Genomic DNA, 111,138 nt, shown 5'->3' with positions numbered 1-111,138 from the left:
CCGGACGCGACGACCTGGTGCCGCCCGCGGAGATCGGTGGCGGCAACGTCGCGAAGGAGATCGACACGCTGCTGGTCAACCCGCTCACCGCACTGCCGGCGGGCACGTTCGGCGGCCGCGGCACGCAGTTCCGGGACGTCGAGCGCAACCTCGCGTTCCGGAACCTGACCCGCGCCGGCATGATGGACCTCGCGAGCGGCCAGCAGATGGCCGGGCTCATGGGCGTCGAACCGCTCACCGCCGAGCAGCTCCTGACCGGCGGACCGGGAGGCGTGTCGCTCGACGCGCTGACCGACGAGCAGAAGGCGGAGCTCGTCGAGGCGACGCCGCTGTGGTTCTACGTGCTGCGCGAGGCGGAGCTGAACAGCGGGCGGCTGGGACCCGTCGGAGGCCGCATCACCGCCGAGGTGTTCCACCGGGCCATCGAGGGCAGCCGGATCTCGATCGTGCGCTCGCCGTACTGGCGGCCCACGCTCGGACCGGACAGCTCGACGTTCCGGATGGTCGACCTGCTGCTGTTCGCGTTCGAGGGCAAGGTGGACCTGCTGAACCCGCTGGGCGACCCGGTCGCCGGGCCGTCCGGCGCCTGATCCCCCTCGTTCCTCCTGTCTGGCCGGGTGGTGGCAGCCAGACAGGAGAGGGAGATCGATGTTGCGTCCAGGAATGACCCGCCGGCACAGCGCGGAGGAAAGGCTCACCCGGTTCGCGGGTGAGGCCGGCACACCGCTGCTGCGCATCGGACTGGGGATCGTGTACCTCTGGTTCGGCGTGCTGAAGCTCTTCCCCGGTGGCAGTCCCGCACAGGACCTCGTTGAACGCACGGTGTCCGCACTGACGTTCGGGATCGTCCACGGGGACCTCGCGAGGGTGACGGCCGCCCTCACGGAGATCGCGATCGCGCTGGTGCTGCTGAGCTTCCGCGTTCCCCTCGTGAGCGCGGCACTGCTCGTCGGTCACGTCGTCGTGGTGTCGACACCGCTGGTGCTCTTCCCCGCGGAGATGTGGGCGGGACCGGTGCAGCCGACGTTCGAGGCCCAGTACGTCCTCAAGAACCTGGTGACCGTCGCCGCCGCGGTGGTCATCGCCTCATCGCACTCGCGGGTGCGGTGACGCGGAGCCGCTCGGCCGCAGGGGCCGGGCGGCTCCTCGCGTTGCGGGCCGGGGGACTGCTTTGCGGCGATCGGACGCGCGCGCCGGCGTTTTGTGCAAGAGTCTGCGGTCATGGGCAAAGTGCTGGGGGCACTGGTCGGACTGCTGTGCTGCGCCGCGTGCGCGCCGACGGTGGAGGTCGTGCCGACACCACCGCCGGACCCGCCCGGCCTGACCGTGGCGGTGACCGGGCCGTGCAAGGTCGAGGAGCAGATCCCGGAACCGGTCGTCGAGCAGCCGCCCGCCGCGCCCCTCGACGGGCCGACCGCGGGTGTCGGCCCCGACGTCGCACCGCACAACGCGGAGAACAACAGGTGGAAGCAGCGCAAGTCGCTGCCCGCCGACGGGGTGCAGGCCGGCCGCGACCTGATCAAACGGGTCCTCCCGGTACTCGAACCGATCTGCGCAGCCGGAGACCTGTCCGCCGCCCCCGTCCGCAAGGCGCTCGCCGAGCACCGGCCCCACGTCGAACAGCGGCCGACGCTGGTGTTCTTCTCGATGGAGACCAGGGCGGGACAACGGGTTACGTGCCTGAACGGCGACCTGTCGGCGGGCGTGATCCGGTTGTTCGTGCAGGGCACCACCGGTGAGGGCAGCTGCGTCGAGCCCGTGTCGCACTAGTCCCTGACTGCTTCAGACGGCTGCGGTGCCGATCAGGCCGTTGCGCGTGACCAGCGCCCGCAGTTCGTCCTCGCCGAGGTGCTCGGTGTCCGCAGGGCGCCGAGGCAGCACGAGGTACCGCGTCTCGGCGGTCGCGTCCCACACCCGGATCTCGACGTCGTCGGGCGGGACGAACCCGAACTGCGCGAGCACCTCACGCGGGTGCGTGACGACTCGCGAGCGGTAGGCCGGGCTCTTGTACCAGGTGGGCGACGGCCCGAGCAGCGCGATCGGGTAGCACGAGCACAGCGTGCAGACGACCACGTTGTGCACGTCCGGCGTGTTCTCGACGACCTTGAGCGCCTGCACCTGAAGACCACTGCTCATGGACAGGCCGATCGCCGGCAGGGCGGCGTTGGCGTCGTCGAGCAGCCTCGCCTTGAAGTCCTCGTCGACCCACGCCCTGGCGACCACCCGGAACCCGTTGGCCGGCGAGGCGTTCGCCGTGAACGCCTCCAACGCGCGGTCGAGCTCCCGCGCGTCCAGCAACCCCTTCTCCTCCAGCAGCGCTTCGAGCTCGCGCACCTGCGCCGCGATCGGGGCGTCGTCGTGATGGTCAGTCATCGCTGAGGTAGTCCTCCCACAAGGACAGCGTCACCGTGTGATCGCCGTGCCCGAACAACTCCCGCGCCGTGAACCGCACCGCGTACACCGGCTGCGGCGGCACGTCCAACCCCCGCGCCCGGTCATCGGCCAACGGGTGCGCACCTTCACTGCCGACCACCGTCCCCCGCTTGCCGCGCGCGTAGTGCGGCAGCCGCGTGTGGTGGTCCGGGTCCACTGTGGACGTGCGGACGCGCGCGCCCATCCCGTACCGCTCAGACATGGCCCTTCTCCCGCAGCAACGTCCCGATCGCCCGGAACCAGTTCTCGTAGTAGGACGACTCGTGCGACATCGTCCGCTCGACCGCGTCCCGGAACTCGTCGAGGTTGTAGATGCCGCGCCCGATCAGCGACCGGTTCATGGCGAGCACGTGGGCCTCCCAGTCGTGGTGGAACGGCGGTTCGTCCAGTTCCTCCTCGACGGGGCCGAACGTGGTCTGGCCGCCGACGTCGTTGAGCCTCGGCATCTGTGCTCCCTCCTGGGCTTGGGGGCGATTCTGCGCTGTTGGGGCTGTGTTGGGGAAGTGGGAGCTGTGTCGAGCGAGGTGACACCCGCTCACGCCGGATGCCGCGCAATCAGCACCAGCGCATCCAGCACCCGCCACCAGTCCTGCTCACCGCCGTCCACCACCCGCGCAAGCCCCGCCAGCGCCGTGATCACGTCGCCCGGATCGGCGTCGAGCTCGGCCACCGCCCGCCGGAACCGTTCGGTGCGCCGCAGCCGGACCAGTGACGGCGGCAGCGCGGCCGGCCCCGGAGCTGCCGGGGCCGGGGCGCCGAACTCGATTCGCAGCGTGGTGCCCAGCGCCGTGGCCAGCCGGGTCAGCGCGCCGGCTGTGGGGTTGCCGCGGTCGTTCTCCAGGTTCGCGATGTAGGGCACCGAGAGGCCGGCGTCGGCGGCCACCGACGCGACCGTGCGGCCGGTGGCCTGGCGAAGGGCGCGCAGGGTCGAGCCCAGAGAGCCCGGAGAGTCCGACGAGTCCGCGGAAGAAGCGTTCACACTGCCTATCTTGACAGAACACTCCAGGGCTGTCTCTATCTTGTGAGTATGAGCGCCTGGGGGCTTCGGGATTTCCGGCTGTTGTGGGGCGGGCGTGCGGTGAGCCTGCTCGGGTCGTGGCTGTTGGTGGTGGCGGTGCCGGCGCACGTGTACGCGGTGACCGGGTCGGTGGTCGCGACCGGGCTGGCGTTGGCGGCGGAGCACCTGCCGGCGTTGCTGCTCGGCGTGTGGGCCGGAGTGGTGGTCGACCGGTGGGATCGGCGGCGGGTCATGGTCGTGGCCGATCTTGTGCGGGCCGGTGCGGTTGCGGGGATGGTGGTGGGCACGCCGGCCGCGATCTACGTGGCGGTGGTCGTGGAAAGTGCCGGGGCGGTGGCCTTTCGGCCTGCGGCGCAGGCCTTCGTGCCGGCGGTGGTCGGGGTGGGGGAGCGGCTGACGAGTGCCAACTCGTGGAACGCCGCCACCGACGGCGTCGTGCGGTTGGTGGGGCCGCCGTTGGGTGGGGTGTTGCTGGTGTGGGCCGGGTTCGAGGCGTTGGTGGTCGTCGACGTCGCCAGTTACCTGGTGTCGGCGGGTGCGATCGCGTTGACGAGGGCGCGGTCGGTGGCAGGGGTGGCGAAGCCTGGGCTGCGGGAGGGGATCAGGGTGCTCGCCGGGGTGCCGGTGGCGCGGGTGCTGTTGCCGTTGAGCGGGGTGTTCCTCGCGGCGAACGCGTCGTTGTCGGCGGTGCTGGTGCCGTTCGGGGTGCGGGAGCTGGGAGGTGCGGCGCAGGTCGGGGTGGTGTTGTCGGCGCTGGGGATCGGGTTCCTCGCCGGAGCGGTGGTCAACCGGTGGGTGGGCCGGGTGCAGCCGCGGACGGTGCTGGCGGTGGCGCAGCTCGGGGTTGCGGCGGGGTTCGTCGGGTTGTTCACGGCGGGCGGGACGGTGGGCGCGGCCGGGGCGGCGGTGGTGGTCGGGGTGTGCGGGTCGGTGGCGCTGGTCGTGCCGCAGACGGTGCTGCAACGGGTCGTGCCCAACGGGTTCCTCGGGCGGATCAGCGCCGTTTTCCTGGTGGTGGAAGCGTTTGCGACGGTCGTGGGTGCGGTCGCGGGGCCGCTGATCGCCGAGGGCACGTCCGTGCGGACGGCGGCGTTCGTGGCGGCCGGGGTCACGGCGGCCGGCGCGGTTGCCGGTGCGGTCGCGACACCGCGGGTTATGCTCCCGGCAAACGGTCAAACGATCAGGGAAGTGGCGCGGTAGGAGGCCCATGCGCGAGGTCGGCGAAGTGCGCAGGCAGCGAATCCTGGCCGTGGTCGCCTCACGCGGTGCGGTGCGGGTGAGCGACCTCGCGACCGAGCTGGACGTCTCGGTCGTCACCGTGCGGCGCGACGTCGAGGAGCTGGCGCAGAGCGGGCGGCTGCGGCGCGGGCACGGCGTGGTGCGGTCACTGGTGCCGGTCGCGCAACCGGTGGTGCACCAGCAGGTCAACGGCGCGGTCGCGCTGGTCGTCCCGGAACGGCACACCTACCTGTACGAGACGATGAACGGTGCCCGCAAAGCCCTCGAAGAGGCCGGCCTGCGGGTGGTGCTGCACATCGCGCCGCAGGTCAGGGGCGCGGAGCGGCCGATCGTCGAACGGGCGCTGCAGGAACCCGTGCAGGGCCTGCTGATCGCGCCGCGGTGGCGGACGCACGAGGAGGAGCTCGCTGACTCGTGGCTGGCCGGGACCGGCGTGCCGACCGTCCTCATGGAACGGCGGCCGGGCGGGGCGCTGCGGGCCATGAGCTCGGTGTGCTCGGACCACTGGTACGGCATGCAGCTCGCCGTCGAGCACCTCAGGGCGCTCGGGCACCGGCGGGTCGTCTTGGCCGCGCGGGACGACAGCCCGACGGCGCGGGCGTTGCGGAAAGCGTTTGCCAAGATCACCCGCGAGGGGCTCGACCTGGCGGTCGCGATGGGCAGCGACCCCGGGCTCGGCCTGGTGGAGGTCGTGAAGGCCCGCAAGGCGACCGCGATGGTCCTGCACGGTGACGTGGACGCGCTGATCCTGGTCCAGCAGCTCGTCGACGCCGGGGTGAGCGTGCCGGGCGGGGTCTCCGTCGTCGCCTACGACGACGTGGTCGCGGCGCTCGGCAGCATCCCGCTCACCGCCGTCGCGCCACCGAAGACCGAGGTCGGGCGGGTGGCCGCCGAGCTGCTGCTGAGGAAGCTGCGCGGGGAGAGCACGACCGGCGAACGGATCGAGCTGCTGCCCGAGTTGAAGGTCCGGTCATCGACTGAGCGTTTGACCGTTTCTTGACGCAAAAGCGATCAGGCGATCAGGATGCGTCGTATGCGCCTGAGTCGTCGCACGCTCCTCGCGGCGGGTCTCGCGGCACCACTGGCGGCCTGCTCCACTCCGCAACGCCGCGGTGCCGGAGGTCCGGTAGAGATCACTTTCTGGTCGGCACTGCGCGGTAGTCAGCAGGTCGTCGACGCGTTCAACTCCTCGCAGAACCGCATCAGGGTGGTCTTCCAGCAGATCCCCTCCGGCGGTCAGGGCGGCTACGCGAAGCTCAGCAACGCCGCCCGCGCGGGCAACGCACCGGACGTCGCGACCATCGAGTACCCGCAGGTCCCCGGCTACGCCATCGACGGCGTGGCCCGCGACATCACCGACCTCGTCACCGACCGCGTCAAGCGGAAGCTGCTGCCCCAGGCCCTCAAGCTCACCACGTTCGACGACCGCGTGTTCAGCGTTCCCCTCGACGTCGAGCCGATGGTCCTGCACTACCGCGCCGACCTGTTCGCGGAAAGCGGTTACCAGCCGCCGCGGGACTGGGACGAGTTCACCGCACTGGCGCGGAAGGTCAGGGCCGGCCACCCGCACCGCCGGCTCGCGCTCTTCCCCACCGACGGCGCGACGCAGTTCGCCTGCTTCGCCTGGCAGGCCGGTGCGAAGTGGTTCGACACCAGCGCGGGCAGGTGGCAGGTCAGCCTCGCCGACGGCCCCACCCGCAAGGTCGCCGGCTACTGGCAGGGCCTCATCGACGAGGACCTCGTCTTCCGCAACGCCGCCGACAGCAAGCAGCACGACGCCCAGCTCGGCCAGGACCTCGTGCTGACGCGGCTCAGCGGCGCCTGGGACGCCGGCGCCCAGATGCGCGCCCGCCCCGGGCAGAAGGGCAAGTGGCGCATCGCCCCCATGCCGATCTGGGACCGGCCGCACGTCGGCACCCACGGCGGCTCCACGTTCGCGGTCACCAGGGACTGCCGGGAACCCGAGGCCGCCATGGAGTTCATCGAGTGGCAGACCACCCACCCCGACGCGCTCACCGCCCGCCTCAAGAGCGGCACCAGCAGCCAGTACCCGGTGGCACCCGGCCTGGTCGAGGCGGGCGCCAAGGCGTTCCCGAGCGACTACTACGGCGGCCAGGACGTCTACCGGCTCTTCAAGCAGGAAGCCGACAAGATCCTCGACGGCTGGGTGTGGGGCCCGCGGATGACCGCCACCCAGAAGGTCATGCAGGACGGCTTCGCCAGGGCCGGCGCCGGCGAGGGCACCCTGCTCGACGCCGTCAGGGAAGCGCAGAGCGGCACCATGCCCGACCTCAAGGCGCTCGGACTGTCCACAGAGGAGGTCGACCGGTGAGGAGCAAGCTCGCCTGCGCCGTCCTGATGGCGCCGTTCTTCCTGCTGCTGACCACCGTCTTCCTCATCCCCACCGGCACCGCGGTCTGGCTGAGCTTCTTCGCCCAGGACCAGCCCGGCCTCGGCTTCGGCCCCGAGAGCACCGTGTTCGTCGGCCTGCGCAGCTACGCCGCCGTGCTCAGCGACCCCACCTTCCGCTCCGGTCTGCTCACCGTCGTCCTCTACTGCCTGATCTACCTCCCGGTCATGGTCGTCGGCGCGCTCACCCTCGCGCTCCTGCTCGACTCCGGCGTCGCGAAGCTGCGCGACTGGGCGCAGATGGGCCTCTACCTGCCGCACGCGGTGCCCGGCATCATCGCCGCGCTGATCTGGCTCTACCTCTACACCCCCGGCCTCAGCCCGATCATCGACCTGTTCGCCCACGCCGACGTCCGGATCAACTTCCTCGGCATCCACACCGTCCTGCCGTCCATCGTGAACATCGCCCTGTGGTCGAACCTCGGCTACAACATGGTGATCTTCTACGCCGCGCTCCAGGCCGTGCCGCGCGAGGTGCTCGAAGCCTCCGTCGTGGACGGCGCCGGACCGGTCAAGCAGGCCATCCGGATCAAGACACCGCTGGTCAAGGCCGCGATCGTGACCGTCTCGATGTTCACGCTCATCTGGGCGTTGCAGCTGTTCACCGAACCGGTGCTGCTCAGCCAGTCCACCCCGGTGATCAGCGCCCGCTTCTCGCCCAGCATGTACATCTACGACGCCGCCTTCACCCGCAACAACTACGGCCTCGCCGCCGCCGCGTCCGTGGTGCTGCTGGCGTTCACGGTCGCGCTGTCCTATGCCATCACCCGCTGGACCAACAGGAAGGCGGCCCGATGACCCTCCTCGGCCGCACCGCGGTCAACGCCGTCGTCGGCATCTCGGTCCTCTACACCCTGCTGCCGGTGCTGTGGCTCGTCCTCGCCGCCACGAAGAACGTCGACGCGCTGTTCCAGAGCGACCTGCTCTCGCTCAGCGACTTCTCCTTCGCCGACAACGTGAAGGAGCTCTTCGCGATGGACAGGGGCCTCTACAGCCGCTGGTACCTGAACAGCGTCCTGTACGCGGTCGTCGGTGCCGCCGTCAGCGCGTTCGTCTCCATCGCCGCCGGCTACGCGTTCGACAAGTACGCGTTCCGGCACAAGGAGAAGCTGTTCGCCCTCGTCCTCGCCGCCGTCATGGTGCCGCAGACCGTGCTCGCGCTGCCGCTCTACCTGATGGCGTCCGAGGCCGGGCTGGTCAACACGTTCTGGGCGGTGTTCATCCCGGTGCTGTTCAACCCCTTCGGCGTCTACCTCGGCCGCATCTTCAGCCAGGGCTACGTTCCCGACGAGGTCTTGGAGGCCGCCCGCATCGACGGCGCCGGCGACCTCGGCACCTACTTCAAGGTCGCGCTGCGCATGCTCGGCCCCGGCGCGGTCACGATCTTCCTGTTCCAGCTCACCGCGATCTGGAACAACTTCTTCCTCCCCATGGTCATGCTGTCCGACCAGAAGCTCTACCCGGTCAGCCTCGGCCTCTACCAGTGGAACAGCTCCGCCACCGTCAGCCCCGAGTACTTCCCGGTGGTGATCATGGGATCGCTGCTCGCCGTCCTGCCGCTGATCGTCGCCTTCCTGCTGCTGCAACGGTTCTGGCGGGCCGGCCTGACCGCGGGAGCCGTCAAGTGAGGGCCGCGGCCGCGATGTCGGCGCAGGCGCAGGCCGCAGTCCTCGCGCCCGTGCTCGACCGGCTCCGGCAGCTCTGCGACTTCGGGCCGGTCACCGGGGACCTCGACGAGCTGCCCGACGTCGACCTGCTCGTCACCGGCTGGGGCTGCCCGCCGATCACCGAACAGGTGCTGCGCCGGTTGCCGAGCCTGAAGGCGATCGTGCACACCGCCGGGTCCGTCAAGGGCTTCGTCACCGACGCCTGCTGGGACCGCGGCATCGCCGTGTCCAGCGCCGCGCCCGCCAACGCCGTGCCGGTCGCCGAGTACGCGCTCGCCATGATCCTGCTGAGCGGCAAACGCGTGCTCGAACGCGCCCGCGACTACCGCGAGACCGGGCAGATGGGGCTCTACGACGTCCCGGGCACCGTCGGCAACTTCCGCACCACCGTCGGCGTCCTGTCCGCCTCGCTGGTCGGCAGGCGGGTGGTCGAACTGCTGCGCCCGCACGACTTCCACGTCCTGGTGCACGACCCGTTCGTGTCCTGCGTGGACGGTGCCGAGTCCGTGTCGCTCAAGGACCTGTTCCGCCGCAGCGACGTCGTCACCGTGCACACCCCGCTGCTGCCCGAGACCAGGGGACTGGTGAGCCGCGAGCTGCTCGGCCTCCTGCGCGACGACGCCGTGCTCATCAACACCGCCCGCGGCGCCGTGGTCGACCAGGACGCGCTCGCCGACGAGGCCGGCCGCATCCGGGCCGTGCTCGACGTGACCGACCCCGAGGTCCTGCCGCCGGAGCACCCGCTGTGGCGCAACGAGAACGTGTTGATCACCCCGCACCTCGCCGGGTCGCAGGGCAACGAGTGGGGCCGCCTCGCCGAGCACGCCGTCGCCGAGGTCCGCAGGTGGGCGGGCGGCGAACCCTTCGCCACACCGGTACCGGCCGAACGACGGGAGCACATCGCGTGAGCCTCAGCCGCGAGCACTGGGTCCGCACCGCCGACGACCTGCTGGCCGCCGCCTGGCGGCACGCCTCACCCGACAACGCCTTCCTCGACCTGCCCGGACGGCCCTCGCGCAGCGGTGTCCGCTCCGACGGCCTGGAGGGCTACGCGCGGACGTTCCTCGCCGCCGCCTTCCGCACCGCCCACGGCGAGGACCCGGACAACCTGCTGGAGCGCTACGCGGCCGGCCTCACCGCGGGAACGGCGGGGGAGTGGCCCGCGATCACCGACGTCGGTCAGCCGATGGTCGAGTCGGCGTCGGTCGCACTCGGCCTGCGCCTCACCAAGCCGTGGCTGTGGGACGGGCTGAGCGAAGCCCAGCAGGACCGCGCCGAGGCGTGGCTGCGGGAAGCGCTCCGGCACGTGCCCGCCGCCAACAACTGGTACTTCTTCCCGTACACCGTCGCGTCGTTCCTCGACGCCGTGGGCAGGGGAGACGCCGAGACCCGCCAGGCGCGGCACCGCGCGATGGAGCTGCTCGAAGGCTGGTACGTCGGCGACGGCTGGTACTCCGACGGCGACGGCCGCGCGTTCGACCACTACAACGGCTGGGCGCTGCACCTCTACCCGGCGCTGGACGCGCACCTCGGCGGCACACCGGTCACCACCCACCTCGGGGAGCACCTGGAGAGCTTCGCCCTGCTGTTCGGCGCGGACGGCGCCCCTGTCTACTTCGGACGGTCGCTCACCTACCGCTTCGCCGCCTCGGCCGCGATCGCCCTCGGCGCGGTCACCGGCGAGACGCCGCTGAGCCCAGGCCGGTCCCGCGACCTGATCGGCCGGAACCTCCGCTACTTCCTCGACCGCGGCGCCCTCACCGACGGCCTGCTCAGCCTCGGCTGGCACGGCCCGCACGAGGCGTCGCTGCAGCCCTACTCCGGTCCCGCCTCCCCGTACTGGGCCAGCAAGGCGTTCGTCTGCCTGCTCGCCGGACCGGACCACCCGCTGTGGACCGCACCGGAGGAGCAGGCCGACGAGGAGGACCGCGTGCTCGCACTCCCGGGACCGGGGCTGCTCGTCCAGCGGCACAACGGCATCACCCGGCTGCACAACCACGGCAGCGACCACGTCCGCCCGTTCGAGGGCGAGCACGCGACCGACGACGACCCGCTCTACGGCCGCTTCGCCTACTCGACCGCCACGGGCCCGACAGCGCGGCACAACACCGCCGACAACCACCTCTGCCTCACGGTCAACGGCGACCGCAGCGTCCGCCGCCGCATCCAGCCGCTCGGCGCGCGGGACAACTGGGCCGCCTCCGCGCACCGCCCGGTGTTCGACGCGCACCAGCCGATGGTGCCCGGCCTGCGGGTCGAGAGCGTCACTGCCGTGTGGGACGACCAGGAGCTGCGCATCCACCGGGTGGTCGGCGCCCCGCCCGGCACCCGCGCCGAGCTCACCGGCTGGGCCACCGACCTGCCGTCCGCGCTCGTCCCGGTCGCCGGCTGGACCGGCACCGCACGGCACAAAGCACCGCAGGGCACCGCGTTCACCGCCGCCCCGGTGGTCCCGGCGCTGACCGCGGACGTCCAGGGCACCGTCACGCTGGTGGCCGTCGCCGTGCTCAACGGCGTGGTCGACGAGACCGCGGACTGGCGGGCCAGGGCCGAGGAGGTCCTGCGGCAGAGCCTCGACGCGCCGCGCGGCCCGTCAGGGGAGCCGCGCTGAGGCGACACCGGGCTCGTCGAAGAAAGACAGCACGCGCGCGTCCGGTGCCAGCCAGGGCCGCACCAGCTCGTGCGCACGGCCGGGGTCGCGGTGGAACAACCCGACCCTGACCGCGAAGACCAGGTCGAACCGGCGGTCGCCGAGGTCCGCGTCCTCCAGCGAGGCGATCAGGAACTCGGCCCTGCCGGACGCGACGTGCGCCGCGTTGCGCCGGGTCGCGGCCTCCACCATCTTCACCGACCGGTCGATCGCCGTGAGCGTCCCGGTGGACAGCAGCTCGCACACCAGCCCGGCGGCCACGCCCTGGCCGCAGCCGATCTCCAGCACCCGGTCGCGGGGCCGGACGCCGAGCCGGCCGACCACCCGGCGCAGACGCTCGCTCATGGTCCACATGATGCGGCAGTGCGGCGGGCGGGGCCACCGCCGCGACCCGGCGGGAGGACCTCGCCGGACCGGTCAGCCGAGGTTGACCATCCACCGCACGCCGAAGCGGTCGGTGAGGTCGCCGTACTCGTCACCCCACATCTGCTTCTCCAGCGGCGTCCCGACCTCGCCGCCCTCGGACAGCCTCTCGAAGTAGGTGCGCAGCACCTCGTCGTCGCCCGACAGGGACACGGTGATGGTGTCGCCGGGCCGGTGGTCCATTCCGGGCGGCGTGTCCGAGGCCATGATCGTGTAACCGGCCTCGGTCTCCAGCTGGGCGTGCATGACCTGATCGGCCTGCGGCGTGTCCCGCATGCCGAACTCGCCGAAGGTGCTCACCTTCAGCTCGCCGCCGAAGACCGAGTGGTAGAACTCCATGGCCTCGCGGGCCGAGCCGTCGAAGCGCAGGTACGGGTTGAGGCGAGTGGCCACCGGAATCGCTCCTCACGAAGAGACGGACCCGCATACTCGCAAAGCCCTACCAGGCCGACAACCTGACGCACGCCGCACCGGGCCAAGCCGTGCGAACGTGGCCACGAGGTGCCGCGCCCGAGGTGACAACGTTGGCAGGACCGTGGAGACGACGTGGTCCTCGTGCTCGGGCCGGCGGCAGAACTCTTTCAAGGTTTTTCGCGGCGCGTGTCGATCCGGTGCCGGTGCCGTTCGACGCATCAGTGGAAGGACACGACATCCTGGAGGGAATCACCATGAGCGCCACGACCGCCACCGCCGCCCGCAAGTTCGCCGTCGGCCGCTACGCCACCGCCGTGACGCGGGTGCTGACCGGGTTGCTGTTCGCGACGACCGGCCTGAACGGCTTCCTGATGTTCCTGCCCGCACCGGACCCGAGCACCATGGCGCCGGGTGGTGTCGCGTTCACCGGGGCGTTGTACGCCACCGGGTACATGCTGCAGCTGACCGCCGGTGTCGAGCTCGTCGCCGGCGTGCTGCTGATGGTCGGCCGGTTCGTGCCGCTGGCCCTCGCACTGCTGGCGCCGGTGGTGGTGAACATCTTCCTGTTCCACGTCTTCCTGGAGACCGGCGGCCTGGTGACGGCACTGCTCGTCGTGGCCGCCGAGATCGGTCTGGCATGGGCGTACCGCGACCGGTTCCGCCCGATGCTGCAGGCCCGCTAGGGCTCACCGCAGAACGGGTTCCCGCGCCGCCGGTGTCCACACAGGACACCGGCTACCGTGCGACGAAAGCGGCCAGCAGGGCCTGCACCTCGTACACGTCCACGCCCTTGCCGAACTGCTTGGCGATCGGCGCGTCCGCGCCGGAGACCCAGATCTTCAGCTCCGCGTCGAGGTCGAAGTGGCCCGCGGTCTCCACGCTGAACTGCGTGACCGCCCGGTAGGGGATCGAGTGGTACTCGACCTTCTTGCCGGTCATGCCCTGCTTGTCGACCAGGATCAGGCGCCGGTCGGTGAACACGAACGCGTCGCGCAGCAGCTGGTACGCCGCGTGCACCTGCTCGCCCTGGGCCAGCAGCCGGCCGAACTCCTGCGCGGCCGCCCTGGGGTCGAGCTTGGAAGCGTTGCCCATCATCCCGCTGAGAAGTCCCATGCGTCCACGTTTACCAGGCTTCCCGGGAACTCGTCCGCACGCCGGTCACCCCACCGGCCGGGCGTTGCGCAACCGGATGCCGCTCCACCCGAGGGTGCTCCCGCGCACCGCGGCCCAGAACGGCTGCAGCGCCGGCAGCACCCGCAACGAGATCTCCGCTTCCTCGTGCAGCTCGAACAGGTCGCCCACGCGTTCGGGCGGCTCGAGCGGCTCGACCGGGACCGTCGCCACCACCGCGTGCCCCGGCCCCTCGCCCTGCTCGCCGAACGGGTGGAACGGCCCGGCGTCGAACCGGTAGGCGTAGAGCACCACCGTCCGCATCCGCTCCAGCCAGCCGTACTCGACGGCGTGCACCCGGTCGCCGCAGCCGGGCCCGATGACCCGGTCGCGGTCCCCGGCGGTCGTCCCGTCCACCACCCAGGCCAGCACCCGCGGGCACTGGCGCGGGAACCAGTGGTCCGGCGACCGCTCCGCGTCCACCGCCCACACGTACTCGCCGGACTGCCGCGCGGTCGCCGCCAGGTGCGGCACGAACCGCGTGATCGCCGGGTCCTCGGAGAAGTGCAGAACCTGTCCGCGTTCAGGGCGCATGTGGTCATACTGACGCCCATGCGCAGGTTGGTGCTCGTGGTTCTGCTGGTGCTCACCGGGTGCTCCGGCACCGCGGCGAACGGGGTCGAGCTGGTCCGCGTGGACCTGACCGCGACCCCGGAAGCCTTGGCGCCGCACGGGGACGCGCTGCTCGTCGGCACGCGGCCCAGCGACCACCCCGAGCTGGTGCTGCGCGCGAAGGACGGCACCCAGAGCGCCGTCCGCCTCACGCCGGCCACCCCGTACGGCAAGGAGGCCCACTGGTACGGGCTCACGTCCGACGGCCGGGACGTCTTCGGCGTCGGCGGTGAACGCGGCGGCGCGCACGGCAACGTCCGGTGGAGCGCGTGGACCGGTGACGGCCGCCAGATCGCCGAGCAGCCGCAGGGCTTCAGCACGTTCGGCGGGTACGGCGCGGGGGAGCTGCTCACCGTCGTCGGCACCGCGACCGGCCCGCGGATCATCGGCAGCTGGCAGAGCGCGAAGGCCGGTCTCGACATCGCCACCTGGACCTACGGCGCCGGCACGTGGACCCGCGAACCCAGCGCGGGCACGGTCCTGGAGAGCTCGCAGGAGCTGCTGAAGTTCCCGATGGCGGCCACCTCGACGGGCGACGGCGGCGCGCTCGTCGTCGGCTGGCAGACCGGCGGCGGCAGCACCGGTGCCGCGGTCTGGCGGTTCGACGGCGGCACCTGGACCACCGCGACCCTCCCCGACGGTGACGCCGCGCTCGCCGCGCGCTGCTGGGACGGCACCTGCCACGTCGTCGGCCGCAGCGGCGGGAAGCTCGCGTGGTGGCAGGGGTCGCAGGCCGAGCCCGCCCGGTGGCGGAAGGTCTCGATGCCCGACGTCCCGGTGGGCGACCGCGACGACCTCGCGCCACCGGTGCCGGTCAACGGCGTCCCGACGCTGTTCGTCGACCACGGCGGCGTCAAGCTCGTGTCCGAACGGGACGAGCGGCCCGCCGACGGGCCCACCGGGAAGGTCAGCGCCGCCGCGGTGGCGGGCGGGCAGGTGTTCGTGATCGCGGGCGACCGCCTGTGGCGGCTGGCTTGACCCGCGCACCACACCGCGCGTCACGCCTCACCGCTGGCCCACCTGGAGGCGGGGCGGTTGCGGCCACGGGACGACCGGCTCGCGGGCGGAGTGGCGGAGCCACCGGTGGGCCGCCCGGCGGCACCCGCTGGGCCTGATCGATCCAGTCACTCCGGACACCCGAATAGCTCCGCTGTGTGATGCCGGGTTTGCGATGACATTGCGCTGCTTGTCCCACGTCTTCCGGTCAATGCATTCACCCGGATGCGGCATGTCGATCCGTGCCGAGACAGAACAAGCCCGGGAATACAGCGATCTGGACGCACAATGGTCACGCTTGGACACACAATCGCCGAGAGTCAACTGTTGATGTGGCTGATCGGCCGTCCTTTGCCGCTGACGTGGGCGACTATGGCCCGGTCAGTGGGCCCCCGCGAATGGTGGGGGTGGGCGGCGGTCCGCCAGAACGGCGGTTAATCTCGTGCAACTCGTCCACTGCAATCCAGTGCGCCGACGTCGCAACCACCGGGGAGAGGACTGAACACGGGTGGCCGGATTTCTGTTGCGGCGGTTGGTCAACTACGTGGTGCTCGCCCTCGTGGCGACGTTCCTCGCGTTCACGTTGGCCTCCGTCACGTTCGACCCGATCGGGGTGCTGCAGCAGCGCAACCCCCCGCCGCCGGCAGCCACGATCGAGGCGAAGAAGAGAGACCTCCACCTGGACCAGCCGATCCCGCAGCGGTTCGTGACGTGGATGAGCGGGGTCGTGCAGGGTGACTTCGGCAAGACGGTCACCGACCGGCCGATCACGGAGGAGCTGGGCCGGCGCGTCGGCGTGAGCCTGCGGCTGTTCCTGCTGGGCATCACGATCGGCATCCTGTTCGGCGTGCTGCTGGGCGTCGTGAGCGCCATCCGGCAGTACAAGTTCAGCGACTACTTCGCGACCCTCTTCAGCTTCATACTGCTGTCCACGCCGGTGTTCGTGCTGGGCAACCTGCTCAAGATCGGCGCACAGGACCTCAACGAGGCGGTCGGCAGCAACGTGCTGCTGTTCGTCGGCGAGACGACGCCGAACTTCGAGGGCAGCTGGTTCGAGCACTTCTGGGACCGGATGCAGCACCTGATCCTGCCGACGCTGACGATCGCGCTCGGCCAGATCGCCTACTACAGCCGCTACCAGCGCTCGTCGATGCTCGACGTGCTGGGCAGCGACTTCCTGCGCACCGCGCAGGCCAAGGGGCTCACCCGCAGGCGGGCGCTGTTCAAGCACGGCCTGCGCACGGCGCTCATCCCGATGGCGACGCTGTTCGCGTTCGGGTTCGGCCTGCTCGTCGTCGGCGGCACGTTCACGGAGACGATCTTCAACTGGTTCGGCATGGGCCACTGGCTGGTCGAGGGGATCTCGAAGCAGGACACGAACGTCACCGCGACGGTCACCCTGTTCGTGGCGGTCTGCGTGCTGTTCTCCGGCTGGCTGGCCGACGTCCTGTACGCCGCACTCGACCCCCGCATCCGGGTCAACTAGAAGAGGACGACGACGTGACCGTGATCCTCAACGAGGGCGACTCCGCGGGAACCTCCGGCGCCGCCTCCGGCAGCCCGGTGGACGCCGCTCCGGACCCCGGCAAGGCGATGACCCGCGGCAAGCTGGTGTTCATCCGCTTCAAGCGCAACAAGCTGGCGCTGGTCGGGCTCGGCATCATCGTGGTGCTGTACCTGATGGCGTTCGTCAGCCCGTTCTTCTCGCAGTGGAGCTACACCGACCGCGACTACACCGCGTTCCTGCAGCCGCCCTACAACGAGCACATCTTCGGCACCGACAACATCGGCACCGACATGTTCGCGCAGGTGATGCGCGGGCTGCAGAAGTCGTTGATCATCGGCATGCTGGTGGCGCTCATCTCCACCACCGTCGCCGCGATCATCGGCGCGACCGCCGGGTACTTCCTCGGCGTCGCCGACCGCGCGCTCATGTGGGTCGTCGACCTGCTGCTGGTGCTGCCGTCGTTCCTGATCATCGCGATCCTCAGCCCGCTGTTCCGCGGCGAGTCGTGGTGGCTGCTGGTGTTCATGCTGGCGGCGTTCCAGTGGATGATCACCGCGCGCATCGTGCGCGGCATGACGCTGACGCTCAAGGAACGCGAGTTCGTCAAGGCGGCCAAGTTCATGGGCCAGCCGGCGCGCACGATCATCGCCAAGCACATCGTGCCGAACATGGCGTCGCTGCTGATCATCGACGCGACCATCAACGTCGGGTCGGCCGTGCTCGCCGAGACGGGCCTGAGCTACTTCGGGTTCGGCGTCCAGTCGCCCGACGTCTCGCTCGGCACCCTGATCGGTTCCGCGTCGCAGTCCGCGACCACCTTCCCGTGGCTGTTCCTGTTCCCGGCGGGCTTCCTCGTCGTGTTCGTGCTGGCGGTCAACTGGGTCGGCGACGGTCTGCGCGACGCGCTCGACCCGACCTCCACGCGCGTGCGCAAGCGCGAGAAGAAGGACAGCAAGGAGAAGGCGTCCCGATGACCACCTCGGAGATCCAGTTCGACTCGCCGGCCGGCCCGGCGGCCGTCGGGCCGGTGCTGCAGGTCGAGGACCTGCACGTGTCCTTCCCCAGCGAGGCCGGTCGCGTGCAGGCCGTGCGCGGCCTGAGCTACCAGGTCTCGCCCGGTGAGGTGCTCGGCATCGTCGGCGAGTCCGGCTCCGGCAAGTCCGTGTCGTCGCTCGCCGTGATGGGCCTGCTGCCGTCCTCGGCGCGCATCACCGGTTCCATCAGGTTCCAGGGCCGCGAGCTCATCGGCCGCACCGACACCGAGCTGTCGAAGATCCGCGGCCGGCGCGTCTCGATGGTGTTCCAGGACCCGCTGTCGGCGCTGACGCCCGTCTACACCGTCGGCGACCAGATCGCCGAGGCGATCCTGGTGCACCGCAGGGGCGCCGTGTCGAAGCAGGCCGCGGCCAAGCGCGCGGTCGAGCTGCTCGACCTGGTCGGCATCCCGAACGCCGCGGAGCGCGCCAAGGCGTTCCCGCACGAGTTCTCCGGCGGCATGCGGCAGCGCGCGGTGATCGCCATGGCGATCGCCAACGACCCCGACCTGATCATCGCCGACGAGCCGACCACCGCGCTCGACGTGACGGTGCAGGCGCAGGTGCTGCAACTGCTCAAGACCGCGCAGGAGGTCACCGGCGCTGGCATCGTGCTCATCACCCACGACCTCGGCGTGGTCGCCGGGTTCGCGGACCGGCTGATGGTCATGTACGCGGGCCGCGCCGTCGAGACCGGCCTGGTCGACGAGATCTACCAGCGGCCGCGCATGCCGTACACGCTCGGCCTGCTCGGCTCGATCCCGCGCCTGGACGTCGGCGAGAAGCAGGCGCTGGTGCCGATCGTGGGCCAGCCGCCCGCGCTCACGGACCTCCCCCCGGGGTGCCCGTTCGCGCCGCGCTGCCCGATGGTGGTCGACGCCTGCCACACCGCCGAGCCGCCGCTGATCGACGTGGACGGCTCGCCAGAGCACCAGGCCGCGTGCATCCGCACCGGCGAGATCGCGGCGACCGACGCCGAGGGCGCGGAGGCCGCGGCGGAGATCTACGGCGCCGAGGTCGTCGAAGAGGCCGAGATCGCCAAGGTGCCGCGCGAGCAGCGCGACGTCGTGCTGGGCCTCGACGAGCTGGTCAAGGAGTACGCGGTCACCAAGGGCGTGGTGTTCAAGCGCCGCGTCGGCACCGTGCACGCCGTCGACGGCATCACGTTCGACATCCGCGAGGGCGAGACCCTGGGCCTCGTCGGCGAGTCGGGCTGCGGCAAGACCACGACGCTGATGGAGATCCTCGGCCTCGAGAAGCCCATGAGCGGCGGCATCTCCGTGCTCGGGCGGGACGTGGCGTCCCTGGACGCCAAGCGTCGCTTCGAGATCCGCAGGGACATGTCCGTCGTGTTCCAGGACCCGATGGCCTCGCTCGACCCGCGCTTGCCGATCTACGACATCATCGCCGAGCCGATGCAGGTGCACGGCTACGGCAAGTCCGACATCGCCCGCCGGGTGCCGGAGCTGATGTCGCTCGTCGGGCTGCGGCCCGAGGTGGTGTCGCGCTACCCCGGCGAGTTCTCCGGCGGCCAGCGCCAGCGCATCGGCATCGCGCGCGCCCTCGCTCTGGAGCCCAAGCTCGTCGTGCTCGACGAGCCGGTCTCCGCGCTCGACGTCTCCATCCAGGCCGGTGTCATCAACCTGCTGGAGGAGCTGAAGTCCAAGCTCGGACTGGCCTACCTGTTCGTGGCGCACGACCTGTCGGTGGTGCGCCACATCGCGGACCGGGTGGCCGTGATGTACCTGGGGAAGATCGTCGAGATCGGCGAGGTGGACTCGGTGTTCGACGCACCGCGCCACCCGTACACGCAGGCGCTGCTGTCGGCGATCCCGATCCCGGACCCCGTCAAGGAACGCCAGCGCGAGCGCATCATCCTCACCGGCGACCTGCCGAGCCCGGCGAACCCGCCGTCCGGCTGCCGGTTCCGCACCCGGTGCTTCCTGCACGCCTCGCTGCCTCCCGAGAAGCAGCGCACGTGCATCGAGCTGGAACCGCCGCGCGAGGTCCAGGCAGCCGACCACGAGGCCGCCTGCCACTTCGCCCAGATTCGACAGGTCCTCTGATGGCTCAGGTGACCTGCGTGCACGAAGGAACAGTGTCCCCGGCAACTGGTGTCCGGGCACGAGGGAGGTTCACGACAGTGAGTCGACGTACCAAGGTGGGAGCGGCCGCACTGGTCGCGGTCGCCCTCACGCTTACGGCGTGTGGGGGGCCCGCTAAGAACGACACCGGGCTCAAGGGAACGGACCAGGCCGTCGGTCAGGCGGACATCAACCCGCAGGACGCGTCCAAGGTGAAGGACGGCGGCAACTTCAACTGGCCGATCACCTCGCTGGCGGACAACTGGAACAACTGGCAGCTCGACGGCACGAACGCCGACACGGACGTCATGCTCCGCACGTTCATGCCGAGCCTGTTCACGCAGAAGGCCGACTCGACCATCGAGGTCAACAAGGACTACCTGGAGGACGCGAAGCTCGCGTCGTCCGACCCGCAGGTCCTCGAGTTCAAGATCAACCCGAAGGCCAAGTGGTCGGACGGCACCGCGATCTCGTGGCAGGACTTCGAGTCCATGTGGAAGGCCCTCAACGGCACCAACAAGGCCTACGAGGTGTCGACCACCACGGGCTACGAGGACATCGAGAAGGTCGAGAAGGGCGCGACCGACCAGGACGTCAAGGTGACGTTCAAGAAGAAGTTCGCCGAGTGGAAGGGCATCTTCTCGCCCCTCTACCCGAAGGCGATGTTCGACTCGCCCGAGGTCTTCAACAAGGGCTGGGCCGACCAGCCGCAGACGACCGCCGGCCCGTTCAAGCTGGGCTCGATCGACCGCACCGCGAAGATCGTGACCGTCGTCCGCGACGCCAACTGGTGGGGCGAGAAGCCGAAGCTCGACTCGATCACGTTCCGCCAGGTCGACCGCACCGCCGGCCCTGACGCGTTCGCGAACGGCCAGATCGACTTCTACGACATCGGCTCGAACATCGACTACTTCCAGCGTGCCAAGACCACGCCGGGCGCCGTCATCCGCCAGGCCGTGTCGCCGGACTACTCGCACATCACGTTCAACGGTGCGGACACCTCGATCCTCAAGGACGCCAAGCTCCGCGTCGCGCTGATGAAGGCCATCGACACCAAGACGATCGCCAAGGCGCTGCTCGGCCAGATGCTCAAGGGCGAGCCGCAGGTCGTCGGCAACCACTTCTTCCTGATCGGCTCGAAGGAGTACAAGGACAACTCGGCCGTCGCCGCGTTCGACAAGGAAGCCGCGAAGAAGCAGCTCGACGAGCTGGGCTGGAAGCTCGAGGGTGAGACCCGGAAGAAGGACGGCAAGGAGCTCGTCATCCGGTACATCATCCCGACCCCGAACCCGGTGTCGGACAACATCTCGAAGCTGGTCCAGACGCAGCTGAAGGACGTCGGCGCCAAGGTCGACATCCAGGCCGTGCCGAGCGCCGACTACTTCAAGCAGTACGTGAACGTCGGCAACTTCGACATGACCGGCTTCCGCTGGCTGTCCTCGGCCTCGCCGATCTCGGACAGCAAGGGCATCTACTTCCTCGACCAGGCCAGCACCAACCAGAACTACGGCCGCATCGGTTCCGAGGAGATCAACAAGCTGCTCGAGCAGGCCAACGGTGAGCTCGACGACGCCAAGCGCTTCGAGATCGCCAACGAGGCGGACAAGAAGATCTGGGAGGCGGGCCACCAGCTGCCCCTCTACCAGTCGCCCGGCGCCGTCGCGGTCCGCGACACCGTGGCGAACTTCGGTGCCGTCGCGTACGCGAACCGCCCGTACGACTACATCCACATGGGCTTCATCCAGAAGTGACCCGGCTGTAGGTGCTCGGTTGTAGTAAGACCCGAACGGCCCGGTGGGTCTCCCCGCCGGGCCGTTCGCTTTGCCCGTAGGAGTTTCCTGTGCGCGTCCGCGCTTTGCGTCATGGTCTCGTCGCCACCGGTGTGGTGCTGCTCGTGTGCGGCGTGGTCGCCCTGTTCTCGTGGCTGTCCTACACGGACAAACGCGCGGAGCTGGCGTCGCTGACCTCCCGTGCCATCGCCGACGTCGTGTCCTATTCGGACGGTTACGTGGACGTCCGCTGGCCGTCCGGTTCGGCGCGGGTGGCTTACTCCTCGGGGGACAAGCTGGTCGGCCGGCAGGCGCAGGTCGCCTACGACCCGGTCGACCCGTCGCGGGCGGTGCTGCCGGGGTCGGACCTGCTGGTGGACACGGACCGCGCGCTGGGCGGCGTGACGTTCCCCGCCGCGGTGGCGGTGCTGGTCGTGCTGGCCGGTGCGGTGCGGGTGCTGCTCGCCTCCCGCCGCGGTGCGCCGGAGGCGGCGACCGTGCGGCGGATCCGGGTGCAGTCAGGGCTGATGGTGCGGTCGTGGCTGGAGCTCGACGGGCCTGCCGAGCGGTGGGTGCCCGTGTACTACGACCCGGTGCTCGTGACGCTGCCGTCGCCGTCGGCCGGGGAGCGGCGCGGGCGGGTGTTCCTCCTGGACGGGGTGGCGGTGTACCCGTCGGGGCGGGTGGTGACGCGGCACCCGCGGGGACGGCGCGTGGACAACCCGGTGCGGCCGGACGCCGAGACCGTCGGGGTGCGCGGGGTGTGGGCGCAGCTGCGGGTCGACTCGGTGTTCTTCGCCCCGGCACCGTTCGTCGGGCTGTTCTGGGCCTACCTGGACGACAGCGGGTTCTTCGGGTGGGTCACGGCCACGGTGGTCGCCGGGGCCCTCGGGCTGTGGTGGGGCGCCTTCCGCGGGTCCGACCCGTCGTAGCGCGGCTACTCGCCCGCCTGCTCCGCCGCCCGCTTCCGCCGCTTCCCCTCGTGCATCGCCACGACCCTGGCCACCGGGATCTCGTGCCCCTCGGCCACGAGGTCCGCGGGCAGCTGCTGCGGTGCGGGCATGAGCGACGTCCACGGATCGCCCTCGAACCGGCTGCGGACGGTGAAGTCGGCCGGGGTCACGTCGGCCAGCGACTCCCAGGGCACCGGGAACGAGATCGGCAGGCCCTCGCGCAACCGCGGGCTGTAGGCGGCGACCACCGTGGCGCCCCACGCGCGGGTCGAGTCGAGGAAGACCTTGCCGCCGCGTTCCGCGCGGATGTACGCCGTGGTCGCGAGAGCGGGGTCGAGCTTCTCGGCGCGGGCGGCGAGGGCGCGGGTGGCGGCGGCGACGTCGTCGGGGTCGTGGGGGAGCAGGGGGACGAAGACGTGGACGCCCTTGGCACCGCTCGTCTTCACCAGGCCGGAGAGACCGGCCGCCGCCAGTGCCTCGCGGATCAGGAACGCCGACCGCACGACCACGTCGAAGCCCGCGTCCTCCGGCGGGTCGACGTCGAGGACCAGGTGCGTCTGGTGCTCACCGGCGGACAGCGGGACGTGGTACTCGACGGCCCGCTGGTTGGCGAACCACATCAGCGTCCGCTCGTCGTCGCACAGCGCGTACCGGATCGAGCGGTGGGAGGCCTCCGCCCAGACCGAGGTGGTCTTGACGAACGACGGCGTGTACTTCGGGACGTTCTTCTGCATGAAGGGGTCCTGGCCGCGCAGGACCCGCCACACCGACAGCGGGCGGCCGGCGAGGACCGGGACGAAGCGGTCGGCGACGAAGCCCAGGTAGTCGACGAGGTCGGCCTTGACGGTGCCGCCGAAGAGCGGTTGGTCGAGGCTCGTGAACTTCACGGCGTCACTGCTCATCGGGGACCTCGAGCTCGTCACGGGCTGCCCACTCCAGCAGGGGTTCGATGGACCACACCGCGTCGTCGATGCCGGCGTGCAGGTCACCCAGCTCCGCGAACCGGGCGGGGACGGTGGCGATGGTGAACTCGCGCGGGTCCACGTCGGGGATCTCGTCCCAGCGGACCGGGGTCGAGACCGTGGCCTCCGGGTGGCCGCGGACCGAGTAGGCGCTGGCGATCGTGCGGTCGCGGGTGTTCTGGTTGTAGTCGACGAACACCAGGGACGGGTCGCGGTCCTTGCGCCACCAGGTGGTCTCGACGTCGTCGGGCGCGCGGCGCTCCACCTCGTGCGCGAACGCCAGCGCGGCCTTGCGGACGTCCTGGAAGCCGAAGGACGGCTTGATGCGCACGTAGACGTGCAAGCCCTTCGAACCCGACGTCTTCGGGAAGCCCACCGCGCCCAGCTCGGCGAGCACCTCCTGCACCACCAGGGCGACGCGGCGCACGCGGTCGAACGGGCACGTTGGCCCCGGGTCGAGGTCGATGCGCCACTCGTCGGGCTTCTCCGTGTCGGCCGCGCGGGAGTTCCACGGGTGGAACTCCACTGTGGACATCTGCACGGCCCAGATGACGTCGGCGAGGTGGGAGACGCACAGCTCGTCCGCGTGCCGGTTGTAGCGCGGGAAGTGCACCCGCACCGTGCGGACCCACGGCGGCGCACCGTGCGGAAGGCGCTTCTGGTGCACCTTCTCGCCGGTGACGCCCTCGGGGAAGCGGTGCAGCATGCACGGGCGTTCCCGCAGGGCGCGGACGATGCCGTCGCTGACGGACAGGTAGTACCGCGCGAGGTCCAGCTTCGTCTCCCCGCGTGCGGGGAAGTAGACGCGGTCGGGGTTGGAGATCCGCACGACGCGGTCCTCCACCTCGAGCTCCACAGCCGGGGACTTGCCCATGCCGTTCAACCTAACCGCTCGGAGCGGTTTCTTCAGCGGAACGGCGGGGCGGCTCCTAGGCCTCGGCGTCCGCCTCCAGACGGGCCTTCTCCGCCAGCCGCGCCTCCTCGGCCTTGAACTCGGCGTAGGTGGCGCGCTCGCGCACCAGCCAGTCCGGGTTCTCCTCCTTGATCGCGGTGATCTGCTCGGTGGTCAGCGCCTCGGTGATGCCCGCGCGCACGAGGCCCGACGTCGAGATGCCGAGCTTCTGCGCGATCAGCTGCTTGGGGTGCGGGCCGTTGCGGCGCAGGTCTCGCAGCCACTCCGGCGGGTTCGCCTGCATCTCGTCCAGCTGGTCGCGCGAGACGACGCCAGCCCGGAACTCCTCGGGCGTCGCCTCCAGGTACACGCCGAGCTTCTTGGCGGCGGTGGCGGGCTTCATCGTCTGCTGCGACTTCATGCGCAAAGGGTAACCGGGTCGTTCGGCCACCCGGCGGACCAGGCTACTCTCGGGAGGTGACCGGCTCTTTCACGCTCGCGTACGTCCCAGGTGTGACGCCGGGCAAGTGGGCGCGGGTCTGGCAGGAACGCCTGCCGGAGACCCCGCTGCACCTCGTCCAGGTCCCCGTCGCCGAGGCCGCGGCCAAGGCGCGCGCGAAGGAGGCCGACGCCGTGCTGCTGCGGCTGCCCGGCGACCGCGAGGACCTGCACGCGATCCCGCTCTACACCGAGACCACGGTCGTCGTCGTCCCGAAGGACCACGAGCTCGCGGCCGCCGAGGAGCTGTCCCTGGCCGACCTGCGCGAGCACGTGCTGTGGCAGCCCGCCGACGACACCCTCCGCTGGGACGAGCAGCCGGGACAGGCGCCCGTCGAACGGCCGGAGACCACCGCGGCCGCCGTCGAGCTCGTGGCCGCGGGGGTGGGTCTGCTGGTCGTGCCGCAGTCGCTGGCCCGCCTGCACCACCGCAAGGACCTCAAGCACGTGCCTGTGCACGACGCACCGCAGTCGCGGGTCGCGCTGGCGTGGTTGATCGAGGACGAGAACCCCGAGCTGGTCGAGCACCTGATCGGCATCGTGCGCGGCCGCACGGTCAACAGCACCCGCGGTCCCGCCGCGGAACCGGCCGAGAAGCCGCGCAAGGCGGCGGCCCAGTCGAAGTCGCAGTCCCAGGCGCGGCAGTCCTCCGGGCAGCGCCAGTCCTCCGGGCAGCGGCAGCCGAAGAAGCCGGCCAAGAAGGGCGCGAAGACCCGGCGCCGCTAGGCCCGCGGCGTCCACACCGGACGGTGCGGCGGGCCGGGTGGGCCCGCCACGCGCCGCCGCTACTGGTTCTGCGCCGTGATCTGCTCGCGCAGCCGGTCCTCCTGCTCCCTGAGCTCCTGCGTCATGACCTCCTCGAACGCCTCCGCGCCGTGGATCTGCCGGATCTCGACCGAACCGCCGCGGAACGGCGCCTTCTTCAGCCACTCGACGGCGTCGGTGAGCGTGGGCAGCTCCCAGATCCAGAAGCCGGCGATCAGCTCCTTGGTCTCGGCGAAGGGGCCGTCGACCACGGTCGTCGCGCCCTTCTCGTCGAAGTGGACGCGGACGCCCTTCGCGCTGTCGTAGAGCCCCTCGCCCGCGAGCATCACGCCTGCCTTCACCAGCTCCTCGTTGAAGGCCCCCATCTCGGCGAGCTCGCCGGCGGTGGGCAGGACGCCGCTCTCGGACTCCTCGGACGCCTTGACGATGACCATGAAGCGCATGTCGGTCTCCTCGTGAACTCGGGTGTGCGTGCGTTTCTACCCACGCGTCGATCGGGCGGCGGTGGCTTTCGACAGCACGGACTCCATTGTGACCGGCGTCACAAATTGCGATGCGGGGCTAGGCTGGGCGCATGCGTGACGACGTCGAGTGGATTCTCGAGAACTGCCAGGTCTGGGCGATCGTCGGCCTGTCCGACAACCCGTCCCGCGCCGCCCACGGCGTTGCCCGCTTCCTGCAGCAGCGCGGCAAGAAGATCGTGCCCGTGCACCCGTCGGCCGAGACCGTCCACGGCGAACAGGGCTACGCCTCGCTGAAGGACGTCCCGTTCGAGGTGGACGTCGTAGACGTGTTCCGGCGCTCCGAGGACGCGGGGCAGTTCGCCGACGAAGCCGTCGAGATCGGTGCCAAAGCCGTGTGGTTCCAGCTCGGCGTGGTCGACGACCAGGCGTTCCGGCGCACCAAGGACGCGGGGCTGCGGATGGTCATGGACGTCTGCCCGGCGATCGAGTGGCGCTCGCGCTGACGCCTTGGCTACCCTGCGTTGTAGTCGTCTCCGGCACCTGGGGGTTCGGGGACACTGAGCCTGGGGGGCTTGTTCTGCCATGCGCGTTGACATCGACGTGCTGCAGCCCGCGGATTCTCCGCGCGTTGGCGGCTGCAGTGACGAGTTCGTCCGCCACCTGGCGTCCTCGGACGCCTCGATCCCACCGGTCGTCGTGCACCGGCCCTCGATGAGGGTCGTCGACGGCGTGCACCGGGTCAGGGCGGCGGCACTGCGCGGCTGGAGTTCGGTCGACGTCGAGTACGTCGACGGGACGGTCGAGGACGCGTTCGTCCTGTCCGTCGAGCTGAACCAGGCCACGCTGTCCACCGCCGACCGCGAGGCGGCGGCCCGGCGGGTGCTGCGGTCGCACCCGCAGTGGTCCGACCGCTCGATCGCCGCCGTCACCGGTCTCGCGGCCAAGTCCGTCGGCGTCCTGCGCAGGGCCGTGGGCGGCCAGTCACCGAGCAGGGTCGGTCGCGACGGCAAGGTCCGCCCGGTCAACAGCGCCGCCGGCCGCCGGCTCGCGGGCCAGCTGATCCAGGACCGGCCGGGGGCGTCGTTGCGCGACGTCGCCCGCGCCGCCGGGGTGTCACCGGGGACGGTGCGGGACGTGCGGCGGCGGCTGAGCCAGGGCCTGGACCCGGTGCCCGAACGCATGCGCGCCGCCGAACGGGCCGACGCCGTGGTGCCGCAGGTGCGCACCGAGGTGCGGGCACCGGGCGTGACGCTGCCGATCCTGCGCCGTGACCCGTCGCTGCGGTTCACCGAGCACGGCCGGCTGGTGCTGCGCTGGCTGGAGGCGCACGCCGTGTCGTCGGGGGAGTGGGCCGTGGTGGTGAACGGGGTGCCGTCGCACTGCCGTGAGCTGGTCGCGGACATGGCGCGCAGCTGCGCCGAGGCGTGGACCGAGATGGCCGACGCCCTGGAACGCGAAAACCGCGCCGCTGTGTGACCCCGCGCCGGACGGCTAGCCGGCGAAGAGGAGCTCCGCGATCTCCGCCGCCAGCTCCCGGCCCACCGCGGGACAGGAGCGGGTGAGCAGGTTGCTGAACGCCGTCAGGTCGATGTGCACGGTCGCCGACTGCACCTGCCGCACGTCGTCCAGCAACGCGGTCACGAGCTCGCACGCGTGCTCCAGGTCGCCCGCCGCCGCGTGGGCCAGCGCCCGTCGCAGCCCGAACCGGGTGCGGGCGCGCAACGCCGCCGGGGCGATCAGCGGCAGCTGCAGGTCGAGGATCGCGGCGGCCTCCGCGTGGCGGCCCAGGTCGTGGAACGCCCACGCCGTCGTGATCGCCACCTGGTCGACCAGGCTCGTCGAGCCGTACCGGATCTCGCCGCCCTGCTGCTGCAGCAGCAGGGCGCGTTCCAGCGTCTCCTCACACCGCCGGGCGGCCCCGGCCAGCGCGTAGCCCTGCGCCTCCCGCAGCGCCGCCGCCCGCTGCACCGCCGGTGACCGCGACCGCCCGGCCCGGCGCGCGCGTTCGACCGTGGCGCGCGCGTCACCGCGGTACAGGGCGAACTCGGCGGACCGGACCAGCGCGAAGGCCTCCAGCTCACGGTCACCGCCCTTGATCGCGTACTGCACCGCCTGGCGGGTCAGCTCCGCGGCCGCCGCCTCGTCGCCGTTCTCCTGCTCCATCCACCCCGCGTACTCGGCGTACCGCGCGGCCAGCAGCCACAGGCCCTGGCCCAGACCGGGGTCGCCGGCGGAACGCGCCATCGTGCCCAGCGTGTCGACCTGCGGCCGCAGCCACTGCAGCACCGCCTCGGGGCTGGAGCGGTGACCGAGCATGCGGATGTTGCCGAACATCGCGTCGAACGTCAGCAGCACCGTGTCGTCAGCCGGGATCGGGCGGGCCGGCGCGTCGGCGAGCGCCGTCAACCGGCCGCCGGCGTGCAGGGCGTCCTCGAACACCCGCGCCATCTCCGGCGTCGGGCGGACCTGGCCGTTCTCTATCTTGCTCAGGTAGCTCTTGCTGTAGCGGACCTGTTCGGCGAGTCTGGTCAGCGACAGCCCGCGCTCGGTGCGCAGGCGCCGCACCTCCTGGGCGAACGTGGGCGACACCGGGCTCACCCCCTCCCCGCGCCAGTGTGTCGCGCCGCGCGCCCCACCGAGCCGAATGTCCACGATTTGGCCATTCATTGACGATCAACTGGGCGTATCTGGGACGGTTGGCGATGGTTCCATGTGAGGCATGGCTACGACGTGTCCCGACTCCTCCTCGGCTGGTGTGGTGATGGTCTGGCAGCGCTTGGCGACCAACGTGGTTCACCGTTCGCCGTGGTTCGAAGTCCGCAGCGACGACGTCGTCAGACCTGACGGCGGCCACGGCGTGTACACGCACGTGGTGGCGCCCGCGTCGGTGACGGTGCTGGCGATCCGCGACGACGACCAGGTCGTGCTGACCAGGCAGTGGATCTACACGCACAACGGCACGCAGTGGCGACTACCCGGCGGTGCCGTGGACGAGACCGACGCGGGTCCCGCCGAGGCGGCCGCGCGCGAGCTCGCCGAGGAGACCGGGCTGCACGCCGAGCGGTGGGAACGGCTCGGCCAGATCCACGGCGCGGACAGCCTGAGCAACCACGTCGACCACATCTTCCTGGCCACCGGCCTCACCCAGGGCCAGGCGTCCCTCGAACCCGGCGAGTCCGACCTACGGGTGCGCACGATCCCGTTCCGGCACGCGCTCGAACTGGTCCAGCAGGGCATGCTCCCGCACGCCGGCAGCTCCCACGCGGTGCTCGTGATGGCACTGCGCCGCGCCACCGCGCACTAGGTGTTTCCTGATCCACCAGGAAACAGGAAACCCGTTCTCATCCGATCGGCCCGGTCGCATTCTTGTGGCACGCGAGAACAACAGACCGAAGTCAGTCGAAATGAGAAGGTGAATTAGCGATGAGAGTTCTGTGCTCACTCGCCACCGTGGTGAAGGTGGCCGCGATCTGCCTGCTGGTGGGATTCGTGGCCGGTAGTTTCCTCATCGTCTCGGTGATCTGACCCGACTTCGATCTGCGGTTCTCCCTTGCCGAAACAGGGAGGTGGAAACCGTGGAACCGCATTTCTTCGTTGAGCTCCTGTCCGCTCTGCTGGGCGTCTTCGCCTAGACCGGCGGACGTGGTGCCCACTGCACGCCGTAACCGCGGCCCTGACGGGGGTGTGAGAACTCCACGTCGATCTCACCGATCTCGTCGACGGGCAGCCTCGCGGGCCAGGGCGTCAGGTCGTCGGTGTCGCGGGCCAAGGCCTCGTCGACGCGCCACACCGACTCGGGCAGGTCGTTCCGGTCGAACCGCACCCGCAACCGGAACGACTCGCACATCCGCTCCGGCCAGAACACGTAGGTCGGACGCATCGACTGTCCCCGCGGCACCCTCACCTCCAGTGCGAACTGGTGCGTTTGCCCCGTGTTGAGGGGTCGGGGCAACCGCAGCTTCATGAGGAAGCGCCGCGGGGACGGTCGTTCGTGGCCGATGAGCTCGACCCCGTGCAACACCTCGATGTCCAGGTCGCCCGGCGCGCCCTCGGGGGTCGGGGAGGGGATCGTGATGGACCAGGCGATCTCGTTCACGCCGTCGGTGTCGGCCACGACGGTCCGGCGCTCCGTGCAGGCCGGCGTCGGGCCGTCCAGCTTCAACAGCGCCTCGAACTCCTTGACGTGCCACGACTCGGACGGTGCCGGGGGCGCCGTCGCCGGAGCCGGTTGCAGCGCCACCTCCACGAGGCGCTGCAAACCGGACTCCATCCTCCTGCGCACCGTGCGCGCGCCGCGGTCCTGCTGCCGCGCGAGCCAGTCGATGCGTTCGTTGAGGAACCGGTACTGCGCCTCGTCGTGCAGTCCGAGCGGCGCGAGAACGGCGTTGCGGACCTCCACCGGGAATCCGCGCACCGCGTTCGTCACCCACTCGCGCAGTTTCGTGCGCACGGTCTCCGCGCCGTCCGCCTCCGCGATGCCGCACACCTGGCGCAGCGCAGGACCGACGTGCACGTCGATTCCGGGAGTCTGCACACCGCGCCCGCGGCACAACGTGCGCAGTTCTTCCATCAACTGCTCAGGTGAGACAGACATCCATCCTCCGCGCGGATTTCAGTTCGCCGGACATGTCGGGCCCACCTGCTCCGGCGTTACTGCGGACGCACCCGTCCGGGTGAATGTGGATATCGACGGGCAAAGTGGCCGACCTACACCCTATGACAGATCATCTCCCGCCGAACGACTGATGCCCTGATCTCGTCGATCACGGTAACGTGCTGGTCACGGGCCTGGACTGCACCTCCTGTCCGGGCATCCCTGCCGATGTGGAGGTTCCTTTAGTGCTGCGCACAATTCTCTCCGCCGTATCAGTGTTCGCGCTGATCAGCGGTGCCACGCCCGCGGTCGCCGCACCGGTCGAGGGCGCATATCTGCTCCAGTTCCGCGACACGTTGTCCGACGCGCAACGCGTCCAGCTCAAGGGCCTCGGGGTCCGGCTCGGCGCGTTCGTGCAGGACGGCACCTACGTGGCGCGGATGACGAACACGGCGCGGATCGCCCGGTTGAGCTACGTGCGGGACCTGCGCCCGTTCGAGGCCCGGCCGCAGGTGGCCGCGCTGTCCGGGTCCGCCGCGTACCTGGTGACGCTCGTCGAGCAGAACGCCGACGACCAGAGGGCCGTCGCCGACAAGATCAAGGCGATCGGCGCGCGCGTCGACTCGATCTCGGCGAGCCGCGAGCACATCCTGGCCCACCTGGACGCGGGGCAGGCGGCGCAGGTCGCGAAGCTGCCGGCCGTGCTCGCCGTCGACCCGGTGTCCGCGCCGGAGACCGACATGGCGATCTCCCGAGAGTCGTCCGGTGCCAACTACGTCGAGGCCGCCGGCGGCTACCGCGGCCAGGGCGTGCGCGGCGAGGTGATGGACGGCGGGCTGCGCACCACGCACCAGGAGTTCAAGGCCCGCCCGCCGCTGATGCACACCGGCAACTCGTCGAGCACCTCGCACGGCACGTCGACCTACGGGCAGATCTTCGCCTCCGGCGTCTCGGCCGCGCAGCGCGGCGTGCTGCCGGAGGGCCAGGGCATCTTCGCCGTCTACAACTCCGGTGACCGCTACGCCCACACCGCGCAGCTCGTCGACCCGGCGGGGCAGTACCGGGCGGTGTTCCAGAGCAACAGCTGGGGCGACTCGCTCACCACCGCGTACACGTCGGTCTCGCAGCAGATGGACCGGATCGTGTTCGACCACGACATCCTGATCTGCCAGTCGCAGAGCAACGCCGGCACCCGCAGCTCACGCCCGCAGGCGTGGGCGAAGAACGTGCTGTCGGTCGGCGGCCACTACCACTACAACACCGCCTCGCGCGCCGACGACAAGTGGAACGGCGGCGCGTCGATCGGACCGGCCGCCGACGGCCGCATCAAGCCGGAGCTGTCGAACTTCTACGACCGCATCGACACCACGTCGTCCACCTCGGACACCTCCTACACCACGTCGTTCGGCGGCACGTCCGGCGCCACGCCGATCACCTGCGGCAACGCCGGCCTGCTGTTCCAGATGTGGGCCGACGGCGTGTTCGACGGCGGTCCCGGCAAGGGCCGTGACGTGTTCACCGCGCGCCCGCACGCGGCCACGGCCAAGGCGCTGCTGATCAACACCGCCGACCAGCACGCGTTCTCCGGCACCACGCACGACCAGACCCGCACCCACCAGGGCTGGGGCACCGCGTCCGTGCGCAACCTCTACGACCGCGCGAAGGCCGGCGGCTGGAAGCTGCCGGTGCTGGTCAACGAGACCGACCTGCTCACGACCGGCCAGTCGCGCAAGTACACCGTGACGTCGAACGGCCAGACGCCGCTGCGGGCCACCCTGGCCTACACCGACCCGGCCGGCTCGCCGACCGCGGCCAAGGCCACCGTCAACGACCTCACGCTCAAGGTGACCGCGCCCGACGGCACCGTCTACTACGGCAACAACGGCCTGCTGGCCGGCAACTGGTCGACGCCCGGCGGGTCCGCGAACACCGTCGACACCGTCGAGAACGTGCTCGTCCAGACGCCCGCCGCGGGCACCTGGACGGTCGAGGTGATCGCGACGGCGGTCAACGTCGACGGCCACCGCGAGACGGCCGCAACGGACGCCGACTACGCCCTCGTCGTCTCCTAGAAAGTGCACGCGGGGAGCTTCCGTACTCTCCTAGCGCACGAAAGGCCCCCGCGTGCGACATCACGCAAGCCCCGCGTGCGCCATCACGCAAGGTGCACGCGGGGAGCTTTCGTACTCTCCTAGCGCACGGAAGGCCCCCGCGTGCGACGGCACGCGGGGGCCCCGCGTTCCCTTTTTGGGTCACGCGGGAGTCCCGCGTTCCCCTGGGGGGCACGCGGGGGCCCCGCGTGACACGTCACTCGAAGCGGGACGGGTCGCCGGCGCCGTAGCGGGTGATCTCGGGCTCGCCGTCGGAGAAGTCCACCACCGTGGTGGGCGTGGTGCCGCACTCACCGGAGTCGATCACCGCGTCCACCACGTGGTCGAGCCGTTCCTTGATCTCCCAGCCCTGCACCAGCGGCTCCGCCTCGTCTGGCAGCAGCAGGGTGGACGTCAGCAACGGCTCACCCATCGCCTGCAGCAGCGCCTGCGTCACGATGTGGTCCGGGATGCGCGCACCCACCGTCTTCTTCTTCGGGTGCATCATCCGGCGCGGCACCTCCTTCGTGGCGGGCAGGATGAACGTGTAGCCGCCCGGCGTCGCCGCCTTGACCGCGCGGAACACCGCGTTGTCGACCTGCACGAACTGCCCGAGCTGCGCGAAGTTCTCGCACATCAGGGTGAAGTGGTGCTTGTCGTCGAGCTTGCGGATCGACCGGATCCGGTCGATGCCGTCCTTGTTGCCCAGACGGCAGCCCAGCGCGTAGCAGGAGTCGGTCGGGTACGCGATCAGGCCGTCCTCCTGCAAGATCCGCACGGCCTGGTCGATCGCGCGCTTCTGCGGGTTGTCCGGGTGGACGTCCAGGTACTTCGCCATGGCCGCGCAGTCTAGGCCGATCAAGGTTTGAGCAGCACTTTGACCATGCCGTCGGCCTTCTTCTGGAACGTCTCGTACGCCCGGGGCGCCTCGGCCAGCGGCAGCCGGTGCGTGGCGAAGTCGTCCACGCCCAGCGGGTCGCCGTCGGTCAGCAGTGGCAGGATCTCCGGCACCCAGCGCCACACGTTCGCCTGGCCCATGCGCAGCTGGACCTGCTTGTCGAACATGGTGAGCATGGGCATCGGGTCGGCCATGCCGCCGTAGACGCCGGAGATCGAGATGGTGCCACCGCGCCGCACGATCTCGATGGCGGTGTGCAGCGCCTTGAGCCGGTCCAGGCCCGCCTCGCGCATGAACTTCTGCGCGACCACGTCCGGCAGCAGGCCGGTGAACTGCTGCGCGGCCTTCGCGACCGGTGCGCCGTGCGCCTCCATGCCGACCGCGTCGATCACCGCGTCCGGCCCGCGACCGCCGGTGAGGTCCCTGACCACCTCGGCGATGCGCTTGCCGGCACCCCGCAGGTCGATCGTCTCGACGCCCCTGGCCTTGGCGCGGGCCAGCCGTTCGGGCACCAGGTCGATGCCGATCGCCCGCACGCCCCGGTGCATCGCGACCCGGCACGCCATGTCGCCGATCGGGCCGAGGCCCAGCACCGCGACCGTGCCGCCGTCCCGCACGCCCGCGTACTCGACCGCCTGCCACGCCGTGGGCAGCACGTCCGACAGGTACACGAACCGGTCGTCCGACGGGCCCTCCGGCACCTTGATCGGCAGGCTGTTGCCGAACGGAACCCGCAGGTACTCGGCCTGACCGCCGGGCACCTGGCCGTAGAGCTTCGTGTAGCCGAACAGGGCGGCACCGGACCCGTACTCGCGGACCTGCGTCGTCTCGCACTGCGACTGCAGCCCCTGGTCGCACATGAAGCAGTGGTTGCAGGAGACGTTGAACGGGATCACCACCCGGTCGCCGGGCTTGAGCTCGGTGACCTGGGCGCCCACCTCCTCGACGACGCCCATCGGCTCGTGCCCGAGGATGTCGCCCTCGGTGAGGAACGGCCCCAGCACCTCGTACAGGTGCAGGTCCGACCCGCAGATGCCGCTGGACGTGACCCTGACGATGACGTCCTCTGGTTCCTTGAGCGCCGGGTCGGGAACGTTGTCGACCCGGACGTCGCGTTTGCCGTGCCAAGTGACTGCCTTCATGCCCAGGGCGTTCCCCGGTCGTTCGCATTGATAACCTGGGACGACTCTCTTTCCCCGGTTTTGGAGACCCTCAGCGATGCTCGACCGTGCCGTCGTCGACGCCCTGTTCCCCTCGGACCTGCCCGAGCCGTCCCACTGGGAGGAGCAGTACCCGCCCCGCGGGCTGGCCGAAGGCGCCAAGGTCACCCGGCTGGGGCCGTCGCCGACCGGTTTCCTGCACATCGGCGGCCTGTACGTCGGCATGATCGACCGCGACATCGCCACCCACTCCGGTGGCTCCTACATCGTGCGCGTCGAGGACACCGACCAGGCCCGTGAGGTCGAGGGCGCCGTCGACCAGTTCAACCGGGCGTTCGCCTACTTCGGCGTCCAGCCCGACGAGGCGGACTCCGTCGGCGCCTACGGCCCGTACCACCAGTCGCAGCGCGAGCAGGTCTACCTGACCTACGTGCGCGAACTGCTGCGCCAGGACAAGGCGTACCTCTGCTTCGCCACGAAGGAGGAGCTCGCCGACATCACCGCCCGCCAGCAGGCGACGAAGCTCCCGACCGGCTACTACGGCCGCTGGGCGCTGTGGCGCGACAAGACCGCCGAGGAGGTCCAGGAGGCCCTGGACGCCGGCCGCCCGTACGTCGTCCGCTTCCGCTCGCCGGGCAAGGCGGGGGAGCGCACCTCGTTCGTGGACGCGATCCGCGGTCAGCTGGAGCACGACGCCAACCGCAACGACGTGGTGGTCCTCAAGGCCTCCGACCAGTCGCCGCGCCTGCCCACCTACCACTTCGCGCACGCCGTCGACGACCACCTGATGCGCGTGAACCTGGTGATCCGCGGCGAGGAGTGGATCTCCTCGGTCCCCACCCACCTGCAGCTGTTCGACGCACTGGGCTTCGAGCGCGTCGAGTACGCCCACATCGCGCCGCTGATGAAGCAGCAGGGCGGCTCCCGCCGCAAGCTCTCCAAGCGCAAGGACCCCGAGGCCTCCGTCGAGTACTTCATCGAGGCGGGCTTCCCGGCGCAGGCCGTCCAGTACTACCTGCGCGGACTGGTCAACGCCCGCCTGGCCGAGCTGCCCCTGGCCGAGGCCCTCGAGTCGCCCCTGATGCTGGCCGAGTGCGGCGTCGCCGGCCCGCTGGTCGACCTCGTGAAGCTCGACGACATCTGCGCCGACTACGTCGCGACCCTGTCCGGCGAGGAGATCGTCGAGCGCATCTCGGTGTGGGCGGCCACGTACGACCCCGAGCTGGTCGAGGTGCTGTCGTCGTCGCGCGAGGAGGCACTGGCGGCCCTCCAGGTCGAGCGCGGCCCGGAGGTCTCGAACCCGCGCAAGGACCTCCGCAAGTGGTCCGACTTCCGCTCCGCCTACGGGTTCTTCTTCCCGTCGCTGTTCGAGCTGGTCACCGACCGCACCGACGAGCGCCTCGGCGGCCTGTCCCCGGAGCTGATCTCGGCCTTCGCCGCGGACTTCGCGGACGGCTACGCCGACCTCGAGGACGGGCAGGAGTGGTTCGGCCAGATCCGCGAGCTGGCCGGCAAGCACGGCTTCGCGCCGAACCCCAAGGAGTTCAAGAAGAACCCGGACGCCTACCCCGGCTCCATCAAGGAGGCGGCGCAGCTGGTCCGCGTCGCCCTGACCGGGTCGACCCGCAGCCCCGACCTGCACTCCGTCGCCCGCACGCTGGGCAAGGACGAGGTGCTGCGGCGGGTGCGCGCGCTCGCCGGCTGATCTTCGGCTGACAACGGCCCCCTGTTCCGGAAGGAGCCGGGGGCCGTTCGCTGTCCGGGCGCGCACGTGCACACCCGCCCCACCTCAAAATCCTCGACCAAAATCCCACACGAACGCACAGCCCGGACAGTGGAACCTCGTCCAGGCCCGTTCCGGAACAAAGTCATGAGAGCGTTCCCATTGACGTGGGTGTAACACGGAGTTGAGGATCGGCGGCATGCATTGGAGAAGCACTCTCGCCGCAGTGCTGGGGTTGACGCTCGCCGCCAGCGCGACGTCGGCGGCCACCGCGCAGGAAGCGCAGCACCGGCCGCCGAAGCAGACGGTCATCGGGCAGCCCAAGACCGAGCACGGGTGCGCCCGCATCGAGAAGTCCCTGCCGACGTTGAAGGACTGGCCGAAGGTCGACAGCCAGCTCGACGGTGACCGCAGGGACGAGGCGCGCGTCAAGGCGATCCTCAAGGACATGACGCTGGCCGAGAAGGTCGGCCAGATGACGCAGCCGGAGATCGCCGCGATCACCCCGGCCGACGTCACGACCTACGGGTTCGGCTCTGTCCTGAACGGCGGCGGCAGCTTCCCCGGCGGCAACAAGCGGGCCACGCCGCAGGACTGGCTGAAGCTGGCCGACGCCTACTGGGAGGCGTCGAAGCAGACGCGCACCAAGATCCCCGTCATCTGGGGCATCGACGCGGTGCACGGCAACAACAACGTCTTCGGCACCACGGTCTTCCCGCACAACATCGGTCTCGGTGCCGCGCAGGACCCGTGCCTGGTCCGCGACATCAGCGCGGCCACCGCGGAGCAGATCCGCGCCACCGGCCAGGACTGGGCGTTCGCGCCGACCCTCGCCGTCGTCGAGGACGACCGCTGGGGCCGCACCTACGAGGGCTTCTCCGAGGACCCGCGGATCACCCGCGCCTACGGCTACGAGGCCGTCAAGGGCTTGCAGGACAACGCGAAGAAGCGCATCGGCGAGGACGGCGTGATCGCCACCGCGAAGCACTTCATCGGTGACGGCGGCACGACCGGCGGCAAGGACCAGGGCGTCAACCCGTCCACCGAGCAGAAGATGATCAACGTGCACGGGCAGGGCTACTACGGTGCCCTCGCCGCCGGTGCGCAGACGGTGATGATCTCGTTCAACAGCTGGACGAACGACGTCATCAACGAGGGCAAGGTGCACGGCAGCAAGTACGTGCAGACCGGCATCCTCAAGGAGAAGATGGGCTTCGACGGCCTGCTCGTCTCCGACTGGAACGGCATCGGCCAGGTCACCGGCTGCACCAACGCGAGCTGCGCGCAGGCGATCAACGCCGGCATGGACATCATCATGGTGCCCAACGACTGGAAGGCGTTCATCACCAACACGATCGCGCAGGTCCAGGCCGGCGAGATCCCGATGGCGCGCATCGACGACGCCGTCACCCGCATCCTGCGCGTCAAGCTGCGCGCCGGCACGTTCGACGCCCCCAAGCCCTCGCAGCGCGAGCACGCGGGTGAGCAGAAGGCGTTGCTGCACAAGGAGCTCGCCCGCGAGGCCGTGCGCGAGTCCGCGGTGCTGCTGAAGAACGACAAGCGCGTGCTGCCGTTGTCCAAGCGCAGCAAGGTGCTCGTGGTCGGCAAGAGCGCGGACAACATCTCGAACCAGACGGGCGGCTGGACGCTGTCCTGGCAGGGCACCGGCAACACCAACGCCGACTTCCCCAACGCCACCAGCATCCTCAAGGGCATCCAGGACACCCTGGGCACCGCCAACGTCACGTTCGCCGAGACCGCGGAGGGCGTGGACGCGAGCCAGTTCGACGCCGTCATCGCCGTCATCGGCGAAACCCCGTACGCGGAGGGCGTGGGCGACCTCGGCAAGCGCTCGTTCGAGGCCGCGCGCCTGCACCCGCAGGACATCGCCGTGCTGGACAAGGTCTCCGGCAAGGGCAAGCCGGTCATCACCGTCTACGTCGGCGGCCGAGCACTGTACATGAACAAGGAGATCAACCGCTCCGACGCGTTCGTGGCCGCCTGGCTGCCGGGCACCGAGGGCCAGGGCATCGCGGACCTGCTGATCCGCGGCAAGCACAACGGGTTCAGCGGCAAGCTGTCCTACTCGTGGCCGGCCGAGGCCTGCCCGGCGCTGCCCGGTGAGCCCGCGAAGACGCCGCTGTTCAAGCTCGGCTACGGCCTGCGCGACTGGCAGACCGGCAACGTCGGCAAGCTCGACGAGACCAGCCCCGGCGCCCTGTGCTCCGGCGGTGGCGGCGGCACGGCCACCGAGGACCTGGAGGTCTTCAACCGCACCGACGTCGCGCCCTACCAGTCGATGATCGGGTCGGCGGAGAACTGGGGCGGCACGGTCATCGGCCCCGACGGCCAGGCCGCGCACGCCGAGATCAACGTCGTGCAGTCCGACGTGAACGTCCAGCAGGACGCGCTCAAGACGACGTGGACCGGCACCGGCCCCGCGCAGGTGTACCTGCAGAGCCCGGCCGCAGCCGACCTGCGCGGCTACGGCAACGCCAACGCGGCCGTCCAGTTCGACGTGATCGTGCACCAGGCCCCGGCCAACCGCACGGTCCTCAGCGCGCACTGCGTGTACCCGTGCCTGGCGGAGTTCGACGCCACGCAGGCGTTCCGCAGCCTCCCGATCGGGCAGAAGGCGACCGTCAAGATCCCGGTCTCCTGCTTCTCCGACAAGGGGCTCGACCTGGAGACCGTGAACACGCCGTTCCTCGTCTACACCGACGGCACGTTCCAGGCCTCGTTCGCGAACGTGCGGTGGGTGCCCAAGGCGGGGGCTGATCCGGACGCCTTGCCCTGCACGTAGCTCGTCAGCAGACCGCGGCGCGGCCCTCCCGGGAGCGGGGGAGCCGCGCCGCTGCTGTTCTCAGCGGCGGGCCTCGACCTTCAGCCCACCGGTGGTCACCGCGCGGATGTGCTCACCGGCCAGCAGGTCGTGCGGGTGGCCGAGGTCGATCGCGCTCACGGCGTCCAGCCGGGCCAGCTGGTCGTCGGAGAGGTCGACCGCCAGCGCGTCCAGGTTCGCGAGCAGCTGTTCGGGGGTGCGGGCCCCGACGACGGGTGCGGTCACGCCCGGCTGCCGCAGGTTCCACGCCAGCGCGACCTGCGCGGGCGTGCGGTCCAGCTCCGCGGCGACCTCCCGCACGACATCGGCGATGCCCAGCGCGCGTTCGGTGACCATGCCCAGGGCCGCGTTGAAGCTCCTGCGGGTGCTCTCGGTCGTGTCCGGCGCGGTCAGGTCGGCGCGGCGGTACTTGCCGGTCAGCACCCCGCCGCCCAGCGGCGAGTACGGCGTCACGCCCAGTCCCAGCGCCCGCGCCATCGGGACCAGGTCGCGCTCCGCGGCCCGGTTGAGCAGGCTGTACTCGACCTGCACCGCCACCAGCGGCGACCACCCGCGCAGGTCAGCGACCGCCTGCATGCGCGAGATCTCCCACGCGGGGGTGTTCGACACCGCCACGTACAGCACCTTGCCCTGGCGCACCAGGTCGTCGAGGCCGCGCAGCACCTCCTCGGCCGGTGTCGCGAAGTCCCACACGTGCACGTGCAGCAGGTCGAGGTAGCCGGTCCGCAGCTGCCGCAGGCTGTTCTCCACCGACGCGACCAGGTTCTTGCGGTGCGCGCCACCGGAGTTCGGGTCGCCGGGCCGGCGCAGCGTCGCGTACTTCGTCGCCAGCACCAGGCTCTCGCGGCGGTCCCCGGCGAACTCGCCCAGCAGGCGCTCGGAACCGCCGTAGCCGCTCGCGGTGTCGATGAAGTTGCCGCCGCGCTCGACGTAGGTGTCGAACAGCTTCCGCGCGTCGGCGCGGTCGGCGCCCCAGCCCAGCTCGCTGCCGAACGTGGCCGTGCCCAGCGCCAGCGGGGAGACCCGCAACCCCGAGCGGCCCAGCAGCCGGTAGGTGTCGAGGGTGGTTGCCATCAGGTCCTCCTGTGCTCGTCGTGCGACCAGGGTCGGCCGGCGGCGAGCGGCGGGTAAGGGACGGCGCTTCCTGGGAACAGCCGTCCCACCCGGCGGGTTGGACCAGGGGTGATCAGCACCACCGCGGAGCTGGCCGCGTTCCTGCGGACCCGGCGCGAACGCCTCGACCCCCGCGCCGTCGGCCTGCCCGAACGCCGTTCGCGGCGCACACCCGGTCTGCGCCGCGAGGAGGTCGCCGAGCTGGCCGGGATCAGCGTCGACTACGTCGTGCGCCTGGAACAGGCCCGCGGGCTGCGGCCGTCGGCGGACGTGGTGGAGGCGCTGGCCGGGGCGTTGCGGCTGGCACCGGACGAGCGCGCCTACCTCTACGGCCTGACCCGGCAGCGCCCGCGCGGTACCGCCGAGCCCGCCACCACCGCGGACCCGGCGCTCGCCGCGCTGGTCGCCGACCTCGCACCGCGCCCGGCCATGGTCCTCAACCACCGCTACGACGTCCTGGCCTGGAACGACGCGATGGCGCGGCTGTTCCTCGACTTCGGCACGCTGCCGCCAGCCAGGCGGAACGCGATCCTGGTGTGCCTGGTGGACCCGCGGATGCGCACGCTCTACGCCGACCGCGACCAGGTCGTGCGGGACGGGGTCGCGCACCTGCGCACGGCGTGGGCCGCGCACCCCGACGACCGGGTGCTGGGCGCGCTCATCGCCGAGCGCGTGGCCGGGGACGAGCAGTTCGCCCGGCTCTGGGCCTCGGGCGAGGTCAGGGTCAACGCCCGCGGGCACAAGGTGCTGCACCACCCGGACGCCGGCGTCATCACCACCCGGTTCGAGACGCTGCGGCCGGTGCAGGACCCCGGCCAGCTGGTGGTGGTGCACCGCGCCGCGGACGCCACGAGCCAGTCCGCTCTGGACGCCCTGACGGCCTAGCTGTCGAGGTCGACCGGCTCGCCCCGGATCGCGGTGACCGCACCGCCGGTCTGCGCGGCGAGCCAGACCTCGAAGCCGTCCGGGTCCTTCGTCAGCACGGTGAAGGTGACGTCGTGGCCGTACTCGGTGTCGGCGACGTGGTACCCGGCCGCGCGCAACGCGTTCTCCAGCTTCCCGGCCTGGTCGTGCGGAACGGCCAGAAGCACGCTCTCGTGCCGTTCGCGGGTCAGCGTGCCCAGTGCGTCGACCGCCTCGGATACGGCTCGTCCGTACGCACGGACCAAACCACCCGCGCCCAGCTTGATGCCGCCGTAGTAGCGGGTGACGACGACGGCGGTGTCGACCAGGTCGCGCCGGGTCAGCACCTCCAGCATCGGCACACCGGCCGTGCCCGCGGGTTCGCCGTCGTCGGAGGACCGCTGGGTGTCGGCGGTGCGGAACGCCGTGCAGTTGTGCGTGGCCTGCCAGTGCTCCTTGCGGACGCGGGCGAAGAACTCGGACGCCTCCTGGTCGGAGGTGACGCGGGCGATGTGGCACAGGAACCGCGACCGCCCGATCTCGATCTCGTGCGTGCCGTTCCGCCTGATCACCTTCACGGCTCGATCATCCGCCGCCGCTCCGCCTCCCCGAACAGCGCGTCCAGCTCCGCGGGCGGCACCTCCTCCAGCTGCTCGAACGTGCAGTCCCGCGGCTCCTTGTCGGGGCGGAACCGCACCAGCCGCGCCGTGTGCCGGAACCGGCCGCCCTGCACGTGCTCGTAGCGCACCTCGGCCACCCGCACCGGGTCGAGCAGCACGACCTGGAGCTGCTTGTCGGGGTTCCAGCGGCTGTTCATGCCGGGACCCTCGTACGTCGCCCACGCGCTCCACGGGTGCTCCGCGGGGTCGAGCAGGGGCGCCAGCTCCTCGACCAGCTCCCGCCGCCGGGCCGCGGTGAAGCTGCTGGCCACGCCCACGTTGTGCAGCTCGCCGTCCCGGTAGAGGCCGAGGACCAGCGACCCGACGGTCTCGCCGTCCTTGTGCAGCCGGTAGCCCGCGACCACGCAGTCGGCCGTGCGCTCGTGCTTGACCTTGAACATCACCCGCTTGTCGGGTTCGTAGACCCCGTCCAGCGCCTTCACCACCACACCGTCGAAGCCGGCGCCCTCGAAGCGGGTGAACCAGTCCTGCGCCACCACCGGGTCCGTTGTGGACGGTGTCAGGTAGGCACCGGGCACCTCGCGGACGGCGTCCTCCAGCATCGCGCGGCGCTCGGCCAGCGGGAGACCGGTCACGTCGGTGTCGCCGAGGGCCAGCAGGTCGAACGCCACGAAGCTCGCCGGCGTCTCCGCGGCGAGCTTGCGGACGCGGGACGCGGCGGGGTGCAGGCGCAGCTGCAGCGTGTCGAAGCTCAGGCCGTCCGGGGTGACCAGCACGATCTCGCCGTCGACCACGCACCGCGGCGGCAGCGCGTCCCGCAGCAGCTCCACGACCTCGGGGAAGTAGCGGGTCAGCGGCTTGTCGTTGCGCGAGCCCAGCTCGACCTCGTCGCCGTCGCGGAACACGATGCAGCGGAAGCCGTCCCACTTCGGCTCGTAGTGCAGGCCGTCCCCGCGCGGCAGCTCGGGCACGGACTTCGCGAGCATCGGCTTCACCGGAGGCATCACGGGCAGGTCCACCTCCGGACCATAAGCTCAGCGCAACGCCACCGCGAGCTTTTCCAGCTCCCCGACGTCGGCGTCCATCCCGTCGTGCTCGGGCACGGCCAGCGCGATCGGCCTGCGCTGCGCCACCCCGCCCGCCCTGCGCGTCTCCAGGCCGGCCCGCAGCCGTTCGGCCAGCGGCAGGTCCTCCGGCGTCTGCGCGACGTACGGGCTGATCCGCACCAGGCCGTCCCGGCACTCGATCACCCGCCGGTAGTAGCGCCGGTGCACGCCGCGCAACGAGAACGCGTCCCGCCGCGACGGCACCCGGTGCAGCGCGTCCTCCGGGAACGACTGGTGCAGCAGCGTCCACAGCGGACCGAGCCGATGGTAGGCGCGCAGGTGCCGCAACCACAGCCTCGTCGCCGCGAACCGCATCGCCGCGACCGGGTAGAGCACGCCGACCACGCACAGCAGCACCCCGGGCAGCAGGAACCACACGGCCGCGGTCAGCAGCCAGCGGGGGAGCGGCTCGCCGAAGTAGCGGGAGACGTTCGACGACACGAAGATCGCGTCGGCGGGCACCAGCAGCGCGAGGCCGGTCGAGGTGATCAGCAGGCCCCTGCGCAGCCGCGGTTCGGCACCGCGCGCGTACCGGCGGGCCCACCCGAACATCGTCGCGAACCCGTAGAGCAGGTAGCCGTTGCCCAGCGCGTAGAACACCGTGATCGCGAGGACACCGGTCGGCCCGCCGCCCAGCGAGTTCGGCACGCGCGCCGCCGCCACCCGCAGCTCGTCCGGGATCGACAGCACCGCCCACGTCATGACCGCGATGCACCCGGCGAGCGGCACCAGGTGCTGCACCGCCTTCCGGCGCGCACCCTCGTCGTCCAGCGCGGAGAAGAGGAAGAAGCAGATCAGGCAGAACACCCCGACCTGCAGCATCGAGTGCTGGACCAGCTGGCACACCATCGGGTCGAGCCCGAGGAACCACCGCCCGTTCGCCGCCGCCCGCCCGAACGGGTAGCCGACCGCCCAGCCGGCCACCAGACCGGTCACCGAGCGCAGCCGCGGGTCGTGCGGGCGGCGCACCAGCAGGTACAGCACCACGGCGAGCGCGGAGAACGCGACGATGCCCTGCGTCTCCTTCAGGTACTCCACTACAGCCACCCGATCCGGTCGGCGAGCGAGGAGGCCATCCGCCGCGCGGGGCCCTCCGAGCTGCGCGGCGCGACCTGGTCCAGCACCGACGCCCATTCGAGGATGATCGTCGCGACCGTCTCGGCCTCGCGTTCGTGCGCGGAGTCGTAGGAGGTGCGCCGCAGCGCGCGCCGCACCGCCTCCGGTTCGAGGTCCGGGTACAGGCCGGCGAGCAGACCGTCGTCCTGCTCGGAGGTCGTGTGACCGGCCAGCAGGTGCCCGAGCTCGTGCAGGATGATGTGGTTCTGGTGCGCCTTCGACGTCTCCCGCTGGTACAGGATGTAGTCGGCCTGCGCGGTCGCGATCCAGACGCCGAACGGCCCCGGCACCGGGATCGGGTGCGCGAGCAGCCGGATCGGCCTGCCGCGCTGCTCGCCGACGCGGCGGCACAGCTCGGCGACGTCCAGCGGCGGCTGGATGTCGAGCTCGTTCAGCAGCCGGCGGCAGCGCCTGCGCAGCTCTCGTTCGGCCACGGGTCAGCCCTCGCCGCGCTCGGCCTGTTCCTGCCGGTAGACGACGTCCAGCAGCTCCATGACGAGCCGGCGCCGGTCCGGTGACAACGCATCCGCGCGCATGGCCATCAGCTGCGCGTCGCTGGAGGCGGTCAGCTCGTTCAACCTGGACTGCTCCTCCTTGAGCAGCTGCAGCTGCTCGTTGACCCGGTCGGTGACCTCGTCGTCGAAGAAGTAGCTCACCGGCACGCCGAAGAACCCCGCCAGCGCCTGGAGGTGCTTGAAGGTCGGGTTGTCCTTGCGGCCCTTGCGCAGCTGCCAGATGTAGCTCTGCGAGATGGTCACCCCGGTGTCGGCGATCGCCGCCGCGACGTGCTCGTTGCTGTACTCCTGCCCGGACCGCGCGGTGTGAGCGGCGAACAGGTGGTTGAGCTTGTCAGCCAGGGACCGTTCCCCCGCCATTGCCGACTCCTCCCGTTGCGCGCGGTGAGCATTTCCACCCACGGAAAGAGCTGTGCGGGTGACTGGATTTTCACCAGTTGAAAGCCGCCGTGGGCCAACATAGACTCCCACCGTGGGAGTCTCAACCGCGACCGGGGTACCCGCGACCTGGGAGGCAGCAGGTCATGGCGCTCGCTGAACGGCAGGGACCGTTCCACCGGGCGGTGATCGACGTCGTCTACCGCACCATGGGCCGGCTCGCGCGGGCGGACTCGCCGCACGAGGTCGTCGAGCTGCGCGAACAGCTGCGCTCGGCGCTGCCGTGGTGGCGCGGACTGCTGCGGATGCACGAGCCCGACGAGAAGCACCGGTGCAAGTCGTGCCACACCTGGTACGGGCGCCACCGCGCCTGGCCGTGCCCGGTGTGGAGGGACGCGGTGTCGGCGTTGCACCAGCTCAACGACATGTACGGCTTCCTCCCCGCGCCCGGCCCGGCCTCCGCGGCACGGAGACCGGCCGAACGCGTCACCGTGACGGCCAGGCCGCAGCCGGGCACCGCCGACTGACGACCCGGCCGGTCAGCCGATCCGGAAGCTCTGCGCGGCCGAGCCGGTGCACGTCGCCTGCACCAGCTGCACCCCGTCGGCGTTGTTCCCGGCCGGCGCCGACAGGCACTTGCCCGAGTGCCGCGCGACGATCGTCGAGTAGCCGTCGGACCCGGTGGTCACCCGCCACTGCTGGTTGGCGCCGCCGACGTAGTCCCACAGGTGCAGGCCGGCGCCGTCCGCGGTGGACACGTCGCTCACGTCGACCACCTTCGCGGGGTTGTTGCGGTGCTCCAGCCGGGAAAAGCCGTCGGTGGTGGCCACCGCGCGGAAGTTCTGGGCGGTGGTGGAGTTGCAGGTGTACTGCTGCACGACGGTGCCGTTGCCGGTACCGGCGGCGCGGGCGTCGACGCACTTGCCGTTGCCGCGGTTGACGAGGGTCTTCCACTCCGGCTGCGGCTGCCGGGTGCCGCCGCCCAGCCACAGCAGGCTGTCGACCAGGAAGTCGTTCTGCGTGGCGGAGGCGAACGTCGAGGACCTCGGGACGTTGTTGACGTAGTCCATGGCGTTGTGGCCGAAGTTCGCGTAGACCATCTTGAAGTTCTTGTTGGTCCACATGATCGGGTAGTAGCCGCTGCGCCACTGCTGGTTCGGGTCGGTGCCGAGCGGGAAGCTCGACGGGTCGACGCTCGCCAGCACCTGGACGTCCGGGTTGGTGCGCAGGTCGCGCGACCAGCTGTACCACTCGCTGACCGACGACGTGAAGCGCTCCGGCAGGCGCAGGGTCGCCGGGTGGGTGCGGGTCTCGACCTTCAGCACCGCCGTGGTGGGCTCCCAGGTGTTGCTCACGAAGTTGCCCTTGCCCAGGAACGTGTTGTGGTACCAGGACCACTCGTTCGCGTTCTGGGTGAACGCGCTGACGTGGAAGCCGAAGAACCCGCCACCGGCCTCCACGTACCGCTGGAACCCGGCACGGGCCGCGGCACCGGTGGGCGCGTCGTCGAGGAACACCACGACCTGCGCCTGGGCGGGCGTGAGGGTGGCCAGGCGGTTCCAGTCCCGCGTCGCCTCGTAGGTGAAGCCGTTCTCCTGGCCCGCGCGGGTCAGCCACGGGTTCGCCTCGTTGACGAAGGCGACGTGCGCCGCGTCGAACGTGCCGTTGTAGAACGCCAGCACCTTGAACGGGGCGGCCTGGGCCGGTGCCGGGACGGCGACCGGGACGAGTGCCGCGGCGAGCATCGCCAGCAACGCCAGCAGTTTTCGGGCCATGGGGGCACACACTCCATCTCACAGGGGTTGCGCGCCCGAAGATCATCGTAAGGGTGGTCCAGACCTGTTGGGTACCGGGACGTTCACAGAATTCTTCTGCGCCACAACAGGAAGCCGCCGAGGACCGCGAGCCCGCCGACCGCTCCGATCACCGCCGACAGCCCGATCCTCGTTGTGGCGGAAGGAGGTTGTTCGGTGCTCGACGCAACGGGAACGGGCTTCCGTGCCGAAGCGGTCGCGGGTGCTGCCGCGAGCTCGACGTCCGTGCACGAGTAGTAGGTGTCGGGCGTGTCGGTGTTCTGCCAGACCGTGTAGACGACGTGCCGGCCCGTTCGCTTCGGCAGCTGCACCGTGAACCGGTACGCGCCGTTCACCAGCGGAGGAGTGGGCACGGTCAGGAACTGCTCCAGGTCCGCCCACCGCAGCGGCCGGGCCGGGGAGTAGCCGTCGCGGGTGACGTAGAACCGGAACGAGCCCTGGTGCGGGATCGTCGCCCGGTAGGTGAACGCCGTGCTCGTCAGCCGGGTGGCCGGCCAGTCGGCGCGCGGCTGGTCCAGGCCCGCGTACCTCGGCAGCCCGGCGCTGCACAGCTTGCCGTCGGGCACGCGCGCGGTGTCCTGCCCGGCGACGTTCGCCAGCCGGACGTCATCCCACTCCGTGGACGGCAACCCCGCTGCGATGGCGGTCCGGCACGGCGAGGATGATGCTGTCTGCCGGCCCGGTGAGCAGAGAAAAGCCCTGCTCGGTGGGTCGGTGGGCGCGCCATGGGCGTGCGCGGGAACCGCGGAGAGCATCATGAGCAGCGCTGACACGCCCACAAGGCGAAACAATTCGGCACCTCCCTGTCTTCCAGGGGTACGCGTGCCAGACCCGAGTCGTTCACGGAAGATGTAGTGTCATGTCCTTCGCTGATGAGGTGTCCGCGGCCGCAGCCCGGCTCGGTGGAGTCGCTCGCACGACCCCGCTGGAGGTGAACCAGCGGCTGTCCGAGCGCACCGGCGCCCGCGTCTGGTTCAAGCGCGAGGATCTCCAGGTCGGCCGCTCGTACAAGCTGCGCGGCGCCTTCAACCTGCTCTGCCAGACCGAGTTCGCCTTCGGCGGCGCGGTTTGCGCGTCGGCGGGCAACCACGGCCAGGGCATGGCGTACGCGTGCCGCCGCCTGGGCATCGAGGGCCGCGTGCACGTGCCGCGCACCACGCCCCGCCAGAAGCGCGACCGCATCGCCGCCCTCGGCCAGGGCATGGTGCAGCTCATCGTCGACGGCGACACCTACGACGACGCGGCGGCGTTGGCCAAGGAGTACGCCCAGCACACCGGCGCCACCCTCGTGCCGGCGTTCGACGACGCGCGCACGGTCGCGGGCCAGGGCACGGTGGGCCTGGAGATCGTGCAGCAGCTCGGTGGCGCCCCGGACGTGGTCATCGCCCCGGTCGGCGGCGGCGGCCTGCTCTCCGGCGTCGGCACCTGGTTCAAGGAGCGCTTCCCGCGCACCCGCGTCATCGGCGTGGAACCCGCGGGCGCGGCCAGCATGATCGCCGCGATGCAGGCGGGCCACCCGGTCACGCTGCCCGAGGTGGACACGTTCGTCGACGGTGCGGCCGTGCGGCGCGCGGGCGACGTCACGTTCCCGATGGTGCGCGACTCCGGTGCCGAGCTGCTCACCGTCGCCGAGGGCGCGGTCTGCACGGAGATGCTGGAGCTGTACCAGATCGACGGCATCATCGCCGAGCCCGCGGGCGCGCTCGCCTCGGCGGCGCTGCTGGAGGAGATCTCGGTCGCGCCGGACGCGACGGTCGTCTGCCTGCTCTCCGGCGGCAACAACGACGTGTCGCGCTACGCCGAGATCGTCGAGCGGTCGATGATCCACCGCGGCCTCAAGCACTGGTTCCTGGTGGAGTTCCCGCAGGAGCCGGGCGCGCTGCGGCGGTTCCTCGACGACGTGCTCGGCAAGGACGACGACATCGTGCAGTTCGAGTACGTGAAGCGGGACAACCGGGAGACCGGTGCCGCGCTCGTGTGCATCGAGTTGGGCCGGCGTGAGGACTACGATCTGCTGTGGGGGCGGATGAAGGAGTCCCCGCTCAAGATCCAGCACGTGGAGCCGGGGTCGACCGCGTACCGCTTCCTGATCTGAGAACGGAAACCCCGGGCCGCGCCGGTGCGCGACCCGGAGCTCCCTGACCGGGTGTCACGTCCTGGGGGTGCAGAGCTTCCACGCGAAGTGGTACGTCGTCTCGATCGACCCGTCGGTCGAGTCCATCGCGATGAAGCTGGTGGTCTTCTTCGGGTCGGACGTGCCCGCGCTGACCCGCAGCTCCGTGTTGATGTTGAAGTTCCGCTTCTCACCGCACGGGTGGTAGACGATCGCGGCCACGTCGGTCGTGTCGGTCGCCTGCCAGTCGTCGCTGAACGGGCCCTTGTAGTTGTGCTGCCTGTACTCGGTCTGCGACATGCCCTGGAAGTAGTAGTTGGCCCGCTCCAGGGCGGTGGCGCCGCGTTCGAGGTGCGCGAACCCGCGGTAGTCGGTCGAGGAGATGCCGTAGGTGAAGCCGGACGGCACGTTGACGCGCAGGTTGAGCTGGCAGTTCTTGCGGAAGTCGGTCGGCAGGGCCTGCGGGCCGACCTGGGCCATGAACTCGCTGTAGGTGACGGTGAAGGCCTTGTTGTCGGGGGACACGGCGACGGCGGCCGTGCCGGCCCGGCAGCCCGACCCGTTGATGGTCACGACGTCGATGGTGATGTGGTCCGGCGGAGGCGTGGTGCCGGGTGCGCCTCCCGGCGGGATGATGATGGTCGACGTCGCGAGCACGGCCGCGGCCACTGCGTTGAGCATGGGGCACCTTTCCGACTGGAGTCCGACAAAGACCGGCGGCGGCGGTGGACGCAGCTGTCAGCAGCGCTTCCAGGAGAACTGGTACTTGGTGCTGACGCTGCTGTCGGTGGAATCCATCGTCATGAAGCTGTTCGCCTTCGACGCGGTTCCCGCGTTCACGCGCAGTTCGGTGTTGATGTTGAGGTGCCGGACCTCACCGCAGGGCGCGTAAATGATTTCCGCCACCTGCGCACGGTCGGTCGCCTGCCAGTTGTCGCTCTTCGGGCCGGTGAACGTGTGGGTGCGGCTGGCGGTCTGGGACATGCCCTGGAAGTAGTAGTTCCCCTTCTCCGTCCCGGTGGCTCCCGCCTGCAGGTGGGCGAAGCCGCGGTAGTCGGCCTGGGCGATGCCGAACGTGAAGCCCTGCGGGTAGGTGACGCGCAGGTTGAGCTGGCAGTTCTTGCGGAAGTCGGTGGGCGCGGAGCCCTGCCCCGCCTGCGCGAGGTACTGGCTGTAGGTCACCGTGAACGCCGTGCGGTCGTCGGCGGAGGCGACGGCGGCGGTACCGGCGGGGCAGCCGGAACCGTTCACGGTGACCACGTCGATCGTGACGAAGTCGGGGACGTCGGGAACCGCCTGGGCGGCGGGCGCGGCAACGACGACCGCGGACAGCGCGAGGGCGGCAGCCGCCAGCGTTTTCAGCATGGCCAGCCTTTCTTTCCTGGGGTGCGGAACCGGCGGCGGAATGGGAACCGATCGCGTTTCCGGATGATTTCGGGGTGTGCGCGAACCATGCTCGCCGACCGCGGGCGGAATTGACCTGACGGTTGTCTGACGATCGCCGCGGCTGCTCTGAACGAGCGAAAGCCGCCTCGCCGGAGCAGCGCGGCGGCCCACGCCGGAGTGATCTGGCGCTCATCCCGGCATCAGGCGGTCCCGCCGCACGTTGACAACGGTGACGTCCGACGACTCGACGAGGAGTGCCTGATGGCTCCGGACCAGCTGACCGTCTACTCCACCTCGTGGTGCGGGTACTGCCGCATCCTGAAGAGCTCGCTCGACCGCGAGGGCATCGAGTACGCGGAGATCAACATCGAGGAGACGCCCGGCGCGGCCGACTTCGTGATGAGCGTGAACGGCGGCAACCGCACGGTGCCCACCGTCCACTTCCCGAACGGCACGGCGCTCACGAACCCGTCGCTGGCACAGGTGAAGGAACAGCTCGCGAGCTAGTCCCCTTCCGGGGCTGAGCAGACGCCTGGGCAGCAACGGCGGGCGAGGCTTCTGGCCAGGTGCTCAGTCCTCGTACAGGAACGCCGTGGTCGACTGGCCGTCCAGCGACTCGCGCAGGATGTCCGCGTGGCCCGCGTGCTGCGCGGTCTCCCTGATCAGGTGCAGCACGATCCGGCGGATCGACATCGGCCGCGGGTCCGGGTCCCAGGGCGCGGACGGCAACGGCACCGGGTGGTCGAGCGAAGCGGTGCGCACGGCCTCGTCGGTCGCGCGCACCGCTTCGTCGTAAGACGTGAGCAGCGCGTCGAAGTCGCCGCCCGTCCAGGTGTACTGGTCGAAGTCCAGCATCCCGGGCGGGGGCAGGGGCTGCTCGGTGAGGATGTGCGTCCAGCCGCGCTCACACCGGGTGAGGTGCTTGAGCAACCCACCCAGCGTGAGCTCGCTGGCGGTCGTGCGCTTCGCGGCCTCCGCAGCGGTCAGACCCCGCACGGTGACGCGGAAGGTCTTGCGTTGGTCGTTCAGCTCGTGCAGCAGTTCGTCCAGCTCCATGGTCATGAAGTGAAGCTGACAGCGAACCAGGACAGCTCAAGTCCTAGCAGTACAGGTTGCCGCCCGGCGTCACACCGATGATGCCGGTGATCGACTGGTACTTCGAGACGCGGCTCTGCACCTGCGCCGGGTTGCGGCCGTCGCACTCCAGTGACCCGTTGATGCTGCGGATCGTCTGACCGAAGCCGGCGCTGTTGACCATCGCGTCGTGCGGGGTCATGGTGCCGGGGCCGCGCTGCGTCATCCAGTACCAGATCGCCGTCCGCCACGCGGTCGTGGAGTTCTGCGCCACCTGGTACGGGTTCTGCAGCAGGTTCAGGCCGAGGTAGTCGCCCGCGGCCTTGTAGTTGAAGTTCCACGACAGCTGGATCGGACCGCGGCCGTAGTAGGCGTAGGTACCGGCCGGGCAGCCGTAGGGCTGGCTCTCGTCGCAGAGGTCGTTGTTCTTGTTGATCTCTTCGATGTAGACCAGGCCACCGGTCTCGTGCGACGCGTTCGCGAGGAACGCCGCGACCTCCTGCTTCTTCACCGTGTCACTGCCGGTCGTGGCGAACGCGGGGATGGTGCGGGCCGCGTCGACGAAACCCTGGTAGGTGTAGAAGCTGTTGCGGCCGGGGAACATCTGGTTGAACTGGGCCTCGGTGACGGGGAAGCCACCGGGGTTGCCGCCGCCACCGCAGTTGTGCGGCTCCCAGAACCACGTGGAGACCGTCGGGTCGTAGCCGGGGTTGTCGTGCTCGGCGATGTAGTAGGAACCGTTGTAGCGCACGATGTTGCCGGTGTAGTACTGCCGGCCGGCCACCCAGTCGGTCGCACTGCTGCAGGTGGTGCCGCCGCCACCGCCGCCGCCACCGTCACAGCCCGTCGGCTCCCAGTACCAGGTGGAGACCGTCGGGCTGTAGCCCGGGTTGTCGTGCTCGGCGACGTAGTAGTTGCCTTCGAACCTCACGATCGAGCCGGTGGTGTACCACTTGCCCTGGACCCAGTCCGTGAAGGTGCAGGCCTGCGCGGACACTTCTGCCTGAGAGGACGCGGTCGGCGCGATGACGGCGAGGGAAGCCGCCACCACACCCGCCGCGAGAGACGCCAAGATGCGTTTTTTCAGCAAGGTCACCCACCTCTGGAGTCTTTGCGCATCCGAGGGATCAAGGATGTGAACAGTGCTGCTGAGACTGACATCAATGGTCCAGACCAGTCAAGGGTCTAGACCTCTTCTGCCCTCAGCAGTACAGGTTCGAACCCGGCGTGACGCCGATGATCCCGGTGAACGAGCGGTACTTCGAGACGCGGCTCTCGACGGTTCCCGGGTTGCGGCCGTCGCACTCCAGCGACCCGTTGATGCTGCGGATGGTCTGACCGAAACCGCGCGAGTTGACCATGGCGTTGTGCGGGGTCATCGTGCCGGGACCGCTCTGCGTCATCCAGTACCAGATCGCGGTCTTCCACGACGTGGTGGCGTTGGTGGCGACCTGGTCGGGGTTGTTCAGCAGGTTGATGCCCAGGTAGTCGCCCGCGGCCTTGTAGTTGAAGTTCCACGACAGCTGGATGGGGCCGCGGCCGTAGTACGCCCTGGTGCCCGCCGGACAACCGTAGGGCTTGGTCTCGTCGCAGTAGTTACCGCTCTGGTTGATCTCGCGGATGTACACGAGCCCGCCGGTCTCGTGCGACACGTTCGCGAGGAACGCCGCGAGCTCCTGCTTCTTGACCGTGTCACTGCCCTGGTTCGCGAACGAGCCGAACGCGCCCATCGCGTTCCGCAGGCCGCTGTAGGTGTAGAAACCGTTGCGGGACGGGAACATCCGGTTGAACTGCGCCTCGCTGACGATGAACGGCGCCGCCGTCGCCGGCTGCACGAGCGTGAAGACGCCCAGCAGCGCGACGAGCAGGGCGGCGGCGCGTGTGGAGAACATGCGGACCAACTCCTCCGAGCATCTGCGCGCCCACTGTGTTACCGCTCTCACGGTGGCAGGCAGGCACTCCGAGCACAAGAGGTGGTCTATACCTTTTGGGCCTGATCCGTCAGGAGCCGGACCCGTAGGGCCGGGTGATGATCTCCAGGGTGTGGCCGTCCGGATCGCTCCAGTAGACGCCCCGGCCGCCGTCGTTGCGGTTGATCTCGCCGGGGCGGCTGCGGAACGGGTCGGCCCAGTGCTCGAGCCCCTGCTCCCGGATGCGGCCGAAGACCTCGTCGAACTCGTCCTCGGTCACGAGGAACGCGTAGTGCTGCTCGGCGATCGGGCCGGGCGCGGTCACGTAGTCGAGCGAGACGCCGTTCGCGACCTCGACGACGAGGAACGGGCCGAAGCGCACGGGGGCGGGCAGGCCCAGCAGGTCGGTGAGGAAGCGGGCGGAGCGCTCCTGGTCGGTGGCGTGGACGATGGTGTGGTTGAGCTGTACGGGCATGCCTCCTGCTTACCCCGGTGCCGGGGAGTTGTCAGCGACCGTGTCGGTGGAAGCGGTTCGCCGGCTGCGCACCGGCTGACAAAACACGACAGAAGCTGCCGGGGTGGCGGTGATCGGGCAATACTGACTGACCATGCGGACACTGGTTGTAGCCGGGCTGTTGCTGGGTCTGACAGTTCCTGCGCAGGCGGCACCGGCGCAGGAGGACCCGTCGTCATTGGTGAACCCCTTCGTGGGGACGCAGAACTTCGGCAACACGTTCCCCGGAGCGTCGGTGCCCTTCGGAATGGTGCAGGTCAGCCCGGACACAGGAGGTCAGGGCGGCTACGACTACAAGGCCACGTCGATCTACGGCTTCTCCCAGACGCACCTCTCGGGCGTGGGGTGCGGCGTCATGGGCGAGCTGCCGGTGATGCCGACGGTCGGGTCCGTTGACAACGTTGACATCAACGCCTACAAGTCCGAGTTCAGCCATTCGGACGAGCAAGCGCAGCCCGGCTACTACCGCGTCGGGCTGTCCCGGTACGGCGTGAACGCCGAGGTCACGGCGACCCAGCGGACCGGCTGGCAGAGGTACACCTTCCCGTCCAACGGCGCCGCGAACGTCCTGTTCAACACCGGCAAGTCCAACCAGACCGTGCTCGACTCCGAGATCCACGTCGTCGGCGACCGGACCATCGAGGGCCGTGTGCGCAACGGGCGGTTCTGCGCGGGCAAGGACGAGCACACCGTGTACTTCACGGCGACGTTCGACCGGCCGTTCGCGTCCTTCGGCTCGTGGCGGGGGAACGTGCCCACGCCGGGGTCGCGGGACGCGGCCGGCACGGGTGGCAACGGCGCGTGGGTCACGTTCGACGCCACGGCCGACCGCGACGTCGTGCTGAAGGTCGGCCTGTCCTACACCGGGCTGGAGGGCGCGCGGAAGAACCTCGCCGCCGAGGCGCCCGCGTTCGACTTCGACGCCGCGGTGGCCGCGGCGAAGGCGGTGTGGAGGAAGCAGCTCGACGCCGTGCGGATCACCGGCGGCACGCGCGAGCGGCAGGTCGCGTTCTACACGGCGCTCTACCACTCCGTGCTGCACCCGAACGTCGCCGGAGACGTCGACGGGAGGTACACCGGGTTCGACGGGAAGGTGCGCACCGCCGAGGGCTACACGCCGTACCAGAACTTCTCGCTGTGGGACACCTACCGGCCGCAGAACCAGCTGCTGCAGGTCCTCGAACCACGGGTGGCCAGGGACGTGGCGCTGTCCGTCGTGGCCGGCGGGCGCGACGGCGGGTGGTTGCCGCGGTGGGCGCTGGCCTCCTCCGAGACCAACATCATGACCGGTGACCCCGTCACGCCGTTCCTGGTCGAGGCGTGGGAGAAGGGGCTGCTGAAGGGCTTCGAGGAGGAGACCTACCAGCTGCTGCGCAAGAACGCGCTGACGTTGCCGCCGGCCGACTCGCCCTACAACGGGCGTTCAGGCGTCGAGCACTACAACGAGCGCGGCTACATCCCGTCCGGTTTGAAGCTCGGCACGGACTGCGCGCACAAGGGCGGCGACAACGACTGCGTGCACCCGGCCTCGGCCACGCTGGAGTACTCGGCGGCGGACGCGTCGCTGGCGTTGATGGCGAAGGGGCTCGGCCACCGCTCGGACGCGCGGCTGTTCGCCGACCGCGGCCAGTGGTACCGCAACCTGTGGGACGCCTCGACCGGCCACTTCCGGCCGCGCACCGCCGCCGGCACCTGGCTGTCGCCGTACAACCCGGTCGACGCCGCGCACCAGTTCCACGAGGGCGGCGCCTACCAGTACCAGTGGCTGGTGCCGCAGGACCCGGCCGGGCTGATCTCGCTGATGGGCGGGCGCAGGGAGGCCGAGAAGCGGCTCGACGCGTTCTTCGCCTACGACAAGCTGCTCGTCGACCCGGCGGGCACGGCACGGCAGGACTGGATCACCGAGCCGTACGACTACTACGGCAAGCCGACCTACAACCCGAACAACGAGCCCGACCTGCTGGCGCCGTACGTGTACCTGTGGACGGGCACGCCGTCGAAGGCGGCGACCGTCGTGCGGGCCGCGATGACGTTGTTCACCACCGGCCCGGACGGCATGACCGGCAACGACGACCTGGGCACGATGTCGGCCTGGTACGTGTTCTCGTCGCTGGGCCTGTACCCGACGTTCAGCGGCTCCGGCTTCCTGGCCCTGTCGTCACCGCAGTTCCCGTCCGCGACCGTCCGGATCGGACAGCACGGCTCCCAGGGCGGCACGCTGACGGTGACCGCGCCCGGTGTCTCCGACTCGGTGCGGTACGTGAAGTCGGCGTCGTTCAACGGCCGCGACGTGCGCAAGACGTGGGTCGACTGGTCCACGGTGCAGCGCGGCGGGAAGCTGTCCTACGAGGTGTCGGCGAAACCGTCGTCGTGGGGCACGAGCCGCGGTGACGAGCCGCCGTCGCTCAACGACGGCAAGGTGGACTCGCGGCGGTCGCTGAACGCCTCGCTGCGCGGCACCGAGGTCGTCATGCCCACCTCCGAGTCGGCGCAGTCGCTGACGCTGCAGCTCGACGTGCTGGCGCAGTCACCGTCGGCCACGACGGTGCGGCCGGAGGTGACCGCGCCCGCGGGCTGGGCGGTGACCGGCGCACGGCCGTTCGCGATCGTCTCGCGCGGCCTGCCGACGCAGAAGACGGTGCCGCTGACGGTCTCCGTGCCCGCGGGCACGCCGGTGGGCACCTACGAGGTGGCGGTGAAGGTCGAGGCGGTGCAGCTCAAGGCCACCGTGGAGGTCAAGCAGGCCGCGCTGTGCGCGTTCTCGGCGTGCTCGGTGGACATCGCACCGGAGCGCAACCACGACGGCACCGCGTCCGTCACCGCGTCCTCGTCGGGCAACTTCGACGGCGGCGGCTGGAGCTACGACGAGGCGCTGCTGCCGCCCGCCGGACCCGTGACCTGGGGCGGCATCACCTACCAGGCACCGGACCCGACGGGCACTGCGGCGAACTTCGTCGAGGCCCGCGGCCAGGGCCTGCTGCTGCCGTCCGGTCAGTTCTCGTGGCTGCACGTCGTCGGCTCCTCGCACAACGGGCCGGTGTCGGCGGGCTTCACCGTCTGGTACACCGACGGCACCTCCGCCGAGGTCGCCGCCACCGTGCCGGACTGGGCCGGCGGTGGGCTCGCAGTGCTGGAGATGCCGCACCGGATCAAGGCGGGTCAGGGCGTGGACGGGCCGCCGGTGCGGTTGTTCGGGCAGTCGCTGCGGCTGGACCCGGCCAAGACCGTGCGGTCGGTGACGCTGCCGGACGACCCGCGGGTGGAGCTGTACGCGCTCACGCTCGCCTGAGGATGATGGGACCGTGGAGCTGCTGAACGACAACCCGCGGTCCAGCGTGTGGGCTGACGGCGACCGGATCGTCAAACGCGTCATCGGCGATCCGGCCGCCTTCACCCGCGAGGTCACCGCGCTGCGGCTGGCCGCGCACACCGGCGTGGTGCCGCGCGTCCTCGACGTCGACGAGGCCGCACAGACCGTGGTGCTCGAACGGTTGCAGTCCGACCCGCCGCGGGAGGACTGGGTGGTCGACTACGCGCGGGCGTTGGCCCGCCTGCACATGTCCACCGGTCCGCGGCACGCCGGTCTGCTGCCACGCCAGCGGGTACCGGACCCGGAGCCGTTCCTGCGGCTGGTCCACGCACTCGGAGTCGAGACCGGTGGCGCCGAGGACGAGCTGGTGTTCACCGACACCGGCGGGTTCGACCTGCTGCACGGCGATCCCTGTCCCGGCAACGACCTGTACACCGACCGGGGCGCACGGTTCGTGGACCTCGAAGGAGCGGCGCTCGGCGACGGCCTCAGCGAGCTCGTCTACCTCCGCATCGGCTTTCCGACGTGCGCGCTCGTCAGCGAGACACCGGCACCGTTGCGGGAGGCAGCCGAACAGGCCTACTTCGCCGAACGCGGGTTCACCGCGCCGTTGGAGGACGCGTGCGTGCGCTGGCTGGTGCAGGGGGACGCTCTCGTGCGGCGGCTGCACCGCGACGGCACCGACCACCTCGCCAGGGTGGTGGAGGAGGACTGGGCGTGGACGACCACGACCGCGCGTGACCGGTTGATGTTCCGCACGCGGGTGGTGGCGGCGTTCACCGAGACGCACCCGAAGACGAGCGCGCTCGCACGGCGGCTGCACGAGCGGATGTGCGAGATCTGGCCGGAGCACAGCATTCCAGCCGTGCGCACGCACGTCTCATGACCAGGCGGACAACGACAGCCGCGAGGTGAACGAGCGCTCGTCGCCCGAGACCGGGTCTGTGAAGGACAGCGTGCGGGCCAGCAGCTGCAACGGCGAGGAGAAGTCGTCGAGCGGGCGTTCCCGCAGCACCGGGTAGAAGTCGTCGTTCAGGATCGGCACGCCGAGACCGGACATGTGCAGCCGCAGCTGGTGCGTGCGCCCGGTCAGCGGCCGCAACCGGTAGCGCCCCAGCGCACCGCGCTGCTCCACCAGCGACACGTGCGTCTCCGCGTTCGGCTCGCCGGGCTCCTCGAACGCGGTGATGATGCCGCGCTCCTTGACGATCCGCGACCGCACCACGCACGGCAGCTCCAGGTCGGGCCGCACCGGCGCGACCGCCTCGTACTCCTTGCGCACCACCCGGTCGCGGAACATCGTCTGGTACCGGCCGCGCAGCTCCCGGCGGGCCACGAACAGCACGAGCCCGGCCGTGACGCGGTCCAGGCGGTGCGCGGGGGAGAGGTCGGGCAGGCCCAGCTCGTCGCGCAGCCTCACCAGCGCCGTCTGCATGATGTGCTGACCGCGCGGGATCGTGGCGAGGAAGTGCGGTTTGTCGGCGACCACGATGTCGTCGTCCCGGTGCACGACACCGATGGAGAACGGCACCGGCACCTCGACCGGCAGGTCGCGGTGGAACCAGATGTAGCTGTCCGGCACGAACGGCGCGTCGACGCCCAGCGGGCCCGTGACACCCCAGATCCGCTCCTCGCGCAGCATCTCCTCGATGCGCTCGGGAGCCACCCGCGGCAGGCGCTCGACCAGGTGCGCGCGCAACGACGGCCACGTGCCGTCCGGCGGCAGCTTCAGGCGCGCCGCGTCCAGGCCGTTGCGCTGGGGGAGTGGGGAGGAGGGTTTGCGTCTCATCGCACCCGCCAGTCTAAACGTTCGGAAAAACCGAACGACATCGCTCGAAAACTTGAGCTGTACCGAAGACACCTGGTCAACGAGGCTGTGCCCATGGCGGTGTTCCTGGTCCTCGGTTCGGTCATCTCCCTGCAGTTCGGCGCGGCGTTCGCAAGTCAGCTCTTCGGCCAGATCGGCGCGCCGGGGGCCACGGCGCTGCGGCTGGGCATCGCGGCGTTGCTGCTGGCGGTGGTGGTGCGGCCGAAGTTCCGCCAGGAGACGCTCGTGCTCGGCATGACCATGGCCGGCATGAACGGCACGTTCTACCTCGCGCTCGAACGCATCCCGCTCGGCGTCGCGGTCACGATCGAGTTCCTCGGGCCGCTGGGGCTCGCGGCCGTCCTGAGCCGCAGGCCCAGGGACTTCGTGTGGGTCGGGCTCGCGTTCGCCGGGGTCGTGGTGCTGGGGCTGCGCGAGCACAGCGGTGCCGGCCTCGACCTGGTCGGCGTCGTGCTGGCGCTGGTCGCCGCTGCTTTCTGGGCCTGCTACGTCCTCGCCGGCCGCACCATCGCCACGCTGGGCCTCGGCACCGGCGGGCTCGCGGGCGCGAGTGCCGTCGCGGCGGCGCTGACCCTGCCGTACGGGCTGTCGACGGCGGGCACGGCGTTGTTCGAGCCGCGGATCTTGCTGCTGGGCACGCTCGTGGCGGTGCTGGCCTCCGCGATCCCCTACACGCTGGAGATCAGGGCGCTGAAGACGTTGCAGGCCAGCACGTTCGGCGTGGTGCTCGCGCTGGAACCGGCGGCGGCCGCGCTCGCCGGCGCGGTGCTGCTCGGCCAGCACCTGGACCTGGTCTCGCTGTGCGCCGTCGGGCTCGTCATCACCGCGGGGGTCGGAGCGGCGCTGTGGACAGCGCCAGCGCCTCCCGGAACGCCCGCACCGCGGGATGCTGACCTCGCCCTGCCCGTGCCGCGGTGAACAGCAGCCGCGACTGCGGCACCGGCAGCTCGTGCAGGTCCACGGTGACGTCGCGGTCGTACCAGACCAGGTCCGGCAGCAGCGCGACCGCGAGTCCCCGTTCCACGAACCGCAGCTTCACCAGCACGTCGGTCGAGGAGAACCGCACGTCCGGCTCGTAACCGTTGTGACGGCACCAGTTCACGCCGAAGACCCGCTGCGGCATCCCGGTCGGCTCCATGATCCACGGGAACGCGGCGACCTCGGCGGCGGGCAGTCCACGCGGGACCGCGAGCCGGATCGGGTCCCGGCACACCTCCCGGTACTCCAGGCCGGAGAACCTCGCCTCCGGCTGGTCCGGCCACTCCTCCACGAACACCAGGTCGAAGTCCCTGGCGTTCAAGGCGGACAGCGCTTCCGCCGGGTCGAGCACCTGGAACTCGACCCGCAGCGCCGGGTGCTCGTCGCGCATCCGCGCCAGGGTCGCCGGGATCAGCGCGAGCGCCGCGGTCTGGAACGTCGCGACCCGCAGCGTGCCGGTCACCTCGTGCAGCGACGCGGCGACCTCGGACTCGGCCTGCTCCAGCCGGGTGAGGACCTCCTCGGTGTGCCGCACCAGGATCTCCGCCTGCGGGGTCAGGCGCACCCGGCGGCCGACCGGCTCCAGCAACGGCACGCCGACCTCGTTCTCCAGCAACGACAACTGCTGCGAGACCGAGGACGGGCTGTAGTTCAGCGCCTGCGCGACCGCCGCGAGCGTTCCCCTTCTGGAGAGCTCGCGCAGCAGCCGCAGCCGGTGGAGGTCGAACATCCGATCATTATCGGCTACGCTGCCGCTACCGCCCCCTGAGAAAACGTGCTGTCCTCAGCACGTCTTGAGGAGGAATCGGTATGTCCACACGACTCCGCACCGTCGCGGGGATCGCAGCGGCAACCGGTCTGCTCGTGGCGGGTTCGCCCGCGCAGGCCCAGGTGGAAACCGGTCCGTGGACCGGTTACTCACCATCGTTCACCGTCCAGGAACGCGGCTGCGGCACGGTCGACGACCTGACGTTCCGGCTGACCTGCTCCACCGCGAGCGGAGACCAGCGCGCAGAGCGCCGGTACGCCACCTACTCCGGCGGCACGCGGCAGTTCGAGGGGAGCTTCCGGATCACCAGTCTCGGCGGCACCCGCGTCAGTCTCAAGCAGACGTTCCGGGAAGGGCCCACCGCGGGACCGTTCTGGATGCTCGCCGTGGAACGCGGCGGCCGGCTCTACGCCGTGCACGGAGGCGACACCATCGCGACCGGCGCGACCGTGGGCACGACCGTGCGGGTGAACACCGTGCACAACACGGCCACCGAGCACCGCACGTACATCAACGGCTCGCGCAAGCACACCTATGCGAGCTCGGGTACGAGCTTCTACGACAAGTTCGGCGCTTATCGGACCTCCAGCGGCCAAGGACCTGCCACGGTCGTCTGGAGCAACATCCGGTTCTGGCGCAAGTGACCCGACGGCACACGTGGTTGGCGGTCCTGCTGCTCCTGGCTGCCTGTGGCCAGGAGCAGCAGGCCCCCGCGCTGACGTCCGAGCTGACCTCGCCGGTCGACGTGACGCTGCACTGGCGTCCGGAGGCGGGGGCGGCCGGGCAGGTCGTCGAGTACGCGAACGCGGCCGACGGCGAGTACGCGGTGCTGGAGTTCGCGCCGCCGGGCAAGAACACCTACGAGCACCCGGACCTGATCCCGGAGACGCAGTTCTACTACCGGGTCCGGCCGTTCACCGGACCGGCCACGGACACCGTGGACGTCGCGCTGCCACCGGGGGAGGAGGTGCCGGAGACCGATGGCCACGAGTGGGCGGAACCGCGCAGGACCGGCGGGGGCACGCACCCGGTGTCGTCACCGGAGGCGGCGCCGGGCGTGCTGAAGGCGGAGGTCAAGCACGCGAACGGAATCCTGTTCACGTGGGAGGACCACGCGTCCGACGAGGAGGGGTACCTGATCGAGCTCAGGCCCGCGGGTGCGGCGGACTACCGCGTCGCGGCGCAGCTCGACCCGGACGTCACCTCGTTCGGGCTGATCACACTCCCAGACGAGAAAAACGCGACGTATCGGGTGCGGGCGTTCCGATTCGGGGTCGCGTCGAACCTGACGCACCAGAAGACGGGAAGGGCCTGAACGCCTGCCGGGCGCTCCACGCGCTCGCGGCGAGCAGCACGGTCGCGAGCGCGTAGGGCCAGGTCGCGCTCTCGGTGACGGCGAGGCCGACGTTCACCGCGGCCAGCAGGGCGAAGATGCCGCTCAGCAGCCACCACGTGAGCTGATCTTCATGTCTCAGACCGGTCATGTCGAAGCGGCTACCCGTTCTCGCCGTCCTTCACACCCTCTTCCTCCTCTTTCTTCTCGCCGCGCCGGCGCATGAACCCGAAACCGGGGATGCCGAGGATGGCCTGGCGGACGTCGCTCGTGACCTCCAGCAGCTGGTGCACCTCCGGTCCGACCCGGTCGAGCGTGGCCAGGATCGGCAAGATGTCGCTGGTCAGGTGCTCGGTGAGGGCGGGCAGCTCGTCGACCAGCCTGATCGCGGCCTCGATCTCCTGCGGCGACAGCTCGTCGACGAACCGCTTCGCGAGCGGCTGGGCCTGCTTCGCGATCGGCTCGTAGATGTGGATCAGCTCGTCGGCGGTGTCCGCCGTCCTCCCGGCCGTCGCGACGACGCCACCCGCGCGCTCTGCGACGTCCGCGGCGCTCGCGGTGATCGCGCGCACCTGGTCGACCGCCTTCTCCGCGTCGGCTATGACGTTGCCGGTGCGCTCCACCAGGCCGTCCGCCCGCGCGACGACGGCGTCGACCGCGTCGATCGTGCCGTTGACCTTGCGGACGAGCTGTTCCACCTCGCCGATCAGGTCGAGCACGCGGCCGGGGACCGCGGCCACCGCGGTCGTCGTCGTGACGGCGGTGCCCAGCACCTGCCTGGCCAGTCCCATGCCGGGGATCTCCATGGGTCCACTGTATTCAGGAGAGCGCTCCGCGGCAGGGCGTCCGCCGTGTGTCCGCGTTGATCCGTTCGGTCTGCCGCGCTGAGCGGTTCGGTCCAGTGCCATTCGGAATCCGGAATTGTCAGACCCCGTCATTACCGTTGTCCATGTCGGCCGTGTGGCTGATCGGGCGATCCGGGAACCGAGCACCGTCCGAAGCTGTCAGAGCAGGGGGTTAGCATCCCCGGCGGGCGAGGGAGGGTGCGCGATGGCTTGGTGGCACCGGATCAGACGGATCATCTCCGGTGGAGGGCGGGAGTCGGCGAGCTTCGTCGCGGCACTGCTCGGCGTGCTGGTGCTCGCGGGCGCCGCGCTCGGGCAGGGCATCTCGCGCACCTCGGTGGACGTCTCCGACGGTCTCACCTGGCTGGGCGACGACCAGCGCGGTGAGGTCGTGCAGGTCAACCCGGTGTCGGGCAAGCCGCAGACCCGCCTGCAGATCAGCGGGCCGGACTCGCAGCTGGAGATCGCCCAGGAGGACGGGCGCCTGATCGTGCTGGACCGGCGCACGGGCGAGATCACCGTCATCGACCTCGCGACGCTGCTCGCCTCCGGGCGCAGGCAGGCCCCGCCGGGAGCGACGAGCAAGGTGCTGGTGGCGAACGGGCTGGTGTTCGTCGTCGACCGCGCGGCGGGCACCGTGCACACCGCCGACCCGCTGACGCTGGACGACGTCGGCCAGACGTGGCAGGCGGGGCAGCCGCTCGCGGACGCCGTGGTGGACGAGCGCGGCGTGCTGTGGGTCGTGGACCACGGCGGCACCCTGCGCGCGCTCGACTGGTCGGTGGACGAGGAGAAGTTCGAGGAGCGGTCGCACCGCCAGGTCACCGGTGCCGGGCCGCGCACCGTGCTCGTGCCGCACGACCAGGGCGTGACGCTGCTCGGCCTGGACGGCGGCGTCGTGGTGCGCGACGGCACCGGCGAGGACGTCTCCGCCTCGACCGGCCGACTGGACGCCGAGGTGATCGCCGCGCAGCTCGCGCCGCTCGACCTCGTGCCCGCCTCGGTCCCGTCGTCGTCGGTCGTCGTGCTGGTCGTGGGCCGCGACGTGCTGCGCGTCGACGTCGGCTCGCTGGGCTGCCCGAAGCCCGGCCGTCCCGCGGTGTTCCGCGACAAGGTCTACGTGCCCTGCAAGGGGTCCGGCAAGGTCATCGTGCTCGACCGCGGCGGCAAGCGCGGCGGTGACGACGTGCGCACCGCTGGCGGGTCCGACCCGGAGCTGGTGTTCGACGACGGCCGGCTGTTCGTGAACGTGCCGGGCTCTTCGACCGGTGTGCTGGTCGACGCCGACGGCGCGACCCGCTCGCTGACGATCCGCTCGCCCGAGCTGCCGGTGAAGGACCCGGACCGCTCGCCGCCGCCGTCGGTGCCGCCGCCCCCGCCGCCGAACCCGAACGAGCCGACGAAGCCGCCGCGCAACCCCGGCGGCACCCCGGACGGCAGCGGCCCGACGACCGAGGTGTCGCCGCCGCCGGTGACCACCACGACGCCCTCCGCGGGTGGTGCCGCTCCCGGTGCGCCCGCCGGTGTGTCCGTGCGGGAGAAGTCGCGCAGCTCCTCGGCGCTCGTCGTGACGGTGAGCTGGACCGCGCCGGCGTCGGCCGAGCCGATCGCGGGCTACACGGTGTCGGGCTCCGGCTCGTTCACCGGCGGCTCGAAGTCGGCCCAGGTGGCGGGCACGACGGCCGAGCTGTCGCTGCCGTGCGCGGGTTCGACGTTCTGCACGAACGGCAGGCTGGACGTGACGGTGCGCGCGTCGACGGCGACCGCCGCCGGTGCCGCGGGCATGGCCGCGTTCACGGTGACGCCGCCGAACACCCCGCCCCCGCCTCCACCGCCCACCACGACGACGACCACGCCCCCTCCGCCGCCACCGCCTCCGCCGCCGGTCGTGACGACGACAACGACCACGCCTCCTCCGCCTCCGCCGCCCCCGCCGCCGCCGTCGTTGCCGAGCGCGGGTGCCACGGTCATCACCGGGCTCACCGGTGCGCGGACGATCCCGACGCGCCGCGTGACCATGGCCCCGCCCGCGGACTGGGCGAGCCACAACGGGCGCTGCGAGGTCGTGAACGTGACGTACGGCTTCGCGGTCGGCATCCCGTGCAACGCCACGTCGGCGACGATCGACGTGGACGAGGGCAGCAACCGGATCGTCGTGCGCGCCTACGCGGCCTCCGGCGGCGGCCAGGTCGACTCGGCCGCGCGGACCACGCTGTTCACCTACGACGAGTGCGCCGGCAAGCCGTCGTGCATCCCGCGCATGGCACCGGCCGGCGTGGAGACGGCCCCGATGGGCGCCGGTGGCCTGGGCCTGCTCGCGGCGGCGTTCCTGCTGCGGATCAAGCCGCGAAGGGAAGAGGAACAGTGATCGACACGGGCGAGGTCTCGGCCTTCCGCGACCTGCACACCCGCCTCGGTGACGCGGTCGAGGCCGCGGTGCGCGGCAAGCGGGACGTGGTCGACCTGGTGCTGGTGGCCATGTTCGCGGGCGGTCACGTGCTGCTGGAGGACGTGCCGGGCACCGGCAAGACGACGCTGGCGCGCGCCGTGGCGGGCGCGCTGGGCGGGGTGTCGCGGCGCGTGCAGTTCACGCCGGACCTGCTGCCCTCCGACGTGACCGGCACGTCGGTCTACGACCCGCAGACCGGCCAGATCCGCTTCCGCCCCGGCCCGGTGTTCGCGAACATCGTGCTGGCCGACGAGATCAACCGCGCCGCGGCCAAGACCCAGTCGGCGCTGCTCGAGGTGATGGAGGAGCGGACCGTCACGATCGACGGCGTCGGCCACACCGTGCCCGACCCGTTCCTCGTGGTGGCCACGCAGAACCCGATCGACCTCGACGGCACCTACCGCCTGCCAGAGGCCCAGCTCGACCGCTTCATGCTGCGCACCTCCATCGGCTACCCCTCGGTCGCCGACGAGCTGGACGTGCTGCGCCCCGGCAGCGGCGCCGGCCGCATCACCGACGTCCGCACCGTGACCTCACCGCGCGAGGTGAGCGCGTTCAGCGGCCGCCTGCAGCTGCTGCACGTGGCCGACCCGATCCTGCAGTACATCTCGGCCCTGGGCACCGGCACCCGCTCCGACGACCGCCTGCGCCTCGGCACGTCCACCCGCGGCCTGCGCACCCTGGTGCGCTGCGCCCAGGTGTACGCGGCCTCGAAGGGCCGGCACTTCGTGGTGCCGCAGGACGTCCAGGACATCGCGGACCCGGTGCTGGCACACCGCCTGGTGCTGACGAGGGAGAGCGTGCTGGCGGGCGTGACGACGTCCGAGGTGCTGGCCGACGTGCTGTCCCGCGTGCCGGTCCCCAAGCCCGCGACGCAATGAGACCGCCCGCACCCCGCGCCGCGCTCACCCGCGCGGCGCGGCGACGCTCTCCGTCGGTCACGGCTCACCTCGCCCTGGTCCGGTTCGCCGGACCAGGTGCTGTCTCGGACCGCGCACCGCACGGACTCCGCCTTGCCGGACTGCGCTCCAGCGGGCTTCGCCCCTGCGGGCTTCGCACCACTGACCTCCGCCGCACCGGGCTTCGTCCCGCCGGGCTTCGGCTTGCGGGGCTTCGTCCCGCCGGGCTTCGTCCCGCCGGGCTTCGTCCCGCCGGGCTTCGTCCCGCCGGGCTTCGTCCCGCCGGGCTTCGTCCCGCCGGGCTTCGCCCCGCCGGGCTCCGGCTTGCCGGGCTCCGGCTTGCCGGGCTTCGGCTTGCCGGGCTCCGCCGCACCGGGCTCCGTCCCGCTGGGCTCCACCCCACCGGACTCCACCCCACCGGACTCCACCCCGCCGGGCTCCGCCCCACCGGCCTCCGTCCCACCGCCTCCCAAACGGTGGCGCGCAACTCCCACCCCCCGTCATCGCCCGCATCCCGCCCCGCCCGGCGGTGGGCGGCGTGAAGGCGCTCCGGCTCACCCTGCGCGGTACCGGCGTGCTGGTCCTCGGCCTCGCCATGACCGGCGTGGGCCTGTGGTGGCGGTACGCGGGCATGACCGGGTTCGGCCTGGCGCTGACGGCGCTGGTCGTGGCCTCGACGGTGTCTGTGCTGGTCGCCAGCCCGCTGACGACGGCCCGCACGGTCCGGCCGCGCACCGTGCCGCGGCTCGCGCGGTGCAGTGGGCGGCTGGAGCTGTCGACGACCGGGCGGTGGCCGGTCGCGCTCGACGCCGTGGATCTGGTTGCGGGGGAGCCGATGGCGGTCGACGTGCCGTTGTTGAAGCCCGGTGTCACCGAGGCGGTGGACTACGCGATCCCGACGCAGCGGCGCGGTGTGTTCGACGTGGGGCCGTTGACGTTGCGGCGCAAGGGGGTGGCGGGGCTCGCGCAGGCGCGGACCGTGCTCGGTGAGGTCGTGCAGGTGCGGGTCGTGCCGCGGGTGCTGCCCGTGCGCGGGTTGCCGTCCGGGGCCCGGCGGGGGCAGGTCGGCGCGGACGAACGGGTCGAGCGCGGCGGCACGGACCTGGTCGGGCTGCGGGAGTACGTGCCCGGTGACGACCTGCGGCGGCTGCACTGGGCCACGTCGGCGCGCACCGGCACGTTGATGATCCGCGAGGACGCCGATCCGGCCCGGCCGCACCTCGCCGTGCTGCTCGACGACAGCTCCGCCGCCTACGGCGACCCGGCGCTGTTCGAGGAGGCGGTGGAGGTCGCGGCCTCGCTCGTCACCTCGGCGCTGGAGCAGGGGCACCCGGTGCGGCTCATGACCACCTCCGGCAGCGCGGACCTGGAGGAGGCGCAGGACTCGGCGCCGCTCCTCGCGACGCTGGCCGACCTGGAGCTGACCGCGCTCGACGGCGCGCTGACCGTGCCCGTGCGCGACCTCGACGTGGTGGCGGTGGTCAGCGGGCACACCAGTCCCGCGCTCGTGCTGGAGGCCGGGCGGGCCGCGTTCGGCACCGTGCTCGTGGTCGGCGAGGAGAAACCCGCTGGTGCCGCCGGGTCGGTGCTCGTCGTCAGCGGGCCCAAGGCCGAAGACCTGGTCGGCCAGTGGAACGCGGTGGTGGCGCGATGAGGTACGGGTGGGTCGCCGCCGTCCTGCTGGTCGCCGCGGTGCAGCTGGCCCAGGCCTGGGACGGCGCGGTCGTCTACTTCGGACTCGCCGCCGCGCTGGGGTTCCTCGCGGTTCCGCTGCGGCGCCTCGTTCCCGCCGGGCTGGCGGGGATCGCGCTGATGACCGTGGCGATGGCCGGCGGCTACTTCGCGGCCCGCGGTGCGGTGCCCGGCCGCGACCCGACGCACGTGCTGCTCGACACCGTGCCGCGGCTGCTCACCGCCGCGCGTCCCGCACCGGCCACGCCGGAGCTGCTGGTGCCGGGGCTGCTGCTGGTGTTCGGCGTGTCCGTCGCGACCGTCCTGTCGATCGGCAGGCAGCGCACGGCGTTGTTCGTGCCCGCGCTCGGTGCCGCCGTCCTCTACGTGTCCGCCGCGCTGCTCACCGCGGGCAAGGCCGACCGCTACGGCATCACCGCGCTCGTCCTCGTCGTGCTGCTGGCGCTGGGCTGGCTGGTCATCGACCGGCGCGGCCCCGTCGTGCCGCCCGCGGTGCTCGCCACGGTGCTGGCCGCGCTCACGCTGTTGACGATCGTGCTGCCCACCAACGGTTTCGAGCCGCGCAAGCTCGTCACGCCACCCATCACGAACGTCGCGATCTCCAACCCGATGCCGCGGCTCGCCGCGTGGGCGGCGCAGGGCGACGCGGAGCTGTTCCGGATGCGCGGCCCCGAGGTGCCGGTCCGCCTGGTGACCCTGAGCCGGTTCTCCGGCGCTTCCTGGGAAGCGGCCTCCACCTACGGGCCGCTCGGCGTGGTCGACGCCCCGGACCTCCCGACCGGCGGCAAGTTCCAGGACACGAGCGTCGACCTGACGATCACCGGCCTCGACGGCGAGTGGTTGCCGGGCATCGGAAAACCGCGGTCCGTGTCGCTCAGCAACGCCATGGTCGACCCCGACACCGGCTCGCTGGTGGTGGCCGACGGCCTGCGCACCGGCCTCAGCTACACCGTCCGCGGCATCCTCGACACCCCCGCGGACACCGACCTGGCCGAGGCGGCCGTCCCCGGCGACACCCGCTACACCGCCGTGCCGCGGCTGCCGTTCACCCTCGCCGAGTACGCGCGGCAGGCCACTCAGAACGCGCGCACCCCGTACGAGAAGGCCGTTGCGCTGGAACAGGTCGTGCGCCTCAATCGCCGCCCCGACGCCGAGGCACCGGTCGGGTCCTCCTACGCCCGCCTGGAGACGTTCCTCTTCGGCAACCCCGGCGAGGCCGGGGCCGGAGCGGGCACCGCGGAGCAGTTCGCCTCCGCCTACGCCGTCCTGGCCCGCGCCGTCGGCCTCCCGACCCGTGTGGTCGTGGGCTTCCAGCCGGTGCCGGAGCAGTCCGGCGAACGCATCGTGCGCGCCGCCGACGCCACCGCCTGGCCAGAGGTCTACTTCACCGGCTGGGGCTGGGTGGCGTTCGACCCGGTGTCCGGCAACGGCAGCGGCCCCAGCGCCGCCTCCAAGCGCGAGGTCCTCAACCGCCTCGCCTCCAGCACCGCCAAGCCGCCCCCGACCTCGCTCGCGTCGGTGCCGCCGCTCGTTCAGCCGTCCGCCGTCGGTCAGGAGAACGTCGCCGCACCCGAGCTCCGGCAGGGCTTCCCGTTCTGGGCGCTCACCCCGGTGGTGCTGCTGCTGGCGCTGTACGCCGCCCGTACCACCCGCCGCGTCCGCCTGCGCGCGGCCGGCCCGGTGGGCGCGTGGAACGCGGTGCTGGACTCGTTGCTGCTGGCCGGTCTGCGCCCGCACCCGAGCCGCACCGCACCCGACGTGGGCCGCGAGTGGGGCGAGGCGGGCGCGCGGCTGGCCACGATGGTCGACGAGGCGGCGTTCGCACCGCGACCCGCCCGCGCCGAGCACGGCTGGCGGCTCGCGCGGCAGGTGGAGAAAGCGGTGCGGCGCAAGGCTTCCTGGTGGCGCCGGCTGCTGTGGGCGGTCGACCCGCGCCCGCTGTTCCGCCGCCGCTGAAGCCCAGGCCACGTGCACCCCGCCCCGCCACCTCCGAAGAGGTGGCGCGGGCGTCAGTTCTTCGCCGCGCACACCTTCGAGGAGCTGCCGCGCTCACCCTGGTAGCCGAACGCGGCGATCTGGAAGCACCGCCGCACCCCGCCGCCGTCCTCGATCACGTACGTGGTGCCGCCGCCGGTCACCCGCGTCACGGCCTGCGGCTTCGCCCCGGTCACGTCGATCACCACGAACTCGGCCTGCCCGCCGCTCGGGTCGCTCCACTCCAGCTCGATCGCCCTGCCCTCGTACTCGGCGCGCTTGAGCACCGGCACGAACCTCGGGTCGGCGTTCGGGGGCGGCCCGGCGTCGAGGGACTCCGAGGTGGGCACGGGCAACGTGGTCGTGGTCGTCGGCTGGGCCGCGGTGGTGGTTTGGCCGCGATTGAGCAGCACGCCCGCGGTGACGCCGCCCGCCACCGCGACCACGGCGAGGACCGCGAGCACGCCACCGCGGTTGCGGCGGCGGACCGGGGCGGTCATCGGCTCGACCGGCGGCTCGTACGGCGGCAGGTCGACGGTGGGCAGCACGACCGGCGGTGCCGCGACGACCGGCGGTGGGGGAGGCGGGAGGTCGGTGCGGCGGTAGGTGAGGTCGGCGAGCCTGCCCTGCCAGGAGTCGTCGGGTTCCTCCTGCGGCTCCTCGGGTTCCGGCTCCTCCTCCTTCACCCCGCGCGGCCCGAAACCCGGTGCCTCGGTGGGGCCCTCGGGGTAGAAGACGGGGCGCTCGCCCATCATCTGCGTCGAGTCGGGGTCCACAACGGACAGCGGTGCCAGGGTGGCGCCGGAGGTCACGTTCACCAGGGCGTCGCGCAGCTCCAGCGCGGAGGAGAAGCGTTCGGCGCGGTCCTTGCGCAGGCAGCGGGAGATCACCGCGGCCAGCGACGCCGGCACGTCGAACCGGGTCAGCGAGCGCGGTTCCGCCGTGCTCACCCGGCCGACGTAGGACAGCAGCGTGTCCTCGTCGGGGTTGTCGGAGGCGAACGGCGGCTTGCCCTCCAGCAGCGTGAAGAGCGTCGAGCCGAGCGACCAGACGTCGTCGGCGAACGACGGCGCGCCGCCCTCCAGCATCTGCGGTGCGGCGTGGCGGTAGCTGACCATCTGCAGCGACGCGGAGTGGCCCGCGTCGGCACCGCGAGCGATGCCGAAGTCGGCCAGCACGTAGGACGTGGGCAGCACGAGCACGTTCTGCGGCTTCACGTCGCGGTGCAGGATGCCCTGACCGTGCGCGAACGCCAGCGCGTCGGCCACGGCGATGCCCGCGGCCACCACGTCCGGCACCGGCAACGGGCCCATGGCGCGCAAACGGTCGTGCAGCGAGCCGCGTTCGTAGTACTCCATGACGATGCACGGACGACCGTCGGGCAACGTGCCGGTGTCGAGCACGGTGACGATGTGCGGGTGCTGGCGGCCCAGCTCCACGGTGATGGCGAGCTCGCGGCGGAAGCGGGTCACCGTGGCCGGGTCCGTGACCTGAAGGACCTTCACGGCGACGTCGCGGCCCAGACCGTCCTGGCGGGCGCGGTAGATCGTGCCCTCGCCGCCCTGGGCGATCACGCGGAAACCGCTGTAGCCCGGCAACGCGATCCCCGGTGCCTGCGCGGCACCGCTCGCCGGAGCCCAGGCCATCAGGTCGTCGTCCACGAGCGGATCCTAACCCGGTGGGGCCGGGTGCCCGGCGGGGTCGGCGAAACCGTTGAGCTGCACGTACGACGTTCGCAGCAGAGCGCGTTCCGGTTCTCAGCCGGGCTGCACCCTGACCTGGAAACCCAGGCCCTGCAGCATTCCGGTGAGCATCGTGCGCGTGTTGTCCTCGGCGCGCTTGGTCAGCTCCGACTCCTTCGCCGCGTCGGCGAGCTTCGCCTCGGCGGCGACGTAGAACCGTTGCTGGTCGGGCACTTCCACGAGCGCGTTCAACCGGTTGACCAGGCCGCGCTCCTGGCTGAAGACGTACGAACGGTCGTGGTGCAGGTTCGGCCTGTCCAGCCGCGCGGACGGCAGCCGCAGCTCGACCGACTTCCCGTCCGGCGACACGACGAGGCCGTCCTCCGCGAGCGCGCCGAGGTCGACGTAGGCGTTGACCGACCCGGCCGCCACGAACAGGGTGCGCTCACCGGCCAGCACCGCGGGCACCCACTTCACGTCCTGCTCGATGTCGAGCACGACCTGGAACTCGCCGGAGGCGGCGTGGTACTGGCTGAGGTCGCGCACCGCCTTGAGGACAGCGGGCTGGCTGCGGTCCACCGTCTGCTCGCCGAGCACGTCCCCGAACGGCCGGAACTGGCCCAGGAGCCCGATCGTCGCGCCGATCGCGAGAACGACGACCGCCACCAGTGCTCCCCGCGTCACCCAGCGCCTCTCCACCGCGTTGGAGTACCCGTGGGGTGATGCGCTCAGTCGGGCCGTATGGGGTAATCGACCCGTGCGGAATCAGTCCGGTGTCCACATGGTTGGCTTGATGGACACGGGAACGATGTTGGGAGGCGTGCGGTGCTGGACCCGGACAACCTGTACGAGGTGGACTCGGAGGTGCCGGACCTGACCGGTGCGGTGCTGCTGCACCACTTCGAGGGCTTCATGGACGCGGGCGCCGCAGGACGGCTGCTCGCCGAACACCTGCTGGAGACCCTCGAAAGCCGCGTCATCGCCCGATTCGACGTCGACGGCCTGATCGACTACCGCTCCCGGCGGCCGCTGATGACCTACGCGACCGACCACTGGGAGGACTACGCCACGCCCGAGCTGGTCGTGCACCTGCTGCACGACAGCGCCGGCCATCCGTTCCTACTGCTCAACGGCCCGGAGCCGGACCGCGGCTGGGAGGCGTTCGTGCAGGCCGTGCGCGACCTGGTCGACCGCTGGGGCGTGCGCCTGACGCTGGGCTTCCACGGCATCCCGATGGGCGTGCCGCACACCCGGCCGTTGAACGTCATCGGTCACGCGACCCGCCCCGAGCTGGTCTCGGAGTACCAGCCGTTCTTCAACCGGGTGCAGGTGCCGGGCAACGTCTCCGGCCTGCTGGAGCTCCGCCTCGGCCAGGCCGGCCACGACGCCATGGGCTTCGCCGCCCAGGTGCCGCACTACCTGGCCCAGTCGACGTACCCGACCGCCGCGGTCACCCTGCTCGACGCCGTCGCCCGCGCGACCGGTCTCGCGCTGCCCATCGGCGCGCTGATCGACGCCGCCCAGGCCGCCGACGCCGAGATCCACCGGCAGGTCGCGGAGTCGGAGGAGGTCGCCCAGGTGGTGGAAGCGCTCGAGCGGCAGTACGACGCCTTCATCCAGACTGTCGGGAACACCGATCTGCCCTCCGCGGATGAACTGGGCGCCGAGTTCGAGCGGTTCCTGGCCGAGCAGCAGCGTCCGCCGGACCACCTGTAGGAGCTCCCATGGCCACCTGGAACGACGTGCGCAGGATCGCCACCTCCATGCCGGACGTGACGGAACGGGTGCGGGAGGGCGTCGTCGACTGGCGGGTCAGCGACAAGCTCTTCGTCTGGGAACGGCCGCTGCGCAAGACCGACCTCGCGGCACTGGGCCCGTCGGCACCCGACGGGCCCATCCTGGCCGCGCGGGTGCCGGACCTGGGCGTCAAGGAAGCGCTGCTGGCCGCGGACGAGTCGGTGTACTTCACGACCCCGCACTTCCAGGGCTACCCGGCGATCCTGGTGCGGCTGGAGCACATCCCGGTGGACGAGCTGGAGGAGCTCATCGTCGAGGCGTGGCACGCACGTGCCCGCCGCCGCTGATGCCGGAGCAGCAGGGGGTCAGAAGCTCAGGAAACGGAAGTGCAGGCCGGACGTGGAGAGCTGCCACTCGCCGACGGTCTTCGGCTCACGGCCGACCGCCGGCGCGTAGGTGTCGCCCTCGAAGGTCTCCCTGATCTCGGTGACCTCGACCCGGTCCGCGAACGGCAGCGCGGCCGCGTAGACCGCCGACCCGCCGATCACCCAGAGGTCACCGTCGACCGCGCCGAGCGCTTCACCGAGGTCGGCGAACGTCTCCACACCGTCCTGGGGCGTGCGGGAGAGCACGACGTTGCGGCGGCCGGGTAGCGGGCGGAACCGGGGCGGCAACGACTCCCACGTGCGGCGGCCCATCAGCACCGCCGCGCCAGTGGTGAGCTCGCGGAAGCGCTTCATGTCCTCCGGGACGTGCCACGGGATGGCGTTGTCCCGGCCGATCACACCGTCGGCGGCCTGGGCCCAGATCAGGCCGATCACACCGCCACCGGTGCCTTGATGCCGGGGTGCGGGTCGTAGCCCTCGACCGTGAAGTCCTCGTAGCGGTAGTCGAAGAGGCTGTCCGCGTGCGCCACCCGCAACGTCGGGAACTCCCGCGCCTCCCGGCTGAGCTGCAGCTCGACCTGCTCGACGTGGTTGTCGTAGATGTGGCAGTCGCCGCCGGTCCAGATGAAGTCGCCGACACCGAGACCGGTCTGCGCGGCGATCATGTGCGTGAGCAGCGCGTACGAGGCGATGTTGAACGGCACGCCCAGGAACAGGTCGGCGCTGCGCTGGTAGAGCTGGCACGACAGCTTGCCGTCGGCGACGTAGAACTGGAAGAACGCGTGGCACGGCGGCAGCGCCATCTGCGCGATCTCGCCGACGTTCCACGCGGACACGATGATCCGCCGCGAGTCCGGGTTCGTCCGCAGCGTCTTGAGGACCTCGGCGATCTGGTCGACGTGACCGCCGCCGGGCGTGGGCCACGACCGCCACTGCACGCCGTAGACGGGCCCGAGCTCACCATCGGGAGCGGCCCACTCGTCCCAGATCGTCACGCCGTGGTCGCGCAGCCACTGCACGTTGCTGTCGCCGCGCAGGAACCACAGCAGCTCGTACGCGATCGACCTGAAGTGGACCTTCTTGGTCGTGACCAGCGGGAAGCCCGCGGCGAGCGGGTAGCGCAGCTGGTGACCGAAGATCGACCGGGTGCCGGTGCCGGTGCGGTCCTCCTTGCGCACGCCCTCCTTCAGGACGTGGCGGAGGAGGTCTTCGTACTGCGTGTCGGCCATACGGGTGAGCCTACCCAGCCCTGGACCTAGAACCGCGCCATGTCCGGCTCCAGGCCGAGCCGGTGCATCGAGTACGTCTCCAGCAGCCGCTTCGACACCACGGTGTGCTGGGCGGCCGTGTGCGCGTCACGGAAGCAACGTTGCAGCGCCGACGACTCGAACACCGAGCTGCCGCCACCCGCGGCGAACGCCTTCTGCGTCACCTCGGCGGACTCCGACGCCGCGAACGTGCACGCGAGCCGCATACGCGCCTTGGCGTCGTCGGGCACGTACGTGCGTTGCACGGCCATGTCCCAGACGGCGCTCAACGTCTCGTGCAGGAACGCGGCGGCGGAGGACAACCGTGCCTCCATCAGGCCCAGGTCGATCTGCAGGCCGGTCTGCTCGGCGAGGCGGGTGGTGGTGTGCTGCGGGGTCTTCTCCACGGCCAGCGCCTCGACCTCGTCGATGGCGCGGCGGGCGATGCCCAGGCACACGGAGGCGACGCCGACGGCCAGGAAGCTGAAGAACGGGAAGGCGGTGACCGGGCCCTCGATGCCGGGGGGCGTGCCGACCGGCCAGATGGCGCGGCGGGACGGGAGGAAGGCGTTGAACAGCGAGAACTCATGCGAGCCGGTGGCGCGCAGGCCGGCGGAGTGCCACGTGTCGTGGACGGTCACGTCGGCGCGGGGGTACACGGCCAGACGGGGGCCCTTGGGTGTGAGGGTGCCGCCGATGACCCACGAGCACCACGGCACGGCGCTGCCCCAGCCCCAGCGGCCCGAGACGCGGTAGCCGCCGTCGACCGCCTCGGCACGGCCGTGCGGTGCGGCGGTGCCCGCGATCAGGGCACGCGGGTCGGTGAAGACCTCGTCGGCGGCGTCGGCCGGGAGGTACCAGGCCAGCGACGACGAGGAGGTGGTCGTCATGGCGGTCCAGCCGGTGGAGGCGTCCGCACGGGACAGCTCGCCGATCTCCCGGCTCCACTCCGGCAGCCCGAGCTCGGCGCCCGCGTAGCGCCGAGGCGCGATCATGCGGTGCACGCCGGCGTCGACGAGCGCGGTCAGCACGGGCTCGGTGAGCGCGCGTTGCTGCTCGGCCAGGTGGGCTTCGGAGCGGATCAACGCGTGCAGGTCCGGTGCGGGCATGCGCTGATCTTGCTGGAGCGGCTACAGCTTGGCGAGCGCCTCAACGAGTGGCTTCAGCTCCGGCGTGGCGCCCGCCTCGTCCAGCGACTCGCTCAGCGCGCGGTCGTGGGTGGGGCGGGCGAGGGCGAGCAGCTCGTGACCCTTCTCGGTTACCTCGGTGTAGATGCCGCGGCGGTCGGTGGGGCACAGGTAGCGCTGCAACAGGCCGCGGTCCTCCAGCCGGGTGACCAGGCGGGTCGTGGCGGACTGGCTCAGCACGACGGCGTTGGAGAGCTGGTTCATCCGAAGGTGGAAGCCGTCCTGGCGGTTGAGGACGTCCAGAACGGTGTACTCGCTGACGGAAAGTTCGTGTGCTTTCTGCAGCGCTCGTTCGAGGCGGTCTTCGATGCGCGCGTGCAGCGCCGCGAGCGTGCGCCAGCCCTGCGCGCGCGCCTGGACGGCGTCGTCGTCCAGTGACATGAAGTACATCCCCTCCGAATAGACAGCGTCTGCAACTATTGCGTACGCTTGTAATCGTCATCAACAAGTCTACCGGGGAGAGACATGGACCTGTCGGGACGCACGGCACTTGTGACCGGCTCCACCGCGGGCATCGGCTACGCCACGGCGGAGGCGCTGCTCAAGGCGGGCGCGTCCGTCGTCGTCAGCGGCCGCAGCGAGGAGCGGGTCGCCGAGGCGGTCGGCAAGCTCAGCGGCAACGGCTCCGGCGACGTCCGCGGTGTCGCGGCCGACATCTCGACCGCAGAGGGCGCTGCGGACCTCGTCGCGCAGGTGCCCGACGTCGACGTGCTCGTGAACAACCTGGGCATCTACGGCGCCAAGCCGGTCTTCGAGATCGACGACGCCGAGTGGCAGCGCTTCTTCGACACCAACGTCATGTCCGGCGTGCGGCTCTCGCGGCACTACACGCCGCGCATGGTCGAGCGCGGCTGGGGCCGGGTGATCTTCGTGAGCAGCGAGTCGTCCGTCTTCACCCCGACCGAGATGGTCCACTACGGCATGACGAAGACCGCGCAGCTCGCCATCGCGCGCGGCATGGCCCAGGCGGTGAAGGGCACCGGCGTCACCGTGAACTCGGTGCTGCCCGGCCCGACCCTGACGCCCGGCGTCGAGGAGTTCATCCGCGACCGGGTCGGCGACGGCGGCGAGGCGGAGTTCGTCCGCACCGAACGCCCGACCCTGTTGCTGGGCCGCCTGATCCGGCCGCACGAGGTCGCGAACCTCATCACCTACGTCGCGTCGGACCTGTCCTCGGCCACGACCGGCGCCGCACTGCGCGTCGACGGCGGCACCGCCCCGACGCTCATCCCCTGACACCACCGTGAGGAAACCGCTTTGACCACCGTGAAGCTCAACAACGGCGTGACCATGCCCCAGCTCGGCTTCGGCGTCTGGCAGGTGCCCGACGAGGAGGCCATCCCCACCGTCACCGAGGCGCTGAACGCCGGATACCGCAGCATCGACACCGCGGCCGCGTACGGCAACGAGGCCGGCGTCGGCGCGGCGATCACCAAGTCCGACGTGGACCGCGCGGACGTGTTCGTCACCACCAAGCTGTGGAACGCCGACCACGGCCACGACGCCGCCCTGCGCGCGTTCGACGCCTCGCAGTCCAAGCTCGGCCTCGACGTCGTCGACCTGTACCTGATCCACTGGCCGACGCCCGAGCGCGACCTCTACGTCGACACCTGGAAGGCGTTCGTCGAGCTGCGGGAGAGCGGCCGCGTCCGCGCCATCGGCGTGTCCAACTTCCAGCCCGCGCACCTGCGGCGCCTGATCGACGAGACCGGCGTCGTGCCCGCGGTCAACCAGATCGAGCTGCACCCGTACCTGCAGCAGGCCGAGGTGCGGGCGTTCCACGCCGAGCACGGCATCGTCACCGAGGCGTGGTCGCCGCTCGGCCAGGGCGGCGAGCTGCTGAAGGACCCCGTGGTCACCGAGATCGCGGCCCGCCACGACAAGTCCGCCGCCCAGGTCGTGCTGCGCTGGCACCTGCAGCTCGGCAACGTCGTGATCCCGAAGTCGGTCACGCCGGCGCGGATCAGGGAGAACATCGACGTGTTCGGCTTCGAGCTGGCCGAGGAGGAGCTGGCCGCGCTGTCCACCCTGGACCGCGGCGGGCGGATCGGGCCGAACCCGGACGAGTTCAACCAGGCCTGACCGACTGCAACGCGCACTCGGAAGTACGAAGCCCCGGCCCGCCTTGGTGCGGACCGGGGCTTCGCCGGCAACGGACCCTGCCTCTATCGGGCCCGCACGTCTGTCACCACCACGGGCTCACGCCCGCATCACCGTGGCGATCGGAATCCGCGCCGCCCGGATCGCGGGGATCAGCCCGCCGAGCACACCCGCCACCAGCCCGGCGACCACGCCCGCGACGCCCGCCTCCCACGGGAACGCGACGTCCGCCAGCGACGGGAACCTCGAACCGAACAGCATCAGGCCCACCTGGAGGCCCGCCGCGCCGGTGCCGATGGCCAGTGCGGCGGTCAGCAGGCCGGTCAGGAGGGTCTCGGCGAGCACGATCCCGGCCAGCAGCATGCGGGACATGCCGACCGCGCGGCGCAGCGCGAACTCCTCGACGCGTTCACCGACGGTGGCGAGGCCGACGTTGAGGATGCCGGCGACGCCGATCAGCAGCACGAGGCCCGCCATGCCCAGGAAGATCAATCGCATGATCAGCAGCTCCTTCTCCATGCGCTTCTTCGACTGGATCTCGTTGAAGCGGACGTCGTCGGAGCGCATGCCCGCGCCGACCAGGCGTGCGGTCAGCAGCTGCTGGAGGTCCTGGGTGCCCGGTGCGAGCATGACCTGCAGGCCGGGGCCGCCGCGGAAGCGGTCGACCTGGACGTTGTCCGACGAGGGCAGCCAGTTGCGCACCTCGTCGAGTCGCATGTAGACGGTGGGCTGGTACATGCCGTCGGACACCACGCCGATGATCTGCGGCGAGACGTGGTGCGTCGCGCCGGTCAGCATCATCTCGCCGGGGACCTTGTAGCGGTCGAAGCCCTTGGCGGCCTCCTCGTTCAGCACGATCTTCGGTGCCAGCGACGGGGCGGTGCCGAAGTCCAGCCAGGAGCCGGAGACCGGGCGGAACGGCCGGAACTGGCGGAGGTCACCGGTCAGCGCGCTCACCTGGACCTCGATGGCCTGGCCGTCGGGCTTCTTCTCCTGCTTCTTCTGCTCGGTGCAGATGCCGTTCTGGTCGCAGTACACCGACGGGCCGCCGTAGAAGTCGCCGCGGCCGACGTGCTCGAACGGGGTCGCGCCCTCGTTGATCGGGCGCACACCGGGCTCGCCGATCACCGCGTTCATGCCGACGATGCCGACGGCCTGGGAGTTGCCCTTCAACGTGGTCTCGACGACCGAGGTGGACTTGCCCTCGCCGGAGACGTAGAGCTGGAACGTGCCGTCCCTGCCCTGCTGCAGCTCCACGTCGGTGAGCATGGCGCGTTCGGCGAGCGCGGCGCCGGCCTGCACGGCCACGACCGCGAGGACGCCGAGGAACAGCGACACCATCGAGAGGAACGTGCGCAGTTTGCGGGCGCGGATGCCCTGTCCGCCGATGATCAGGGCGGACCGCAGCTTGCCGGAGAACATCAGTTGAACCGCCCGTCGCGCAGCTCCAGCACGCGGCCCATCTTGCGCGCGTGGTCGTGGTCGTGCGTGACCAGCACGAGGCCGCAGCCCTGCCTGGTCGTGTTGAGCAACACCTCGACCACCAGGTTGCCGGTCTCGGTGTCGAGCGCGCCGGTCGGCTCGTCGGCGAGGATCACCCGCGGCTTGCGGACCAGGGCCCGCGCGATCGCCACGCGCTGCTGCTCACCGCCGGAGAGCCGGGAGGGCTTGCTCTTGGCCAGGTGGGCGATGCCGACCTGCTCCAGCGCCTCCATCACCTGCTGCCTGCGCTTGCGGCGCGCGGCCCAGCCCTGGCCGTTCACCAGCGCCATGGCCACGTTCTGCGCCGCGGTGAGGTGCTTGAGCAGGAAGAAGCGCTGGAACACGAACCCGAACTCGGCGCTGCGCAACGCGGCCGCCCTGCGTTCGGGGAGCTTCGTGATGTCGTTGCCGTGCAGCAGGTACTGCCCCTCGTCGGCGCGGTCGAAGAGCCCGATCAGGCTCAGCAGCGTCGACTTGCCGGAACCGGACCGGCCCAGGATCGCCACGCTCTGCCCCGGGTGGACGGTGAGGTCCACACCGGACAGGATCGTCCGCGGTTCCTCCTGGCCCTTCAGGACTTTCGTGATGCCGTTCAGCTGGAGCAGCGGCGGTACGGCCGCCATCGTCGTGGTCGTCTCGGACTCGGTCATCACGGACCCGTCGGCTTGCTCTGGTCGCCGCCGCCCTGCTGCGGTTCCGGCAGGTTCGGGCCCGGCACCGCGAGCTCCTCCTCGCCGGTGAGACCGGACTTGACCTCGATCACCTTGCCGTCGGTGAGACCGAGCTCCACCTCGACGGTCTTGCGCGAGCCGTCCGGCTGCAGCACGTCGACCCTGCCCTTGCCCTGCTGGCCCGCGACTGCCTCGACCGGCACGACCAGTGCCTGCGCCGACTTGCCGGTGATGACCTCGATCGACGCGGCCGCGCCGTTGATCATCTTGGTGTCGGCGGGCGCGGTGCAGACGATCCGCAGGCCGGTGGACGCGCTCGGCTGCTGCTGTGGTTGTTGCTGCTGGTCGGGGTTCTTGGGGGCGTTCGCGTCGGGCGTCGACTTCGGGTCCGGCGTCTGCACCGGCTTCTCCGGGATGGTGCCCTGCGGCAGTGCGGCGATCGTGCCGAGCACCGCGCACGGGAACGGGCCAGGCCCGTTCTTGATCTGCGCCTTGACCTCGCCGAGCGCGCCGCTGACCTTGTACGCCTGCTGCCCGTCGATGTCACCGACCAGCGCGTACCCCACGTGCTTGGCCGAGGCGAGCGGCATGCCGGCGGTGACGGTCGACTTGTCGTCCACCAGGCGGCCGGCGAACACCGCTCCCGCCGGGATCTCGACGTAGTTGGGCGCGCCGTCCTTCCACACCGTCGCGACCCGCGTGGCCTTCGTCGGCGTGGCGCCCGACGGCTGCAGGTCGAAGAACCGCACCTGGCCCGCGACCGGCGCGACCAGCCCGAACGTCGGGTTCATCTCGACCTTGCCGGTGATGCTGATCGTGGTGGTCAGGTCCTGCTTGCCCGGCTTGACCTTGGTCATCGTCGTGCCGCGCGGCGCCAGCTCCGGATTGGCCTGTTCCGAACCTGACGGACTGCACGCCGCCACGGCAACCGTGACCAGCGCGCACAGCGGCGCGAGAAGAATGTTGCGCACGAATGTCCCCCATGTCGTTTCGACCAACCTACCGATAAGGACACCGCATCCCCGTCCGAGGTTGCATCGGACTTTCGGCCGATGCCGCATCGACCGCGCGGTCACGGGTACACGGGGTGTTGACGACGCATTTCAACGCGTTTCGACGACCTGGAGGAAACTGTGAATGCGCTTGCCGTGGTGACCGGTGCGTCGAGTGGAATCGGCTACGAGCTCGCGAAGGTGCTCGCGGACAACGGCTTCGACGTCGTGGTCGCCGCCGAGGACGAGCGGATCACCGACACGGCCGCACAGCTCTCCCTGCGCAGCGGCGGTGTGCACGTCGAACCGGTGCGGGCCGACCTCTCGACCTTCGAGGGCGTGGAGTCGCTCGTGTCACGGGTGCGCGCACTGGGCCGGCCGGTCGAGGTGCTCGCCGTGAACGCCGGTGTGGGCGTCGGCGGCGACTTCGTGCGCGACACCTCCCTGGACGACAACCTGGAGGTCGTGGACCTCAACGTCCGCTCGGCCGTGCACCTCTCGCACCGGCTGGTCGGCGACATGGCCGCCCGCGGGCAGGGCAAGGTCCTGTACACGTCCTCGATCGCGGCGACCACCCCCGGCCCGTTCCACTCGGTCTACGCGGCGTCGAAGGCCTTCCTGGCCTCGTTCGCCCAGGGGCTGCGCGAGGAGCTGCGCGACACCGGCGTGACCGTCACGACGCTGATGCCGGGACCGACCGACACCGAGTTCTTCGACCGCGCCGGGATGCAGGACACGAAGGTCGCGACGGGGGACAAGGACGACCCGGCCGAGGTCGCCCAGCAGGGCTTCGACGCGCTCATGAAGGGCGACGACCACGTCGTGGCCGGGTCGGTGAGGAACAAGGTGCAGGCGGTCGCCGGACGCGTCGCGCCGGACCCGGTCAAGGCCAAGGTGATGCGGTCGATGACCGAACCCGGTTCAGCGGACTCCTGAGGGGTACACGCGCCTCATGAGTCGACCGGATCTGTCCGAACACCGCCGCAGCGGGAGCTCCGAGGACGTGGGTGGGATCAGGCAGCAGTACGGGGCGAGCCGGCCACTGCCCGGCTACCTCCTCGCCATGGGCACCTATGCCGCCGTCGTCGGTGCCGTCTCCGCCGCGGGACACCGCGCCGGGGTCCGCCTGCCGGAGCGGTTCTCCCTCGCGGACACGGCGCTGGTGTCCATCGCGACGCACAAGCTGAGCAGGCTGCTGACCAAGGAGGCCGTGACGAGCCCGCTGCGGGCGCCTTTCACGCGCTACGAGGAACCTGCTGGGCACGCGGAGCTCAAGGAGTCCGTGCGGGCGCACAACGCCGCGCAGCACGCGATCGGCGAGCTGCTCACGTGCCCGTTCTGCATCGGCGTCTGGGCGGCCAGCGGGCTGACCGCGGGCCTGGTCTTCGCACCGCGGCTCACCCGGCTGGTGTCGACCGCGCTCACCGCCGTGGCGGCGTCGGACGTGCTGAACGTGCTCTACGACAAGCTCAAGTCATGACACCCGGCGGCCGCGCCGGCTCCCCGCGTACGCCTGTTCGCGCAGCGCGGCGAGCCAGCGCGGCGCCAGCTCCAGCTCCCGCGGCCGGTTGAGCACCGGGTCGAACGGCACCGGCTCGTCGTGGCGCAGGTCGCGCAACCGCACCTCGCCCACCCGCCGCCAGTCCGCGGTCGTTCCGCTCGCGTGCAGGCTGAACCGCGTCGGCGGCCGTCCCGGTGCGCTCGCGGTGGGGTCGAGGGGAACGGCCATGAGCCACAGCAGCGCGCCCCGGTGGCGGTACGGCAGGATCGTACCGAGCCGGGCGCGCTGCCAGCCGGTCGCCGGCGTCGGCAGCAACCGGGAGAACCGGCCGGTGCCCGTGGTGGACAGCAGCAGGTCCCAGTCACCCGATCCGGTGGGAATCCGCAGCGCGAGGCCGAGCACGTCCGGCAGGCCGCGCCCGGTTCCGGCCCCCTTGGACAGCCGGGCGATCACGGTGGCGGAGGCCGGGAACGGCGCGGAACCGGTGAGCTCACCGGTCATCAGCACGCCGCGCGGGTGGACCGCACGAGCGCGCCGCGCACGGGCGAGCAGGCGGAATGCAGTCGTCAGCACACCCTGGTCTACCCGCGAAAACCGCGGGAAAACACGGTGTTTCAAGCTATTCCTCATGGCAACTCCACCCGCGTGAGGCTGCTCAGAGCACCGGGCGTGTACGCGCCGCAGGACGACACCGAGCTGTTGGTCGACGCGATGAACGCGGCGGCGATACCCACGGGCGCGCGCGTCCTGGACATCGGTACCGGCACGGGAGCGCTGGCACTGGCCGCTCTGCGCGCCGGTGCCGCCGAGGTGACCGGTGTGGACGTTTCCCGCCGTGCGGTGTGGACGGCACGGATGAACGCTGCCCTGCAACGGCTTCCGCTGCGGGTGCGGCTGGGCAACGCGCTGGAGGTCGTCGCCGGTGAGCGGTTCGACCTGGTGCTCGCCAACCCGCCGTACGTGCCGGCCGAGCGGGACGGCGCGGCCAGGGGCCCCGCACGGGCGTGGGACGCGGGCCTCGACGGGCGGCAGCTGCTGGACCCGTTGTGCGCGCGCATGTTCGACCTGCTCGTGCCCGGCGGCATGACGCTGATGGTCCACTCCGCGCTGTGCGGCGTGGAGACCACGTTGCAGCAGTTGCGCGACAACGGGTTGAAGGCGTCGGTCGTGCAGCGCCGCTGGGTGCCGTTCGGACCGGTGATGCGCGGGCGCGTCGGCTTCCTGGAAGAGCACGGCCTGATCGAACCCGGTCAGCAGGACGAGGAACTGGTGGTGATCCGAGGTGACCGACCCGAACGTGCGCAGGGTGACGGTGGTGCCGAACGGCCCGGTGCTCGTTGAGGGGCCGGTGAGCCTGGAGGTGGACGGGCAGACGCACACCAGCGACCGGTTCGTGGTCGCGGTGTGCGCCTGCCGGCGCAGCAAGCGCTACCCGTTCTGCGACACCAGCCACCGCAAGCGCGTGCGCAGCGACGACTCGCCCGCGCCCCAGGCCGACAGCAGGTGATCGGCCAGCCGGCCCTCCAGGAGCTCCGTGGCCTGGATGCCGAACGCGACGTCATCGGTCAGGCCGGGGTCCTGCTCCAGCAATGACCCGATGACGTCGCGGCGCATGATCTGCTCGTGCACGGCGTCGGCCTCGATGTGCTCGGTGAAGAACTCCACGCACCTCGGGTCGGCGCCGAGCCGCTGCAACGCCTGCGCCATGCGCTGGGCGCTCGGGGCCGTGGTGATCTCCGCGGCGGCGAAGTGGCCGACCAGCGCGCCGCGCAGCGACCGGTGCAGCCCGAACAGCGACATCATGTTGACGATCGCGATCGCCGGCGCGGGCACGTCGTCGAGGTAGTGCAGGTACTCCGCGGACATCCCGGCGCCTTCGAGCAGGTCCGCGTACAGCTGCGAGTGCATCCGGTCGGCCCGCCCGCCGCCGAACTCGTCGAACTCCACGGCCACCAGCGCCGCCTTCGCCCGCCCGCGCAGCCGCGGGATCACCCACGCGTGCGGGTCGGCCTCCTTGTGGTGGTACACCGAGCGGTGCGCGAAGTACTCGCACATCTGCTCCCAGGTCCCGTCGTCGCGCAGGAAGTGCGACACACCGCTGCCGGGGACCTGCTCGACCAGCAACGCGCCGAGCGCCGTGTCGAGGTCGGTCATGTCCACATCGGACCGCAACGCGTCCAGGAACACCCGTTCGACCTGCGCCCGCAGCCTCAGCAGCTCCGGGTCCCACTCCCAGGCGGGGTCCACGCCGTCGAAACCGCAGTAGTGCAGCTCGTACAACGTGTACAGCGCGATCGTGAGGTCCTCGCCGTACGGGTCGGCGTCGGTGAACGGGATCGGGCCGCCGCCCGGAGCACCGCGCAGCGCGGCGACGACGGTCTCGGACAGCGGTCCGCGGGCAGAGGGGAGCAGCATCACGTCTCATTCCGTCGAGCGATCAGGTCTTGCACGAGCGCGAACTCACCGCGCTCCTCCAACGCCGGCGCCACGTGCTTCACGAGGTCGTCCAGCACCGCCGTCGCGGGCACCCGGCAGGCCCGCCACGGGTCCACCGCGGGACCGTCCAGCCCGTACCGGGAGGCCGTCCACACCGCCGCGGCGCAGACGTCGTCGCGCACCGGCGGTGTCTCCACCACCGCGGCCGTCTGCACGAGCGCGCGGCAGAGCGCGGCCTGCAGCACCGCGTCGGGCACGGTCGCCGCCGCGTCGGCCGCGCGGAACTCGATGGTCGGCAGCTTCGGCGACAGCCGGGCCAGCCAGAACGTCTGGGCCGCGTCGACGAGCGTCCCGCAGGCGACCAGCCGGGCCACCTGCGCGTCGTAGTCGGCCGTACCGGTGAACACCGGCGGCACGCCGGAGCCGGGGAACCGCGACTGGAGCACCATCCGCCAGCTCGCGTAGCCGTGGTCCGCCGAGTTCGCCGCCAGCGCGAGCAGCGTCGGCAGCCAGGGCCGCACCCGGTTGAGGACCACGACCGCGGTCTCCCGGTCCGGCACGCCCACGTGCACGTGGCAGCCGGAGGCCTCGTACGTGTCCACGACCCCCGCGTACAGGTCGAGCACCTGCCGGAACCGCGGCCCGTCGGCCACGACCGGGTGAATCGACGCCTTGACCGGGGTGCCGCGCGACACCACGTCCACGCCCACCTCGCGCGCCGCGGCGGTGACGGCGTCACGGGCCTGCTGGAGCGCCGCACCGAGCGCGGTCATGTCCGTGCACGGCCCGGTCGCCGCCTCCACCTGCGTGCCGGCGAGCTCGGCGTGGAACTTCGTCAGCTCCGTGTCCCGCAGGCGCGCCAACACGGCGTCGGCACGCACCGAGGTGCGTCCGGACGCCGCGTCGACGAGCAGGAACTCTTCTTCTACGCCAACTGTGTCAGCGCACTGCGGCACGCCGGCCAAGCGCCACTCCCAGTCCGATCATGCCAACGCCAAGGACGAAGTGCAGCCAGTCGTCCGCGGTGTTCAGCGGGACGAAGTTCGCCTGGCTCGTCTTGTCGATGACGAGCCCGTACAGCCACAGCACCAGGTACACGGCACCGCCGCCGATGAGGTACGCCTTCGCGCCACTCGCCGTGCGCGCGGCCAGGAAGCCCGCCACGCCGAACAGCAGGTGGACGATGTTGTGCAGCACCGAGACGGCGAAGACGCCGAGCAGCATCGCCTCCGAGTGGTGCCCGGCGAACGTCATCGTGTCGTAGTTCGTGGTGATGCCGGGGATGAAGCCCAGCACACCGACCAGCGCGAACACCGCTGCGACCGCTAATGCGGCCTGCTGCACGGTCGTTCGTGTCCTTACGTCGACCATCGGGGTCACCTCGCTCTGTGTGGACACGGTCAGTGAGCGACTACCCGGCGAAGGTAGAGGCAAACGCGTGCGGGGTATCCGGTGCGGCATGGACGACCAGACGGTTGAGGCGCTCGGCAAGCTCAGCGCCGCGTTGGAGACCACCGAACGCGCCCGCGGCCACCTCTACTCCTTCCACCAGCTCACCGGCACCGCCGACTTCATGCTCGACGAGGCGATCGAGCTGCTGCGCAAGGCGGGCCACCACGAGCACGCCGACCGGGTGCAGCGCGAGCTCGTCGGGCGCAACGTCCTGCCGGGACGGTGGACGTTCCAGGTCGTCGAGGAGTACGACGACATGTACTACGACGTGTTCCGCGACGTCGAACGCGCCGCCCGCACCGACCTGGCCGGCGGCAAGCGGCACGAGCTGGAGGCCCGGCTCAAGCGCGACCGTCAGCGGTTCAGCGCCGCCGCGTACGCCGACAAGGACTCCCGGTCGGGCTGACCGGTCTTCGCGATCAGCGACGCCACGTGCTTCTCCACGGTGCGCGGTGAGATGTGCAGGCGCGTCGCGATGGCCTTGTTGCCCATCCGGTCGGCCAGCAGCACGAACACCTCGAACTCGCGCACCGTCACCCCGTGCCCGCGCAGCTGCTTGGGCACCTGGTCGGTGCCGCTGCGGCGTTGCTGCACGGGCGCACCGGCCTGGCGCAGCAGCCCGCGGCACGCCGAGGCGACGGCGGTGTTGCCCGCCTGGTGGAAGTGCTCCTCCGCGGAGCGCAGCCACGTCACCGGGTCGCCCCACCGCCGGGCCTCGGCCGCGACCAGCCGCAACCCCAGGTGCCGCGCCATCGGGTACGGCGCGGCGGCGTCCTGGGCCTCGTCGAACGCCACGGCCGCGTCGGCGCACCTGCCGTCGCGGCCGAGCAGGACGGCGTGCGCGAGGTCGGCGAACTGCTTGTTCCACCGCATGCGCGCGGGGGAGGCGCCGGCCAGCGCGTGGTACTCCGGCCAGCCGAACCGGCCGTCGAGCACGCCCAGCAGCACGCGCATGCCGTGCGTGCCGGAGAGGTGGAACGTGGTGGGGTTCTGCGACTCCTGCGCGGCCGCCCGGTCGAGCTCCCGCACCGCCAGCGCGCGGTCCTCCTCCAGCAGCGCGCAGAACGCCTTGGCGAGCCCCGAGCACAGCGGCACCTCCTGGGCGCCGCCCTTGGCGCTCTGCTCGAACGCCTGCACCGCGAGGTCGGTCGCCGGCCGGTTGCCCTGGTGCGCGTGCAGCGTCGCCCGCACCATCAGCAGGTAGCGGGTGAGGGCGCTGAGGTGCAACCGGGCCGTGGCCTGCAGGCAGCGGTCGACCTGCTCGCTCGCCTCGGTGTACCGGCCGGTCAGCACCGACTGCAGCGCCACGATGGCGTCGACGTTGTAGGCCACCGTGATCGCGCCGGCCCGGCACGCCTCGTCGTGCGCGCTGTCGAGGGAGGCGGTGCTGCCGGTGGCGAGCCAGTCGTTGCCCGCCATGCGCACGAGCGCGTAGATGTGCTGGATCGGCAGCCGGTGGGCGTCCGCAAGCGCTCGCGCCTTGTCGAAGCACGCGTTGGCCTCGTCGAGGTCCTGCTCGCGCGCGATGATCCCGAGCAGCTGCCACGCCTCGCACCCGACCATCGGCAGCCGCGCCCGTGCCGCCGCGTCCGCCGCCCGGTGCGCGAGCCGGGCCGCGGAGGAGATCCGGTCGGGGCTCGGGATGTTCAGCGTGAGGAAGGCGGAGTTCACGTCCAGCGGCGCCGTCAGCTCGTCCGGTGCGCCCGGCCCCAGCAGCGTGCGCGCGGCCCGCACCTGCTCCGCGCCGTCGGCGAACCGCCCCGCGAGGTAGGCGACGCGCGCGAGGCGGGTGTGCAGCTTGGCCCGCCGCGGCCCGTCCAGCCCGCGCAGCTCGCTGAGCGCACCGCCGAGCTGGAACGCCCTCTCGAACTCCCCGGCCTCGGCCAGCGCGGGCAGCAGCACGTCCAGCACGTCGGCCCGCGCGGCCGACTCGGTGAGCAGCCGGTGGGCCCGGTCGAGCAGTTTGACGGCGGAGCTCGTGGCGCCGTTGCCCAGCGCGCGCCGGCCGGCCTCGGCGAACAGCAGCCCCGCGTCCGCCGGTTCACCCGCGTCGAACCGCAGCTTGGCCACCAGCGGGCACCAGTCGCCGGGCAGCCCGGGGTGCAGCTCCTCGACCGCGTCCGCGGTCCGCTCCGACAACGTCCCGCGCTCCGCCGGCGTCAGCTGCGCCAGCAACGCGTCCGCCGTCAGCGGGTGCCGGAACGCGTACCAGTCCGGTGCCGGCTCGTCCGGCGTGACCAGCTGCGCCGCGACCCCCGCGTGCAGGTGGCTCAGCAGCGCCCGGTCGTCGTGCCCGGTCACCTTCTGCACCACTGACAGCGGGAACCGGTGCCCCAGCACCGCCGCCACCGACAGCACCTCGCGCCCCTGCGGCCCCAGCCGGTCCGTGCGGTGCGCGACGCTGCGCACGAACGCCGCCGGCACCGGCAGCTTCAGCTCCCCGAGCACCTGCCACCCGCGCGCGCCGGCCACGAGCAACCCGCCGCTCACCATGCCGTGCAACAGCTCCTCGACCACGAACGGGTTCCCGGCGCTGTCCGTCCACAGGCGATCGCAGAGCTCGTCCGGTACCTGCTCGCTCTCCAGGCACGCCGCCGTCATCGCCCGCACCTGCCGCCGGTCGAGCCGCTTGAGCTCCAGCTGCGACCCGGCCCCGCGCTGCACGATCTGGTGCACGAGCTCCAGCGCGTTGCCGGGGTCGTTGCGGATGGTGGCGAGCAGCAGCACCGGCTGCTCCTCCAGGTTGTCCGCCAGGTACTCGACGACCGCCAGCGTCTCCGCGTCCGCGTCGTGCAGGTCCTCCAGCACCAGCAGGCAGGGCGTCTTGCGCGCCACCGACGTCAGCAGCCGCAGCACCGCCTCCGCCAGCACGACGACGGACTCCGTGGTCGACTGCCGGTCGTGCCACTCGGGGATCAGCGTCCCCAGCACCGGCTTGTAGGGGCCCAGCGCGCTGTCGTCGGGCGGCTCGTGCCGGAACAACCCCAGCAACGCCTCCGCGATGGGCCGGAACGGCACCATCGGCCCGATCGTCGTCCCCCGCCCCTTGAGCACCCGCATGCTCTCGTCGAACGCCTGCCCCGCGGCCAGCCGGGCGAGCCGCGACTTGCCGATCCCCGCCTCTCCGGTGAGGAACACAGCGCCACCCTGCCCGCGGCGGGTGCGTTCGAGTGCCGTGGAGACGGCCTCGACCTCCCGGTCGCGGCCGACCACCTGGGGCGCTCGGGTCTGCATGGCTGGACCCTAACGTCCGCGTGGTGTGGTCCGTAACGGCTGCTCAGGCGTATTCGGCCTGGGGGAGTGGAGCAATTCCCGGTGATCAGGAAAGGACCTTTCCGCGATCACTCGCGGCCAGGCGCGGCAGGCGTCGCGTGAGCGGGTGGGCGAGGGGGTGCGGCCCTCGGAAGTTCGGCCGGAACCGGCCGTGCCCGGCCCCGGGAACGGCGCGGGGGCCGGACCCCGGACAGGGCCCGGCCCCCGCGACCCCCGGCTCAGACCACGCTCACCGTCGTGTCCGACAGCGCCGGCGTGATCGCGGCGAACGCGCCCACCGCCAGCGTCACGCCGGCCAGCGCACGCGCTCGCGCACCCGCCCGCGACCGCGGCGAGAGCTCCATCTCCCCGATCACGTGCTCGACCGGCACGGGCTGGTCGGCCGGGCGGTGCAGGGACTCGTTCATCTGGTGGACTCCTCGTTGTCGGTCGATCCGGTGTGGTGATGCGGTTCGAGCAGCAGGACGGAGGGCACCGGGAAACCCTGCCGCAGCAAGCCGTGGCCGATGCCGGCGAGACCGGTCAGCAGCCCCGGCGACGGGACGCCACCGGGGGTGGCGCACTGCGGGCCGTGTTCGTCGAGCCTGCCGAGCAGCAGCGCGGTGCGCCGGGTCGCGAGGTTCGGGTGGTGGGGCGTCAGCGCCTCGACCACGCCCAGCTCGCCGTGGCACAGGCTCATGTCCCGCAACGGTTCCCGCGTGGCCAGCGCACCGGCCACGCGTTCGTCGTGCCGTGCCAGCGCCACGCCGGCCACGCCCGAGCACCAGCCGGTGTCGGCCGGGTCGGTCGTGTCGCTCTCCAGGAAGGTCCGTCCTGCCACATCAGATAACTCGTCGCCCACCGCTGCCGCGTAACGCCGCAGAGCCCATCCGATTCCCGCATGGCCGCGGGCGAACCCATTGGCGGGGCAAATCGCGGCACGTAGGACGGTCGCGTAGTGATCGGCGAGCACGAGGGAGTCAGGCGTGCCGACCGCGAGCATCGCCGCGAGGGAGCCGGCAACGCCGTCGGCGACCGTGAACGACGTGTCGGTCAGCGGCATCAGCGACACGGCCAGGGAGAGCAGCGCCGGGTCGAGCCCGAGCAGCGGCACCAGCCGGGACAGGCCGTAGCAGACACCGCCCAGGCCGTGCAGCCCGCCGCCCGCCGCCAGCACCAGCTCCGGGGACGCGGCGAACGACTCCAGCAGCGCCGGCAACGGGCGCAGCGCGGCCGAGGCGAAGTCGACGTACCGCGCGGCACCGGTCAGCGCGCCCAGCTCCGCCAGGAACAGCGCCACCCCCGTGTAGCCGTTGGTCAGGCCCGCTCCCATCGGCAGCACGGTCCAGTGCCGGTCGTCGACCAGCTCCAGGCCCAGCCAGTTCACCCGGTCCGGCCCGGTCGCCGCCTGCGCCAGGATCTGGTCGGCGATGCCGCACGCCGCCACCAGCAGCCGCGCCGGGTCCGGGTCGACCGGCGCGACGTGGCCGGAGACGGTGGCGCCGCTGCGGTGCGACACCGGGCGCGGGCGTGAGGCCAGCGAGGCGGAGATGACCCACTGCTGGTCGTGCCGGTCGACCTCGCTGAGCCCGGCGATCTTGCGTTCCACGGCGTGCAGTCCGGGCTCCGGCAGCATCCCCGGCAGCCGGAGCCCGGACCCGGTCCACAGGTCCCGCGAACCCGGCCTGCAGACGAACAACGGCACGTCGCCGCGCCAGAGTTCCACGACCTCGTGCGGCACCAGCGCGTCCAGCAGCGGGTCGTCGACCACCAGCACGCCGAACGCCATGTCCCGGTCCAGCGCGTCGCGCAGCACCGCCGGGTGCGTGGACTCGTCCAGCAGCGTCCCGTACAGACGCGTCGGGCGGGCCACGAACCGCACCTCGTCCTCGGCGCACTCCCGCACCAGCCGCAGCAGCTCGTCGCGATGGGCGGCAATCGCGTCGTAGCCCGCGCGGAAGCCCGCCAGCAGCGAGTCCTGGTAGTCGGCGGGCTCGGCGGGCACATCACCCAGCACCGGCCGGTTCAACGCCCCCGTGGACGTGCTGGGGCGCCGCACGAGGCGCATCCGGTCCGTTCCGGCGTCGGCCCAGTCCACGACGTCCAGCGGTGAGGGCACGCCCCGGTCGCCGCCCACGCCGGAGACGTCGACGATGCCGTTGTCGCCCAGCAGCATGTGCGGCAGCAGCGCGGTGCGGTGCACCGAGCGCGCCATCGCGAGCGCGGCCGGGTCACTCGCGATGGTGAGCGTCGGGTGGAACAGCGTCTCCACGTCCACCAGCACCGGCTGGTCGCCGCACGCGATCAGGTTCTCGTAGTGCATGTCCGTGCCGTCGACGGCGTAGAGCAGCGCCAGCAGCGCCCCGAGCCGCCGGTAGAACTCCGCCACCCCGGCGACGTCCGCGCACGGCTGGTGCTCGACGTGCTCCAGCCACCCGTACCCGTCGCGCACCAGCAGCCGCGGCGAGCGGAACAGGATGCCGGTGCGCCGCGCGAACCACGCCACCTGCGCGGTGAAGTGCGCGTGCAGCTCGACCGGGCGCGGGCGGTACACCAGCCGCGCGCCCGAAGCGAACGTCAGCACCGCCACCGTCCTGCCCTGCTGGTGCGGGTCGCCCTGCCCGGTCTCGATCGTCGTCAGCGCACCGGGGTCGATCCCGCCGAACACCGTCCGCACCACGTCCGCGCGGTCGCGGGTGAACCGCGAAGACAGCTCGTGGTGTGCCGCGACCGCCTGCTCGCACGCCTGCGCGAGCATCCGCGCCAGCACCGGGTAGCGGCCGAACAACGCCGTGAGGTCCAGCGTGCGGGTGAAGGACAGGAACCGCTCCTGCGGTGTCTGACCTGCCAGCGTGCCGCGGGCCTGGTTCAGCTCCAGCACGAGCGTGCGGGCCGCGATCCGGACCAGCCGCTGGCCGAGCTGCTGCGCGAAAGCGGCGTCGAACGGCGGCGCCACCTCGGTGCGCGCGGCGTCGACCAGGGGCCGCAGCGCGTGCGCGAACGCGGCGGTCCAGCTGTCGTCGGAGGGGGCGCCGGGGCGGGACGCGGCCGTGGCGCGTTCCAGGAACTCCGCCGCTGCAGGGGTCACGAGGCCGAACCTCGCACGTGCGGGTGGAGAACACATGGGGGCCGAGTACCCAGATTCGCCCGCGACGGGAAAATGGGGGACCGGCACCCATGTTCCGAGGCGCGCGAGGTCTGAAACTCACTCGGGAGAGGGAGGAACGGACCATGAAGGAGTTCGGGGAACTACTGCGCACGCACCGCATCCACGCCGGCCTCACCCAGCAGCAGCTGGCTGACTTCGCGATGCTCAGCGTGCGGGCCATCCGGGACCTGGAATGCGGCCGCACCCGGTCGCCGCGCGCCGAGACGGTGCGCCTGCTCGCGGACGGCCTGCGGCTGGACGACACCAGCCGGGCAGATCTCCAGCAGGCGGGCGGACGGCCGGCCCGCAAGGTGTCGGTGGCGCCACCCGCGCCGTCGTCGGCGATCGTCGGCCGTGAGGCGGAGGCGGGCGCGCTGGCGGACCTGCTCGTCGGGGGCACCCGGCTGGTCACCGTCACCGGTGTCAGCGGGGTGGGCAAGACCCGGCTCGCCCTGGAGGTCGCGGGCGAGCTGCACTTCCGGCTCGGCTGGTCGGTGCTGTGGCTGCCGGCCGCGCGCATGCCGGCGATCGACGCGGGCACGGACACCCTGCTCGTCACCGACCACGTGCCCGACCCGCGGCTGCTGGAGCTGCACCCGCGGCTGCGGATCGTCGTCACCGCGCTCGCGCCCACCGGGCTGCCGGGCGAGCACGTGTTCCCGCTGGCACCGCTGGCCGACGACGCCGCGGTGCAGCTGCTCGTGACGCACGTGCGCCGGGTGCGGCCCGGGTTCCGGCCGGAGCCCGCGAACCACGCCGCGCTGATGGGGCTGGTGCACGAGCTGGACGGCCTGCCGTCGGCGCTGGAGTTCGCCGCCGGGTGGTTCATGGTGTACTCGCCGCAGCACCTGCTGGAGCGGCTGCGCACCAACCCGCTCGACCCCACCTCGGCGCACCTGCGCGACTCGCTGCGCCGCTCGTTGTCCACTCTGGACGCCGGTGAGCGCGAGGTGCTGGTGCGGATGGTCGACCGGATCGGCTGGGAGGACGAGGACGCCGTGCACGCGCTGAGCGTCCGCGGGCTGGTCCGCCGCACCGGGCCCCGGTACGAGGTGCTCAACCTCGTCCGCGCGGCGGTGCTGGAACCGGTGTCAGGACCTCAGCTGACCGGCGGCGTAACCCTGACCTGGCCCTGCTGAGCACGCGTCTGCAAGTACTGCCAACTGCGAGTTGGCAGTACTTGCAGACGCCGGATCAGGACGCTGCGGTCAGGGCGCCGGGGGTCAGGGCGCCGGGGTCAGAACGCCGCGGTCAGGCACGCGAGGCGGTCGCCGGCGGTGCCCGCCTTGCCGTGCTCGGTGCTGGTGTGCGCGGCGTGGATGACGATGGCGTTCGCCTCGCCCTTGCGGAACTCCCAGCTCACCGCCGAGCTGGCCGTGGCGGCACCCTGCGCGTCGGTCGTGAAGTCGAGCCAGATCTCGTTCTGCGCGTTGGCGTACTTCGGGTCCACGCTCGGCGTGACCGGGTCCTTCTCGTTCTGGTAGTGCGGCCCGGAGTCGGCCGGCTTGGCGCCGCACGGCTTGGTGTGCACGTGCGAGCCGTACTGGGTGTCCGGCAGCAGCCCGGACACCTTCAGCTCCACGGTCGTCCGTCCATTCGCGACGGACGACGAGGTGGAGAGCTTCGCGCCCAGCGGCACCCGTGCGACGGTGTAGGTGATGCCCTTCGGCTGGTCGCCGGACTCCGCCGGCGCGGCGAGAACGGCCTCGGCGACGGGCGTCGGTGCGGGGGACGTGGTGCTGGAAGCCCCTGTCGAGCTGGTCGAGCCGGTCGAGCCGGTGTCGGTGCCGCCCGAGCAGGCCGCGAGTCCGCCGGTGAGCAGAGCGGCACCCACGAGGGCCGCCACAGTCGTGCGCATGTTTCTCCTCAGATCAGCTGCGGTCCAGGTTCCCACCTCCTACCTGACCACGATCGGGTGACCGGCGCACGTCGGCCGGGACGAGCCGCTCGAACGCCGACGCGTAGGCGGCACAACGGTGGTAGCCGGAGTGGGTTTCCACCTCGCCGGGACCGCCGCCGGTCTCGTCCGCCCACTGGTCGACCGACGTGCCGTCCGGCCGCCCGTACCCGATGACGGGAAACCCGAGGTGGTCGGTGCGCCGCCACAGGTTCACCCACCGGTCCGCCAGCAGCACCCGCAGCGTGTCGGCCTCGTCGACCACGGGTTCCGCCCGCGGCTCGTCGTCGTCCTGCCGGTGCCACGGGTTCAGCGCCCACAGCGCGCCCCTGCGGCTGCGCGCGGTGCCGAGCACACCGGGGCCCAGCAGTTCCGGGAAGATCCGCCCGAAGTACGGCCGCAGCTGCACGCCGTACGTGAGCAGCTTGACGCGGGCGAGGTGCTTCTCCGGAAGCTGGTAGACGGCGGCGACGGCGAGCACCGCGCCGAGGCTGTGCGCGGAGAGCACGACGACCGAGCGCTCCTGCGGCGGCAGGTCCTCGTCGGGGTGCCGGTCCAGCCAGTCGCGCACGCGTTCGGCGATCTCCGGCACGGCCCGCTCCGCGTAGCAGGGCGGGGCGAACGGGTGGGCGGTGCGCGGCAGGAAGCACATCAGGTCCCACAGCAGCCCCAGCGGTCTGCGGTTGGCGAGCACCCCGGCGCCGACGAACGACCCGACCAGCGCCACCCCGGCGAGCCCGGTGTACGTGACGCCCTGCTCGAACACCCACGCCGGCACCTCCCAGTCCACCCAGGACGGTCGCGCGAACGCCACGTGCACCGCCAGCACGACCGCCGCGGTGCTCACCGCGGACAGCACGCCCACCACGACCTCGGCCCGGTGCGCGTTCGCGATCACGTGCCGCCACCGCATGACGAGCTCCTCCTGCCCGGCCGGGATCGCCAGGCTGGTGTCCCGCTCGAAGTCGGCGGGCCCGCGCACCCGCAGCCCGAGCAGCACCACCAGCACCACGACCAGGCCCGCCACCACCGCGAGCGCCGCCGTGAACGCACCGCTCGCCCACCAGGAGAACCAGGGCGCCTGCGGCACCTTCCGCAGCGGCTCCGAACCGGCCAGCCAGCCGCGCACCGTCAGCACCAGCACCGTCGCGAGCAGCAGCGACGTGGTGAGCGACAACCCCAGCAGCACACCGGGTCCGGTGCCGCCCCACGCCTCCCACTCCCGGTTGTCCCGCACCGCGTACCCGACCAGCAGCGCACCGGCCACGACGGCGACGAGTCCGAGCGGCTGCCACACCGCGGTGAGGACGAGTCCCGCGGCGAACGCCAGGCCCGCCAGCCACGGCACGCGCTTCTCCCGCTTGCGCCACGACCACCCCGACAGCGCGATGCCCAGCAGGCAGGCCGTCACCGCGGGTGGCCCCCACCGCGCCAGCCACAGCGACCGGCTGAAAGCGGGTTCGGCGTAGAGGATCGCGAACCCGTGCACCGCCAGCACCACACCGGTGGCCACCAGGAGGGCCCACGACCACAGGCCGCCCTTCTCGGTCCTGGGCGCGTCCGGGCAGTCCGCCGCCGTGTGCACGACCCGGTACGCGACGAGCGCCAGCAACACCCCGGCGAGCACCGTCGTGACCAGGAAAACCGCGGCCTGGGGCCAGAGTTCCGCACCGGTCAGCAACACCACCACGCAGAACCCGGCGGCCAGGTGCAGCCGGGTCAGCCTGCGCAGCCGCGGGCTGCCCCGCCACATCGACCTCCTGCTGAGCAGCACACCCGCCCGGAACGGCTGCCGGTCACCGGTGGCCGCCGACTCGTACCTGCTGCGGGACAACGAGGTCAGCAGCAGCAACCCGAACAGCAGCGCCACCGGCACCGCGGAGGCGGCGAGCACCCGGACGTGCTGCGCGGGGTCGCCGAGCAGGTCGAGCCACTCCGGCAGCCGGCGGCAGGTCGTGTCGGCCAACGAGCACTGGACCGCGTACAGGTCGACGACCGCCACGCCCACCGACAGCACCAGCAGCACCGTCAGGCCGAGCCCGAACAGCCGGGTGCTGGCGGCGCCGCGGCCGGCGTTCCACCACGTGCCCTTCGCGGCTTCCGCCGCGGTGCCCCCGGCTGCCTTCTCGACGTCCGTCAGCTCGTCGTCCTCCGTCCACGTCCTGGGGATCTCCCGGCTCCAGTACGCGACGTTCGCGAGCCCGAACGGCAGCAGCAACGCCCACCCGACGCGCCCGGCCACGTTCGCCACCACCGACGCCACCCCGCTGCCCGGCGCACCCGGTGTGCTGCGCGCCATGCCGCCCCACGAGTAGGCCTCGCGCTCGACGTCGGCGCGGGGCCGTCCGGGGTCGTTCGCCGGCAGGTCGGCGAGCTTCGCGGGGACCGGGCGCCAGAAGCTGCCGAAGCGGTCGCCGCGGAACTGCTCGACGGCGTGCTCGGGCAGCGCCAGCACGGCGGCCGGGGGCGTGTTGTTGACCCCGTGGATGCGCAGTTCCAAGGCACGTGGACGCATGGCAGCCTCCCTCTACTCCAGTTGTCGTCCCTGAAGCTGCTCCGATTAGCGGCCATCCGGGTGAAAAAGGTGTATCCCGGCACCTCGGGAAGCCTCTACTTGGCAAGGAGGCCCCACCATGACCGCAACCGCTCACCCGAACGTCGCAAACTCGATCGGCCTGGCCGAGTTCCTCGCCACCGCGGGCACCCTCACGCTCGCCCAGCGCAAGCTCGTCGTGGACCAGGCGCTGATCCTGCTGGAGCAGAACTACGCGCACCTGCCGTTGAAGGTCGCCATGCACGCGGTGAACCCGGTGCAACGGCTCAGGGTGCTCAGAGCCAGACTCGAACGGCAGACCGACGCCACGGCCGAGCCCGAGTGGCAGTTCCACCGCGAGCTGTCGAGCACCTTCCACTCGGTGCGCGACCTGCACACCAACTACCTGCTGCCGGCCCCGTTCGCCGGCAAGATCGCGTTCTTGCCGTTCCAGCTGGAGCGCTGCTTCGACCCGGACGGCACCGAGCGGTACCTCGTGGCCCGCACGGTCGCCGGGTTCACCGGCCTGGCCGTCGGCGACGAGGTGACGCACTGGAACGGCACCGCGATCGCGCGCGCCGTCGCGGTGAACGGCGCGATCTTCGCGGGCAGCAACACCGCCGCGAACCTCGCCCGCGGCCTGGAGTCGCTCACGCTGCGCCCCCTGGTGATCCAGCTCCCGCCGGACGAGGACTGGGTCGTCGTGACCCACCGCACCGCCGGCGGCACGAGCGAGGACGTCCGGGTGGACTGGCAGGTGACCGACAACCTGCCGCCGATGACCGACGTCGACGCGCTCTCGCCGGCCGCCGCCGCGCAGGGCGTCGACCTCGACTCCGACGAGAAGGCGCGCGCCAAGAAGTTGTTGCACGCGCCCAAGGTCGTGGCCGCCGAGGCCGCGGGCGGTGCCGTCGCGATGAGCGAGCAGGACGTGCCGACGACCCTGCCCGGCGTGTTCCGCGCCCGCCCGGTCACCACGCCGTCCGGTACGTTCGGGCACCTGCGGATCTTCACGTTCAGCGTGGACGACCCGGAGGCGTTCCTGCGGGAGTTCGTGCGGCTCGCGGCCCTGCTGCCGCAGAACGGCCTGATCGTCGACGTCCGCGACAACGGCGGCGGCCACATCTTCGCCGCGGAGTTCCTGCTGCAGACGATGACCCCGCGCCGCGTCGAGCCCGAACCCGTGCAGTTCCTCAGCACGCCGCTGAACCTGCGCATCTGCCGCCGCCACGCGGAAGACCCGACCGGGCAGATCAACCTCGGCCCGTGGTTCCCCTCGCTCGACTCCTCGACCGAGACCGGTCAGGCGTTCTCCTGCGCCCACACGATCACACCGGTCGACGGCGCGAACTCCGTGGGCCAGACCTACCACGGCCCGGTCGTGCTGGTCACCGACGCCCGCTGCTACTCCGCGACCGACATCTTCGCCGCGGGCTGGGCCGACCACGCGCTGGGCCCGATCCTCGGCGTCGACGACAACACCGGCGCGGGCGGCGCGAACGTGTGGACGCACGGCCTGCTGTCCACCCTGCTGAGCATCCCGGCGCCCGGAGACCCGGACACGCCGTACAAGCCGTTGCCCGGCAAGGCGAACATGCGCGTCTCCATCCGCCGCACCCTGCGCGTCGGCAAGCTCGCCGGCACCCCGGTGGAGGACCTGGGCGTGCGCCCGACGCACCGGCACCAGCTCACGCGCGCAGACCTGTTGCAGGGCAACGTGGACCTGCTGAACCGCGCGGCCGAGCTGCTGGCCGAGCAGCCCGTGCGCCGGCTCGGGGTGGCGGTCGCGGGCACGACCGCCTCACTGGACACCGTGAACCTCGACCGGGTGGACGTCTACGTCGACGGCCGCCCCGCCACCTCGATCGACGTGACCGACGGCGCGCACACCGTGCCGCTCACCACGTCCGGCAGCGAGGTGCGCGTCGAGGGGTTCGCGGACGGACGGCTGGTGGCCGCGCGCAAGGTCACCAGCTGATCGAACGGGCGCTTCCGGTGACGCCATGACCGGAAGCGCCCGTTTCGGCCGCGCGGTCACCGCACCGGGCCGTGCTGTCGTCACAACCAGCCGCGCCGCATCGCCTGCACCCCCGCCTGGAACCGCGTCTGCGCCCCGCACCGGTCCATCAGCTGCCGCACCCGCCGCTGCACGGTCCGCGGCGCCAGCCCTAGCTGCCGCGCGATCGAGGAGTCGGTGAGCCCGGCGGCCAGCAGGCCCAGCAGGTTCGGGTCCACGTCGGCCGCCGCGGCGTAGATCCCGCCGGGGCTGAACGGGATGCCCTTGTCCCAGTAGAGCTCGAACGTCGAGCGCAGCACGTCCAGCAACGCCGACGGCCGGATCAGCAGCACCTCGTCGACCACGTCGCCGTTCACGACGGGCAGCACCGCCGCGTGCGTGTCGATCACCGCGAGCTTGAACGGCAGCGTCGGGGTGACGCGGGCGCGTTCGCCGGCCGCGACCAGGTCGATGATCTCCACGACGCGGCCGGGGATGTCGACGGCGGAGCGGTCGTAGACGACGCGCCACTGCACGTCGCGTTCGCGGGTCTCGTCCTCCAGCGCCACGTGCTGGCCCAGCGGCGTCACGTACGGCGGCTGGTCGAGCACGCACACCTCCTCGCGGGCGCCGCGCAGCAGGGCGTGCCACAGCTCGCGGACGGCGTCCACCCCGGACACCACCTCGACGAACGCGTTGTCGGCCTGCTCCTCGTCGCGGTTGCGCAGGTACAGCTCCATCAACGGGCCGACGTCGGCGCGCGCCCTGCGGTTGGCCTCCTCGCGCGCGGCGATCAGCGCCTCGACGGCGAGGTCGGGCGCGACGGCCTGCCACACGTCGCCGGGCAGGTGCCTGACCAGGCCGAGCTCGCGCATCCGCTCCAGCGCGGCGGGGGAGGCGCCGGTCTCCTCCGTGGTGCGGCTGCCACCCGTGACCAGCAGCTCGTAGACCGCGGAGAGCTCCGGTGCGACGCCCAAGTGTCCGAACACGGCCACATTGTGCGCCATTCGGGGTAGCGGCCCTGTCGTGAACACGCCAGTGTCGTCATTCGGACTCCGCCAGACCTGTTCTCCCCGCTGCGACCCGACTTACGGTCCTCCCCACCTCCGCAGCCGGTTCAGAACCCTGACGCCCTCAACGGCACGCGAAGGCCCTGCGTGGAAGGACCTCACGTGAACGGATTGCGACGCACGAGCGTGTGCGCCGCGGCAGTGTCCGCCGCCGTGCTCAGCGTTGTCGCCCCGTCGGCGACCGCTGCCCCCATCCAGTCCCAGCCGGACTCGACCCGGGTGAACCGCCCCTTCGAGAGGCTGATCGTCGGCTACAAGCCGGGCACCGCCGAGGCCACGTCCGACACCGCCGCCTCGGACGACGTGCGGAAGAAGGGCAAGTCCGTGCACCGCCGCATGTCGAGCGGTGCCGTCGTCGTCAACCTGGGTGAGAAGACCGCCAACGCCGAGAACACCATCCAGGCGTTCAGGAACGACCCCGACGTCGCGTACGTCGAGCCGGACCTGCTGATGCAGCCGTTCGCCGACCCGAACGACACCGAGTACTCCCGGCAGTGGGACCTCTTCGAGGCCACCGCGGGCATGAACGTGCCCGGTGCGTGGGCCAGCAGCACCGGCGCGGGCGTCACCGTCGCCGTGATCGACACCGGCTACGTCGCGCACAGCGACCTGTCGGCACGGGTCGTCGCGGGCTACGACTTCGTGTCGGACTCGGCGCGCGCCCGTGACAACAACGGCCGCGACTCCAACCCGGCCGACGAGGGCGACTGGGTCGCCCGCGGCGAGTGCGGCACCGACGCCAACGGCAACCCGGTGCCCGCCGCGGACCAGGGTTCGTCCTGGCACGGCACGCACGTCGCCGGCACCATCGCCGCGTCCACCAACAACGGCAAGGGCGTCGCGGGCATCGCCTACGACGCGAAGATCCAGCCGTTGCGCGTGCTCGCCAAGTGCGGTGGCGCCACCTCCGACATCGCCGACGCCATCACCTGGGCGTCCGGCGGCACCGTGACCGGCGTCCCGGCGAACCAGACGCCCGCCAAGGTCATCAACATGTCGCTGGGCGGTCAGTCGTCCTGCTCGACGACCTACCAGAACGCCATCAACGGCGCGATCAACCGCGGCACCACCGTCGTCGTCGCGGCCGGCAACTCGAACATGAACGTCGCGAACTTCACCCCCGCGAACTGCACCGGCGTCATCACCGTCGCCGCCACCTCGCGCGAGGGCAACAAGGCGTTCTACTCGAACTACGGCACCCGCATCGACGTGGCGGCCCCCGGCGGCGAGACCCGCCGCGGCACCGACACCCCCGGCACCATCACCACGCCGGAGAACGGCATCTGGTCCACCCTGAACGCGGGCACCACCGTTCCCGGCGCGGAGAACTACAAGCCGTACCAGGGCACCTCGATGGCCGCCCCGCACATCGCGGGCCTCGCCGCGCTGCTGGTCGCGAAGAAGCCGTCGCTGACCCCGGTCCAGGTCAAGGACCTGATCAAGGCCAACGTCCGCCCGTTGCCCGGCACCTGCTCGGGCGGCTGCGGCGCCGGCCTCGCCGACGCCACCAAGACGGTCAACGCCGTCGACTCCACGCAGCCCCCGTCGGGCGGCCTGGAGAACACCACCGACGTGGCCATCCCGGACCGCGGCACCGCCGTCACGTCCTCGATCACGTCCTCGCTGACGGGCAACGCCTCCGCCACCACCAAGGTCGGCGTGGACATCGTCCACACCTACCGCGGAGACCTGGTCGTCGACCTGGTCGCCCCGGACGGCACCGCCTACCGACTCAAGAACTCGTCCACTTCGGACAGCGCCGACAACGTGGTGGCGACCTACACGGTCAACGCCTCGTCCGAGGTCGCGGCGGGCACGTGGAAGCTGCGGGTCCAGGACGTGTACTCCGGTGACACCGGGTACATCAACTCCTGGAACCTGACCCTGCGATAGCTCCACGTGTTCGCCGAGGGCGGCGCCTCCCACCGGATTCCGGGAGGCGCCGCCCTTTCACGTGCCGGGAGCACCGCCGCCCGCCGCGGGTAACGTCCTACCCATGGCAACACTGGTGACGTTCCACGCCCACCCCGACGACGAGTGCATCGTCACGGGAGGTGTGATGCGGAAGGCGTCCGACGAGGGCCACCGGGTCGTGCTCGTCGTCGCCACCCGCGGTGAGAGCGGCGAGGTTCCCGACTTCCTCGACGAGGGCGAGGAGCTGTGGGAGCGCCGGGTGCGGGAGACGCACGCCGCCGCCGAGCTGCTGGGGGTGCACCGCGTCGAGTTCCTGGGCTACCGCGACTCCGGGATGATGGGGGACGAGCTCAACGACCGGCCCGGTTCGTTCTGGACCGCGGACGTCGAGGAGGCGGCGCACAAGCTGGCCGCGATCCTGCGGGAGGAGGACGCGAAGGCGTTCACCACCTACGACAGCTTCGGCGGGTACGGGCACCCCGACCACATCCAGGTGCACCGGGTGGGCATGCGGGCCGCGGAGATCGCCGGCACGCCCGCCGTGTACCAGGCGATGGTGAGCGAGACGCGGTTCCGGGAGGCGATGAGGCGGTCGGGGGCCGAGGAGCCGCCGCTCATGGAGGGAGCCGTGCCTGAGTCGGAGATCACGACCGAGGTGGACGTCGCGGAGTACCTCGGGGTGAAGCGGGCCGCGATGCGGGCACACGCCTCGCAGATCCCCGAGCAGTCGTTCTTCCTGTCGCTGGACGACGAGACTTTCGCGCACGCGTTCGGCACGGAGTACTTCATCCGCGCGGGCCACGGCCCCGAAAAGACCCTCGCCCTCTGACCGCCCGCCCCCCTTGCTGCACAGGCGTCTGCAAGTACTGGTACTTGCAGACGCCTGGGAACGTGAAGGGGCGGCCCGCCACGTGCGGGCCGCCCCTTCAGCGGGTCACGCGCGGCGGCGGCGGACGACCAGGAGTGCGGCGGCACCGGCGCCCACGAGGCCCAGGCCGGACAGCAGCAGCCAGGTCGGGGACGCGCCGGTCGCGGCGAGCGGCGGCTCGGGGGTGCTGCCACCGGGGGCCGGGGCGGCGGAGGTCGTCGACGGCGGCACCTCGGCGGAGGACGAGGGCGCCTCCGTGGTGGTGGTCGTCACCGGCGGCGTCGTGGTCGTGGTGGTCGTCGGCGGGACGTACTTGACGCACGCCGTGCTTGACCGGTCGTAGGTCTTCGAGTAGCCGTGCTTGTTGTTGGGATCGTCGTGCGCGGCGACCTTGATCTTGAAGTCGTGCTTGACGTCGGCGGGGAACGTCCAGGTCTGCTTGAACGACTCGCGGAACGGCTGAGCGGGCTGCTCCTTGCCGTCGACGGTGATCGTCAAGAAGTTGTCGGCCTGGCCGTTGTACTTCGTGAGCTCGACGCTCAGGAAGGACTTGCCGGCCTTCTCGTTGCACCCGGCGTCCACGACGTCGGTGTGTGCGGAGGCAGGCGTGGCCAGCGCCACTGACGCCAGAGCCGCGGTGGCGGTCACCGCGAACGCGCCGAGAACTCGTCTTGCCAACGGAAACTCCTGCTCAGGGTTGATGCGTGGCGGGAAAACCATTCAAAACACAAATCACCCGACCGGGTGAACCGCGCCACGCTAGCAACCGACGGCAGTCGAAAGGTCACCGTCTGACAACGGTGAGGTGTCACCACGAACAAACCTTCATGTTTTCCGCTAGGGCGATGAACCCCGCCACCAGCCGCATCTGCTCCACCCCGCGCACGTCGGCGTCCAGCAGGCGCGGTGAGCAGACCACCACGGCCACCGCCTGCGCGCGGGACAGCGCCACGTTCAACCGGTTGCGCGACAGCAGGAAGTCCAGGCCGCGCGGCAGGTCCACGGTGGACGACGACGTCATCGACATCACCACGGCCGGTGCCTCCTGGCCCTGGAACCGGTCGACGGTGCCGACCCGCGTCCCGTCGAACCCCGCGTCGGCCAGCCGCCGGCGGATCACCCGCACCTGGAGGTTGTACGGCGCCACGACGAGGACGTCCGCGTCGGTCAGTTCGCGCGTCTCGCCGTTGTCCGTCCACGTGCGACCGACGAGCGACCGCACGGTGTCCACCACGGCGTCGGCCTCCTCCGCCGAGGACGTGATGTTGTGCCGGTGGTCGACCTCGCGCAGGTAGATGCCGGGTTCGACGCCCTCGATCCACCGCTGCGCCGCCACCGGGTGCGAGTGGAGCAGCCCGGAGTACGACAGCTCGGACACCGGGCGGCACACCGCGGGGTGCATCCTCCTGGTCTCCGCGAGGAAGTACCCGAGGTGGCCGGGGATGACGTCCGCCGAGCCGAGCAAGTGGCCCAGCGCGGACGCGTCCGACCCCGGTGGGTGCACTCCCTGGACGACCTGCGGCAGCTGCTGCGGGTCACCGAGCAGCACGAGGTTGCGGGCCGCCGTCCCCACCGCCACCGCGTCCGCCAGCGCGAACTGGCCGGCCTCGTCGATGATCATCACGTCGAACGGCTGCGCCTTGATCACCGCGTTGGAGAACGTCCACGCCGTGCCGCCGACCAGGTGTCCGGCCGGGTGCTCCTCGCGCCAGCGGGCCAGCGCACCGTTGTCCTTCGGCTGGTCCCACGGCACGTCCTCCTCTGGCTTCCCCTTGGGCCGCTTGGCCATCGGCACGTCACCGGAACACGACCGCAGCACGTTCTCCACGGCCTTGTGCGACGTCGAGGTCACCGCGACCGTCTTGCCCTGGTCGACCAGGTGCGCCACGAGCTTCGTCGCGAGGTACGTCTTGCCCGCGCCGGGCGGGCCCTGCACCGCGAGCGTGCCGCCGTCGAGCTGGTCGACCGCCCTGATCACCGCCCGCACCGTGTCCTCGTCGCGCGGCAGCGGCTGCGCGGGCGGCGTGCGCAGCATCAGGTCGATGCCGGGGCTGCGCGGCAGCAACGGCAACAGCTCCACGGCCTGCTGCGCGAGCTCGGCGACCGCCTCGTCCTTCGGCTTCGCCGGCACCGGGCTGCCGGGCAGCACCGCCAGCGGCAGCTCGGTGTGCTCGGCCGCCGCGCTCTCGATCAGCACCAGCTCGTGCGGGTTGTCGTCGGACACCACGGCCGGGCGCGTGACGTTGCCGGGGTAGAGCAGCCTGACCTGCTCGCCCGCGCCGAACGGGTGCGGCCGCTCCGGGTCGATCCGCGCGCGCACCTGCCGCTTCGACGTCCGCACCCGCCCGCTCGGCGGCACCCAGTCCTCGGCCCGCAGCGTGATCGGCACCGCGCAGTTCGAGTCCGTCTCCAGGTCCGAGATCGGCGCCGCGGCCTGCCGGAAGAAGTCGCCCCACGCCGGGCTCGCCTCCCGCCGGTGGTAGCCGACGGTCGCCGCGAACAGCGCGTGGCCCTCCGCGAGCAGCGGCTCGGTCAGCGCCGCCATCCTGCGGGCCCGCTCGGCGGCCTTCTCCCGTGCCGCCTCGTCCAGCTCCTCGTCGCGCACGGCGGTCTGCACGCCGTGCTCCCGCTTCACCTTCTCCAGCAGGTCCCGCACCCCGCGCGTCGGGTTGTCGTCCGCGAGCAACGGGCGCAGCGCGGGCAGCGTGTACTCCCTTGTGGACACCCGCAGCACCCGGCGGGTCAACGCACCCAGGTCGACGCAGCGCCGCACCAGCTCGTCCACCTCGGACTCCCTGGTCGCGGTGCGCGCCGCACGCCCGGCGAGGTCGTGCGGCGTGAAGTGGTAGACCCGGCCGGTCGGCGTGCGGTCGACGAACTCCGCGAACGTGCCCTCCCAGCCCGGCGTGCGGAACGTGTCGCCCTCGACCTCCAGGAACACGTCGTCCTCCGCCGGTTCCGGCAGGGTCTGCAACGCCTCGGGGGCCACGACCTCGTAGGTGGTCACGCCGGTGCGCTCCTGCCGCACCTGCAACCGGGCCTGCGCGGCCAGCGCGGCGAAGCTCGCGGGGGACAGGGCGGGTGGCCGCTCCTCGGTCGCCGCTAGCGCATCGATTGTTTCAATGCCAACCGAAACCAGCTTCCGCCGTTGGTCGGCGCGCAGTCCGGCCACGAGCGACAGGTCGCGGGCCTCCTCGCGCCCGGAGGCGCAATGACGGGCGAACCGGCACCCGGTGCAGGCCGCCCGCACGTCACCCCACGAGCGCGCCGGAGCCGGTCCCGGCTTCGCCAGCCGCGTCCGCAGACGGCTCAGCAACGGTGCGAAGTCGGCCACCCGGAACGTCGTCCGCTGACCGTTGACCAGCAGGTGCGCGCGTTCGGCACCCAACGCCAGAGCGGCCGCCGTCAGGTTCAGCACGGCCAACGGAGTTGCCTCAGAGCCGTCGAAGCACGGCTCGTAGCCGGTGCCGACCCGCACCAGGCTCGGCACCGCACAGTGGAAGGCGCCGTCGAAGAAGACGGCGTTCTCGACGATCTCCGCACCCGCGCGCACGTCGGCGGCCGTGCGGGAGGCCGCGCGGTGCAGCTCCTCCTGGTCACCCCGCCGCTCCGAACGCCCCAGGAAGCTGCGGTGCTCGCACTCGAGCAGGTCGACGAGGTCCGACGGACTGGCGAGCATGACCGCCGATGCTAGCCGCCGGCACCGGCGGACCCCGGCAACGCCACCCGGCGGACACGGGCGGACGGCCCGCGTCCATCCCCGGTACGCGGCCCGTCCGCCCGCTGACTAGACGGCTGCCTCGACCAGCCTGAGCAGCGCCTCGTGGTGGGAGTTCGGGTAGTCGTGCGGCCGGAACGGCCGGGTCTGCGCCCGCACCAGAGCGGCCGCCGCGGCCAGCTCACCGGTGCGCACCTCGGTGTCGCGGTGCAGGAACGCGAAGTGCGGCTCGCGCACCTCGTCCGGCCACAGCAGCGTGTGCAGCACGAGCACACCCGCCTGCTGCCGGATCGCCGCCAGCGTGTCCTTGCCGCGCAGCCCGAACTTCACGATCGCGGCGGTCTTCGTGCGTTCCAGCGTCTCGCGCAGCAGCACGTACGAGCGCACCGACAGGTCGTCGGGCTCGACGTAGTAGCTGCGGTGCAACGAGATCGGGTCGACGTCCGCGACCGGCGCGAACTGCTGGACGTCGATGACCCCCTCCTCGGGCGCCGGCAGCTCCCGCGGGTCCACCTGCACGACGCGGCCGTCGTCGAGCTCGTAGCCGCGGCCGATGTCGTCGGGTGTCAGGTGCAGCGAGCACTCGCCGCACACCTGCTGGTGCCGCACCCGGCCGCTGTCCTCGCGGTGCACGAGGTGCACCCTGCCGCGGTGCTCGGACGCCGCGGACACCAGCCGCACCGCCATCGTCGTCATGCCGAACCGAAGTGCTCCCCGCCACACAGTCCTCATGACAAATGAGTACTCGAACAGGTGTTCAAATACCGCTATGACCTGACGAAACAGCTCGTTCGGGTGCGTCCGACGGGTACCTCGGACACGTGCGTCACCACGCCGAGGGCGCGTAGTCCTTCAGGAAGCACCCGTACAGGTCCTCACCGGCCTCGCCGCGCACGATCGGGTCGTACACCCTGGCCGCGCCGTCGACCAGGTCCAGCGGGGCGTGGAAGCCCTCGTCGGCCAGCCGCATCTTCATCGGGTGCGGGCGCTCGTCGGTGATCCACCCGGTGTCGACGGCGGTCATCAGGATGCCGTCGGCCTGCAGCATCTCCTCGGCGCTGGTGCGCGTCAACATGTTCAGCGCTGCCTTGGCCATGTTCGTGTGCGGGTGGCCGGAACCCTTGTACACGCGGGAGAACTGGCCCTCCATGGCCGACACGTTCACCACGTACTTGCGCCGGTACGACGACTTCGCCATCGACGCGCGCAGCCGGGAGATCAGCAGGAACGGCGCCGTGGAGTTGCACAGCTGCACCTCCAGCAGCTCCACCGGGTCGACCTCGTCGACGTTCTGGATCCACGAGTTCGTCGCCGCCGTGTCCGGCACGAGACCGCCCGCGTCGATCTCCTTGCCGCCCGCCATCAACGCGAGCGTCGTGACCGAGTGCGCCTCAGGAACCGCGGTGCCGGGCAGGGCCAGCTGGCCGTGCCCGCCGAACGTGATCAGCTCGGGGCGGCGGGCGTCGCCGGTCAGCGCCTCGTGCTCGGCGGCGGCCAGCGGCGCGTAGGCGCCGGGGGAGCGGCGCACGGTCTGCGCCGCGTTGTTGATCAGGATGTCGAGCGGCCCCTGGTCGGCCACCGAGTCGGCGAGCCCGAGCACCTGGGCGGGGTCGCGCAGGTCGATGCCGACGATGCGCAGCCGGTCGATCCACTCGCCGGCGTCGGGCATCTGCGCGAACCGGCGCGCGGCGTCCTTGGGGAACCGGGTCGTGATCGTGGTGTGGGCACCGTCACGCAGCAGCCGCAGCGCGATGTACATGCCGATCTTCGCGCGGCCGCCGGTGAGCAGCGCGCGGCGGCCGGTGAGGTCCGTCCGCGCGTCGCGCTTGCCGTGGTTGAACCGGGCGCAGTCGGGGCAGAGCTGGTGGTAGAAGGCGTCGACCTCGACGAACCGCTTGCGGCAGGTGTAGCAGGACCGGGCGCGCAGCAGGGTGCCCGCGGTGGCACCGGCGGCGGTCGAGACCAGCGGCAGGCCCTGGGTCTCGTCGTCGATGCGGTCCGGTGAGCCGGTCGCGGTGAGCGAGGTCACCGCGCGGTCGTTCGCGGTGATGGCGGCCCTGCGCTCGGACTTCCGGTGCTTCTTCGCGGCCTTGAAGATCTTGGCGGTGGCCAGGCGGACGCGCACCGCGTCGTCGTGTTCCGCGGGCAGGTCCTCGACCTGTGCCAGCACGCGCAGGCAGACTTCCAGCTCTGCGGGGTCGATCGAGGTCATGAGCAGGCATTTTACGGGTGGAGAGGTGGCGGTCCGGTGACGGGTCCCGACGTGCTGGTCCTGTGGGACATCGACAACACGCTGATCTCGGCCAGGGGCTTCGGCGGGCTGATGTACCGGGAGGCGTTCCGCACCGCGTTCGGGCGGGACCTCGCCGGCCCCGTCGACCTGGGCGGACGCACCGAGCTGGACATCATCGCCGAGTGCCTGCGGCAGCACGGCATCGAGCACACGCCGGAGTCCTCCGCGCGGCTCGCGGCGGCGCTGGCCGGCTGCTTCGAGGCCCGTCGCGGCGAGCTGACCGGGCACGGCGAGGTGCTGCCGGGCGCGCGGGAGGCGCTGGAGGCGTTCGCCGCCGACCCGCGGGTGCACCAGGGCGTGCTGACGGCCAACCTGGGCAGCGTCGCGCGGGTGAAGCTGGAGGAGTTCGGGCTCGCGCACCTGGTCGACTGGGACGTCAGCGCCTATGGCGACGATCACGCCGACCGGGCCGAGCTGGTGGCGTTCGCCCGCGACCGGGCCCGGCACGTCCGCCGGTTCGCCGACGACGAGGTCGTGCTGATCGGCGACACGCCGCACGACGTGCGCGCCGCGCTGGACTCGGGGGTGCGGCTCGTCGCGGTCGCCACCGGGCGCAGCACCGCCGCGCAGCTCGCCGCGGCCGGTGCCACGACCGTGCTCGACGACCTGAGCGACCTCGACCGGGTGCGCCGGCACGTGTGGTCCGGCCTGGATGGGGGAACCCGCACCGCATGAACCCCGAAGTGCCTGAAGCCGACAGCGCCGAACAGCAGCAGGACGTGGTGCCCCAGGAGCCGGTCGAGCCGGCGCCGCTCGACGCCGAGCGCGAGGTCCCGCTCGACGAGGACGTCTGAACGGCCCTGGTCCGCGGTCGATCACGACGTTATGGTGCGCGGCATGCCCAATGCAGGCGGCCCGACGGTCACCCGGCTGTCCCAGCCGGACGCCGACATAAGGCCCCGTTCCCTCGGTCTGCCCCGAGGCCGCGCGGTGATCCCCGTGTTCGGCTCCACAGCGGACATCGAGACGGATCTCGCCGCGAAGCTGTTGCCGGTGCTCAGATCCGTGGTGGTGATCGCGGCGCGCAACGGCGCCGTGTTCGTCACCGAAGGCACCGACAGGGGTGTGGTCCACCTGCTGGGCCTGGCCCTGCAGGCCTGTGAGGGGCGCTGGCCCGTCGTGGTCGGCGTCGCACCCTCCAGCAAGGTGCACGACCGCACCGAGACCCCCACCGGTGACCAGGTCGCGCTGGAACCCAACCACGGCGTCGCCGTCGTCGTCCCCGGTTCGGAGTGGACGGACGCCACACCGGTGCTGTTCCGCGTCGTGGACGCGATCCGCGGCAAGAAGGCCACCGTCGCGCTCGTCGTCGGCGGCGAGAGCGAGCAGGAGGTCGTCGAGCACCTCAGCGGCGACCACCCGCTGCTCGTCGTCGCGGGCACCGGTGGACTGGCCGACCGGATCGCGACCGGTGACCTGACCGGCGACCTCGCCGTGCTGGTGCGCAGCGGCAAGGTCTCCGTCGTCCACGCCGACGAGGGACCCGGCAAGGTCGTCACCGCGCTGGAACGGTTGCTGGGCGAGGAGAAGCCCGTCACGCCGCCGCGGATCTGGCCGCGGGTCCGCTACCGGGCACCGGAACCGCGCCCGCTCGTCGACCCCGGTTTCGTGGTCGCCTACCCGCTGCTCGCCGACGCCATCCACGACGCGAACCAGGTCGTGGCGCCGGTG

109 protein-coding genes (2 of these 109 only partly in view) are annotated in these 111,138 nt (G+C 71.3%); 53 read left to right on the top strand and 56 right to left on the bottom strand.

The features are described 5' to 3' along the window. The 3 genes from ACZ7CD_RS17370 to ACZ7CD_RS17360 all read left to right on the top strand — a co-directional run. Window positions 1-590 carry the 3' portion of a peroxidase family protein gene (locus ACZ7CD_RS17370; RefSeq protein ID WP_458433451.1) on the top strand. The gene continues 1,078 nt to the left of window position 1, outside the view, so only the last 590 of its 1,668 coding nucleotides appear in the window; the start codon falls outside the window, past its left edge; the stop codon is at window positions 588-590. Window positions 591-648: 58 nt separating this feature from the next. After that, on the top strand, window positions 649-1,110 hold the full coding sequence (locus ACZ7CD_RS17365) for a hypothetical protein (RefSeq protein WP_360398757.1): 462 nt from the start codon (window positions 649-651) through the stop codon (window positions 1,108-1,110). A 111-nt stretch (window positions 1,111-1,221) separates the two neighbouring features. Next, window positions 1,222-1,770 carry a hypothetical protein gene (locus tag ACZ7CD_RS17360; protein ID WP_470373256.1) on the top strand — a complete coding sequence of 183 codons (549 nt, stop codon included), beginning with the start codon at window positions 1,222-1,224 and terminating at the stop codon, window positions 1,768-1,770. 12 nt (window positions 1,771-1,782) lie between these two features. Here ACZ7CD_RS17360 and ACZ7CD_RS17355 read toward each other — a convergent pair whose 3' ends face one another. The 4 genes from ACZ7CD_RS17355 to ACZ7CD_RS17340 form a co-directional block, all read right to left on the bottom strand. After that, on the bottom strand, window positions 1,783-2,373 hold the full coding sequence (locus tag ACZ7CD_RS17355) for a nitrile hydratase subunit alpha (RefSeq protein WP_470368681.1): 591 nt from the start codon (window positions 2,371-2,373) through the stop codon (window positions 1,783-1,785). Further along, entirely contained in the window at window positions 2,366-2,635 is a 270-nt protein-coding gene (locus ACZ7CD_RS17350) for an SH3-like domain-containing protein (RefSeq protein WP_458433449.1), read from the bottom strand. Before ACZ7CD_RS17350 ends, ACZ7CD_RS17355 begins: the two co-directional genes overlap by 8 nt. Then, window positions 2,628-2,879: a hypothetical protein gene (locus tag ACZ7CD_RS17345; protein ID WP_360398745.1), complete on the bottom strand. Its 252-nt coding sequence runs from the start codon at window positions 2,877-2,879 to the stop codon at window positions 2,628-2,630. The genes ACZ7CD_RS17350 and ACZ7CD_RS17345 overlap by 8 nt, the downstream gene beginning before the upstream one ends. A gap of 89 nt (window positions 2,880-2,968) precedes the next feature. Continuing rightward, on the bottom strand, window positions 2,969-3,412 hold the full coding sequence (locus tag ACZ7CD_RS17340) for a helix-turn-helix domain-containing protein (RefSeq protein ID WP_470379227.1): 444 nt from the start codon (window positions 3,410-3,412) through the stop codon (window positions 2,969-2,971). A gap of 48 nt (window positions 3,413-3,460) precedes the next feature. On the opposite strand from ACZ7CD_RS17340, the gene ACZ7CD_RS17335 reads away from it, so the two are divergent. The 7 genes from ACZ7CD_RS17335 to ACZ7CD_RS17305 are packed head-to-tail and all read left to right on the top strand — an operon-like array spanning window position 3,461 to window position 11,377. Further along, window positions 3,461-4,651 (top strand): MFS transporter, encoded by a 1,191-nt coding sequence (locus ACZ7CD_RS17335; RefSeq protein ID WP_470379226.1) that lies wholly within the window; start codon window positions 3,461-3,463, stop codon window positions 4,649-4,651. Window positions 4,652-4,658: 7 nt separating this feature from the next. After that, window positions 4,659-5,690: a substrate-binding domain-containing protein gene (locus ACZ7CD_RS17330; protein ID WP_470379225.1), complete on the top strand. Its 1,032-nt coding sequence runs from the start codon at window positions 4,659-4,661 to the stop codon at window positions 5,688-5,690. Window positions 5,691-5,723: 33 nt separating this feature from the next. Further along, entirely contained in the window at window positions 5,724-7,022 is a 1,299-nt protein-coding gene (locus tag ACZ7CD_RS17325; protein WP_470379224.1) for an ABC transporter substrate-binding protein, read from the top strand. Beyond that, window positions 7,019-7,897: a carbohydrate ABC transporter permease gene (locus ACZ7CD_RS17320; protein ID WP_470379223.1), complete on the top strand. Its 879-nt coding sequence runs from the start codon at window positions 7,019-7,021 to the stop codon at window positions 7,895-7,897. The genes ACZ7CD_RS17325 and ACZ7CD_RS17320 overlap by 4 nt, the downstream gene beginning before the upstream one ends. Continuing rightward, window positions 7,894-8,727 carry a carbohydrate ABC transporter permease gene (locus tag ACZ7CD_RS17315; RefSeq protein ID WP_470379222.1) on the top strand — a complete coding sequence of 278 codons (834 nt, stop codon included), beginning with the start codon at window positions 7,894-7,896 and terminating at the stop codon, window positions 8,725-8,727. Before ACZ7CD_RS17320 ends, ACZ7CD_RS17315 begins: the two co-directional genes overlap by 4 nt. Continuing rightward, a complete protein-coding gene (locus ACZ7CD_RS17310; RefSeq protein WP_470368674.1) occupies window positions 8,724-9,674 on the top strand; it encodes a hydroxyacid dehydrogenase in 951 nt (316 codons plus the stop codon). Before ACZ7CD_RS17315 ends, ACZ7CD_RS17310 begins: the two co-directional genes overlap by 4 nt. Then, on the top strand, window positions 9,671-11,377 hold the full coding sequence (locus tag ACZ7CD_RS17305) for a DUF2264 domain-containing protein (protein ID WP_360398721.1): 1,707 nt from the start codon (window positions 9,671-9,673) through the stop codon (window positions 11,375-11,377). Before ACZ7CD_RS17310 ends, ACZ7CD_RS17305 begins: the two co-directional genes overlap by 4 nt. Here ACZ7CD_RS17305 and ACZ7CD_RS17300 read toward each other — a convergent pair. Together ACZ7CD_RS17300 and ACZ7CD_RS17295 are read right to left on the bottom strand one after the other, a co-directional pair. Continuing rightward, window positions 11,360-11,761 (bottom strand): SAM-dependent methyltransferase, encoded by a 402-nt coding sequence (locus ACZ7CD_RS17300; protein ID WP_360398718.1) that lies wholly within the window; start codon window positions 11,759-11,761, stop codon window positions 11,360-11,362. The genes ACZ7CD_RS17305 and ACZ7CD_RS17300 overlap by 18 nt on opposite strands. Window positions 11,762-11,833: 72 nt before the next feature. Continuing rightward, the gene (locus tag ACZ7CD_RS17295) at window positions 11,834-12,232 is read right to left on the bottom strand and encodes a VOC family protein (RefSeq protein WP_470379221.1); all 399 of its coding nucleotides are present in this window, start codon (window positions 12,230-12,232) and stop codon (window positions 11,834-11,836) included. A 275-nt stretch (window positions 12,233-12,507) separates the two neighbouring features. Here ACZ7CD_RS17295 and ACZ7CD_RS17290 point away from each other — a divergent pair, with 275 nt between their 5' ends. After that, window positions 12,508-12,936, top strand: a complete 429-nt coding sequence (locus ACZ7CD_RS17290) for a hypothetical protein (protein WP_470379220.1) — start codon at window positions 12,508-12,510, stop codon at window positions 12,934-12,936. 52 nt (window positions 12,937-12,988) lie between these two features. On the opposite strand, the gene ACZ7CD_RS17285 is transcribed toward ACZ7CD_RS17290, so the two are convergent. Next, window positions 12,989-13,366, bottom strand: a complete 378-nt coding sequence (locus tag ACZ7CD_RS17285) for a PH domain-containing protein (protein ID WP_360398711.1) — start codon at window positions 13,364-13,366, stop codon at window positions 12,989-12,991. Between the two features lie 45 nt (window positions 13,367-13,411). After that, entirely contained in the window at window positions 13,412-13,957 is a 546-nt protein-coding gene (locus tag ACZ7CD_RS17280; protein ID WP_470379219.1) for a DUF6886 family protein, read from the bottom strand. 18 nt (window positions 13,958-13,975) lie between these two features. Between ACZ7CD_RS17280 and ACZ7CD_RS17275 the strand changes: the two genes are divergently transcribed. The 6 genes from ACZ7CD_RS17275 (at window position 13,976) to ACZ7CD_RS17250 (ending at window position 22,357) form a co-directional block, all read left to right on the top strand. Further along, on the top strand, window positions 13,976-15,013 hold the full coding sequence (locus ACZ7CD_RS17275) for a hypothetical protein (RefSeq protein ID WP_470379218.1): 1,038 nt from the start codon (window positions 13,976-13,978) through the stop codon (window positions 15,011-15,013). A 526-nt stretch (window positions 15,014-15,539) separates the two neighbouring features. Next, the gene (locus ACZ7CD_RS17270; protein ID WP_360398705.1) at window positions 15,540-16,517 is read left to right on the top strand and encodes an ABC transporter permease; all 978 of its coding nucleotides are present in this window, start codon (window positions 15,540-15,542) and stop codon (window positions 16,515-16,517) included. Window positions 16,518-16,531: 14 nt separating this feature from the next. Beyond that, window positions 16,532-17,512, top strand: coding sequence for an ABC transporter permease (locus ACZ7CD_RS17265; protein WP_360398703.1), 981 nt, complete (start codon window positions 16,532-16,534; stop codon window positions 17,510-17,512). Beyond that, window positions 17,509-19,638: an ABC transporter ATP-binding protein gene (locus ACZ7CD_RS17260; RefSeq protein WP_470373267.1), complete on the top strand. Its 2,130-nt coding sequence runs from the start codon at window positions 17,509-17,511 to the stop codon at window positions 19,636-19,638. Before ACZ7CD_RS17265 ends, ACZ7CD_RS17260 begins: the two co-directional genes overlap by 4 nt. 77 nt (window positions 19,639-19,715) lie before the next feature. After that, entirely contained in the window at window positions 19,716-21,407 is a 1,692-nt protein-coding gene (locus tag ACZ7CD_RS17255) for an ABC transporter family substrate-binding protein (RefSeq protein WP_360398699.1), read from the top strand. Window positions 21,408-21,496: 89 nt separating this feature from the next. Then, window positions 21,497-22,357 carry a hypothetical protein gene (locus tag ACZ7CD_RS17250; RefSeq protein WP_470379217.1) on the top strand — a complete coding sequence of 287 codons (861 nt, stop codon included), beginning with the start codon at window positions 21,497-21,499 and terminating at the stop codon, window positions 22,355-22,357. Window positions 22,358-22,362: 5 nt separating this feature from the next. Here the strand turns inward: ACZ7CD_RS17250 and ACZ7CD_RS17245 are convergent, their stop codons facing one another. Genes ACZ7CD_RS17245 through ACZ7CD_RS17235 form a run of 3 tightly spaced genes read right to left on the bottom strand, consistent with a single transcriptional unit; the run spans window position 22,363 to window position 24,635 of the window. Next, window positions 22,363-23,280 carry a DNA polymerase domain-containing protein gene (locus ACZ7CD_RS17245; RefSeq protein ID WP_360398695.1) on the bottom strand — a complete coding sequence of 306 codons (918 nt, stop codon included), beginning with the start codon at window positions 23,278-23,280 and terminating at the stop codon, window positions 22,363-22,365. Continuing rightward, entirely contained in the window at window positions 23,270-24,214 is a 945-nt protein-coding gene (ligD, locus tag ACZ7CD_RS17240; RefSeq protein WP_470379216.1) for a non-homologous end-joining DNA ligase, read from the bottom strand. The genes ACZ7CD_RS17245 and ligD overlap by 11 nt, the downstream gene beginning before the upstream one ends. Before the next feature lie 55 nt (window positions 24,215-24,269). After that, window positions 24,270-24,635 carry a DUF5997 family protein gene (locus ACZ7CD_RS17235; RefSeq protein WP_360398876.1) on the bottom strand — a complete coding sequence of 122 codons (366 nt, stop codon included), beginning with the start codon at window positions 24,633-24,635 and terminating at the stop codon, window positions 24,270-24,272. Between the two features lie 74 nt (window positions 24,636-24,709). Between ACZ7CD_RS17235 and ACZ7CD_RS17230 the strand changes: the two genes are divergently transcribed. Next, window positions 24,710-25,456 (top strand): LysR substrate-binding domain-containing protein, encoded by a 747-nt coding sequence (locus ACZ7CD_RS17230; RefSeq protein ID WP_458433435.1) that lies wholly within the window; start codon window positions 24,710-24,712, stop codon window positions 25,454-25,456. A gap of 59 nt (window positions 25,457-25,515) precedes the next feature. Here ACZ7CD_RS17230 and ACZ7CD_RS17225 read toward each other — a convergent pair whose 3' ends face one another. Continuing rightward, window positions 25,516-25,938, bottom strand: coding sequence for a YciI family protein (locus tag ACZ7CD_RS17225; protein ID WP_360398689.1), 423 nt, complete (start codon window positions 25,936-25,938; stop codon window positions 25,516-25,518). A gap of 131 nt (window positions 25,939-26,069) precedes the next feature. Between ACZ7CD_RS17225 and ACZ7CD_RS17220 the strand changes: the two genes are divergently transcribed. Further along, complete coding sequence (locus tag ACZ7CD_RS17220; RefSeq protein WP_470368667.1) at window positions 26,070-26,462, top strand: CoA-binding protein; 393 nt, start codon at window positions 26,070-26,072, stop codon at window positions 26,460-26,462. A gap of 79 nt (window positions 26,463-26,541) precedes the next feature. Further along, window positions 26,542-27,435, top strand: coding sequence for a ParB/RepB/Spo0J family partition protein (locus ACZ7CD_RS17215; protein WP_458433432.1), 894 nt, complete (start codon window positions 26,542-26,544; stop codon window positions 27,433-27,435). Window positions 27,436-27,450: 15 nt separating this feature from the next. On the opposite strand, the gene ACZ7CD_RS17210 is transcribed toward ACZ7CD_RS17215, so the two are convergent. Next, window positions 27,451-28,548, bottom strand: coding sequence for a helix-turn-helix domain-containing protein (locus ACZ7CD_RS17210; protein WP_360398683.1), 1,098 nt, complete (start codon window positions 28,546-28,548; stop codon window positions 27,451-27,453). A gap of 130 nt (window positions 28,549-28,678) precedes the next feature. On the opposite strand from ACZ7CD_RS17210, the gene ACZ7CD_RS17205 reads away from it, so the two are divergent. Next, window positions 28,679-29,263, top strand: coding sequence for an NUDIX hydrolase (locus ACZ7CD_RS17205; RefSeq protein ID WP_360398681.1), 585 nt, complete (start codon window positions 28,679-28,681; stop codon window positions 29,261-29,263). Between the two features lie 324 nt (window positions 29,264-29,587). Here ACZ7CD_RS17205 and ACZ7CD_RS17200 read toward each other — a convergent pair whose 3' ends face one another. Continuing rightward, the gene (locus ACZ7CD_RS17200) at window positions 29,588-30,553 is read right to left on the bottom strand and encodes a hypothetical protein (protein WP_360398679.1); all 966 of its coding nucleotides are present in this window, start codon (window positions 30,551-30,553) and stop codon (window positions 29,588-29,590) included. 245 nt (window positions 30,554-30,798) lie between these two features. Here ACZ7CD_RS17200 and ACZ7CD_RS17195 point away from each other — a divergent pair, with 245 nt between their 5' ends. After that, window positions 30,799-32,625, top strand: a complete 1,827-nt coding sequence (locus tag ACZ7CD_RS17195) for a S8 family serine peptidase (RefSeq protein WP_470379215.1) — start codon at window positions 30,799-30,801, stop codon at window positions 32,623-32,625. 235 nt (window positions 32,626-32,860) lie between these two features. Here the strand turns inward: ACZ7CD_RS17195 and ACZ7CD_RS17190 are convergent, their stop codons facing one another. Both ACZ7CD_RS17190 and ACZ7CD_RS17185 read right to left on the bottom strand, forming a co-directional pair. Further along, the gene (locus ACZ7CD_RS17190; RefSeq protein ID WP_458433427.1) at window positions 32,861-33,481 is read right to left on the bottom strand and encodes an L-threonylcarbamoyladenylate synthase; all 621 of its coding nucleotides are present in this window, start codon (window positions 33,479-33,481) and stop codon (window positions 32,861-32,863) included. 20 nt (window positions 33,482-33,501) lie between these two features. Beyond that, window positions 33,502-34,683, bottom strand: coding sequence for a zinc-dependent alcohol dehydrogenase (locus ACZ7CD_RS17185; RefSeq protein WP_360398673.1), 1,182 nt, complete (start codon window positions 34,681-34,683; stop codon window positions 33,502-33,504). Window positions 34,684-34,759: 76 nt separating this feature from the next. On the opposite strand from ACZ7CD_RS17185, the gene ACZ7CD_RS17180 reads away from it, so the two are divergent. Together ACZ7CD_RS17180 and ACZ7CD_RS17175 are read left to right on the top strand one after the other, a co-directional pair. Then, window positions 34,760-36,406, top strand: a complete 1,647-nt coding sequence (locus tag ACZ7CD_RS17180; protein ID WP_470379214.1) for a glutamate--tRNA ligase — start codon at window positions 34,760-34,762, stop codon at window positions 36,404-36,406. Window positions 36,407-36,653: 247 nt separating this feature from the next. Next, window positions 36,654-39,227, top strand: a complete 2,574-nt coding sequence (locus tag ACZ7CD_RS17175; RefSeq protein WP_470379290.1) for a glycoside hydrolase family 3 protein — start codon at window positions 36,654-36,656, stop codon at window positions 39,225-39,227. Between the two features lie 60 nt (window positions 39,228-39,287). On the opposite strand, the gene ACZ7CD_RS17170 is transcribed toward ACZ7CD_RS17175, so the two are convergent. Then, window positions 39,288-40,340, bottom strand: a complete 1,053-nt coding sequence (locus tag ACZ7CD_RS17170; RefSeq protein WP_470379213.1) for an aldo/keto reductase — start codon at window positions 40,338-40,340, stop codon at window positions 39,288-39,290. Between the two features lie 108 nt (window positions 40,341-40,448). Between ACZ7CD_RS17170 and ACZ7CD_RS17165 the strand changes: the two genes are divergently transcribed. Continuing rightward, complete coding sequence (locus ACZ7CD_RS17165) at window positions 40,449-41,264, top strand: helix-turn-helix transcriptional regulator (RefSeq protein ID WP_470379212.1); 816 nt, start codon at window positions 40,449-40,451, stop codon at window positions 41,262-41,264. Here ACZ7CD_RS17165 and ACZ7CD_RS17160 read toward each other — a convergent pair. From ACZ7CD_RS17160 to ACZ7CD_RS17140, 5 genes are read right to left on the bottom strand one after another with little or no spacing between them, the layout of a single operon-like run. After that, entirely contained in the window at window positions 41,261-41,860 is a 600-nt protein-coding gene (locus ACZ7CD_RS17160) for a YigZ family protein (protein WP_360398665.1), read from the bottom strand. The genes ACZ7CD_RS17165 and ACZ7CD_RS17160 overlap by 4 nt on opposite strands. Beyond that, the gene (locus tag ACZ7CD_RS17155) at window positions 41,857-42,921 is read right to left on the bottom strand and encodes an ATP-dependent DNA ligase (RefSeq protein WP_470379211.1); all 1,065 of its coding nucleotides are present in this window, start codon (window positions 42,919-42,921) and stop codon (window positions 41,857-41,859) included. Before ACZ7CD_RS17155 ends, ACZ7CD_RS17160 begins: the two co-directional genes overlap by 4 nt. A 15-nt stretch (window positions 42,922-42,936) precedes the next feature. Next, complete coding sequence (locus ACZ7CD_RS17150; protein WP_360398661.1) at window positions 42,937-44,046, bottom strand: MAB_1171c family putative transporter; 1,110 nt, start codon at window positions 44,044-44,046, stop codon at window positions 42,937-42,939. After that, window positions 44,046-44,558 (bottom strand): hypothetical protein, encoded by a 513-nt coding sequence (locus tag ACZ7CD_RS17145; protein WP_360398659.1) that lies wholly within the window; start codon window positions 44,556-44,558, stop codon window positions 44,046-44,048. The genes ACZ7CD_RS17150 and ACZ7CD_RS17145 overlap by 1 nt, the downstream gene beginning before the upstream one ends. Window positions 44,559-44,561: 3 nt before the next feature. Then, window positions 44,562-44,999, bottom strand: coding sequence for a helix-turn-helix domain-containing protein (locus ACZ7CD_RS17140; protein WP_360398657.1), 438 nt, complete (start codon window positions 44,997-44,999; stop codon window positions 44,562-44,564). Between the two features lie 164 nt (window positions 45,000-45,163). Between ACZ7CD_RS17140 and ACZ7CD_RS17135 the strand changes: the two genes are divergently transcribed. After that, the gene (locus ACZ7CD_RS17135) at window positions 45,164-45,544 is read left to right on the top strand and encodes a hypothetical protein (RefSeq protein ID WP_360398655.1); all 381 of its coding nucleotides are present in this window, start codon (window positions 45,164-45,166) and stop codon (window positions 45,542-45,544) included. A 12-nt stretch (window positions 45,545-45,556) separates the two neighbouring features. Here the strand turns inward: ACZ7CD_RS17135 and ACZ7CD_RS17130 are convergent, their stop codons facing one another. Together ACZ7CD_RS17130 and ACZ7CD_RS17125 are read right to left on the bottom strand one after the other, a co-directional pair. Next, the gene (locus ACZ7CD_RS17130; protein WP_470379210.1) at window positions 45,557-46,792 is read right to left on the bottom strand and encodes a ThuA domain-containing protein; all 1,236 of its coding nucleotides are present in this window, start codon (window positions 46,790-46,792) and stop codon (window positions 45,557-45,559) included. Between the two features lie 83 nt (window positions 46,793-46,875). After that, entirely contained in the window at window positions 46,876-47,586 is a 711-nt protein-coding gene (locus ACZ7CD_RS17125) for a lytic polysaccharide monooxygenase auxiliary activity family 9 protein (protein WP_470379289.1), read from the bottom strand. A gap of 104 nt (window positions 47,587-47,690) precedes the next feature. Between ACZ7CD_RS17125 and ilvA the strand changes: the two genes are divergently transcribed. Continuing rightward, on the top strand, window positions 47,691-48,926 hold the full coding sequence (ilvA, locus tag ACZ7CD_RS17120) for a threonine ammonia-lyase IlvA (RefSeq protein ID WP_360398651.1): 1,236 nt from the start codon (window positions 47,691-47,693) through the stop codon (window positions 48,924-48,926). A 54-nt stretch (window positions 48,927-48,980) separates the two neighbouring features. Here ilvA and ACZ7CD_RS17115 read toward each other — a convergent pair whose 3' ends face one another. Both ACZ7CD_RS17115 and ACZ7CD_RS17110 read right to left on the bottom strand, forming a co-directional pair. Continuing rightward, window positions 48,981-49,625, bottom strand: a complete 645-nt coding sequence (locus ACZ7CD_RS17115) for a DUF4360 domain-containing protein (RefSeq protein WP_360398649.1) — start codon at window positions 49,623-49,625, stop codon at window positions 48,981-48,983. 57 nt (window positions 49,626-49,682) lie between these two features. Continuing rightward, window positions 49,683-50,309, bottom strand: a complete 627-nt coding sequence (locus tag ACZ7CD_RS17110) for a DUF4360 domain-containing protein (protein WP_360398647.1) — start codon at window positions 50,307-50,309, stop codon at window positions 49,683-49,685. Window positions 50,310-50,591: 282 nt separating this feature from the next. Here ACZ7CD_RS17110 and ACZ7CD_RS17105 point away from each other — a divergent pair, with 282 nt between their 5' ends. After that, window positions 50,592-50,837, top strand: a complete 246-nt coding sequence (locus ACZ7CD_RS17105) for a mycoredoxin (RefSeq protein ID WP_360398645.1) — start codon at window positions 50,592-50,594, stop codon at window positions 50,835-50,837. A 63-nt stretch (window positions 50,838-50,900) separates the two neighbouring features. Here the strand turns inward: ACZ7CD_RS17105 and ACZ7CD_RS17100 are convergent, their stop codons facing one another. The 4 genes from ACZ7CD_RS17100 to ACZ7CD_RS17085 all read right to left on the bottom strand — a co-directional run bounded on the left by ACZ7CD_RS17100 (window position 50,901) and on the right by ACZ7CD_RS17085 (window position 53,789). Continuing rightward, window positions 50,901-51,392, bottom strand: a complete 492-nt coding sequence (locus ACZ7CD_RS17100) for a DinB family protein (RefSeq protein WP_470368660.1) — start codon at window positions 51,390-51,392, stop codon at window positions 50,901-50,903. A gap of 37 nt (window positions 51,393-51,429) precedes the next feature. Further along, window positions 51,430-52,431, bottom strand: coding sequence for a glycoside hydrolase family 19 protein (locus tag ACZ7CD_RS17095; RefSeq protein ID WP_470379288.1), 1,002 nt, complete (start codon window positions 52,429-52,431; stop codon window positions 51,430-51,432). 175 nt (window positions 52,432-52,606) lie between these two features. Beyond that, window positions 52,607-53,296 (bottom strand): chitinase, encoded by a 690-nt coding sequence (locus tag ACZ7CD_RS17090; RefSeq protein WP_470379209.1) that lies wholly within the window; start codon window positions 53,294-53,296, stop codon window positions 52,607-52,609. A gap of 109 nt (window positions 53,297-53,405) precedes the next feature. Continuing rightward, on the bottom strand, window positions 53,406-53,789 hold the full coding sequence (locus tag ACZ7CD_RS17085) for a VOC family protein (protein ID WP_360398637.1): 384 nt from the start codon (window positions 53,787-53,789) through the stop codon (window positions 53,406-53,408). A 133-nt stretch (window positions 53,790-53,922) separates the two neighbouring features. On the opposite strand from ACZ7CD_RS17085, the gene ACZ7CD_RS17080 reads away from it, so the two are divergent. Then, on the top strand, window positions 53,923-57,117 hold the full coding sequence (locus ACZ7CD_RS17080; RefSeq protein WP_470379208.1) for a GH92 family glycosyl hydrolase: 3,195 nt from the start codon (window positions 53,923-53,925) through the stop codon (window positions 57,115-57,117). A 13-nt stretch (window positions 57,118-57,130) separates the two neighbouring features. Next, on the top strand, window positions 57,131-58,024 hold the full coding sequence (locus tag ACZ7CD_RS17075) for a phosphotransferase family protein (protein WP_470379207.1): 894 nt from the start codon (window positions 57,131-57,133) through the stop codon (window positions 58,022-58,024). Here the strand turns inward: ACZ7CD_RS17075 and ACZ7CD_RS17070 are convergent. After that, entirely contained in the window at window positions 58,019-58,927 is a 909-nt protein-coding gene (locus tag ACZ7CD_RS17070; RefSeq protein WP_470379206.1) for an RluA family pseudouridine synthase, read from the bottom strand. The two genes, ACZ7CD_RS17075 and ACZ7CD_RS17070, sit on opposite strands and share 6 nt — an antisense overlap. Before the next feature lie 93 nt (window positions 58,928-59,020). On the opposite strand from ACZ7CD_RS17070, the gene ACZ7CD_RS17065 reads away from it, so the two are divergent. Then, window positions 59,021-59,884 carry an EamA family transporter gene (locus tag ACZ7CD_RS17065; RefSeq protein ID WP_470368657.1) on the top strand — a complete coding sequence of 288 codons (864 nt, stop codon included), beginning with the start codon at window positions 59,021-59,023 and terminating at the stop codon, window positions 59,882-59,884. Here ACZ7CD_RS17065 and ACZ7CD_RS17060 read toward each other — a convergent pair. Then, window positions 59,787-60,674, bottom strand: coding sequence for a LysR family transcriptional regulator (locus ACZ7CD_RS17060; protein ID WP_470379205.1), 888 nt, complete (start codon window positions 60,672-60,674; stop codon window positions 59,787-59,789). The two genes, ACZ7CD_RS17065 and ACZ7CD_RS17060, sit on opposite strands and share 98 nt — an antisense overlap. Window positions 60,675-60,754: 80 nt before the next feature. Here ACZ7CD_RS17060 and ACZ7CD_RS17055 point away from each other — a divergent pair, with 80 nt between their 5' ends. Further along, a complete protein-coding gene (locus ACZ7CD_RS17055) occupies window positions 60,755-61,357 on the top strand; it encodes a polysaccharide lyase family protein (protein WP_360398625.1) in 603 nt (200 codons plus the stop codon). Then, window positions 61,354-62,028 (top strand): fibronectin type III domain-containing protein, encoded by a 675-nt coding sequence (locus ACZ7CD_RS17050; RefSeq protein ID WP_470379204.1) that lies wholly within the window; start codon window positions 61,354-61,356, stop codon window positions 62,026-62,028. The genes ACZ7CD_RS17055 and ACZ7CD_RS17050 overlap by 4 nt, the downstream gene beginning before the upstream one ends. Window positions 62,029-62,207: 179 nt before the next feature. Here the strand turns inward: ACZ7CD_RS17050 and ACZ7CD_RS17045 are convergent, their stop codons facing one another. Next, window positions 62,208-62,852, bottom strand: a complete 645-nt coding sequence (locus ACZ7CD_RS17045; protein WP_360398621.1) for a hypothetical protein — start codon at window positions 62,850-62,852, stop codon at window positions 62,208-62,210. A 244-nt stretch (window positions 62,853-63,096) separates the two neighbouring features. Between ACZ7CD_RS17045 and ACZ7CD_RS17040 the strand changes: the two genes are divergently transcribed. The 4 genes from ACZ7CD_RS17040 to ACZ7CD_RS17025 all read left to right on the top strand — a co-directional run bounded on the left by ACZ7CD_RS17040 (window position 63,097) and on the right by ACZ7CD_RS17025 (window position 69,887). Further along, complete coding sequence (locus ACZ7CD_RS17040; RefSeq protein WP_470379203.1) at window positions 63,097-65,259, top strand: NHL repeat-containing protein; 2,163 nt, start codon at window positions 63,097-63,099, stop codon at window positions 65,257-65,259. Next, window positions 65,256-66,221, top strand: a complete 966-nt coding sequence (locus tag ACZ7CD_RS17035; protein WP_458433413.1) for an AAA family ATPase — start codon at window positions 65,256-65,258, stop codon at window positions 66,219-66,221. Before ACZ7CD_RS17040 ends, ACZ7CD_RS17035 begins: the two co-directional genes overlap by 4 nt. Window positions 66,222-66,777: 556 nt before the next feature. Beyond that, window positions 66,778-67,893, top strand: a complete 1,116-nt coding sequence (locus ACZ7CD_RS17030) for a DUF58 domain-containing protein (protein ID WP_458433412.1) — start codon at window positions 66,778-66,780, stop codon at window positions 67,891-67,893. Next, complete coding sequence (locus tag ACZ7CD_RS17025; RefSeq protein ID WP_470379202.1) at window positions 67,890-69,887, top strand: transglutaminase TgpA family protein; 1,998 nt, start codon at window positions 67,890-67,892, stop codon at window positions 69,885-69,887. Before ACZ7CD_RS17030 ends, ACZ7CD_RS17025 begins: the two co-directional genes overlap by 4 nt. Window positions 69,888-69,940: 53 nt before the next feature. Here ACZ7CD_RS17025 and ACZ7CD_RS17020 read toward each other — a convergent pair whose 3' ends face one another. Together ACZ7CD_RS17020 and ACZ7CD_RS17015 are read right to left on the bottom strand one after the other, a co-directional pair. Further along, window positions 69,941-71,566, bottom strand: a complete 1,626-nt coding sequence (locus tag ACZ7CD_RS17020) for a serine/threonine-protein kinase (RefSeq protein ID WP_470379201.1) — start codon at window positions 71,564-71,566, stop codon at window positions 69,941-69,943. A 96-nt stretch (window positions 71,567-71,662) separates the two neighbouring features. Beyond that, the gene (locus tag ACZ7CD_RS17015) at window positions 71,663-72,253 is read right to left on the bottom strand and encodes a DUF4230 domain-containing protein (protein WP_360386718.1); all 591 of its coding nucleotides are present in this window, start codon (window positions 72,251-72,253) and stop codon (window positions 71,663-71,665) included. A 159-nt stretch (window positions 72,254-72,412) separates the two neighbouring features. Here ACZ7CD_RS17015 and ACZ7CD_RS17010 point away from each other — a divergent pair, with 159 nt between their 5' ends. Together ACZ7CD_RS17010 and ACZ7CD_RS17005 are read left to right on the top strand one after the other, a co-directional pair. Beyond that, entirely contained in the window at window positions 72,413-73,303 is an 891-nt protein-coding gene (locus tag ACZ7CD_RS17010; protein WP_360386720.1) for a proteasome assembly chaperone family protein, read from the top strand. Between the two features lie 8 nt (window positions 73,304-73,311). Next, complete coding sequence (locus tag ACZ7CD_RS17005; RefSeq protein WP_458433409.1) at window positions 73,312-73,671, top strand: MmcQ/YjbR family DNA-binding protein; 360 nt, start codon at window positions 73,312-73,314, stop codon at window positions 73,669-73,671. Window positions 73,672-73,689: 18 nt separating this feature from the next. On the opposite strand, the gene ACZ7CD_RS17000 is transcribed toward ACZ7CD_RS17005, so the two are convergent. The 4 genes from ACZ7CD_RS17000 to ACZ7CD_RS16985 are packed head-to-tail and all read right to left on the bottom strand — an operon-like array spanning window position 73,690 to window position 76,525. Then, window positions 73,690-74,145, bottom strand: coding sequence for a dihydrofolate reductase (locus tag ACZ7CD_RS17000; protein WP_470379200.1), 456 nt, complete (start codon window positions 74,143-74,145; stop codon window positions 73,690-73,692). Further along, window positions 74,142-74,939, bottom strand: a complete 798-nt coding sequence (locus ACZ7CD_RS16995) for a thymidylate synthase (RefSeq protein WP_470373283.1) — start codon at window positions 74,937-74,939, stop codon at window positions 74,142-74,144. The genes ACZ7CD_RS17000 and ACZ7CD_RS16995 overlap by 4 nt, the downstream gene beginning before the upstream one ends. A 26-nt stretch (window positions 74,940-74,965) precedes the next feature. Then, a complete protein-coding gene (locus tag ACZ7CD_RS16990; RefSeq protein WP_470379199.1) occupies window positions 74,966-76,066 on the bottom strand; it encodes an acyl-CoA dehydrogenase family protein in 1,101 nt (366 codons plus the stop codon). A gap of 21 nt (window positions 76,067-76,087) precedes the next feature. Beyond that, a complete protein-coding gene (locus tag ACZ7CD_RS16985; RefSeq protein ID WP_360386734.1) occupies window positions 76,088-76,525 on the bottom strand; it encodes a MarR family winged helix-turn-helix transcriptional regulator in 438 nt (145 codons plus the stop codon). An 84-nt stretch (window positions 76,526-76,609) separates the two neighbouring features. Between ACZ7CD_RS16985 and ACZ7CD_RS16980 the strand changes: the two genes are divergently transcribed. Together ACZ7CD_RS16980 and ACZ7CD_RS16975 are read left to right on the top strand one after the other, a co-directional pair. Further along, a complete protein-coding gene (locus tag ACZ7CD_RS16980; protein ID WP_360386737.1) occupies window positions 76,610-77,380 on the top strand; it encodes an SDR family NAD(P)-dependent oxidoreductase in 771 nt (256 codons plus the stop codon). A gap of 54 nt (window positions 77,381-77,434) precedes the next feature. Then, a complete protein-coding gene (locus tag ACZ7CD_RS16975) occupies window positions 77,435-78,226 on the top strand; it encodes an aldo/keto reductase (RefSeq protein WP_360388317.1) in 792 nt (263 codons plus the stop codon). Between the two features lie 117 nt (window positions 78,227-78,343). Here ACZ7CD_RS16975 and ACZ7CD_RS16970 read toward each other — a convergent pair whose 3' ends face one another. The 3 genes from ACZ7CD_RS16970 to ACZ7CD_RS16960 are packed head-to-tail and all read right to left on the bottom strand — an operon-like array spanning window position 78,344 to window position 81,368. Continuing rightward, the gene (locus tag ACZ7CD_RS16970) at window positions 78,344-79,666 is read right to left on the bottom strand and encodes an ABC transporter permease (RefSeq protein ID WP_360386739.1); all 1,323 of its coding nucleotides are present in this window, start codon (window positions 79,664-79,666) and stop codon (window positions 78,344-78,346) included. After that, a complete protein-coding gene (locus tag ACZ7CD_RS16965) occupies window positions 79,666-80,376 on the bottom strand; it encodes an ABC transporter ATP-binding protein (protein WP_360386741.1) in 711 nt (236 codons plus the stop codon). Before ACZ7CD_RS16965 ends, ACZ7CD_RS16970 begins: the two co-directional genes overlap by 1 nt. After that, window positions 80,376-81,368 (bottom strand): efflux RND transporter periplasmic adaptor subunit, encoded by a 993-nt coding sequence (locus ACZ7CD_RS16960; protein WP_360386743.1) that lies wholly within the window; start codon window positions 81,366-81,368, stop codon window positions 80,376-80,378. The genes ACZ7CD_RS16965 and ACZ7CD_RS16960 overlap by 1 nt, the downstream gene beginning before the upstream one ends. Before the next feature lie 162 nt (window positions 81,369-81,530). On the opposite strand from ACZ7CD_RS16960, the gene ACZ7CD_RS16955 reads away from it, so the two are divergent. Both ACZ7CD_RS16955 and ACZ7CD_RS16950 read left to right on the top strand, forming a co-directional pair. Further along, on the top strand, window positions 81,531-82,325 hold the full coding sequence (locus tag ACZ7CD_RS16955; RefSeq protein WP_470379198.1) for an SDR family NAD(P)-dependent oxidoreductase: 795 nt from the start codon (window positions 81,531-81,533) through the stop codon (window positions 82,323-82,325). A gap of 16 nt (window positions 82,326-82,341) precedes the next feature. Then, complete coding sequence (locus ACZ7CD_RS16950; RefSeq protein WP_360386749.1) at window positions 82,342-82,869, top strand: DUF1360 domain-containing protein; 528 nt, start codon at window positions 82,342-82,344, stop codon at window positions 82,867-82,869. Here ACZ7CD_RS16950 and ACZ7CD_RS16945 read toward each other — a convergent pair. Further along, a complete protein-coding gene (locus tag ACZ7CD_RS16945) occupies window positions 82,864-83,463 on the bottom strand; it encodes a hypothetical protein (protein ID WP_458433405.1) in 600 nt (199 codons plus the stop codon). The genes ACZ7CD_RS16950 and ACZ7CD_RS16945 overlap by 6 nt on opposite strands. Window positions 83,464-83,535: 72 nt before the next feature. Between ACZ7CD_RS16945 and ACZ7CD_RS16940 the strand changes: the two genes are divergently transcribed. Beyond that, the gene (locus ACZ7CD_RS16940) at window positions 83,536-84,231 is read left to right on the top strand and encodes a HemK2/MTQ2 family protein methyltransferase (protein ID WP_458433404.1); all 696 of its coding nucleotides are present in this window, start codon (window positions 83,536-83,538) and stop codon (window positions 84,229-84,231) included. Beyond that, window positions 84,173-84,397 carry a CDGSH iron-sulfur domain-containing protein gene (locus ACZ7CD_RS16935; protein ID WP_458433403.1) on the top strand — a complete coding sequence of 75 codons (225 nt, stop codon included), beginning with the start codon at window positions 84,173-84,175 and terminating at the stop codon, window positions 84,395-84,397. The genes ACZ7CD_RS16940 and ACZ7CD_RS16935 overlap by 59 nt, the downstream gene beginning before the upstream one ends. Here ACZ7CD_RS16935 and ACZ7CD_RS16930 read toward each other — a convergent pair. The 3 genes from ACZ7CD_RS16930 to ACZ7CD_RS16920 are packed head-to-tail and all read right to left on the bottom strand — an operon-like array spanning window position 84,319 to window position 86,697. Continuing rightward, window positions 84,319-85,305, bottom strand: a complete 987-nt coding sequence (locus ACZ7CD_RS16930) for an iron-containing redox enzyme family protein (protein ID WP_470368646.1) — start codon at window positions 85,303-85,305, stop codon at window positions 84,319-84,321. The two genes, ACZ7CD_RS16935 and ACZ7CD_RS16930, sit on opposite strands and share 79 nt — an antisense overlap. Beyond that, window positions 85,305-86,282, bottom strand: a complete 978-nt coding sequence (locus ACZ7CD_RS16925) for a carboxylate-amine ligase (RefSeq protein WP_470368889.1) — start codon at window positions 86,280-86,282, stop codon at window positions 85,305-85,307. The genes ACZ7CD_RS16930 and ACZ7CD_RS16925 overlap by 1 nt, the downstream gene beginning before the upstream one ends. Further along, on the bottom strand, window positions 86,266-86,697 hold the full coding sequence (locus tag ACZ7CD_RS16920) for a DUF4383 domain-containing protein (RefSeq protein ID WP_360386763.1): 432 nt from the start codon (window positions 86,695-86,697) through the stop codon (window positions 86,266-86,268). Before ACZ7CD_RS16920 ends, ACZ7CD_RS16925 begins: the two co-directional genes overlap by 17 nt. Before the next feature lie 88 nt (window positions 86,698-86,785). On the opposite strand from ACZ7CD_RS16920, the gene ACZ7CD_RS16915 reads away from it, so the two are divergent. Next, the gene (locus ACZ7CD_RS16915; RefSeq protein ID WP_360386765.1) at window positions 86,786-87,184 is read left to right on the top strand and encodes a hypothetical protein; all 399 of its coding nucleotides are present in this window, start codon (window positions 86,786-86,788) and stop codon (window positions 87,182-87,184) included. Here the strand turns inward: ACZ7CD_RS16915 and ACZ7CD_RS16910 are convergent. The 3 genes from ACZ7CD_RS16910 to ACZ7CD_RS16900 all read right to left on the bottom strand — a co-directional run bounded on the left by ACZ7CD_RS16910 (window position 87,133) and on the right by ACZ7CD_RS16900 (window position 93,118). Beyond that, a complete protein-coding gene (locus ACZ7CD_RS16910; RefSeq protein ID WP_458433401.1) occupies window positions 87,133-90,012 on the bottom strand; it encodes an ATP-binding protein in 2,880 nt (959 codons plus the stop codon). The genes ACZ7CD_RS16915 and ACZ7CD_RS16910 overlap by 52 nt on opposite strands. A 257-nt stretch (window positions 90,013-90,269) precedes the next feature. Then, the gene (locus ACZ7CD_RS16905; protein ID WP_360386770.1) at window positions 90,270-90,458 is read right to left on the bottom strand and encodes a hypothetical protein; all 189 of its coding nucleotides are present in this window, start codon (window positions 90,456-90,458) and stop codon (window positions 90,270-90,272) included. Continuing rightward, complete coding sequence (locus ACZ7CD_RS16900; RefSeq protein WP_360386772.1) at window positions 90,455-93,118, bottom strand: type 2 lanthipeptide synthetase LanM family protein; 2,664 nt, start codon at window positions 93,116-93,118, stop codon at window positions 90,455-90,457. The genes ACZ7CD_RS16905 and ACZ7CD_RS16900 overlap by 4 nt, the downstream gene beginning before the upstream one ends. A 143-nt stretch (window positions 93,119-93,261) precedes the next feature. Between ACZ7CD_RS16900 and ACZ7CD_RS16895 the strand changes: the two genes are divergently transcribed. Continuing rightward, window positions 93,262-94,317 (top strand): helix-turn-helix domain-containing protein, encoded by a 1,056-nt coding sequence (locus ACZ7CD_RS16895; RefSeq protein WP_360386775.1) that lies wholly within the window; start codon window positions 93,262-93,264, stop codon window positions 94,315-94,317. Between the two features lie 98 nt (window positions 94,318-94,415). On the opposite strand, the gene ACZ7CD_RS16890 is transcribed toward ACZ7CD_RS16895, so the two are convergent. After that, window positions 94,416-95,036, bottom strand: a complete 621-nt coding sequence (locus ACZ7CD_RS16890; protein ID WP_470379197.1) for a superoxide dismutase family protein — start codon at window positions 95,034-95,036, stop codon at window positions 94,416-94,418. Window positions 95,037-95,049: 13 nt separating this feature from the next. Continuing rightward, window positions 95,050-97,590, bottom strand: a complete 2,541-nt coding sequence (locus tag ACZ7CD_RS16885; protein ID WP_470379196.1) for a hypothetical protein — start codon at window positions 97,588-97,590, stop codon at window positions 95,050-95,052. A 118-nt stretch (window positions 97,591-97,708) separates the two neighbouring features. Between ACZ7CD_RS16885 and ACZ7CD_RS16880 the strand changes: the two genes are divergently transcribed. Beyond that, window positions 97,709-99,586, top strand: a complete 1,878-nt coding sequence (locus ACZ7CD_RS16880; protein WP_470379195.1) for a S41 family peptidase — start codon at window positions 97,709-97,711, stop codon at window positions 99,584-99,586. Window positions 99,587-99,666: 80 nt separating this feature from the next. On the opposite strand, the gene ACZ7CD_RS16875 is transcribed toward ACZ7CD_RS16880, so the two are convergent. Then, window positions 99,667-100,593, bottom strand: a complete 927-nt coding sequence (locus ACZ7CD_RS16875; protein ID WP_360386786.1) for a LuxR C-terminal-related transcriptional regulator — start codon at window positions 100,591-100,593, stop codon at window positions 99,667-99,669. A gap of 183 nt (window positions 100,594-100,776) precedes the next feature. Here ACZ7CD_RS16875 and ACZ7CD_RS16870 point away from each other — a divergent pair, with 183 nt between their 5' ends. Both ACZ7CD_RS16870 and ACZ7CD_RS16865 read left to right on the top strand, forming a co-directional pair. After that, window positions 100,777-102,567 carry a S8 family serine peptidase gene (locus ACZ7CD_RS16870; protein ID WP_470379194.1) on the top strand — a complete coding sequence of 597 codons (1,791 nt, stop codon included), beginning with the start codon at window positions 100,777-100,779 and terminating at the stop codon, window positions 102,565-102,567. Window positions 102,568-102,670: 103 nt separating this feature from the next. After that, window positions 102,671-103,417 (top strand): PIG-L family deacetylase, encoded by a 747-nt coding sequence (locus ACZ7CD_RS16865; protein WP_360386792.1) that lies wholly within the window; start codon window positions 102,671-102,673, stop codon window positions 103,415-103,417. Window positions 103,418-103,522: 105 nt separating this feature from the next. On the opposite strand, the gene ACZ7CD_RS16860 is transcribed toward ACZ7CD_RS16865, so the two are convergent. From ACZ7CD_RS16860 to ACZ7CD_RS16845, 4 genes are all read right to left on the bottom strand, one after another. Continuing rightward, complete coding sequence (locus tag ACZ7CD_RS16860) at window positions 103,523-104,134, bottom strand: LPXTG cell wall anchor domain-containing protein (protein ID WP_360386794.1); 612 nt, start codon at window positions 104,132-104,134, stop codon at window positions 103,523-103,525. A gap of 130 nt (window positions 104,135-104,264) precedes the next feature. Further along, the gene (locus tag ACZ7CD_RS16855; protein WP_470379193.1) at window positions 104,265-107,135 is read right to left on the bottom strand and encodes a DEAD/DEAH box helicase; all 2,871 of its coding nucleotides are present in this window, start codon (window positions 107,133-107,135) and stop codon (window positions 104,265-104,267) included. 108 nt (window positions 107,136-107,243) lie between these two features. Next, entirely contained in the window at window positions 107,244-107,906 is a 663-nt protein-coding gene (gene ku, locus ACZ7CD_RS16850; RefSeq protein ID WP_470379192.1) for a non-homologous end joining protein Ku, read from the bottom strand. Between the two features lie 94 nt (window positions 107,907-108,000). After that, window positions 108,001-109,386 carry an SDR family NAD(P)-dependent oxidoreductase gene (locus tag ACZ7CD_RS16845; protein WP_360386802.1) on the bottom strand — a complete coding sequence of 462 codons (1,386 nt, stop codon included), beginning with the start codon at window positions 109,384-109,386 and terminating at the stop codon, window positions 108,001-108,003. Between the two features lie 36 nt (window positions 109,387-109,422). Between ACZ7CD_RS16845 and ACZ7CD_RS16840 the strand changes: the two genes are divergently transcribed. The 3 genes in view from ACZ7CD_RS16840 to ACZ7CD_RS16830 are tightly spaced (at most 43 nt apart) and all read left to right on the top strand, a layout consistent with a single transcriptional unit that may run on beyond the window. Then, complete coding sequence (locus ACZ7CD_RS16840) at window positions 109,423-110,142, top strand: haloacid dehalogenase-like hydrolase (protein WP_360386805.1); 720 nt, start codon at window positions 109,423-109,425, stop codon at window positions 110,140-110,142. Next, window positions 110,139-110,261 carry a hypothetical protein gene (locus ACZ7CD_RS16835; protein ID WP_360386808.1) on the top strand — a complete coding sequence of 41 codons (123 nt, stop codon included), beginning with the start codon at window positions 110,139-110,141 and terminating at the stop codon, window positions 110,259-110,261. The genes ACZ7CD_RS16840 and ACZ7CD_RS16835 overlap by 4 nt, the downstream gene beginning before the upstream one ends. Window positions 110,262-110,304: 43 nt before the next feature. Further along, on the top strand, window positions 110,305-111,138 hold the 5' portion of the coding sequence (locus tag ACZ7CD_RS16830; protein WP_470379191.1) for a DUF4231 domain-containing protein. Its footprint extends 369 nt past the window's final position; 834 of the gene's 1,203 nt are visible here — the first part of the coding sequence; it begins with the start codon at window positions 110,305-110,307; its stop codon lies beyond the right edge, outside the window.

Source organism: Lentzea sp. NPDC036949, assembly GCF_055608075.1.
Note: the sequence above shows the minus strand (reverse complement) of the source record. Positions and strands in the feature narration are given on the sequence as shown.

Coding starts and splice junctions, on each gene's coding strand:
- ACZ7CD_RS16845 (WP_360386802.1), bottom strand. CDS start 109,386: ATGACCTCGATCGACCCCGCAGAGCTGGAAGTCTGCCTGCGCGTGCTG.
- ACZ7CD_RS17090 (WP_470379209.1), bottom strand. CDS start 53,296: ATGTTCTCCACACGCGCCGCCGCCCTGCTCGTCGCGCTGCTGGGCGTC.
- ACZ7CD_RS17130 (WP_470379210.1), bottom strand. CDS start 46,792: ATGGCCCGAAAACTGCTGGCGTTGCTGGCGATGCTCGCCGCGGCACTC.
- ACZ7CD_RS17365 (WP_360398757.1), top strand. CDS start 649: ATGTTGCGTCCAGGAATGACCCGCCGGCACAGCGCGGAGGAAAGGCTC.
- ACZ7CD_RS17335 (WP_470379226.1), top strand. CDS start 3,461: ATGAGCGCCTGGGGGCTTCGGGATTTCCGGCTGTTGTGGGGCGGGCGT.
- ACZ7CD_RS17225 (WP_360398689.1), bottom strand. CDS start 25,938: ATGCGCTTCATGGTCATCGTCAAGGCGTCCGAGGAGTCCGAGAGCGGC.
- ACZ7CD_RS17205 (WP_360398681.1), top strand. CDS start 28,679: ATGGCTACGACGTGTCCCGACTCCTCCTCGGCTGGTGTGGTGATGGTC.
- ACZ7CD_RS17085 (WP_360398637.1), bottom strand. CDS start 53,789: ATGCCCGTACAGCTCAACCACACCATCGTCCACGCCACCGACCAGGAG.
- ACZ7CD_RS16905 (WP_360386770.1), bottom strand. CDS start 90,458: ATGAACGAGTCCCTGCACCGCCCGGCCGACCAGCCCGTGCCGGTCGAG.
- ACZ7CD_RS17060 (WP_470379205.1), bottom strand. CDS start 60,674: ATGTTCGACCTCCACCGGCTGCGGCTGCTGCGCGAGCTCTCCAGAAGG.
- ACZ7CD_RS17215 (WP_458433432.1), top strand. CDS start 26,542: ATGCGCGTTGACATCGACGTGCTGCAGCCCGCGGATTCTCCGCGCGTT.
- ACZ7CD_RS16995 (WP_470373283.1), bottom strand. CDS start 74,939: ATGGCCGACACGCAGTACGAAGACCTCCTCCGCCACGTCCTGAAGGAG.
- ACZ7CD_RS17055 (WP_360398625.1), top strand. CDS start 60,755: ATGTCCACACGACTCCGCACCGTCGCGGGGATCGCAGCGGCAACCGGT.
- ACZ7CD_RS16865 (WP_360386792.1), top strand. CDS start 102,671: ATGGCAACACTGGTGACGTTCCACGCCCACCCCGACGACGAGTGCATC.
- ACZ7CD_RS17190 (WP_458433427.1), bottom strand. CDS start 33,481: ATGGCGAAGTACCTGGACGTCCACCCGGACAACCCGCAGAAGCGCGCG.
- ACZ7CD_RS17275 (WP_470379218.1), top strand. CDS start 13,976: ATGCGCAGGTTGGTGCTCGTGGTTCTGCTGGTGCTCACCGGGTGCTCC.
- ACZ7CD_RS16990 (WP_470379199.1), bottom strand. CDS start 76,066: ATGCCCGCACCGGACCTGCACGCGTTGATCCGCTCCGAAGCCCACCTG.
- ACZ7CD_RS17080 (WP_470379208.1), top strand. CDS start 53,923: ATGCGGACACTGGTTGTAGCCGGGCTGTTGCTGGGTCTGACAGTTCCT.
- ACZ7CD_RS16890 (WP_470379197.1), bottom strand. CDS start 95,036: ATGCGCACGACTGTGGCGGCCCTCGTGGGTGCCGCTCTGCTCACCGGC.
- ACZ7CD_RS17115 (WP_360398649.1), bottom strand. CDS start 49,625: ATGCTCAACGCAGTGGCCGCGGCCGTGCTCGCGACGTCGACCATCATC.
- ligD (WP_470379216.1), bottom strand. CDS start 24,214: ATGGGCAAGTCCCCGGCTGTGGAGCTCGAGGTGGAGGACCGCGTCGTG.
- ACZ7CD_RS16980 (WP_360386737.1), top strand. CDS start 76,610: ATGGACCTGTCGGGACGCACGGCACTTGTGACCGGCTCCACCGCGGGC.
- ACZ7CD_RS16920 (WP_360386763.1), bottom strand. CDS start 86,697: ATGGTCGACGTAAGGACACGAACGACCGTGCAGCAGGCCGCATTAGCG.
- ACZ7CD_RS17045 (WP_360398621.1), bottom strand. CDS start 62,852: ATGGAGATCCCCGGCATGGGACTGGCCAGGCAGGTGCTGGGCACCGCC.
- ACZ7CD_RS16975 (WP_360388317.1), top strand. CDS start 77,435: ATGCCCCAGCTCGGCTTCGGCGTCTGGCAGGTGCCCGACGAGGAGGCC.
- ACZ7CD_RS17285 (WP_360398711.1), bottom strand. CDS start 13,366: ATGGGACTTCTCAGCGGGATGATGGGCAACGCTTCCAAGCTCGACCCC.
- ACZ7CD_RS16950 (WP_360386749.1), top strand. CDS start 82,342: ATGAGTCGACCGGATCTGTCCGAACACCGCCGCAGCGGGAGCTCCGAG.
- ACZ7CD_RS16985 (WP_360386734.1), bottom strand. CDS start 76,525: ATGTCACTGGACGACGACGCCGTCCAGGCGCGCGCGCAGGGCTGGCGC.
- ACZ7CD_RS17260 (WP_470373267.1), top strand. CDS start 17,509: ATGACCACCTCGGAGATCCAGTTCGACTCGCCGGCCGGCCCGGCGGCC.
- ACZ7CD_RS17100 (WP_470368660.1), bottom strand. CDS start 51,392: ATGACCATGGAGCTGGACGAACTGCTGCACGAGCTGAACGACCAACGC.
- ACZ7CD_RS16855 (WP_470379193.1), bottom strand. CDS start 107,135: ATGCTCGCCAGTCCGTCGGACCTCGTCGACCTGCTCGAGTGCGAGCAC.
- ACZ7CD_RS17070 (WP_470379206.1), bottom strand. CDS start 58,927: ATGAGACGCAAACCCTCCTCCCCACTCCCCCAGCGCAACGGCCTGGAC.
- ACZ7CD_RS17220 (WP_470368667.1), top strand. CDS start 26,070: ATGCGTGACGACGTCGAGTGGATTCTCGAGAACTGCCAGGTCTGGGCG.
- ACZ7CD_RS17200 (WP_360398679.1), bottom strand. CDS start 30,553: ATGTCTGTCTCACCTGAGCAGTTGATGGAAGAACTGCGCACGTTGTGC.
- ACZ7CD_RS17360 (WP_470373256.1), top strand. CDS start 1,222: ATGGGCAAAGTGCTGGGGGCACTGGTCGGACTGCTGTGCTGCGCCGCG.
- ACZ7CD_RS16965 (WP_360386741.1), bottom strand. CDS start 80,376: ATGACCGAGTCCGAGACGACCACGACGATGGCGGCCGTACCGCCGCTG.
- ACZ7CD_RS17280 (WP_470379219.1), bottom strand. CDS start 13,957: ATGCGCCCTGAACGCGGACAGGTTCTGCACTTCTCCGAGGACCCGGCG.
- ACZ7CD_RS16885 (WP_470379196.1), bottom strand. CDS start 97,590: ATGCGTCCACGTGCCTTGGAACTGCGCATCCACGGGGTCAACAACACG.
- ACZ7CD_RS16970 (WP_360386739.1), bottom strand. CDS start 79,666: ATGTTCTCCGGCAAGCTGCGGTCCGCCCTGATCATCGGCGGACAGGGC.
- ACZ7CD_RS16835 (WP_360386808.1), top strand. CDS start 110,139: ATGAACCCCGAAGTGCCTGAAGCCGACAGCGCCGAACAGCAGCAGGAC.
- ACZ7CD_RS17110 (WP_360398647.1), bottom strand. CDS start 50,309: ATGCTGAAAACGCTGGCGGCTGCCGCCCTCGCGCTGTCCGCGGTCGTC.
- ACZ7CD_RS17330 (WP_470379225.1), top strand. CDS start 4,659: ATGCGCGAGGTCGGCGAAGTGCGCAGGCAGCGAATCCTGGCCGTGGTC.
- ACZ7CD_RS17005 (WP_458433409.1), top strand. CDS start 73,312: ATGGCCACCTGGAACGACGTGCGCAGGATCGCCACCTCCATGCCGGAC.
- ACZ7CD_RS17300 (WP_360398718.1), bottom strand. CDS start 11,761: ATGAGCGAGCGTCTGCGCCGGGTGGTCGGCCGGCTCGGCGTCCGGCCC.
- ACZ7CD_RS17345 (WP_360398745.1), bottom strand. CDS start 2,879: ATGCCGAGGCTCAACGACGTCGGCGGCCAGACCACGTTCGGCCCCGTC.
- ACZ7CD_RS16930 (WP_470368646.1), bottom strand. CDS start 85,305: ATGCTGCTCCCCTCTGCCCGCGGACCGCTGTCCGAGACCGTCGTCGCC.
- ACZ7CD_RS16880 (WP_470379195.1), top strand. CDS start 97,709: ATGACCGCAACCGCTCACCCGAACGTCGCAAACTCGATCGGCCTGGCC.
- ACZ7CD_RS17235 (WP_360398876.1), bottom strand. CDS start 24,635: ATGAAGCCCGCCACCGCCGCCAAGAAGCTCGGCGTGTACCTGGAGGCG.
- ACZ7CD_RS17325 (WP_470379224.1), top strand. CDS start 5,724: ATGCGCCTGAGTCGTCGCACGCTCCTCGCGGCGGGTCTCGCGGCACCA.
- ACZ7CD_RS17350 (WP_458433449.1), bottom strand. CDS start 2,635: ATGTCTGAGCGGTACGGGATGGGCGCGCGCGTCCGCACGTCCACAGTG.
- ACZ7CD_RS16910 (WP_458433401.1), bottom strand. CDS start 90,012: ATGCAGACCCGAGCGCCCCAGGTGGTCGGCCGCGACCGGGAGGTCGAG.
- ACZ7CD_RS17065 (WP_470368657.1), top strand. CDS start 59,021: ATGGCGGTGTTCCTGGTCCTCGGTTCGGTCATCTCCCTGCAGTTCGGC.
- ACZ7CD_RS17040 (WP_470379203.1), top strand. CDS start 63,097: ATGGCTTGGTGGCACCGGATCAGACGGATCATCTCCGGTGGAGGGCGG.
- ACZ7CD_RS17185 (WP_360398673.1), bottom strand. CDS start 34,683: ATGAAGGCAGTCACTTGGCACGGCAAACGCGACGTCCGGGTCGACAAC.
- ku (WP_470379192.1), bottom strand. CDS start 107,906: ATGAGGACTGTGTGGCGGGGAGCACTTCGGTTCGGCATGACGACGATG.
- ACZ7CD_RS17170 (WP_470379213.1), bottom strand. CDS start 40,340: ATGGCAACCACCCTCGACACCTACCGGCTGCTGGGCCGCTCGGGGTTG.
- ACZ7CD_RS16915 (WP_360386765.1), top strand. CDS start 86,786: ATGGACGACCAGACGGTTGAGGCGCTCGGCAAGCTCAGCGCCGCGTTG.
- ACZ7CD_RS16895 (WP_360386775.1), top strand. CDS start 93,262: ATGAAGGAGTTCGGGGAACTACTGCGCACGCACCGCATCCACGCCGGC.
- ACZ7CD_RS17245 (WP_360398695.1), bottom strand. CDS start 23,280: ATGAGCAGTGACGCCGTGAAGTTCACGAGCCTCGACCAACCGCTCTTC.
- ACZ7CD_RS17025 (WP_470379202.1), top strand. CDS start 67,890: ATGAGGTACGGGTGGGTCGCCGCCGTCCTGCTGGTCGCCGCGGTGCAG.
- ACZ7CD_RS17105 (WP_360398645.1), top strand. CDS start 50,592: ATGGCTCCGGACCAGCTGACCGTCTACTCCACCTCGTGGTGCGGGTAC.
- ACZ7CD_RS17125 (WP_470379289.1), bottom strand. CDS start 47,586: ATGCTCTCCGCGGTTCCCGCGCACGCCCATGGCGCGCCCACCGACCCA.
- ACZ7CD_RS17315 (WP_470379222.1), top strand. CDS start 7,894: ATGACCCTCCTCGGCCGCACCGCGGTCAACGCCGTCGTCGGCATCTCG.
- ACZ7CD_RS17355 (WP_470368681.1), bottom strand. CDS start 2,373: ATGACTGACCATCACGACGACGCCCCGATCGCGGCGCAGGTGCGCGAG.
- ACZ7CD_RS17135 (WP_360398655.1), top strand. CDS start 45,164: ATGGCGCTCGCTGAACGGCAGGGACCGTTCCACCGGGCGGTGATCGAC.
- ilvA (WP_360398651.1), top strand. CDS start 47,691: ATGTCCTTCGCTGATGAGGTGTCCGCGGCCGCAGCCCGGCTCGGTGGA.
- ACZ7CD_RS17140 (WP_360398657.1), bottom strand. CDS start 44,999: ATGGCGGGGGAACGGTCCCTGGCTGACAAGCTCAACCACCTGTTCGCC.
- ACZ7CD_RS17180 (WP_470379214.1), top strand. CDS start 34,760: ATGCTCGACCGTGCCGTCGTCGACGCCCTGTTCCCCTCGGACCTGCCC.
- ACZ7CD_RS17290 (WP_470379220.1), top strand. CDS start 12,508: ATGAGCGCCACGACCGCCACCGCCGCCCGCAAGTTCGCCGTCGGCCGC.